We start from the raw sequence: 115,343 nt of genomic DNA on the forward strand, positions 1-115,343 counted from the left end.
TACCTCTGATTCACCGCTACGGGGCATCGGTCGTATGTATTCTAATTGATGAGAGTGGCCAAGCGGTTTCGCGTCAAGCGAAGATTGAAGTGGCAACTCGTTCGTATGAGCTTCTAACTGGGAAGTACGGCATGAATCCAGAGGATATTATTTTTGACCCGAATATGTTCCCTGTCGGCTCAGGAGATCCTCAATACATTGGTTCCGCTGTGGAAACAATTGAAGGGATTAAGCTGATTAAAGAGAAGTATCCGCTCGCAAAAACAATTCTCGGACTAAGTAACATCTCATTCGGCTTACCGGATGCGGGTCGCGAGGTTCTGAACTCTGTTTACTTGTACCACTGTACGAAGGCAGGACTTGATTATGCGATCGTAAATACGGAGAAACTAGAACGGTATGCGTCGATTCCTGATACAGAGCGTCAGCTAGCAGAGGAGCTCATTTATAATACGAATGATGAGACCTTGGCGAATTTCGTTGCCCATTTCCGTGAGAAAAAGGTGGAAAAGAAGGAGAAGATCTCGAATCTATCTCTGGAAGAGAGACTAGGCTCTTATGTTGTTGAAGGCACGAAGGAAGGATTAATTCCGGACTTGGAGATTGCTCTTCAAACCTATTCCCCGTTAGAAGTTATTAATGGACCGCTCATGAAGGGGATGGAGGAAGTTGGTCGTCTGTTCAATAACAACGAACTCATCGTTGCTGAGGTGCTTCAAAGCGCTGAGGTGATGAAAGCATCCGTTAATTATTTGGAGCCGTTCATGGAGAAATCCGAGACTGCGGTGAAGGGTAAAATTATTTTGGCAACGGTCAAAGGGGACGTTCACGATATTGGTAAAAATCTCGTGGAAATCATCCTTTCCAATAACGGGTACAAGATTATCAATCTAGGGATTAAGGTACCGCCAGAACAAATTATTGAAGCTTACCGCAGAGAGCAAGCGGATGCGATCGGGTTGTCAGGGTTGCTAGTAAAGTCAGCCCAGCAGATGGTTATTACGGCGCAGGATTTACGCACAGCGGGCGTGGATGTACCGATTCTCGTTGGTGGTGCAGCACTTACGCGCAAATTCACCAAAACGCGGATTCAGCCAGAGTATGAAGGCGTTGTTCTTTATGCGAAGGATGCCATGGATGGACTTGATATTGCCAATCGTCTGAGTGATCCAGAGCAACGCAAACGGTTGATCCAAGAGCTTCGTGAAAGCCTGGAATCTGATGTCATGGATACAGGCAGAAAAGAAGAGAAACTGCCTCAGCTAACGCGAGTGAGTTCTTCCGCTGTTTCCAAGGATCTGCCAGTTCAGGTGCCTCAGGATACTGATCGACATATCTTACGTGACTATCCGATTAGTCATTTGATGCCTTATGTGAACATGCAGATGCTGCTAGGGCATCACCTTGGGTTGAAGGGTAAAGTGGAGCAGCTGCTCAGCGATAAAGATACCAAAGCGATTCAGCTGAAGGATACGGTCGACTCGATCCTCCATGCAGCGCAGCATAACGGCATTATTAAAGCTCACGGCATGTATCGCTTCTTCCCAGCGCAATCAAACGGGAATGATGTGATCGTTTATGATCCTTCGGATACTAGCAAAGTGCTCGAAACGTTCACGTTCCCTCGTCAAGACAAAGAGCCGTACCTCTGTTTAGCCGATTATTTGAAATCCGTCGAAAGCGGCGAAATGGATTATGTTGGTTTCTTACTCGTGACAGCAGGCCATGACATAAATGAATTGGCAAAGGAATGGCGTGATAAAGGGGATTATTTGAAATCCCATGCGCTGCAAGCGACAGCACTGGAAGTCGCTGAAGGCTTTGCGGAGCGCGTGCATCACATCATGCGTGATGTCATTGGCATTGCGGATCGTGTGGACATGACGATGCAAGAAAGATTTGGGGCCAAATATATCGGACAACGCTTCTCGTTCGGCTACCCGGCATGTCCAAATCTTGATGATCAAGCGAAGCTGTTTAATTTGCTGAAGCCAGAGGATATCGGCGTTGAATTGACAGAGTCATTCATGATGGAGCCGGAAGCCTCCGTATCTGCAATTGTTTTTGCACATAAAGAAGCACGTTATTTTAACGTAGGATAAGCATGTGAGAGCGAGGCAGCCAGGGTGAACAATCATGTTCCGCGGCATCCTCGCTTTCCGTTTTGCCGATGTGATATTGAGATAGAATGGAGTTAGGCTTGTGGACTTGTACTTTTTGGGAACGGGGGCTGGCATGCCCTCCAAACAGCGTAATGTAACTTCAATTGCCCTGAATTTATTAGACGAACGGGGAACCTACTGGCTGGTTGATTGCGGTGAAGGAACACAGCAGCAGATTTTGAACTCGCCAGTGAAGTTAGGGCGTACGGAGAAAATTTTCGTCACACATTTACATGGTGATCATCTGTATGGACTACCTGGTTTGTTGACCAGTCGCTCCTATTTGGGAGGGGATACTCCATTAACTTTGTATGGTCCGCGTGGACTCAAGCAATTTGTTGATACAGCTTTAGAAGTCAGCGGAGCTCATCTAAGCTATACACTACACCTTGTTGAGCTTGATGAAGAGGGGATTATTTTCGAAGATGAAAGCTTTCTTGTGGAAACAGCTCGCTTAGAGCATCGCATTGAATGTTTTGGTTTCCGAATCGTGGAGAAGGATCAACCTGGGAAGCTGTTGAATGAAAAGCTCAAGGAACTTGGTATACCTGCGGGTCCAATCTATGGTCAATTAAAGCAAGGTCAATCCGTTCAGCTCGAGGACGGCCGGATCATTCATGGGCAAGATTTCTTAGGCGCTCCCGTTCCTGGGCGAGTGGTTGTCATTCTAGGTGACACACGCTATTGTGAGGGGGCCAAAAAGTTAGGCCGTGGTGCTGATGTTCTCGTGCACGAAGCGACATTCGCGATGGATAAGCAGGAGCTTGCGTATGCGTTTGATCACGCGACTTCAACCGATGCGGCAAGGACTGCGCAGGAGGCAGGTGCAAATGCCTTGATCATGACGCATCTAAGCTCCCGGTATCAGGGTGAGAGCGTGAATTTGCTGCTTCACGAGGCGCAGCAAATTCACGCCAACAGTCACTTGGCGAGGGATTTCTGGAGCTTTGAAGTACCGCGTAAAGTGTAAATGAAATAAGCTTCTTTCGCTAGTTACTTAGCGAGAGAAGCTTATTTTTACATTTCAACGTCAATTTCCTGCGTTCACCTCATACACTAAACAAAACCAACGAAAATCGAGGTGAAAGTATGGAAATTACACTTGGTGAAGTGCTGCTTTCTACCTTTATATCCTCGATCTTTTTCATAATGATTAAGGAAATCAGGAAGTCTTACAAAGATTCAGAATAGTTGGGAATTTATATCAGAAGCCCTATACGGAATGCTAGGGCTTCTGATAAAATAAATGTAAACGCTTTATAAATGGGGGTGGACATGACGTATTCGGTTTACAGAGCGACTGTATACCATATCTCCTTTTTTATTTTTATTTGTGCTATATTTGGGATTTTATGTATATCGAAGGATACATATGCCTCTGAAATACCGGTTTCTCAAGGTAAATCTGTAGTGGCATCATCTGTTACAGGAGCTACATATAGTGCAAGTCAAGCGGTGGACGGATTCATCTATACGAAATGGGCAGCAAGCACTTTACAACTTCCGCAATGGTTAACGGTAGACCTTTCGCAGAATGTGCATGTTGCTCGAGTTGAAGCGGTGTTTGAACATGTGAATAGTTCCTATGCGTACAAGATAGAATCCTCTATTGATGGTATCAACTGGAGCATTTTTGCGGATCGTTCCGCGAATTCAACGATTAACTTTCCTTTTTATTCGGATAGCGGTGATGTTCTCGCAAGATTCGTCCGATTACAAGTGCTGGGCGTTGGGTCACCTGGGGATCTAGCCAGTGTTTATGATTTTCGAGTCTATTCAACGAATGAACCTCTTGCCCTGCTCTCACAAAATAAGACAACGGCTGCGTTTAGTAGTTTTTCCGGCAGCTGGGGCTCTGATAAAGCGGTGGATGGTCAATTATTATCCAGTTGGGCACCAAGCAGTACTTCATTGCCACAATGGCTGGTGGTAGATCTCGGTCAGCTGCGCAACGTGCAGCGGTTTGAGACGACCTACACAAATCAGCAAGATGTATATGGGTACAAAATTGATTTTTCTGTCGATGGTCTTACCTGGTATACCTTTACGGATCGTACAACGAATACGCTGAGGGGAGAACCGCGTTATGTGGATGAAGGGAATGTCACTGCACGATATTTCCGACTGACGACGACAAGTGCAGCTTCAGGCGGATACGCAAGTGTCGCAGAATTTCAAATTTATGGAACAGATAACGGCTCGAACAACCCACAGACGCTAACTCGTATTTATTTGAATGAGGAAAGTTATCGTGTACAACCAGGCGAAACTATAGCTAGTTATTTGACAGGGGTTTACGCAAATGGGCACACCAATAGTATCCAAACTGGCGCCACCTTTAGAATCGCAAATACCGCTATAGCAACAGTAAATGCGAATGGTGTTATCACAGGAGTTGCTTCTGGGACAACAACGTTGACGGTAAACTTCAATGGCCAAACGACAACAGTTGACATAATCGTGTCTCCAACTTTGGTGAATGTCAATCGTATAGCATTTGATAGCTATTCGTATACGCTCCCAATTGGTGCCACCCGGACTCCCGCTGTGATTGCGTATAAGAATGACAGCACTACCCAAACTCTGACAAGCTTGACCTATGTGAGCTCAAATCCTGCGGTGGCTAGTGTCAACGCAAGTGGTATGGTGACAGGGATATCAGCGGGCGTATCAACGATCACAGCTAATTATGGCAGCTTCACGGCATCAGCGAGTGTACAAGTGACAATTCCAGTAAGTCGGATCGAACCAGATGAAAGCTCATTATTGTTGGACGTAAACGCAACACATTATCTCATTATTCATGCTTATGATAGTCAAAATAATGCATCCGATGTAACTTCGAGTACGACTTTCGTAAGTTCAAATTCATCCGTTGTCTCCATTAGCAGTAGTGGTTATATCACAGCCTTGCGTGCAGGGAGTGCAATCATCACTGCGACGTATAATGGTATCTCTACAACTGTGTATGTCACAGTAGCGCTCAAAGATATCTTAGCTCCAAATTGGAATTATGGTTCAAGTGTAACTATAACACCGGTTTCAGGTACTTCTATAACGCTAACTTGGTCGGCAGCAACGGATAATGTTGGGGTCACTTCCTATCGGGTATATAAGGATTCGGAACTCATTACGACTGTGAGCGGAAGTGAGCTCTCTACGGAGTTATCGGAATTAACGACGGGCACGAATATGAGGTTTAAAATTGAAGCGGGAGATTTAGCGAACAATTGGTCTTCTAATGGACCAACAGCTACTTACACGATCACTGGAGGCTTGAAACTATCAGGTTCTTCCACACTCCTTCTAACGAGTGATCGGGTACGCGAAGCCGCACCAGACGGCAGTGTGCTTTCAAGAATCCGTATCGATGAGAGTGAGTTACGGGAGGCTTTCACCGCTTTAAATAATGGTTCGGCTTCCTTATTGTCCATGCAAATTCAGGATGACAATGATACGACAGTGGTTGAATTCTCAGCTAGCTTGTTAAACGAACTGCAAGGAATAGGGACGAACGGAAGTCTCCAACTAGATTTGGCGGCGATTCAGGTTACAATCCCATGGCTTCTTTTCAAAAATCATGTAGGTGAAGCTGAAGAAACGAATGGACTATTTGCTGTGAAAATTCGGCATGAAGCTGGTCAGCTTGCGGAAACTTTAACGGGGATAGCGGTCTCTGAACACGCAAACCTGCTGCTCACAAACCCACTAGAGTTCGAAATCCAAGCAAGTGGCAATACGATTCGTTATTACGAAAACATGCATGTGGAGAGAGCCATTGCTCTTCCAGGCACTTCGTACTCACCCAATGTGACTGCTGTTCGATTAGATGTAGATTCAGGGAAAATATCCTTTGTACCTTCCCTACTTAAAGGTGGGGATAATAGTTGGAAAATGGTGATAAAAGATCAGTATGGCGGAATATACACCATCATCCAGAAGGATAGGCATTTTGAAGATATGGGAACGCACTGGGCGAAAGAGGATGTAGAGAAACTTGCGTCCAAAAGCATCATCACTGGGGTTGATGATCAGAACTTTGCGCCAGAGAAGGAAATCTCACGTGCTGAGTTTGCTACATTACTGATTCGTGCCCTAGGCATCCGAGTAAGCGACTCTGATACGGGAACCTCAGGGTTTAGGGATATCCACGCTATAGACTGGTATGCGCAAATGGTTAACACAGCGGCTAAAGCGGGCTTAATCGATGGATATGAGGATGGGACCTTCCGACCTTCTCAGCAGGTAACGCGCGAACAGATGGCTGCTATGATCAAACGAACGATTCAAATCACAGGAAGCCAGCAAGAGAGCTATGCACAGGATTCGATTCTTAAGTCATTTAGCGATCAGCATGCGATCGATAACTGGGCAAGAGATGCGATGGCCTTTACCCTGCAAAAAGGGTTGATTCAAGGAGTTACAGAGACACAGCTTAATCCCAATGCCTTTGCAACGCGAGCGCAAGCAGCAGTCATGTTGAAAAGGTTATTAATTTATTTGAAATTTATGAATTAACGAGTCCGAAGAACGCATTTCGCCAGTAGGCGATTGTGTTCTTTTTTTTCATTTTCAAGACGAATGTCACGATGATTACAAATTCTTCACAACACGCAAATCAGCAGAAAATAAAGCTCTGTTAATCTAGAATTGTAAACTCTAGTTGAAGGGCGTGAGGAAGAATGAATGGAGTACCTCTATTAACGGCGCCACAACCTGCAAAGCTGATGATGAAGCTTGCAAATCGTGCTGAAGAAATTGAGCAAGCGATGCAACTGCGATACCAGATTTTCGTAGAAGAAGAGAAAAATTTACGCTTGATGAATGAACAAAGAATTGAAACCGATGTGTATGATTCGTATTGTGATCATCTTATTGTCAAAGATCTCGAAACGGATCAGGTCATCGGGACATATCGACTTCTTCCTGGGGACCGCGCATGCGAGGGAATTGGCTTCTATTCGGAGACAGAATTTGATTTAAGCGCTATTTCGGAATTGAAACAACAATCCTTGGAGTTGGGACGCAGCTGCATTGTACCTGCTTATCGTGGGGGTAGGGCGATTCAAATGCTGTGGGAAGGGATTGCTGATTATATCAACGGGCGTAATTTCACACATTTAATCGGATGTGCCAGTGTTCATTTTTCAAATATAGAGGATTTAAACGAGATGTATTCGATGCTGAGGCAGAAACAGGTGTTGACTGACCGTTATGGGATAATGCCGCTGGATACACATCGAATTTCAGGGCTCGCTCATATTGAACTCGCTGGTAACGAGAAAGAAATGTTTCGCAAGCTGCCTCCTTTGATGAAAGGCTATCAGTGGTTAGGGGCTGAAATTGGCGGGGACCCTGCCTATGATGAGCTTTTTGGGACTGTGGATTTTTTCATTATATTACAAAAGGATAAAGTGGCGCGGCGGTACAAACGTCATTTTCTTGATACGGAGTGAAATGAGGTGTTCTTGCCTTGTATGAATGGATAGCTAAGCTAACTTCAGGTGAAGGAAAAGAAAGTCGTTTGGAGCGAATCCTACCCATTTTCCCATTGTGGATGATGTCGTTATTATGTGGCATGTTAGCAGCTGTATGGTGTGTGGTTTCACGTAATGGGTTTCTGGAACGCGTGGAACATAATTTGGCCGATCTCTTAGCCCCTATGTCGAGACGCAAAATAAGGTCACTGAGGCGGCGTTATGTGAGGAATGTGGTTTTCTCGCTGTATGAAATTTTTTTCTTATCGAATCGATTGAATGAGCGCAATTTCGAGCTGCAGGGTGAAGAACATTTACAAGCTGCGAAGCAATTGGCAAAAGGGAAAGGGTTTATCATTTACACGCCGCATGTGGGTAACTTTTTCAGTTATTATTGGTTCTTAACCAAACGTTTTGATTGTCTTACCGTTGCTTCCGCGGGAAGCCCTGAGCTGCTGCCGCTATATATGAAATTTGCTGCCTTAGGTTGTAAAGGGTTAGATTACGACAGTGTTCCGCCAATCGAGCTGTACCGGACCTTGAAAAATCATATTCAATCTGGAGGGGTCGTCTTTCTGTTAGGTGATTTCTGGCGGTCTTCATTTCCGTTATCGCAATTATTCGGAAGAGTTACTCGCACACCAGAAGGTGCAGCAATGCTAGCGCATGAACAGCAGGTGCCAATTGTACCTTTCTATGGGTATAGGAAGCGAAATTTCAAACATCGGCTTATTGTTGGAACTCCAATTAGCCTAAATGCACAGTTGGAGCGAACTTCGCGTACTACTAGAGCAGATACGAATCTTATGCTTAATCATTTCATTGAACGAGTTATTCGCGAACAGCCTGCTTCTTGGTTTTATTGGTTTAACGTTCATGAACGTTGGGAGAACGTTCAGCAGCATGTAATAACATAAGAACGGGGGAACGATATATGGATTCAGCAAGCCACTTATTGTTTGGAGTAAGCCTCGCAGGGCTAGCGTGTTTGGAACCATCGGTTGTGCAAGAGCCTGCTCTTGCACAAGCTATTCTCGTGGGAACATTAGCAGGATCTTATGCGCCAGATTTAGATACCGTTGCTCGATTACGAGGCTATGCTAGTTATATCCGAATTCATCGCGGAGTGACGCATTCTTTACCGGCTCTGCTTATATGGCCGCTAATAATAAATTTACCGCTTGCGGCGGTATTTGGAGTTTGGGGTCACTTCCTAAGCCTATTCCTATGGACGTTTCTTGCTGTTGTCTGCCATGTGGGGCTTGATGCTCTGAATGTATATGGTGTTCAATGTTTACGGCCTTTTACGAAAAAATGGGTGCATTTGGATACACTATGTCTCTATGATCCTTTCTTGTTTGTGCTTCATGCAGCAGGAGGAATCCTCTGGTTTGTCGTTTGGCGAGGAGAGTCAGGGAGTCATATCGGGGAGATGTTCGCGCTTATATTTGCAGCTACGCTCTTATATATTGTGTTTCAATCTTCCAAGCGTAAGGCTCTTATAAAACTTATTCGTAACGAGTTAAAGCAAGCCTCCGGGGATTGTCGACTTGTGCCTAGCTTGAAGTGGTCCTATTGGCAGTTTGTTTTTGAAAGTGACACGAGCTACTATTTGGGCGAGATTCGAAATCATCAGGTTCTTGTCTTAGAGCAGTACAGTCGCAAAGATTACAATCGCGAGGCTTCTCATCCGATTGTGAAAGCATCCATGGGAACCGAAGGTGTACGTGCTTTTCTGTACTTTGCTCAGCACATTTATGTGTCTTGGAAAGAGAAGAATGGCGGTTATGAAGTACAATGGCGCGATATGCGCTTCTGGCACAATCGGAAGTTCTCCTTCGGGGTTGATGTCCACCTTGATCGTGATATGAAAGTGGTAAGTGATCGTATCGGGATGGACAAAAAAGCATGGGACCCTCCGTTTGTGTAAACTAACTTGTAAAGTCTCACTCCATTGTGGAGTGAGGCTTTTTGCATTTGACCGTACATACGAATTGATCCCAAATTGTCATTTTAATAGAAGGGGAATCCGTAGTCGGAATCGAATATATGGTACAATAGTCCTAGGTACATAGGTATTTGTAAGTTGAGAATATGTAAAATAGGAGCGGGATTGGATGAATAGAAGAGAACCGCGTGATGAAGGCTTTACGCTAATCGAAGTGCTAGCGGCGACGGTTATTTTGTCAGTGGTTTCGATGGCTATGATGGCTTTCTTCATACAGGCCATGTCCTATAATAAAGGCAATCAGAATAAGACCGTGATGATCAATTTGGCGAGAAATGCATTGTTTTATTTGGAGAAGCAGCCGTTTAATGATATGAAGACTTATTTTGAGACAAATGCGGTTATTGATCTTCAACTCTCCCAATGTAATATAGTGTCGGGACCGCTCAAATGCAGCTCAGAGGAACCAGTTCTAGAAAAAATGATTGGGCTTTGGGATGTGTTTAATCCGGAAGTGAACGGGAAGCAGTATGAGGTAACGGTGAAGTATCAAAGTGAGTTGACTGATGCTTCGAAAGCAACGAATACAGTGAAATTCAATTATTTGATTCCGATTTCTGTCACCGTAAAAGATAAGCATACATCGGATAATAGCTCTCGCAATCAAGCTAACGTAGAGGGGTATATTTTGGATGAATCGATTCGTTAATAGATTGTTAAAACAGGATGAGGGCTTATCGTTAATTGAGTTAATCGCTGCACTGACCATTCTTTCTTTAGTGATGGGAACCATTTATGGCGTGATTACGTTCGGCTATACGTCTTACAATAAAGTAAAGGTAGAGAATGAATTGCGGGATGAGGCAGACATTGTAATGTCAACAATTATGACGGAATTGTACACGGTTGGCCCGACGACGATTGAAAGTGAAGAAGGTGTGAATGGCATTATACTCACCCGGAAAGATGTAATTGATTCCGCAACCTCGTACAGTGAAATATACTTTGATCCCGTACAGTCGGGTGCCAAAAATCAGTTTCGATATGGCGATCCGAAGAAAGCGCCGTCAACGTTAAAAGCACTCGACATTGCGTCCGACCTCAAGGGCTCGACCATTCAACTTGAGTGCGGATCCATTAAGCAGTGCCATAGCGGACTTATCGTAGTAGATTTACATCTCATGCAGAAAGATGCGAAAGGGATCGCGCATACTTTGAATTTAAAAAGCAGATTCGGTTTTTAATGGGGGAGTGCGATTGTGTTCAAGCGATTAAAGGATGAGCGTGGCGCTGCACTGCTGCTTGTGCTTTTTATTATTATCATATTTACATTGCTTGGAATGGCATTGATTAGTGCTAGTATTGGTGGGGCTGTTCGGACTCAAACAAAGCAGAAAGATGTACAGAGTGTTCATTTGGCTGAAAAGGCCTTAAATGAGGCTGTTGCCATCATCCAAGGGATGTTGGCGGGCCAAAAGTCAATTAATTTGGAACTTCTTGAGAATCAATTGGAAGCTGTGATGCTTGTGGTGAATAAATCGAATGACATTAGCACCGAGTACGATCAGCAATACGGGGAAGGTCAATCCATCGTTAAGACGGAAGCCAAACTGGAGAAAGATTTGGCTCATCCAACGATAACGGTACAAGTCACAGCTTCAATTCAGGGGGTTACACGTAAATTAGAGCAGTCTTTGGTTGTGAATGGGTATCCGGATGTTCTGAAATACGCTGCAGGCTCAGAAGATGGTAATTTAATCATAAACGGTTCACCTTATTTTCTTGGAGAAGACAACAATGGTGGAGGGCTCTACGCCGGTAAACAGCTGTTGATTAAAAACGAAGCTGAATATTTTTATGAAAGTGAAACGAAGAAACACGAGCCAACCAAGTTCCCGGACCTTGTAGGAACTGCCTATGTGCAATCGTTATCGGACATCAAATACTGTGATACTCCCAAATGTACAAGCTATAAATCAATTCAAGAGGTTAGTGGAGATGGCAATGCCAAAAAAGCAAGTAACATACTAGGTCAAACCAGTATCCAACAAATCAAAAGCAATAAAGATTTTATCGGAATCAATATGGACGAATCGTTTATTGATAAGCTAACCGAAGCAATTGGTGGCGGGAGTGTCCAGTGGACTGCGATTGAATCCAGGTACAAGCATCAAATGAGTGATGTCATGGATTATTTAATTGGATCCAAGAACTTGTTTGCTATCAGCCCACTACAACCTGAAACGAATGAAGAGGCTGAGACTTATGACCAAGCCTTAGCTGCATATAAGTTATTGGTAGAATCCGGAGAATTAGACGGTTCGGTTCTGCATCGTGGTGATTTTAATTTGAATAATCTGGATTATTCGCAATTATTATTTGACAACACCGAAGGTCATGGGAAAAATTTAAGAACGGATCCCGATTCAGACGGTTATAGTAAAAGCAATTGGTTCATCATCGATGGTGATTTGAACATAACCAATACGTTAACAATACCGATTCAAGTAAGGGCAAATATCCTAGTAACTGGGGATGTCCATATTACGGGCAACGTGAAAATGGATGCTACCATCTTTGCATTAGGTGAAACGGTGATAGAGGATGCTTCTATAACGGGCTTAGACGATCGAGAACTTGTATTGATGAGCAAAGGGAGCATATTAATAACGAGAGTTAATACGAATGGTGATGGAAAGTTTAAAAATATTGATGAGAACCAATTTAGCAAAGCCTTTGGTTTAGTTCAAGATCACAGTGCTGTTATTCAACGATTGGATGCTTTCTTCTATACCGATTCTACGGCTGAATTGTATGGGGTAGGATCGATTTTCTGGATTAAAGGTGGTTTCTTCGCCAAACATGATCTTACGATTAACGCGTTAAGGGGATTTGCACAGGTCTATAACGGGGACATCGTCGGTGAAGAAAATCAACCTTCGATCCTTGGCACGCGTGCCAGATTCATTATTTCGTATAATAATGAAATTTTTGATCATCAATCTGCCGCATTGCCGCGTATTAAGTCGGTTCAATTAATTCGAGGGAAGAAGAAAATGTCTGATCAATAAGAGGAATGAAAAAAGGCTGCCGAGTAATCGGCAGCTTTTTCAGTTTAGTATTTATTTTGGAATTTCTTCCGCTCCTCGACAATGATTTGAACGGAATCCGAGAGAGAAGGATTGGACTTATCGGATACCTTTACTGTGGCAGTACCTACATGTTCAGCTTTTACAACGCCATTTTCAATTGAAATGATCCCTGGAGTTCCAATTATAGCCCAGTCTAGCATCGTGAATGCACGATCTTTAAGTTGGCTAGGGACGATTTTTAATGGTGTCCAAAGGTCTTTCGAATTTTCAGTCGCGCTATCCACGAACAATGTTATTGGACCATCTGGTAGTAAAATACTCGTAAGAACTTCTTTTATTTCGATAGTTTTCGTATCAGTTTTATCACCAACCTGCACCTTAACAATGACTTTGCCTTCTTGCTTACCGGTTAGTTTCACTTCATTTGGTGCGATAGTGGTCCATTCTGCAAGGTCTGTTGCGTTTGTATTATTACCCTTTTTAATGGACCATTCGAAGCCACTATGTACCGCATCTGGACGTGTAATGATGGCTTTCAAGTTGACGGAATCACCTACTTTGATAGTCTCGAGTGCTCCCGTTATTGAAACACTTTTGACAGGGTTTGTTAGGTTAATCGTAAAATTCGCTGGATACGGTGTACGTACATGCGAGTCATTGTGTTCGGCTATGAGCGTTACACTTCCAGTTACAATCCCGGCTTTAACCCCTTCGAATTGATAGTGATAGCTATCATTTCCTTCGTTATACTTGACAAACTCTTTATTTGGATCATTAACCGTCCATTTGACCGATCCAGGGACGACTGTTTGATTCGTAGAATCGAAGGAAGCAATGAGCTCCATTGATTCACCTACCAAAAGCTCGGTTATGCCATCTAAGCCAAGAATCCCATTCGGCGTGGAAAATTGTATGCCTGGTTTCGTCACCGTGATGACTGCTGATGCAGATATAGATGAATCGGTTTTCGATACGATGGTGATCGTAGTTGTGCCTAATTTCAAAGCTTTGATGATGCCATTATTATCAACAGATACGATAGTAGAATCACTAGATGACCAAGTAAAATTAGAAGGTATGGTTCCAATTGGATTAATAATTGGTGTTAATTGAGCACTTTCTCCAATATCTAATTTTCTGTCTTCTAAATTCAAAGTGAACACTGTTACAGAAGTAGAGGCACTATATGGATTTCCTTTATCAGTCTTGAGTGATAGTGAAGCCTCAACAACTCCCGGTGTAATTCCTGTAATTACTCGTTTATACGGATCGCTATCAGCGGTATTTCGAATAAACCCAGGTATCGTTTTTTGAGGTGAATCCCATTTAATAGTGTCTGTGTCTACCTCTTCATTGACAGTTGATAATCTTCCTGTAAGTATCATCGACTCCCCAACTCGAAGTATGGAAGCTGGGTGATCAATCGTCAATGCTGGTTGCTTCACGTGAATCTCTGCTGTTGCAGATACGTTGGAACCATCCTTAGCAGTTGCTGTAAGGGTGGCTGTCCCAACGGCCACACCGCGTATTTTCCCGTTTTGATCAACAGTAAACAGATTTGGGTTCGAAGAACGCCAGTCTAACGCTTTAATACTTGCATTTTTCGGTAAAATATCCGATAACATTTCCATCGTTTCTCCCACACGAATGGTGGCAGACGTTAATGAAATGGATGTAATTGGCACTGCTGTTACAGTAATTGCAAACGGTGCTGTATACTCATTTCCTTTATCTGTCGTTACCTTTACAGTACCATTGACGGTTCCAGCTTTTTCACCAGTCAAGATCCGCTTCAGATCGCCATCTGTCGCAAAGCTTGCATTTACTTGATTATCTGGCAGCCAACTGATACTGGAAATCACTTCATTTGCGGTAGTAAGTTTAGCTTCTAACGTGATTTTCTCGCCGATGTTTACCGTATTCGGGCCATCAACTAAGAATGTTGGTTTCATGACGGTAATTGTTGCACTGCTGCTTTTATTAGTACCATCCGTCGTTGTAACTGTAATTTGGGATGAACCAACTGCTTTCCCAGTTACTTTTCCAGTTCCATCAACAGAAACGATATCGGTTCGATCTGAGCCCCAAGTGAAGGTAGGAAAATCGGCATTAGCAGGTAAATAATTGGGTGATAATTGAGCACTCTCGCCTACACGAATCGTGGCGTTCTCTAGGTTAACTGAAGAAACTGGAATGAACACGGTGACGACATAATCTTTGGTGTAGGTTCTTCCTTTATCCGTAACCACTGTTGCTGTGACAGTTACTGTGCCTTTGCGATGGCCTTGCAATGAACCTGTAATTGAATTCATTGTCCCAGCAGTAAAGCTCGCGATGCTCGTATCAGAGGAACTCCATCTAGTCGATGTTACTTCTTCATTAACCGTTACAAGTGCTGCTGTTAAGTTAATTGAAGAATTGACTGCTACTTGTGTTGGACCTGTTATATTCAGACCTGGCTGAATGACGGATACGTTTGAGGTTGCTACGAGTCCACTACCGTCTGTAGCAGTTGCCGTAATGTGTGCTGTCCCTGCTTTTAATCCGTTAATTTGTCCGCTTGCGTTTACGGTCACTGTGGTAGCATCATCAGATGTCCACGTGAAATCTTCATTCGTTTTGTAGGTTGCATTTGCAGGTAACACCTTCGGGATTAGCTTGGTTGTATCCCCTCTGGCAATAATGACATTATCCAAAGTTAAGCTAGTCAGCTTGATGAAAGCACTAAATACTCTATTCGAGAAAAGTACATTTTGATTACTTGAAGCAAAATCGTTATAAATTAGGTTTGCATTGGAAAGTGAGTAATCACCACTGCTTGTTGGTTTCACGACAATGGTAAAGCTGGAATTGTCTGCGACAAAGTTATTGCCTTCTCTTCGGTAAGGAATATCTGGAATATTTCCTTCAACTGTATAACCTGTAGCAAGTGAGCCAACTTTTGTTACATTGGTCAAATTAGCAGGTAAAGTTACGATGTCTAAGTACGGAGGTAAAACCTCCTTGAAATGAAGACCACTAATCTTTAAATTGTTTAAGTCTGTTGCAGCATTGTATATTTTCGCTGTCGGCTTAATGACATAATTGACAGTAACCGGAAGATTAACTTCGGTTTTCTCGGTTGAGATTGTACGCTCTGGAGTTAAGCTTGTAGATGTAATAACCTTAACAGCGACTTCTTTCGTTTCAAGAGCACCGGAGGCGTCCTTCGTTGAAACTGAGATGGTAAGATCGCCGCCACTCAAAGAGAGTGGATTTGCAAATGTTCGATTGATGGTTTCCCCTTTTTTCGTCTGTAAGCCACTGAGTACACTCCGTGACTGATTGTTACCTTGACTATCTCTGTACTTAAAGGTTACTGAAGAAGTGACAGTTTTATCATTAAGATCCAAGTCATCTGGTTTAAAGCTTAATGAAATATCACTATTTGCTGATATGTAGTTTTTGGAAGCTTCGTTGAAAGCAACAGGGGACAGAATGTCCAAAGTAGGCTTATGATTTGACCCGATAAAAGCACGATACATCGTGTTCACAAATAGCTTTTGTTCCCATTCAGGGAATGCATTTCCATTGTAAGTATTGCTGATGCTAGTGTTTACGAAATTATGACCAGTACCTGAATAGGTTACGTTTCCTTTGGAATATGTGTAGTAATGGTTCCAACTGTCCTCAATATCGCGGGGACTTCCGTTAATGTTATACCAAGGAATAACGGTTGGATCCTCTAAGTTAAGCTTGAAATATTGGTCATGCGTATTAGCAACTTGAGGTGTCATCTCACTAATGAAAAACGGGAATTCCGTTAATAGACCTTCATTTACTTTTACAGTGGATGTTGATGGATTTGGTGCACTTAGTCCCATATTCGTCATGGACCCAGATTGGCCTGTAATTTCTTTGAAGTTCGTAATCCAGGTTTGATTCCCCTGATAAACTGTATCATGCGTAAACATGACGCCTTGACCTGTCCCGATGTAAGATTTGACTGCAGCAGCAGCAGTGTCGGAAATATTACCCGTTCCATTATAGGAGTCATTAAACCCAAATATAACCATGTCATATTTACTGTTTAGGGTGCTATATTCCGTGGAGTTAAATGTAGTAAAGTCGGTGACGGTGAGATTAATGGCGTAATCATCTGTTTTTAAATAACTTTGAGTCATATTAGTGGCTTTGAGTAGACTACTTGTTTTGGCGCTTGATTGGGAGTTCGGCAAAACTTGAAGAACGTTAATGGTAGGAGCTTGGTCTTTAAATCGAAACACGCCAGAGGCAGCATCTTTAAGCTTTCCTGTGCTAGTTTGGTCAATTAGCTCTAAGCGCCAGTAATAAAGACCCGAGTAACCTTTTGGCAGAGTGAAGCTAATCGTATTGTTTGTTAAGGAAGTAACTGAAATGGATTGAACTAATTTGGTTGCATCGAACGTTAATACACTATCAATCCCAAGATATAAGTTCGCAACTAAGTTCCGCCCTACAAGATTAGGTACATTTTTGACATCAAACGTGTAAGAAAGGGTGCTGCCAGGAGAATAATTTGAAGCCCTATTCGTAGTTAACGTGTAATCGATAGGCTTGCTAGTTACACTTATTCGAGGTCTATTCGTTGGTTTCGTAAGTAGTTTAGTTTTGGTTAGAAAAGCACTCGATGAATTGATTTCATCATCATCAACGAATATGACACTACTTTGATTAGATGAAGTATCATAAGGGCTAAATAAGTTGTATAAATTTCCAGATTTTTTCACCCATTTATTATCATTATCTAAATATCCCTGATACAGAGCACCGCGTTTTTTTGAGGAGTCGCTGTAGACAATAACAGGAAGTCCTTTTGAAATGTACTTATCTTTAATTTCATTCGATTTGAGCAGTGTGATATCGTTCTCTTCGTAGCGAGTATTATGCTCATTGCCTGTCTCGATGGTCGGATTGAATAAGCTCTTGCCGAAATAAATGGCATCATATTTCCCGTCTAGCTCATCACGTAGAGCGACAAATTTCTTCATACTTATGGTTTCTAATTGGAAATTGGAATTTGAGCCGATTATGCTCGCAAGATCTGAAGTAACCGCGGACGCATCCCCGTTATTCGGTTTCTTTAAATCTTTAATTTCGAGAATTTTTAAAGCTGCATTTTCCCCGGTAGCAAATACGGTTTGAGTTGCCGGCTCCCCAATTAGAACGAACAATGATGTAAGCAAAGTAATAAGCAATAGGATGCTTATTTTTTTTCTTGTGGTCAACAACATCACTTCTCCTCCTTATTTCTGAAATCAGGATTTGTATATGAGACTATTTTACTACTTTTACGTTCAGGAAATATACACTTTGTGCACATAAAATTGAAATTTTTTTGTGGAATTCTAGATTTCATGAACAAAAATACCTATATACTTGTCGTTTTCCGGGAAGGAATTTGTGACAAAAGAGCGAAGATATATACAAGAACGTATCCTAATGTTGTATAATGAATTTTGTTGTTAGAAATATAGGTATATAGTCCTATATTAAACATGAATGCCTTAGCAAACAGAGATGGAGTTGAAGGGTATGGCGCTGATAAGGAAACGTTTGGGTGACTTGTTAGTCGAGAGCGGAATTATATCGGAAGCTCAACTCCAAGAGGCGCTTCAGGAGCAGCGAAAAACGAAACAAAAGCTTGGTGACTTGCTCATCACCCAAGGATATATTACGGAGCAGCAATTGATCGAAGTCCTCGAGTTCCAACTTGGAATCCCACATGTGAATTTGTTCAAATACCAGATTGATCCGGAGATAACTAAAATTATTCCTGAGAGTATGGCTAGGCGCTATCAGGCGATCCCTCTTCATAAAGATGGCGGCAAGCTCATGGTTGCGATGGCAGATCCGTTAGATTATTTTGCAATTGAAGAAATGCGGATGAGTACAGGGTATCGGATCGAACCGGCCATAACGAGTAGAGATGAGTTACAACGAGCCATTGCACGTCATTACGGTCTTCAGGATTCCATGAGTCAAATGATGACCGATATGCCTACAACGGACGATATCAAAGAAACGGAAATCACGGATGAGGATGCGCCCATTGTTCGACTTGTGAATCAAATGATTCAGCAGGCAGTTCAATTGAAGGTTTCCGATATTCATGTGGATCCTGGTGAAGCTAATGTGGTCATTCGATATCGGTTAGATGGACATCTCCGAACAGAGAGAGTCATTCCCAAACAAATGCAAGGTTTCATCACGGCAAGGCTGAAAATTATGGCCAAGCTGAACATTGCAGAACGAAGATTGCCGCAGGATGGTCGCATCAAAATGCAAGTTGATTTTAAACATGTTGATATTCGGGTATCCTCCTTGCCGACAATTCATGGAGAGAAGATGGTACTTCGACTTCTAGACCTGTCGACAGGCGTTAAGCCGATTGATCAATTGGGCTTTGGTGAGCGCAATATGAGTGTGTTTCGCGAAATGATTGAACAGCCATTCGGCATTTTACTTATAACAGGCCCGACCGGAAGTGGTAAGACAACAACGCTTTATTCTGCGCTTAGTCATTTAAACCGTGAAAATGCGAATATTATCACCATTGAGGATCCTGTCGAGTACCAGCTCCAAGGCATTAATCAGGTGCATGTAAATCCTACTATTGGTCTCAATTTTGCAGCAGGTCTCAGGTCGATTTTGAGACAAGACCCGAATATCGTGATGGTCGGTGAGATACGGGATTCGGAAACAGCCGAGATTGCGATTCGAGCTTCCTTGACAGGTCATCTCGTTTTATCGACCTTACATACGAATGATTCAGTTAGTACAATTACGCGTTTTCGAGATATGGGTGTTGAGCCATATTTGATTGCTTCTTCATTAATCGGCGTCGTGGCGCAACGACTTGTCCGAAGAATCTGTTCAGAGTGTAAGGTTGCTTACACACCTACAGATCAAGAAGTGATTTTTATGAAAAATAAAGGTATTCGGGCTGAAAAGCTCCACAAAGGTGCAGGTTGCGGCAACTGTAATCGTACAGGGTATCGTGGACGTTTTGCTATACATGAAATCCTTGTTATGAACGAAGGTTTTCGTCAATTGATAAGTGAAAAAGCTTCTATTCAAGAGATGAGGGTTGCAGCGCAGAAGTTTGGATTAATTCAACTGATGGATGACGGTATCGAAAAAGTGAAGCAAGGTATTACGACACTACAGGAAGTCATTCGTGAAACTGTTGCTTATTAAAGTGAGGGGTGGCTATGATGTCTAATTCGTTAACTCGTATTTTAGGCCTATTGAAGCAAGCGCATGAGTCGAACGCTTCAGATTTACATCTATCTGTTGGCTCACCACCAGTATTACGTGTCCACGGGGCTTTGCAACTTGTAGGTCAAGAGCCATTATCGGCCGATGAATCGCGTGGAATGGTAGAAGCATTATTGAGTACTAAGCAAATTGAACGTTTCCAAGATGCAGGTGAGTTGGACTTCTCCTATGAGTTAGAAGGATGTTCGAGATATCGGATCAATGCCTATCGACAAAGAGGAAGGGTTAGTGTGGCGATTCGCACGATTCCAACGATGATCCCATCGCTTGAACAGCTGCAGCTGCCATCGATCATCTCAACATTAGCGTTGAAGCCGCAAGGCTTAGTACTAGTAACTGGTCCAACAGGTAGCGGGAAGTCTTCGACGTTAGCCGCCATGATTAATTACATCAATCGCAAAGAGAAGAAGCATATTGTCACGCTGGAAGATCCGATCGAGTTCCTACATACTCATTCGTCTTCGATCATTGATCAACGTGAAGTGGGTAGCGATACAAAGTCGTTCTCGAATGGTCTCCGTGCAGCATTGCGGCAAGATCCAGATGTTATTTTGGTCGGTGAGATGCGTGATCTCGAGACGATTTCTGCAGCCGTGACTGCGGCAGAAACAGGGCATTTGGTATTCGCAACCTTACATACGACAGATGCTCCACAAACAATTGACCGTATCATCGACGCGTTTCCTGCACATCAGCAAGGCCAAATTCGGGTGCAGCTTGCAGCTGTTCTTGTGGCAGTCATTTCTCAACGGTTATTTCCTAAACCAGGAGGCGTAGGCCGTTCTTGTGCAACAGAGATTATGATTAACACGCCTGCCGTAGGTAATTTGATTCGATCTGAGAAAATACACCAAATTAAGAGCGTTATGCAAACAGGCCGTAATCTAGGCATGCATACACTGGATATGTCCATCAAGGAGCAAATGCAGCAAGGACTGATTGATCCGATCGCAGCGAGAGCCTATCTTGCTGAGGGTGGTGTCATGTAATGTCAGAGTACATATACGAGGTTAGGGGCAGCAGTGGCAAGCAGTTGAAGGGTAAAATTACTGCTTCAGATAAGCCGGCAGCGGTCGATGAGCTTCGTAAAAAAGGATATATCGTTCTCTCCGTGAGGGAAGATCAATTCAAAGCATTTAAGACTGAAATTTACATCGGTAATCCAGTCAAAACGATTCATTTTATCGTGTTTTGCAGGCAATTTGCCACGTTGATTCGAGCTGGCGTAAATATCGTAGAGGCGACGACCATATTAGCAGTCCAGACGGAGAGTAAAGCCTTAAAAAAAGCTTTAACCGACGTAGCATCGAAAATTTCCAAAGGGATTCCGTTCTCTCAGTCGATTTCCGATCATAAACGGATTTTTCCTCCGATGTTTATTAACATGGTCCGAGCGGGAGAAGAGACAGGGGATTTGGAAGGCACATTAGATCGTTTAGCTAAGTTTTTTGAGAAAGAACATGTAACACGCGAGAAGATTAAATCAGCGATGACTTATCCGGCAACGGTTGGAGGGCTTTCGATTATTGCCGTTATCTATCTTTTGAAGTCCGTCGTGCCCCAGTTCGTGAGCACATTCGAGTCATTACATGCTGAATTGCCTTTGATCACACGCATTGTTCTATTGTTAAGCAATAGTATTCAACACCAGTGGTTGTCATGGCTGCTCGCGATTACTGCCGTTATAGTCGTGTATCAAGTTGCTAAACGCAACAGTAAAGGCGCCTATGCCATCGATTACCTGAAATTGAGAATTCCCATTTTCGGGAAACTGAAGCAAAAAGGGTCCGTGGCCCTCATGACTAGAACGCTTGCCTCTCTGTACGCGAGTGCTGTTCCCGTGCTGCAATCATTAGCTATTGTAGAAGAAGTGGTGGGCAACAAGGTGATAGGCGGTTATATTCGTAAATCAGCAGAGTCCTTAAGACAAGGTAACCCATTATCGGAGCCATTGAAGAAAGCGTGGGTTTTTCCTCCATTAGTCACACAAATGATTGCGATTGGCGAAGAAACAGGTTCATTAGATCAGATGTTAGAGAAAATCGCTGATTTCTATGAAATGGATGTTGAGAATACCGTAGATCGTTTGAAATCGTTGTTGGAGCCTTTATTGTTAGTTATTTTGTCCGGATTAGTTGGAGGAATAGTAGCTGCGATTATGCTACCGATGTTTAGTATGTATTCCAATTTGAGTTGATAAAAAAAATATGGAGGTAATAACTATGTTAATTAAAATGATGAACCGTTTGAAAAAAGAGGAAAAGGGCTTTACGCTGATTGAATTATTGGCGGTGATTGTTATTTTGGCGGTGATTGCGGCGATTGCCGTGCCTTATATATTGGGGGTAATTGAAAAGTCTAAAGAGGATTCAGATACTGCTACCTTTGTACAAGTTTATCAGGCTGCAAGGTTGTACGTAACTTCAGAGCTTGATTCTGATCCTAAAGGTAAAACAATTGGTGTAATTACAAATTCAGGTGACGCAACAAAGGGTCTTCAAAAGCAAAATTATCTTGAAACACCAATAGTGCTCCCTAGTACTAAAACTAGTATAACAGGTGGCAATGTGGTTTTTGATACTGAGGGGAAAATAGACTATATTACTCTAGTTAATGATGCGAAAACTTGGAAGCTTACAGGAGCGGAAATTCTAATAGGAAAAGGCAAAAAGGTTATAGTCCCATAAAAAGTCTTTTGAAAATTGCCTAAAGGAATCGGTCCATTCCGATTCCTTTTTTAAAATCAACCGAAAGCGGCCCAAACACATGACGATTCTAATCGCTGTTTATGTTTTCATCCTTGGACTTGTTCTAGGTTCGTTCTTCAACGTTGTAGCGCTGCGCGTGCCAGCGAGGCGGTCCTTAATACATCCACCATCCGCATGTCCGACATGTCGGACACAGTTGAAACCGAGGGATTTAATCCCGGTGATCAGTTATTTTTTGAGTAAAGGAACATGTAAATATTGCAGGACAAAAGTCTCCATTTTATATCCGATAGGGGAATTGGTAACGGGATTATTATTTCTGTGGGTGTATAGGCATAACGGGATTTCGGGCGAAACCTTGGTTGGTCTCGTACTGGTGAGCTTATTAGTTATTATTACGATTTCAGATTTGACGGTCATGCGGATTCCCAATCAAGTTTTACTATTTTTCTTTCCAATTTGTGTGTTAGTTAGAATTGTATTTTCCGGTGATCAGGCCTGGTGGAGTTACGTACTTGGTGCTGTCGTTGGATGCGGGATTGTGATCTTGATTTCTATAATAACTCGCGGTGGTATGGGAATGGGAGATGCCAAGCTTCTGTTGGTTTGCGGCGCAGTCGTGGGTTTGACTCATATCCTTGTGGCTTTCGTTTTAGCATGCCTGATAGGCAGTCTAGTTGGCGGATTGCTGCTGCTGTTAAATATTATTAAGAGAAAACAACCGATCCCATTTGGCCCCTATTTGGCTGTGGGCATCCTGATTTCTTACGGATATGGATCGGATCTTATAGAGGCTTACCTCAATTTAATCGGATAGCAGGATGTGATGCGAATGTTCGGGCTAGGGACAAAACGAATCGGGATTACGATCGATCAAACGGGTATCCGATATGCAACGGCGAAGAAGAAAAAAACATGGGAAGTTGGATCAGGCGGCTTTCTCTCGATACCACCGAATTTAATCATTGAAGACCACATTATGAACACTGAGTCTTTAAGTCTCCAAGTCAAGCAATGGGTAAAAAAGGAAAGGTTGCGAGGCGCTAAGGCAACGATCGCGATCCCGACCTCTCAAATCATTATTCGAAAAATGCGAATCCCAAGCATCAAGGCATTAGAGCTCAGGAAGCTTGTGGAGCTAGAGGTTGAAACTGCGCTGCGCTTGCCTTTTGAAGATCCCGTTTATGATTTCATTAATGTTGGACATGATGACGAAAATACACAAATTCTTGTTTACGCAGCGCCGGAAAAATTAATTCAAAGCTATGTGAGTATTTTCGAAGATGCGGGGATTCGTGTCAAAGCTGCAGAAATTACCGCAACGGCGCTGACAAGAGTGATTGCTTCACAAAAGAATGAGTTTTTTGAAGAATCCATGCTCATTTCCTTGGATAAGAGTTCGCTAGAGGTCTATATGCTGCAGAATGGCAATCCCATTTTTATGCGTACGATTACCTTAGTGGAGCATGATGCCAATGAAACTGAGGAGTTGACTTCCGACCAAATTGGCGAAATTATCGCTGAAATCTCAAGAATGCTGAGTTTTTATCAATATAGTATTCAAGAGGGAGCAAGTCGAATCTCTCATATCATAATAACGGGAACAGGAGCAAATCAAGCTAGTCTACAGCTTCATAGAGAGTTGCAATCTGCTCTGTTAGAAATTAGTGTAGAGACCGTAGATTTTGATGTATCCAGGAAAGGTCGTTCGAGAAGAATTGATGCGAACGCGTTTCGGGTTGCTCTCGGTCTCGCTAAATTTACGAAGCGTAATGCGCAAATTAACTTGCTGCCTCATCGGAAAACAGAAACTAAAATCAAATTGTTTATTTTATTGATTTTTGCCTTAGCATGGGTGGCTTGTATGGGGTTAAGTGGAATGACATATTTGGAAAATAGGAAAGAAATCGCCTCGAATGAGACGAAGCTGACACAGTTCAAACAGGAGAAAGCCATTCTTGAAGCCAAATTAACGGTAAAACCGGAAACTTCATCGGATCCTGCTAATTTCATTGCGGTAACGAAAGCGGCTCGAAAAGATGTGGTATCGATCGTGAATGATCTGAAAAAGCCTCTGCCCGTTGATGCTCAAATCAGTACTTTAGCGTATGCTGCAAATGCTCAGATTTCATTAACGGTTTTGTTTACGAGTATGGAAGATTCCGCACGTTATTTATTTGATTTAAGGAAATTGGCTTTTGGGGATAATACAGTTCTGCAATCCATTACAGAAACGACAAGTGGAAAAGTGGCTGCCACTGGTGCTGGTGACGGGACGGGGACGAATACGAATCCAGGAAATTTGAATGCAGCCCAAATGTCGACAAAGCAATATACAGTGAATTATATTGTAACACTGAAGAAGGATGCAGCGAAAGATTCAACTAGCAAGGCAGAAACATTGGATGCGAAAGGAGCAGCAACGACTAATGTCAATCAAAAATAATAAGCAATCTTTATTGTTGATTTGCGCAATGCTGCTCTTTTTGGGACTTTTCGTGTTTTATTATTTTGTGCAGATTCCTTCTTCTTCGAAACTTAAGAATCAAGCGAGTGAACAGAGCGTACTCCAAAAGCAAAATCAGCTTCTCACTCAAAAGGTTAACGAAAAACAGAAGACGACTGTGGGTCCCTCAATGAAAGACGTACAGGCAGCCGTTCCTTTATGGGATAACACAGAGCAATTAACGCTAGATTTGAATAAGATTAGAATGGATCAGAACGTATCTTTAAGTAACATTGCCTTCACTGTGAGTGAGAAAGCGACTCAGCCTGCTGATGCGACGAAAAAGACTGCATTCCCAAGTGTGCGTGAGGTCAAAGGGACAACGACGCTGAGTGGTACGTTTAAGGAAGTGACAGCTGCGATTACGCAATTGCAAAATCTTCCGCGGCTGATCACGATAGATGCCGTTAATTATGGGAATTTACCGAAGGAAGAAAATAAGAAGATTACGATAAATCTATCTTTTACCGCTTATTTTGATCCCTCTTATAAATCAAAGGTCGATAAAATCGAGTCACCGTATTAACGGACTCAAGAAAAACAGGACTCCACTTGTATGTAAGTGAGGTCCTGTTTTGCGTCAAATTGAAACGAATCACTCGTATTGTCCTGCGTATATGAACTCGCTAACTTCGCGTCTTCCGGATGGGACTTCGCGTTCTTGCAGATTTTCGGGAAGGGCGTTGACAGGACCACGGTACCCGATGGCTACAACGGCATGAAGCTGATAATCAGCTGGGATTTGAAGTGTTTCACGGGCTTTTTCGGCATCGAATCCGCCCATCGCGTGGGTGATTAGACCTTGATTTTTTGCCTCAAGTGCTAAGTATCCCCAAGCTGCGCCAGCATCGAACGCATGACTTGGATTGTCTGTACCTTTAGGCGTTTTGGTATGTGAAAAAACGAGCGTAAGAACAGGGGATTTTTCACACCAGACAAGATTAGACGGATTTATGAACGTATAGAATTTTGCTAGCTGATCAGGTGTGCGTGCGACAATGAAGCGCCAAGGCTGATTATTGCTTCCTGATGGTGCCCATCTGGCTGCTTCAAACAAGCTAAGCAAAACGTCCTCGGACACTTCTTGGTCGGAGAAGGAACGTGGGGACCAACGCTCTAGAAACTGCGGATTGATCTCATGGTCAGGTTGGCGATGTGCTTCAATTTCATTTGGTAACGATGCGGACATTAATTATTCCTCCTTTTTTTGTATTTCATCCTAATTTTACCTGATTACAAGCTGGTTTACGAATTTCTATGATTTTTGTAGAATTGTATGGGTTTGGCGCAAATTGGCAAAGCTAGTTGTTATGAAAATGATGGACTAAGAAGGGTGCGAGGAGCCGTGAATTTCACGAGTCATGATGTCATTATCATTGAAAGAGCTTTAAGAACTGCCATGAAATATGATAGAGAAGAGCACCGTTCTAGAGACTATCAAGAAGTTTTGTTTAAAATGCAAGAAAGTGCAAACCAAGCGCTGTCGGTCTCAGCTCTTATAACAAGCGATGATCATGATGGCATTCGATACGATTATGATGATTCAGCCGATTTAATGTAGACATACGAACGTATATTCTGTAAAATGGAAGAAACGAAATGGGTAAGGAGATTCGGTTTATGAATCCTTTCACAGGTAAGGTTTCTTCAATGATTGAGATGATTGACGGGCTGCGTAATTCGCCTGAAATCATGGAACAAGTCACCTATTGGCACACAATACCCCCACGGGATCCTAAGCTGGCTGATTTTCCAGAAGGGTTGCATGAGGGTATTTGTGCTGCACTTCAACAGAAACATATTGGGCAGTTATATACACATCAAGCGGAATCGTTTCGCCAAGTTACGGCAGGAAACCATGTTGTAACGGTTACTCCTACGGCGTCTGGCAAGACGCTATGCTACAATCTACCGGTTGTTCAGAAAATTCTAGAAAACGATGCTTCACGAGCGCTCTATTTATTTCCTACCAAAGCGTTGGCACAAGATCAAGTGGCAGAGCTTCAGGAAATGATTACGTTTATGGACGTTGATATTAAAACGCATACTTATGACGGTGATACGCCGCCAACAGTCCGCCAAGCAATACGAAATGCGGGACATATTGTCGTTACTAATCCCGACATGCTCCATTCTGCGATCCTGCCCCATCACACCAAATGGGTGAATCTTTTCGAGAATTTGAACTATATCGTGATTGATGAAGTGCATTCCTATCGGGGTGTATTTGGCAGTCATGTGGCTAATGTGATTCGACGATTGAAGCGAATATGTCGCTTCTATGGCTCTAATCCGCAATTTATTTGTGCATCAGCAACAATTGATAACCCGAAGGAGCACGCTGAACGATTGATCGGTGAAACCGTAACGCTGATTGACAACAACGGCGCTCCAGCAGGGGAGAAGCACTTTGTGTTCTATAATCCGCCTGTTGTTAATCAACAGTTGGGAATCCGCAAGAGCTCCGTCTTGGAGACGCGTAAGCTAGCAGGCAAGCTGCTGCGGAGCGGGATCCAGACGATTGTTTTTGCACGGAGCCGCGTGCGCGTGGAGATCTTGCTGACCTATCTGCAGGAGCTCGTGAGTCACGAGCTGGGCAGCAAATCGATCCGCGGCTACCGCGGCGGGTATCTCCCGAAGCTGCGCAGGGAGATTGAACGTGGCTTACGCAGCGGGGAAATCCGCGGCGTTGTCAGCACGAACGCGCTGGAGCTGGGCATCGACATTGGCCAGCTGCAAGCGTGCGTGCTCAATGGCTATCCAGGCACGATAGCCAGCACTTGGCAGCAGTCCGGGCGTGCCGGACGGAGGCAGGAGACCTCGCTGACGATACTCGTTGCGAGCAGCAATCCGCTGGATCAATATTTGATCCAGAATCCGCGGTATTTCTTCGAGCGTCCGCCGGAGCAGGCACGAATTCATCCTGATAACTTGATTATTCTCGTCGATCATGTGAAGTGCGCGGCTTATGAGCTGCCTTTCGAAGCGAAGGAGAAGTTCGGTGAGGAGTCGCTCACCGATGTTTTGGAGTATTTAACAGAGGAACAAGTGCTCCATCAGGTCAATGATCGCTGGTATTGGATGGAGCAATCGTTCCCAGCCCATAACATATCTTTGCGCTCTGCGGCGCAAGAGAATTTTATCATTATCGATATGACGAATGGCCATCGCGTGATTGGTGAATGTGATCGATTTAGTGCACCGACTTTGATTCATGAAGAGGCTATCTATATACATGAAGGCATTCAATTCCAAGTGGAAAAGTTGGATTACGAAGAGAAGAAAGCATTCGTGAGACAAGTGAATGTCGATTACTTCACAGATGCGAGTATGGCTGTACAACTCAAAGTATTGCATGTAAATCGGGAGGGGCGCGTTGGTGGTCTCTTGCGTCAACTTGGCGAGGTGACTGTGAATGCGCAGCCAACGATTTTCAAGAAAATCCGTCTGCGCACGCATGAGAATATCGGCTCAGGGCCGATACGACTGCCAGAGGAGGAGCTGCATACGAGCTCCTATTGGTTTACCTTCGACGAGGCGATGGCGACAGGGCGTTCGGCCAATGACATGCAGCATGCGCTGCTTGGCATTGCCAACGTCCTGGCGCATCTGGCGCCGCTGTATTTGATGTGCGACCCGATGGATATTCGGGTCGTTCCGCAAGTGAAGGCGGTGCATAGCAAGCTGCCGACGGTGTTTTTCTACGACCGCTACCCGGGAGGCGTAGGTCTTAGTGATCGGCTGTACGAGGTCCACGGACAGCTGATGGATCAAGCACGCAGCCTGATCAGGAGCTGTGGCTGCATCAGCGGCTGCCCGGCCTGTGTCGGGCCGATCGAAGAGGTCGGCCTGCTAGGCAAGAAGCTCGCGCTGGAGCTGCTCGCAGAGCTTGAAGGCGGTGCCCGATGAGCGGGCTCCGTGAAAGGCTCGGCCGCCTGCGAGGACCCGCGGCGGCTGGGGTAACACCGCCGCCCCCGCCAGAGGCAAGAGGCGAGTGGGCGCAGCTCGACGCCCATATTGCGACGAGCCCCGCGGGCTCGTTCGTCATGCGGCGCCGCGAGTACGGCGCAGACAGCGTGCACGGCAAGTATCGGCTGCGTGAGCTCGCCGATGTTGCGCCGCAGCTGTCTTGCTTTCACGAGCAGGACGCCGTCGTCCGGCTCGAAGAGCTGCTCTTCTTCGATACCGAGACAACCGGACTCGGCGTCGGGGCAGGCAATGTGCCGTTTATGGTCGGCATCGGCTACTATACTGGCGAGCTGTTCACCGTTGAACAGCTCCTGATACGCAACCCAGCAGAGGAGCATGCGATGCTGCTGTACCTGCAAGAACTGTTAGGACGATATACGCATATCGTCTCTTATAACGGCCGTACGTTTGATTGGCCGATTCTCAAAAATCGCTTCGTCCTGAATCGTCTCAACTTAGACGACTCAGAGCTGCTGCAGCTTGATCTGCTGTATCCTTCAAGAAGTTTGTGGCGCAATACGCTGCCCTCCTGTCGGTTGAGCAAGGTGGAGGAGAGCCGGCTTGGCTTTGAGAGAGTTGATGACGTGCCGGGTTCGATGGCACCTGCGCTTTATTTTCAATATTTGGCGGAGAAGGATCCGGCTGTCCTTCAAGGTGTTTTTATTCATAATGAACATGATATTGTGACATTGGCTGCTTTGACGATCCATTTTGGCAAATTGCTGCGCCCAGAAGAACCTGACATAGATATCGACTCAAGTAATGATGATCTGGAGATTGACTCTGATCTAGCCTCCAATTCTGAAATTGGCTTAGATCTCCTCGACCCCGAGGAACTTTTCCGAACAGGACTATGGCTTGATAAAATGGGGAGATCTTCCAAGTCGGAACGATACTTCAATGTTCTATACGCAATGCTTCTGAATAGTGCTTCTGCTACCATCACGACTGAACAAGAAAATGCACATCTTCAATTGGCAGGCTATTTTAAGAAAAATGGCCAATATACCCGAGCAATCGAGCTGTGGAAGCAGGCTATTTTACTCAAACCTTCAAGTATTTCCTTGCAGCTAGAGCCGTACTTGGAGCTAGCGATGTATTTTGAGCATCGAGAGAAGGACTTAGGGCAAGCGGTCTTTTATGCAGAGGAAGCGTGGGCGAGGCTCTGGCGGCGACGTGCGCTTCATCGTGGTGATCGCAAAATCAACGAGATTGAGGAAGCTTGGGAGAAGCGTATAGCTCGTTTGAAACAGAAAATGCGAAAAAAAGAAAACATTTCAAATGTTAAACAAGTTCCTCACGCAGTAGCTTCTGATAATATTTTTGGTAAAAAACGAAACCCGAAGGCACCCAAGCCAGCTTACGTCAGTGAAGGCTTAATTTAGGGATTTTTATGCGCATTTCATCCATATAACCTTCTTCTACGTGTTTACGCAATCCGCCATTTGGTTATACAAGGTAAAAAAATGGCAAGGAGCGATTCGCGTGCCTGAGCTTCCAGAAATGGAAACGTATCGTCAGCAATTGACACGATTGATCATAGGCGTACCGATTACGAGAGTCGATGTGACACGTCCGAAATCCTTGAATGTAGACCCCGAAGAATTTACGGGAAAGCTTATCGGTAACCGAATTGTTCGGATCGAGCGAAGAGCAAAGCACTTATTGTTTCATTTGGCCTCTGGTGAGATACTGCTATTGCATCTCATGCTAGGCGGTTGGATGTTCGTTGGAACGCAAGAAGAGAAGCCAGATCGAACCATTCAAGTGGAAATCCGTCTAGGTGTTCAAAGTCTATCTTTTATTGGGTTGCGATTAGGTTATTTACACATGCATACTGCGGAGGAGATCTCAGCTCTCTTGCAAAAGCTAGGGCCAGAGCCACTCGATTTAAACATAGCACAGTTCCGAAACGCCCTTCGGCCAAAAAGGGGTAATCTTAAAGTAACGCTTGTCGATCAAACCTTTCTTTCTGGCATAGGGAATTGTTACTCAGATGAGATATGCTTTGAAGCGGGCATCCTCCCTTTACGAAAGATTCCATCGCTTACCGATTTGGAGCAATCCCAGCTCTATCAAGCCATGCAATCCCTGCTTCGGGAAGCGATTCAAGTCGGTGGCTACATGGAGGAGCCCCTATTCTTGGGGGATCGACTAACAGGACAATATAATGCGAGATGCCGAGTTTATGATCGCAAAGATGAGTCATGTTTGCGTTGCGGACATCCCATCATTCAAATCGAGATTTCAAGTCGTAAATGCTTTTATTGTGCCCATTGCCAAAATTGAAAGGTCGGATGGAATTTGTTTATCGGCGCCCATGTAAGTACGCGTGGTGGTTATCTGAATGCAGCTAAAACCGCCCTTTCCTTGGGTGCAAATGCCTTTCAATATTTTCCTATGAACCCTCGTAGTTTAGCTATGAAAGCTGTTAATCACAAAGACACGAGTGCATGTGCGCAATTGTGTAAGGAGCATGGAATTCTTTCGATTGGACATGCGCCTTATGCGCTGAATCCCGCTGTGGATGAGCCTGAACGTGAAACAATGGTTAAATTACTGAAAAATGGGCTGGACATTACAAATGCCTGCGGTTCTGTTGGACTTGTGGTGCATTTTGGCAAATATACTGGAAAAGACCCGTTACAAGGCTACAAAAATATAATACAATGTTTGAATAGTGCTACGGAGGGTTACACGGGAGCTTCTTTCATTTTGCTTGAGAATCAAGCTGGAGAAGGGTCTCAATTAGGGTTGACCATGGAAGAAATGGCACAAGTACGCAAGCTATGTGATTCACCTGAGAGGATTGGTTTTTGTCTAGATACGTGTCATGCCTTTGCAAGCCGACTTTGGCAAGGCTCAGATTGGTTAGAGCTGGAATCGAAGGGCGATCAACTAGATTATCTGCCTCATTTGAAGGCTGTTCACTTGAATGATTCCGTGTATCCCTTCGGATCACACCGCGATCGGCATGCTAACATTGGTGCGGGTCATATCGGCATTGCGAATTTCCAACGTCTATTAGAGTCCCCCTTCTTACGGGACATACCAATAGTTCTTGAGACAGGTACTGGGGTCGATGGCACGCATCGGGAAGAGATTGTACTTGTAAAATCGTTGCTGGAAAGGAAATGTGAGGATGATTCATGTATACTTAGATGATTCGCGTCCTTGTCCTCAAGGATTTGTTCTAGCCAAAGATGCTAAAGAATGTATCACGCTGCTTGAAGATTGTGAGATCGACATCTTATCTTTAGATCATGATTTGGGCTGGATGTCGAAGCAAACAGGCATGGATGTAGTCATTTGGTTGATTCAGCAGCGTAAATTTCCAAGAACGATTTATATTCATACCTCCAGTCCTTCTGCATGCACGCAGATGTACCAGATGCTTAATGCTGCCAAGCCTGAGAGCATGGAGCTTTATGCGCATCGTATGCCAGATGATGTATTGTTGGGGGTTGCACAAGGAACCTATCCAAGTAAACCGTAATATGAAAGGAAACGAACTCATGATCCATTTATCCGATATTCATTTTATTCGGGGAGAACGCCATATTTTAAACGATGTGAATGTACATATCGAATCCGGTGAACACTGGGTATTGTTGGGCCGTAATGGTTCCGGCAAAACGACACTGCTAGAAATGATGAATGGCTATGAATTTCCGAGCCGTGGTACAGTTGATGTACTTGGCAATCGGTATGGTCAATGTGATGTAAGGGAAGTACGTAAGCAAATTGGATACATTTCCCAATCGCTATTTGAGAAATTGAATTTGAGTGATCCTGTGCTGGAAGTCGTGGCAACGGGGGAGTTTGCTTTTCTTCGATTTTATCAAGAAATTCCGCAGGAAGTGAAAGATCGGGCACTCGAGATGCTGGGGCGTGTTCGGATTCCACATCTGGCCGACCAACCTTTGGGAAGCCTTTCACAAGGAGAGCGTAAGAAGGTCATGCTTGCACGATCCTTGATGAGTAAGCCAGCAATCCTTGTAATGGACGAGCCTGCGGCTGGGCTGGATTTATTTGAACGTGAGCGGTTTCTATCCGATGTTAATGATCTCAGTAAGCAAGATGTAACTGTTGTTTATGTCACTCATCACATCGAAGAAATTATGCCTTTATTTACGCATGTCGCTATTATTGAGCAAGGAGAATTGATTGCCTCAGGACGCAAAGAAGAAGTGTTGACGCCAGAAAATATTCATAAAGCTTTTGGCATTAATGTTTCCTTAGAATGGTTTCAAGATCGGCCATGGATTAAGGTTATTGAAGACAAATAGGCTTGCTTTGGCAAGCTAGCTAAAATGAACGTAGATTACTTAAAGGATGCGGCTATGACACAATTAACGACCTATATTGGAACCTCGAATCACGGGTTCGCACAATATGCGCAAGATGAACTACGTAAGCTATTCCCACTCACGAAATTTACATTATTGGTGCCGACGGAAGTGTTTTATTTCCAAATTCCTGATGATACGTCAGATGTGATTTCAACAATGCAAGAGAATGAGCCGATCTTTCTTCGACATGTTCAACCTGTTCATCAGGAATGGGAGCTTACTCGAACGGATGCTGATATTGCGCATTTAACAGCTTGGCTTCGTGAAGCCTATGCTGCTGGTTTATTTAGTTTTGGCGAGAAAATTGCTACGCAAATTCGTAAAGAAGAGCGGGCAGATGTTCCCTACGCGCCTTTTTCCATTAAGGCCGCCATCGATGAAATCCTCGTTTCGGAATGCGGGGGAGAGCCTGTTGTTCGTTATGCGGACCACATCATCTCGGTGTACATTAGCGCCAAGAAGCTATACATCGGAATATCGAAGCCACAAGACAATTTATCCGATTGGTCTGGCGGGGCGATCCGCTTTATGAAGGAAGAGGATCAAATTTCTCGTGCCAAGTTCAAGCTTTTGGAAGCAGAGCAGCGTTTCGGGATTGATTTCAGTGTTGCTCGCAAAGCGATTGATATTGGGGCTGCACCAGGTGGATGGACTTCCTTGCTGCTCGAACGTGGATTGAAAGTAACAGCCATCGATCCAGCAGCATTGAACCCTCGACTACTAGGCAATCCATTGTTAACATTCTTAAAGAAAAATGCAGGTGAAGTGAAGCTGCGTGAAAACGAGTTTGATTTACTTGTTTGTGATATGAGCTGGGACCCGCGTCAAATGGGGCGCCTTGTGGCGGATTTACTTTTCTCCTTGCAAAGTGGCGGGACTGCCATCATCACTGTGAAGCTTATGCATAAGAAACCGTTTCAAACGGTTCGTGATATCCTGAGGATTTTCGAGGATTCGCTCTTCCTATTGAAAGCAAAGCAGCTGTTTCACAATCGCGAAGAACTAACGCTATATTTGCAAAAAATATAAAATATGGAAAAATAGCTAGATTTTCAAATGACCCTCCCTTATAATCAAGAGCATTATGACTTGGATATAAGAGGGGGTTTTTTACTATCTTGAATCAACATCCAAAGTGGCAAGGATCAATAGTAGGAGGGAGATACCTTCTCGTCGATATGCTTGGACAAGGCGGCATGGGTCAGGTATATCTAGCGGAAGATCAGAAGCTCATGGGGAAGCGCTGGGCAGTGAAGGAAAGTTTGTGCACAGGTTCCGACAAGGTATCCTTCATGGAGGAAGCAGAAATGTTGGCCAAGCTTGGGCACGCGCAGCTTCCACAATTGGTCGATTATTTTATAAGCGATGATGGTAAAGGTTACCTGGTTATGGACTATATCGAGGGGCCAACGCTTCAGGATATATTCGAAAAGAATCATAACGAGATGCCAATTCTACAAATTGTTCAAATTGCGTTTCAATTACTCGATATTTTCCACTATTTACACACGTTCCAACCTCGACCGATCATTTACCGCGATCTTAAGCCATCCAACGTTATGCTCAACCAACATAATCAGGTCCGATTAATTGATTTCGGTGTAGCTAGACAATTCAAACAAGGACAAGCATCCGATACGATGCAATTGGGGACCATCGGATTCGCTGCTCCTGAGCAATATCTGGGGCTGCAAACGGATGCTCGCACAGACTTATACACTTTGGGCTCGATGCTGTATTACTTATTGTCCGGCGGTCACTATGCGTACAGTAAGGCCAAGCCATTGGAGCTGCTAAAAGAAGGAATACCGGAAGTCTTACGTACCACGGTTCATTTTCTCCTGCAAGATCAACCTCAGAACCGCTGCCAAACCGCAATGGAAGTGAAGCTGAGACTTCGTTCCATCTACCCCGAAGCTAATCCGGTCATTACAGTCGCAAATCCTCAATCAACATCACGCCCATCTCATATGACCGATAAGTTAATTGTGATTGGCGGGTTATTCGCAGGAGTAGGTGCGACTTTCACGGCTATCACACTAGCTAGAATCTTTCATGCCCTCCAAATCCCAAACGCGCTAGTCGAGCAGCCAACGATTGAACCCGATTTATATATGCTGCTTTTCGGTGATCGAAACGCCCCGAATCCCTACATCTTTCCCTCCGATCACATTCGTGACGCAACTTCAACTTACACAACACCATGGAACAACGGTTTTACAATTTGGGCTCCCATTCACCCTGATGGATTTCAAGGCATATGGCAAGCTTCCCATGCTTTTAAGCTTCTACACATGATGAAGAAGCCGATCGTCATATGGGACGTATCGACTCAGTGGGAGCACCCTGCAGTGCAGGAGCTTTGTTTTAGTGCGGATGAGATCATCGTTATGGTAGATAGCTCGCCAGGTAAGTGTGATCGACCCAGCTCGCGTAAGCTGATTGGGGAGTTCGAATCCTACCGGCAGCGAGGTAAAAAGGTTCATTACATCGCGAATGGCGCTTTACCCGCGCATCTTCAAAGGGAATGGCAGGACTCACTTCCGTATTCGCCACTGTGTACGATGCCATACATTCCCAGATCAGAAGTTATGCAAGCGGTTTGGAAGGGAGATTGCATCCAGGATCAACCTCAATATTTGAACGTTTTTTACGAAGCGCTGAAACCATTCCTCCGTGAAATTCTCCCCAATGAAAGCATCAACCAACTCTCCGTTCGACATAGGAAGTCGATGTTTTCCCGTTTTATTAAACGCGGTTAGTACTTTTATTTAACTGATAAACCGTCCATGCTAATAAGGTGACGATTCAAAGGATATCCTATAACCAAATCTAGCCAAAAGTATGGTATGATGAGTCATATTTTGTATGAGGAGACGAGGGGGAAACAGCCATGGAGCAGCGATACGCAAGAGAATCCAGATGTTTCAAAACATCGCGTATTTTTCCAACTGATGTGAACAATCATAATACACTTTTTGGTGGAAAGCTGATGTCCTATATCGATGACATTGCTTCAATTGCGGCACATAAGCATTGTCGTCGGTCGGTCGTAACGGCATCAACGGATTCGGTTGACTTTTTGTACCCGATTCACACGTCGGATTCCGTTTGTTTAGAGTCATTCGTTACTTGGACAGGCAAAAGCTCGATGGAGGTATTCGTCAAGGTTGTAACCGAGGATCTGAAATCAGGCGAAAGGAAAATTGCAGCCACCTCATTCCTAACTTTTGTTGCTTTGGACGAAAATAAGGTACCGGTGGAGGTGCCGGATGTCATCCCGGAAACAGAAGAAGAAAGGAAGCTCCACGAGTCCGCGCCGCATCGCGCTGAGATGAGACGTCTTCGCCGAGTGGAGAGTAAGAAGCTAGCTAGCTTTTTCACGATGAAGTATCCTTGGGAATAAAATCATTGATTTATTAGGGAAATGTGGTACAATTTGGGTAATTAAAAATCGGACAAGCGGAAGCACCGCTGATGATAGAGAAATATTCTCTCTCGTCAGTGAGTGCTTTTTTGCTGTTCCGAGTCAGACAGGAGGGAAATATGAGAGCTGAAACATCCACACGTATAGCGATTGTACTCGCCGTCATGAGCTGTGTACTCATTGGCAGTGGTGTTTATGCGAAATTCGCTGAGTAGTTTCAAGAACGAAGGAGGAGAAGTCGGAATGAGTAAACTTCAACTGTATGTCTTAGATGATGACATGGCCTATGCCGAGCGATTAGCCGTTTTCATACGGGCAACGGAGTGCACTGAACGTGTGCAAGTGAAGCTCTTCTCACAAGTAGAGCTCCTACTGCAGGTGTTGGAGGATCCAGATATCAAAGGAGTTCTATTGTTATCTGAAGCGTATTATCCATTATTGCAGCATCATCGTACATCGCTAATCAAAATGGTTTTGAGTCAAAACATTGCAAACTCCGATGCGCTTGAAACTGTACTGCCGTTCTTATTCCGTTTTCAACCACTGCACCAGCTCCTCACACGCATTCAAGCTCTGTATTCGAAGGGCATGCCAAGTGAGCATCGATTAATTCATCCCAATCGCACACGCGTGATATCTGTCTACAGCAGCAGTGGCAGCATTGGAAAATCGATAACAGCCGTTCATATGGCGAAACAGCTGGCATTTCGTGGGGAACGTGTCTTGTATCTGAGCTTGGAGTCTGTGAGTGCAGCTTCTCAGTGGCTGCAGGGACAATCGGGGCGATTATCGCAGCTCCTCTATTATTTGAAAGGCTCGCCTGAATCTCTGGGGCCAAAGCTGGCACTTTTAAAATCACATGATGCGATTCGAAGGTTCGATTATTTGACTCCTCACGATCAAATGAGAGAGATGCAAGAGATGAGTGGTGACCATGTCAAGCAACTCATTACGTCCATAGTTGGCTTGTCGGCCTACGATACGCTCATTGTTGATCTTGAAGCATCCGTTCATCCGAGAATCGTCAGAAGCTTAGAACTTAGCGATACGATCATTTGGCTGATTCAAGATGATTGGAATGATGCTTTCAAAACAAAGTCACTTTATAAACAAATGAGCGCGTATTCTCACATTCATTTTGTCATGACGAGTTATAGAGGCAGTCAAACCAAATCTTTCGAATCCCTTGGTAAAAATATATCGTATAAGCTTCCTTATATTCCTGAATGGAAGGTGATGAGTTCGGCAGAGCAAGTCTGGCAATCGGATATATTTTCTGAACAAGTGTATGCCATGTTGAAAGCTGTCTTTAATGAGAATGTGGAAATTCCCAAAGAAGGAGCTGCTGCTTACTTTGAATCAAGAGCTGTTTAATCAATTAAAGCAGGAGATTAAGGAGAATCTCGACCTCTCTCATGAGGTAAGTGACGCTCAATTAAGGGGGCATATCGAAGAAACGATCTTTCGTGCTGCAGGTGTTCATGGCTGGACTTCGAGTGAGATGCATGCTGGTGTCAAGCGAATATTTGATAGCTTTCGAGGATTAGACATTCTACAACCACTCATCGATGACCCAACAGTAACAGAGATTATGGTGAATGGTCACACCTGTATTTTCTTTGAACGGATGGGCTTAGTTGAACGCTACCCCTATGAGCTGGAAAGTGCTGAGAAACTAGAGGATCTTATCCAAATGATTGTCTCCAAAGTGAATCGAATTGTTAATCAAGCCACACCTATTGTGGATGCACGATTGAAAGACGGTTCACGCGTAAATATCGTGCTTCCACCCGCTTCTCTCAGTGGTCCAACGTTAACTATTCGTAAATTTCCAGCCAAGCCAATGGATATGTCAGATTTGATTCGATTTGGAAGTATTTCAGAGGAAGCTGCAGAAGTGCTGCGGTTGATGGTTGAAGCGGGATTTAATTTGTTCATTGGAGGCGGTACGGGGTCAGGGAAGACGACGTTTCTCAACGCTTTGAGTGCTTGGATTCCTGAACATGAACGCGTGATTACGATAGAAGATTCTGCAGAGCTCCAGATCCAAGCTGTTCCCAATCTAGTTCGAATGGAAACGAGAAATGCGAATACAGAAGGGAAGGGAGCTATCGCCATGCGAGAGTTGATTCGATCTTCCCTACGGATGCGTCCCAACCGCATAATTGTAGGTGAGGTGCGAGGTGCTGAGGCATTGGATATGCTGGCAGCAATGAATACGGGACATGATGGAAGCTTAAGCACTGGTCATGCGAACACCTCACTGGATATGCTCAGCAGGCTGGAGGCGATGGTTCTGAGTGCAGCTCCTCTGCCCATTGAAGTCATTCGTAAACAGATTGCTTCAGCTTTAGATGTGATTGTACATATATCCCGTATGAGAGATCGCACACGAAAGGTAACAGAGATTCAACAAGTCGTTGGTTTGAAGGATGGAGAAGTCCAATTGCAGCCCCTGTTTCTCTTCGAAGAAAGCGGGGAGACTCCAGATGGTAAAATCCTTGGAGCACTCCGCTATACGGGACAAGCTCTTGCGAATATGCACAAGCTTCAAATGGCGGGCAAGCAGCTGCCAAATTGGTTTATACGGAGCGAAGCTGGGTGTGAGGCGATATGATAGTGTGGTTGCTGCTGCTTCTGATTGGTGGTGGAAGTTGGATCATTTTGTTATATATTGAACGCCGAAAATCCCCTCCGAAATCAATTGGAAATGCCTCTAAACACAAATCTCGAGCTACCCTTCCTGTAGTCCCCTATATCGATTACAGCCAGTATCAATTGTCCGCCAAAGAGAGAACAACTGCGATTCTGATGCTTGCTTTTCCGGCATTCCTGATCGGTTATATTTTCTATCAAAATATCATCCTCGCCACTCTTCTTTCATCGACGGGCTTTGTGTTTCCTCGCTTTCGTCGGCAGCAACTCATCCAAAAACGCAAAAATATGCTATTTGTACAATTTAAACAAGCACTTAGTTGTCTATCTTCCTCCATGACAGTGGGGAAATCCATTGAATCAGCATTCAGAGAGGCTTGGGAGGATTTGAAGCTGCTGTATCCTGATCCTGCCTGCCTAATCGTCGTTGAGTTCGGAATGATTTGCCGGAAGGTTGAGAATGGCGAACCGATTGAGGCAGCGCTTAAACATTTTGCTGATCGAAGCCATTTAGAAGATATTCAGAGCTTTACAGATGTATTTCTAACCTGTAAGCGTACGGGAGGTAATTTAGTAGAGGTAATGAAACGCACAGCGACGGTTATCGCTGAAAAACTAGAAATAACGCAGGAAATTTCGGTCATGATTGCCCAAAAGCGGCTTGAATCGAGAGTGCTTGTTGTTGCCCCCATATGTATTGTTGCTGTATTGGCCTTTTCTTCACCAGATTATATGGTTCCACTTTACAATGGGAGCGGAATTCTGATCATGACCATTTGCTTGTTGTTACTAGGTGCTTGCTATTTACTCACTCAAAAAATAATGAATATCAAGGTGTAGCATGTGGATGTGGTTATTCGCTTTAACGCAAATTGTCGTTTGTATTGCATTACTAATGCGCGGAAAGAAAAGATACGGGTTACAGCTTCAGTCTCACATGTATCCATTTCGATTGAAGTTTCTCTTACCATATAGCTACTACTTCATAGATAAGCTTCAATTGATGGAGCGATTTCCTGATTTTACGTCGAAAATCCATCATAAATGTCTGGTATTGTATGGAAGAAGTTTGTCCTCGCAAGGCAGTAAGTGGTTCATGGCAGAGCTTATTTCTGCTGGTACTTTGTGCTTATTCATCGTTACTCTTCTTGCAATTCTTGCTGGTGAAGACAGCTCCTTGTTAGCTTTTGGAGTGGTTGCAGCAACAGGAACTCCGATGATGATGGTTCGTGATTTAGATACCAAAATTCGAAAGAAGCAGCAACGGATGATACTAGAGCTGCCCGAGTTTTTAAGCACTATCGTGCTCTTAGTGAATGCTGGCGAGACCGTCAACCGTGCATGGATTCGGTGTGTTCAGACTAAGCCGCATATGACGGATTCTCCTTTATTTAAAGAGTTGCTTGTAGCTGTGCATGAGCTGGAGATGAATATCTCGTTCACGAAGGTTTTAGAGGATTTCAGTAAGCGATGTGCGTTACATGAAGTGTCGTTATTCACATCAACGCTTGGATTGAACTTTAAAAGAGGCGGTAATGATTTTGTTGTCGCCCTGCAGGCGCTCTCGCTGGAACTGTGGCAGCGGAGGAAAAGTGTTTCGCGAACTCTAGGGGAGGAAGCATCTTCCAAGCTCGTTTTTCCAATGGTGTTAATATTTGTTGTGGTGATGGTGATTGTCGCCGCGCCCGCGTTACTCATGATGAACCAATAAGAAAGGGATGTTGACATGAAACCGATGATTGAAGGCATTAAACGTGTGTGGCAAGAGGAAGATGGACTGGGTACGTTAGAAATTTTATTGATTGTAGCGGTGCTCGTTGCGATTGCGATTATTTTTAGAAAGTGGATTGTTTCCTGGTTCCAGAAACTCATCGGCGATGCGAACTCTGATCTGAAGGATAACAGCGCGGTGGCCCCGTGTGCACCAAGTCCAACTACGAGCTGTGCGCCATAGCAGGTTCTCTCGTTTCACTACAAATGAACATGGTACGTTCACTTTAGAAGCGTCACTCGTATTTCCAGTTATTTCAATTTGTACGGTGACACTGTTGTTCGTTGGGATGTATGCCTACCAGCATGTATATCTCCAGCAATTAGCGCGATCAGCTGCAGAAAAGCTAGCTTTTACTTGGAATAACAGCCATAAGGATATGTCTACAGGAAGCTTTGATCCGCGGGAAACCGACAGTTTGTACTGGCGCCTGACGCAGGACAATGTGAGTGACTTATTTGGCTTGCTACAGGGAAATGGTGGTACAAGCATCGCACTCCCCACGAATCAGGCTAATGGTTTGGTGGAGAAAAAGCTGGCAAAAGCCGCGGCTTTATTCCCAAAAGGAGTGACGGGCAAAGCAACATATACAAATTATCTACTAGATCATCAAGTTGAAGTTGCTGTTTCCAAGTCATTTCTTACACCTTCTATCCTGCGGAAATGGATGCAATCGGCTCAACCGGAAGGAACAGCTGTTGCCCACGTAGTTGATTCAATAGAGCTAATCCGAACCACAGATCTGACGCGGACCTATCTGCCGACATTAGTAGGAAGGATCTCTCCCGAGAAAGCAAAAGCAGCACTTGTAGATCCTGTGAAGAGTGATTTGTCTGGTCCTAGTGTCACTATCCAATCCGAACGTCAGGCATCCTCCTACTTAAGATCATTGGTGGGAGGTTCGGAGGTTATGAGGACTACTGCGTCTGGTAAAAGAAGAAAAATTGATGCCTTAGACGCGCGTGGTATTGGGCATCAAGCCTTTTATAGTATGACCGAAGCTCAGCTGCGTACTGAACAGCTTCCGAAGGACATCGAGCTGCTCCAGCAGGATCCGACTGTGAAGGGGATTGTCTGGCACTTTTTTAAGAAGGATGCGAGCGGTAAAGGGATGCCTGCGGATGCTTTTCGTAAGGAACTCGAACGCAAAGGGATCGTGGTCGTTATTCACAATTAGAAAGAGGGGAGCTTTTGAGGAGATTCCTATTTGCAGAGAACGGCGCGGTATCCGTTTATTTGATACTCATTATTGTGCCGATTTTCTTATTTCAAGCGGTGCTCATCGATTTTGCCCGAATCAAAGCAGCTGAGAGAGAAACAGAATCGGCTATTCAAGCAGCTGCAAGATCCGTGATGTCTTCCTTTGATAACGAACTGCAGAAGAGAGGACTTTATGGCATGGGCCTTTCTCAGGAGGCGTCAGAACAATTACTTAACGATATCTTTGTTAAAAACTTATCCAGTGGCATCACATCGCATGCATTTCATTTTATCAATACCAAAGCTGTTGATGGAGCTGCTCGTGTTACGCCAGTGTATTCGCTTGCTAGTCATGTCATTTTTGAGGGTCAGCTCATCCAAGATATGAAAATTAAAGCACCCATTGAATACTCGCTCGAAATCGCTGATAAATTTCAGAAAAGCGGAGTCAGAGAGCCGTTTCAGATAGGGTCGCAATTTGCCAAAGATGCCGCAGAACTAGAGAAGCTAATCGAGCAGCGCGAATCCGCGCTAGACGAAGCATGGCAGAGCGCGGATTCGCTCTATGCCAAAACATCCACATTTCATAGTTACTATGGAACAAGAATAGTGGAATTAGATGATTTAGCTGCGCGCATAGGTATTCATACGGTTGATGAAGTTCGTGGTGAAATCAGTCGTGTTCAGGCTGAACTGCAATCTTTAACGAATACGGTTAGGAATATGGATCTTTCCTTGGCTTCGTTGGCACAAGCAGGTCCTGAGGCGGGTGCCAGTATGCAAGCCATCATTGCTGGTAAACAAACACTTGAGTTGCAGGTCAGTACACTTTCTCAGAAGTTGAATGAGCTGGAAGCTTTAGTTCAGCTAATCCTGAAGTACACAGCACTTGTAATTACCACAAAGCTAGAAGTATCTGCCAATGAAAGTGATGTTAAACAGTTTCAACAGGAGATTGAACCTGCCTTACGGATAGCCAAGCAAAAAAATGACGAGATACGATTAAAGCTAACAGGAATTTCGAGTTCCGCAACAGATGGTGGTCAAGATGCTAATGAGGTATTTCAACATGTTTCACTAATTGGAGATGATTATTTTTATAGCTATCAAACAGCAATCGCACGAATTGCCGCGTTATTTTCAGCATTCCAGTCATCTGTTGAGCGAGTCATCTTGTATACTTCGGAGCATACGAGCGAGGTCAATCAAGCGAATGAAGCCTATTGGGCAGCTTCAAATGATTTTCACAATAAACAGAGCTCTACTGAGCACTCCAGAATGGAAAAGAATGATACAACTAATAAAAATAAACAAACTCAAAAGAATAAAATCCAAGCTGTTTTGGATCAGGCGAAGCAAGCCATTGGAGGTTGCAGTCTTACCAATTCACAATCCGGTGATGCTGACCACTACAACAAGCTCCAAGGCGAATCAGGCTTATATCAGAAATATCGCCAAGCGAACGCTCAAGATACGATGATTGGGTATGAAGCTATGTATGACTTAGATAAAGCCGAACCTGCTAGTTTAAGAGCAATGGACATGTTGGGTGCAATAAACCAAGCAGCCGAAGTGCTGCGTGATGAACTTTACGTAAATGAATACGCACTAACGAAATTTAATTATCGTACATACGGGTTAGAGAAAGACCCAAACGGGCAGCCCAAATTGTCCAACGAATTCGTAGACCCTGGTTCTCATATGTTAGCAAGCCAAGAGGTGGAGTATCTCTTATACGGGTTTTCTTCATGTGCCGCTAACCTGTCTGCAGCGTATGCCGAAATGTTTTCATTACGCTTAGCGATCCGTACCGTCGAAGCCTTGTTAGATCCGGAAAAGGAAATGCTTAACATCGGGTCGCCATTGCTTGTGCTACTGGCTGCAGCTGCACAAGGCGCAGTAGAGGCGTTGGTCGATATGAACACCTTGGTGAAAGGTGACGCGGTTGAATTATCGTCCAAGCTTTCCGTGGCAGCGCTTAAGTTGACTTACAAAGACTATTTACGGCTATTTCTGATGCTGCATAGTAACAATGCTAAGCTGCTGTCCAGAATACAAGCACTCCTTGAATTAGAAACAGGCAAAGATTTGATCCAACAGACTTCCTATATGCAAGCAAATGCTACAAGTGAAATTAGGCTTTGGTTTATTCCGCAAATAATGAAGCTGCTGGATGGAACAGGTCTTTTAGGCTGTAAAGTAGTCGGAACACAATGTCAAATGAGTCGAACAGCTGTCGTTTCGTATTAGGGAAGGGGGCAAAGAGTTGCTTCTCAAATTGAGCAAAGGGCAAGAAGGCGGCATCGTGTTGGAAGCTTCGCTCATTTTGCCTATATTTCTGGCGTTTGTGGTAGGTCTTGTGCTTTTCATTCAAATTGCCATTGTCGAAATGGCGATGCAGTCAGGTGTTTCCGAGGCGACGAAATCCATTGCAGGTCAACTCTATCCTGTTCGAATTCTGGTTCAAGAAGCTCGCGCGAAATATGATCAAAGCCGCGCCGCGGACATACTTAATACAGCTGTGGATCAAATTCAATCTGCTCGCAATCATGTGACGAGTGCGGAGGATTTTGCCGATGAGTACGCTGCCTACATACCAGACCCGTTATTGGAGCTTGTACGCTTGGAAAAAGAGAAGCGGGAACTTGGGGAGGAAATGGCGCAAGATGAGCTGAATGGGCTCTATGAATCACAAGTAAAACCGCGCATTCTAGCTGTCTTTACACCTCTTGTGTATGCTTTTTGTGATGCTGCAATCGTCGATAAGAAGAAATTTAAAGTGATTTCCGTGACCCTACCGAGTATGGAACAAAGCGGTGAGGCTTTCTTTGGGATTGAAGCGCAACTGAGTTATAAGCTTTCGATCCCTTTTATGAGCCAAACGATTGTTGTGAAAAAGAGGGCCTATGAGCGGGCTTGGGTTGGGGCTTAAACAGAAGGGAGGTATAGAATTATTTTATTGATTCATTGTCTTTTTATTATTTTTATCGCGATTGCCTTTATTGTTGATGTTCGTCATGCAAAGCTGCCAAATAAGCTGACGATGTGTGGAACTATAGTGGGAATATTGTTTCACACATGGACACAGGGTTGGAATGGATTGCTGTTTTCTCTCTGTGGAGCACTTACTGGTTTTCTCATCCTACTCGTTTTGTACGTTCTAGGTGCTTTGGGGGCAGGGGATGTCAAACTTTTTGCGGCTATTGGCGCAATCATGGGCGTTGCTTTTGTCTTACAAACACTCGTATATGCCATTCTATGTGCTGGACTCATCGGGCTTTTCCTATTACTTATTCAAAAACAAATGAGAGCTACAGGTCAAAAGCTTACGGGCTGGCTTATCTCAATTTTTGTCCATAACAATATCGCAACATTACGCGATATCAAGTATCAGAAAAACATCAAATTTCCCTTTATGTACGCCGTTTTTCCTGCGGTGGTTATCACATTATACTATTCTTTGCTTTGAGATGAGGTGGTTGTATGACACAAGAAGTATTCGGACTTCGGTATGAGTTTGTTTATCAACATGGCCACCATATGGCGTTGTACAAGGAAGGGGGATTAGCAACAAGTGATCTTTCCTCCTTGCAAGTACGCATGCTAGAAGCGAATCAAGTCCCGAGGCTGCTGCCGCTTGACATCCTTGAGGTGGACTCACGTCTTCGTTTGCAATATAAATTATCTTCCAAACGTATGCTGTCACATGTTCTGAAGGTGGAACCGTTCTCGATCCATCAGCTTGCCAAGTTGTTGTATGCCATTATATGTACACTCGAAGAAAGCAAAAATTACATGCTTTACGAAATGAATTTCGTGCTGAAGGATAATTTTATTTTCGTTGGACAGGATTGGGCGGACGTTTACCTGACGTATGTACCGTTAGATACACAGCATGTTAGTGATGATATCTATCCAGCGATAGATTCACTTCTAACAAAGCTTCATCTACATGTTCGGGAAGAGGAGCAGGATCAACTGAATACTTGGATTTCAGCTCATTTGGCTAACAAGAGCTTACTTGGTTATAAGGAATCGTTACTAAAATTAATGGACGAGCCGATTTTGGTGCGAAATTCAACACCTGATGAACCAACTGAATCCAATGAAATCTTATTATCAGAGCCAGGGTTACCTAAAGCACATTGGAAACAGGAAGAGAATATGCGAATAGAACCTAGCATTCCCAAGTTGACTGAACCTGATCAGAAGAAATTCATGGATCATGATATTCACACATCCCCAGAATCAGATTCTCGTGTATTTCCTCTAACATTTATTCCCTTAAACCAGCGACCACGATGGATGATAATAGCATTAATAGTTATCATTGTGGCCTTTCTATGGCAACTTTACTTAACGTCACCCTCAGCGGGCTCTCTTCAGCTTATAGCTGGTATAACATTGCTACTGGGAGATGTGGGCTTTGTTCTTCTTTGTAGGGGCTTCCCACAGCTACAAAGGCCAAAAAACAACAAGTTGAAGAAACATTCTCTCGCTGTACATAATCCTTTTCCGGAATACGCTAGTTCCCTTGATTCCTCATCAATCGTGGCTCCATTAGATATGCAAGACTACTATCGCAATCTGTCGATGCATACAACCCTCCTCCAACCCTCAGGGTCCAATGTCACGGTGTTTCTTGGGAAATCCCCAACGCAAAAACCGCTCGGACCCCGATTAGAAATTCTAGTGGAAGATAAGAGTCAAACTGTTCCCATCAACAGTGAAGTTTTTACTATTGGCAGGGGAGATCTAAGCAGCAAAATCGACTATGTGATGGATATCGTAGGTGTTTCCAGAATTCATGCGGAAATTGTACTAACTAGCAACGGCTATCAGCTTCGAGATGCAGGCTCAACCAACGGAACCTATTTAAATGATCTTCCTCTGGTCACCTATCAATCCTATCCGCTAAAAGATGGGGACATTGTGCGAATTATTCGACAGGAAATGACTTTTCGCATCTAATACAAATAGTTCTACTTCCTGTCTGCCATGAGCAGTGGTATAATAAGAAGTCGCGAGTAAAATACGTGATTATCTTAGAACTAGACAGGGGTTTGGTTTTACAAAATGAGTCTTTTAACAATTGAAGATTTAAGCCACAGCTTTGGCGATCGTACATTGTTCAAAAATGTATCGTTCCGCTTACTTGCTGGTGAACGCGTTGGTATCGTTGGAGCGAATGGCGTGGGGAAATCCACGTTGATGAATATATTAACAGGCAAGCTATTGAAGGATACAGGAAAAGTAGAATGGACACCGAGAGTCCACTATGGCTATTTGGACCAGCACTCCGTGTTGGCCGCGGGTAGGACTATTCGCGATATATTGCGTGATGCGTTCTTGCCGTTGTATGAAGAAGAGAAAAGAATGATGGCCATTACCGACAAAATGGGTGACGCCACGCCAGAGGAGCTTGAAGTGCTTCTCGAGGAAATGGGTGAAATTCAAGAACGCTTGGAAATCGGTGATTTCTATCTGCTTGATGTGAAAATCGAAGAGATGGGTAATGGTCTCGGTTTGAATGCGATTGGTTTAGATCGTGATGTAACCTCTCTTAGTGGTGGACAGCGCACGAAGGTTCTTCTAGCTAAGCTATTACTAGAAAAACCAACTGTGCTTCTGCTCGATGAGCCTACCAACTACCTAGATGTGGAACATATCGAATGGTTGAAAATGTACCTGAAAGATTACCCATATGCGTTCATGTTAATTTCACATGATACCGAATTTATGAATGAAGTCGTGAACGTTGTCTATCATTTGGAGTTTTCCAAATTGACGCGTTACACAGCGAATTATGAGAAATTCCTTGATATGGCTGAAATGAACAAGACGCAGCACATTGACGCTTATGAGAAGCAGCAAGAATATATCAAGAAGCAGGAAGATTTCATCGCGCGCAACAAAGCGCGGGCGTCAACTTCAACCCGCGCGAAGAGCCGGGAGAAGCAGTTGGATCGAATTGACCGCATTGAGCGTCCGGAAACGGCAATGAAGCCTACATTTGTATTCAAAGAATCGCGTTCAAGTGGTAGAGTAGTATTTGAAGCGCAAGATTTGGAAATCGGCTATGATCGTGCCTTGCTTCCGAGGATGAATGTGACGATTGAACGCGGTGAGAAAATTGCCATCGTCGGCTGCAATGGGGTCGGTAAATCCACCTTATTGAAGACGATTCTTGGGAAAATCGAGCCTTTCAGCGGCAAAACGTATCGCGGCGATTATTTGAGTCCTGCGTACTTTGAGCAAGAGGTCAAAGCGCCAAGCATGACGCCGATTGATGATGTATGGAATTCATTCTCTTCCATGACACAGAATGAAGTTCGAGGAGCGCTTGCTCGAGTTGGTCTCAAAAATGAGCACATTACTCGTGCCATGAGCATGCTAAGTGGTGGTGAGCAAGCGAAGGTTCGTCTATGCAAGCTGCTCATGCAAGAAAGCAACTGGTTGCTGTTCGATGAGCCAACGAACCATTTGGACGTCGTAGCCAAAGAAGAGCTTCAACGCGCTTTAAAAGAGTACAAAGGCACCGTTTTGCTTGTCTGCCATGAACCTGAATTCTATGAAGGTTGGGTTACACGTGTTTGGGACGTTGAAGAATGGTCAGCTAAAGTAATGAGTTAAACCATTAAACAAATCAAATTAATCAAATCGGAGGAGATCACGATGTTAACGCACGTTGTGTTTTTTAAGCTCAAAGATCGCAGTCCTGAAGCTGTGGAAGTAACCAAAGCCGTTCTTACGAATATGGAAGGTAAAATCCCGGTTTTACGGCACATTGAGGTTGGGACTGACATTCTACATTTAGAGCGTTCTTACGATATCGCACTCATCACGAAATTTGATTCACTAGATGATTTGAAAGTTTACGATACACATCCTGTGCATGAAGAAGTCAAAGCTCATATGAAAACAGTTCTTGATGGAACGTCCATCTGTGTTGATTTTGTAAGCTAACTCACGTTTGAAAAACATAGGAGAACAGTGTAGTATCCTTAGAAGAGGCTCGTTCTTGACGTTGTCAGGCGCTGGCAAAAATTCTTAGGCTGCACTGTTTTTTGTGTGTTTAGCGCAATACGAACTACATATGAAAAAGGGAGGAATCCGAGTTGAAGTCCAATTTAAATAGAGCTTATATGACAGAAGTTCTTGAAATGCTGCTGCGGACTCCTAGTCCGACAGGGTACACGCATCACATTATGCAAAAAGTAGAGCTAGAAGTGAGTAAGCTTGGCTTCGAGCTTTCTTATACGAATAAAGGCTGCGGTATTGTTACCGTTCATGGTACAAGCTCAGATCGCGTAATTGGCATCTCTGCACATGTGGATACGCTGGGTGCGATGGTGCGCTCCATTAAAGACAATGGTACGTTGAAAATCACTTCGCTTGGTGGTTTTATGATGGGTGCGATCGAGAATGAGTATGTGCAAATTCATACACGTGATGAGCGTGTGTATGATGGTACGATTCTTACGTCTAGACCATCCGTGCATGTGTACGAGGATGCGAGAGAGTATAAGCGCGATGAGGCGAATATGGAAGTTCGTATAGATGAGCTTGTTAGTTCCAAAAAAGATGTGCAAGCACTCGGCATCCGTGTTGGCGACTATATCTCGTTCGATCCGCGTGTCCAAGTGAAGGATAATGGCTATGTGAAGTCACGCCATTTGGATGATAAAGCTAGCGTAGCATCCTTGTTCGGCCTTCTTAAGCTGATAAAAGAGCAAGGGATACAGCCTCTTTATACGATCAAGCTATTCTTCTCCAACTATGAAGAGGTTGGTCATGGCTCCGCATTTATTCCTGAGGATATTACGGATTTTATCGCCGTCGATATGGGCGCGCTTGGTGATGATTTGAGTGGTAGTGAACGCGATGTTTCGATCTGTGCGAAGGATTCGTCAGGTCCTTACGATTATGCGATGACATCGAAAATGATCGAGCATGCCGAGAAGCTGGAAATCGGCTATGCAGTTGATATTTACCCACGCTATGGCTCGGATGCATCGGCAGCACTAAGAGGCGGCCGCGATATTCGTGCAGCGCTAATAGGTCCTGGTGTTCACGCGTCACATAGCATGGAGCGTACGCATATGGATGCTGTAGTGAACACAGCTGCCCTTCTTGCTGCGTACATCATGGAGCCGGTGCAAGGATGAATATTCTAAGCGCGGTCGATATAACCAAAACCTACGGCGACAAGGTGCTCTTCGATGACATCTCGTTCACCTTGAACGAGAAGCAGCGCATTGGCCTCATCGGCGTGAACGGCACAGGCAAGTCCACGCTTCTGAAAATGCTAGCGGGTCTGGAAACACCGGATCGCGGCAAGCTCGTGCACGCGAACCATTTCCGCGTGGAATACTTGCCACAGAACCCGGAGTTCGATCCGAACTCCACGGTGCTTGAGCAAGTATTCCACGGCGATTCGCCGCTCATGAAGACGCTCCGCGACTATGAGCTAGCACTCGCTGAACTGGAGCTGGACGCCTCCAATGAGAAGAAACAAGCGCGCCTGTTCAACGCCCAGGCGCGCATGGATGAGCAAGGTGCTTGGGAAGCCAGCACCTTGGCCAAAACCGTGCTGATGAAGCTCGGCATCAGCGAATTCGACAAACCCGTCGGCCTGCTGTCCGGCGGTCAGCGCAAACGCGTAGCCATGGCGCGCGTTCTCATTCAGCCTGCCGATCTGCTCATCCTGGATGAGCCGACGAACCATATTGATAACGAGACGGCCATCTGGCTCGAGGAGTTCCTCAGCAAATGGCGCGGAGCCTTGCTGCTCGTTACCCATGACCGGTACTTCCTAGAGCGGGTCACCACCCGCATTCTGGAGTTGGACCGGGGCAAGATCTACAGCTACGAGGGGAACTACGAGTGGTTCCTCGAGAAGAAGGCGGAGCGGATGGATTCCGAAGCCGCTAGTGAAGACAAGCGGCAGAATCTCCTCCGCCGCGAGCTGGCCTGGCTCCGTCGCGGCGCGAAGGCGCGCACGACGAAACAGAAGGCGCGCATCCAGCGCGCCGAGGATCTTCGGGACCGCCAAGTGGACGGTCCCGCTGACAAACTCGACATGGCGCTGGCTGGCAGCCGCCTTGGCAAAAAGGTGATGGAGCTGGACGACATCTCCAAGGCTTTCCCAGGCGGAAAGCCGCTGCTCAGCGGCTTCAGCTACATCGTGATGCCGAAGGATCGTCTAGGCATCATCGGTCCTAACGGCAGCGGCAAGTCGACGCTGCTCAATATGCTCGCGGGGCGAATTCAGCCCGACAGCGGCACGATCGAGACCGGCACAACGGTGAAGTTGGCCTACTATACGCAAGAGAACGTCGCAATGGATGAGAAAATGCGCGTGATCGAATATATCAAGGAAGCCGCAGAGCAGATCCGCACGTCGGATGGTGAAACCATTTCGGCCGCACAGATGCTAGAGCGCTTCTTATTCTCACCAAACCTGCAATGGTCGCCAATTGGCAAGCTTTCAGGCGGAGAGCGTCGCAGACTTTATTTGTTACGCACCCTAATGGGTGAACCGAATGTTTTGCTTCTCGATGAGCCGACCAATGATTTGGACATCCAAACTTTGACGATACTGGAAGATTATCTGGATCAATTCTCAGGGGCTGTTATTACGGTTTCCCATGATCGATACTTTTTGGATCGGACAGTTTCCCATTTATTTGCTTTCGATGGGAATGGCGGAATAGAGCCGTTCATCGGGACGTATTCGGATTATTTGGATGATAAGCGTGAACAAGAAGAGGCGGAGCAAGCGAGGAAAGAAGTTATTCGCCAAGCAAGCTCGAAGACAGCTATCAGCAGTCCTGCGTCTATCCCTTCAAGTGCAAGCTCATCCCAAGCAACGAATCGTCCGAAGAAGCTTTCTTTTAAAGAACAGAAGGAATGGGACGAAATTGAGAACACAATAGCTGCCCTAGAGGACAAAGTCGATAGCTTGAAAAAGCAAATCGAAGCCTCCGGAAGCAACTTTGACCTCGCTCGCGACCTGTATGAACAAGAGCAACAAACCGCTGCAGAGCTTGAAGCAGCAATGGAAAGATGGACTTATTTATCAGAGTTAGTAGAACAAATAGAACAAAATAAGTTATGATAGAAGAGGAAGTTCAAAAAGTCGTCTTTTGATCACGAAGCTAGCCAAGAAGTTAATTCGACATCGAATCTTGCGTTCACCTTCGAAGTCCGGTGCTCATGTAGTTTTGCCTACACTCCGCTCCTCCTTCTTCAGGTTCTCACAACCTTCTCGATGCTGAAAAGCCGACTTTTTGAACATTTATTAGAAGAAAATAAAATAAAGGTAGGTAAATATACCACATGATTAGTGTAAATAACGTGACGCTTCGTTACGGCAAGAGAGCCCTTTTCGAAGACGCCAATATTAAATTCACACCAGGCAATTGCTACGGATTGATCGGAGCGAACGGTGCAGGTAAATCCACTTTCCTTAAAATTCTTTCTGGAGAGATCGAGCCGAACACAGGTGAAGTCAGTATTACGCCAGGCGAGCGTATGGCTGTCCTTAAGCAAAACCATTACGAGTTTGATGAAATCGAAGTTTTGAAAACCGTGGTTATGGGCCACTCCCGCTTGTACAAAATCATGGAAGAGAAGGATGCTTTGTATGCCAAAGCGGATTTCTCCGAAGAAGATGGCATGAGAGCGGCTGAGCTTGAAGGTGAATTCCAGGATCTTGACGGCTGGCAAGCAGAATCCGACGCAGCAGAGCTACTTATCGGTCTTGGGATCCCAACATCCTTACATGATACGAAAATGAAGGATCTTGACGGTAACGAAAAGGTTCGCGTGCTCTTGGCACAAGCACTATTCGGTAACCCGAACATTCTGTTACTCGATGAGCCTACCAACCATTTGAACTTGGAGTCGATTAAATGGCTAGAGCACTTCTTGTCCCGTTTCGAAGGCACTGTTATCGTTGTATCACATGACCGTCACTTCTTGAACCAAGTATGTACCCATATCGCCGATATCGACTTTGGTAAAATCCAAATGTACGTTGGTAACTACGACTGGTGGTACGAGTCCAGCCAACTAGCGCTTCGTTTGGCACGTGATGCTAACAAGAAAACGGAAGAGAAACGTAAAGAGTTGGAAGCCTTTATCGCGCGCTTTAGTGCGAATGCGTCCAAATCCAAGCAAGCGACTTCCCGTAAAAAGCAATTGGAGAAGCTTACGCTTGAAGATATTCGTCCATCCAGCCGGAAATATCCGTTCATTCACTTCAAAGGTGAGCGTGAAGCTGGTAAGCAATTGCTTGCAGTTGAAGGTATCTCCAAAACGATTGATGGCGTTAAAGTACTGAACAATGTGACATTCACTTTGAACAAAGGGGATAAAGTTGCTTTCGTAGGACCAGACGGGATTGCGAAAACGACGCTATTCAAAATTTTGATGGGCGAAATGGAAGCAGACAGCGGCACGTTCTCGTGGGGCGTAACGACATCGCAGGCGTATTTCCCAAAAGACAGCCAAGATTACTTCAATTCCGAATTAACTCTGGTGGATTGGCTGCGTCAATACTCCAAAGATCCGGATGAATCATTCCTTCGTGGATTCCTAGGACGGATGTTGTTCTCAGGCGAGGAAGCGCTGAAGAAAGCGAATGTCCTTTCCGGAGGAGAAAAAGTACGCTGCATGTTCTCCAAAATGATGTTGAGCGGTGCGAATGTGCTTATTCTTGATGAGCCAACGAACCACTTGGATTTGGAATCCATCACTGCGCTTAACAATGGCCTTGTTGATTCCGACTGTACGATGTTGTTCGTCTCCCATGACCATCAGTTCATTCAAACGATTGCGAATCGCGTCATGGAGTTGACACCGAAAGGTATCATCGACAAAATGCTGACATACGATGAGTACTTGGAGAGCGAAGATGTGAAAAAACAACGCGAGATCCAATACGCATAATTGTAAAAGTAAAAAGCGCCCTGAAGAATTTCTCTCAGGGCGCTTTTACCTACACAAAGTGTTGTCTAGCTGCCGCCAGTGCGACGGCGTTGATTATTTACTTTTTTGGTCATTTGGCTTTTCGCTGTTTGATTGCTATTACCAGCTGCTTTGGGGTTTGCACGTGCTGCGGCTTGATCCGCTTGCTTCTGTGCTAGCTTTGCTTTAATTGCGTCGGCTAAGCTTACTTTTTTGACACCTTGTGGCTCGACCTGGTCGGCCTGCTGGGCTTGAGGCTTGTCTGACATAAGAACACCTTCTTTACGTGGTATATCCATAGTATAATCGAATCAAAGAAAAGATGAAAGAAGGTGTGTGGGGATGTTTGATCCGACGATCTATGACAATATCAAAGTCGTGCTCGAAGGGGCCGTCTATGATTTGGACTTGGAAGGTAAAATCATCATAACACGAAGAGAAGATTTAATTGACTTGTCATCGATGTCTCGCACATTTGCAATAGAATTTGCTAGACAAGTGGGACTGCCTAATCAGGCGGAAATCTACTTACATGTTCATTTGAGTGATTTAGCAGCAGAGATTCTCGAAAATCCAACGGCTAAGCCTGGTTGCACGCTGTTAATTAAGCTTCATACGCATGTGAACGATCCCGAATTAGATTGCCCAATGATCGAAGCACAATTGAACGCTATTTGGGAACAGCGTCCGCGAATTACGCAGCAAATTTCATATCTATATGGGGAACAACCAGAGGAGTTCCATAATCTCATTACATTATCCTTTGGTCGCAAAATTGATGAGAGCCACCTCGATGACTTTTCGGATCTGATCGACTATGCTTTTGAAAGCTTGGTGTGGCTGGATGAAAGAGGGGCACTGTGAATCATGCAGGAATTATCTCAACAAGAGCTTCTAGACAAGGTAGGCCAAGCTAACGAAGGATCCTTCGCCGTCTTTATGTACACACCACTCTGTGGTACTTGCAAGGTAGCAGAACGGATGCTTGATATCATTCTGACGATGAAGCCAAGTCTTCCACTTGTGAAATGTAATATTAATTTTCTACCGCAAGTAAGCCAAGAATGGCAAATTGCAAGTGTCCCTTGTGTTGTAATCTTGGTACCTGGGAAAGAAAAACAATTGATTTACCGGATGCAATCCGTGGATGAGCTATATCGTAAACTATTGCCATTAGTAGAACAAGAATAGGAGTTGTGTACACGATGAATTTTCAAATCGGAGACCACGTTATCGCTGAGTATAAAACAGGGGTTTATTTCGGTGAGGTTGTAGAATTGACAACTAGCATGAAGGCGGCTGTTCGCATTCTTGCAGTGAAGGAGCACCCAACACAAGGAGATTTACATAATCCGATGGATCCAAGCGTAGCTTTTTTTCATCAAAGACGGGCATTATCCCATCAAGAGATTGCATTAATGCCGATTGCAACGATTCGTCCTTATGCGGGTGAGGTGCCAGATTACCAAGTGTCTCTGAAGAGAGCGCTATTGGCTCAAATCGATAAACTGTCGGACATGGAAGCATGGGCCCGACGCTCTCTGCAGGAGCTTGATCAGCTGAATAAAGAATATTTTCCACCGTCCAATTAGGAAACTTCCAAGTACAACTTGGTGCCATCATTGTATTTGAAGATTGCGACATCACCAATGATCTCGATCATCGAGATCATTTTTAATTTTCTGCGAAATTCAAAATGCAGCTCGTATTCCTTCAATTTACTTGAGAGTAACTCCATCTGGGAACGTTTATGAGTAAAATTCATCACAGGGATCGACTTATTCTTGTAGCGGATCGTGTTTGCTTGCATGTTCAAGCCCTCCTTTACACGGATACTTCTGTTTTCTCACTTCTTTACATTCAAAGATACATTTCAAATGTTAAATATGTTCGAGTGCAACTATTAGAAAAGTTTTAGCATTTTATTATATGTGAATAATAGCGCTACAGGGCTAGTTCCGATAAGATAAATTTTTGAGGGGCAGATTCGTGGTTGCGGGGAGAGTTAACCCCATTTATAATAGATAAGATTGTATTCTAACAGGTTCTGGAGGGTCACAGATATGACAGTAGCACAACCAACTCGCATAGGAATTATTGGCGCCGGGAATATCGGAAATGTACATATGGAGACTATCAAAACCATACCAGGGGCACAGCTTGCAGGTGTGACGGACGTGTATTTGCCGCTTGCTGAAACGAGAGCGAGAGAACATAATATTGAGCAGGTATATGCAAACTCAGATAAATTGTTAGCGGATCCTTCGATTGACGCGGTCGTCATAGCGGTATCGAATGAGTGGCATGCGCCAATTGCTGTACAAGCCTTGGAAGCAGGAAAGCATGTGATGCTTGAAAAGCCGATGGCAATTGACTTAGCTTCAGCTCGTCAAATTGTAGAAGCAGAGCGCAAAGCAGGAAAGATTCTCATGATCCCGCACCAAATGCGTTGGGAAGCAGCGGCGATTGCCGTGAAGGAACAGGTGGAGAAGGGTGCACTTGGTCATATTTATCACGCGAAAGCGAGCTATTTGAGACGTAAAGGCATTCCAGGCTGGGGAACATGGTTTACGCAAATGGAAAAATCAGGCGGCGGTCCCCTAATTGATCTTGGTGTACATATGTTAGATTTAACCATGTATTTGATGGGTAATCCAAAGCCTGTTTCGGTATATGGATCAACTTATGCGGAGTTTGGGCCGCGGAAGCAAGGGATTGGCACTTGGGGAGCTCCGAATTGGCAAGGGAAATTTGATGTAGAGGATTTAGCAACGGCCTTGATCAAGTTTGAAAATGGGGCAACGCTTTCCTTGGATGTCAGCTGGGCTGGGTTATTGGAGACAGATAATTTGCCAGTTGTTCAGCTGCTTGGAACGGAAGGCGGCGCTTATGTGAAAGGTGCGAAAGGAAAGCTTTTTGCAGAAAAATTCGATCGAATTGTAGAAACAGAACTTTCCGCACCAGCAGCGAATGACGATCCGCGCGCACGCATGGTACAGCATTTCTTATCTAGTATCGCGAGTGGTTCTAGGCCGATTACTGATGTCATGACGGGGTACACGAATAATTTGATCCTAGATGCGATTTATCGTTCGTCGCAAACAGGCGATGAAGTGAAATTGAACTGGGACATCGAGTAGACAGGGGCTGCAAGAAGTGAATTGGGAGTTATTTAGTATTATCGGAACGATTGCCTTCGCTGTGAGTGGTGCGATCGTGGCGATGGAAGAGGAATATGATATTCTAGGTGTCTATGTACTTGGTCTTGTTACGGCGTTTGGTGGAGGAATCATCCGTAATATGCTCATCGGGAAACCGGTTGTGTTACTATGGGAGCAAGGGATGTATTTTCAGATCGCGTTGTTTGCCATGACCGTTGTCTTCTTTATGCCAGTGAAATATATTCGATTATGGAAAACTTGGGAAGCCTTCTTTGATGCGATAGGCCTTGCAGCGTTCGCTATCCAAGGAGCGCTATATGCAACGAATATGGGCCATCCGTTAAGCGCGATCATTGTCGCGGCTGTACTCACAGGTATTGGCGGAGGTATGGTCCGCGATGTGCTGGCAGGTCGGAAGCCGCTGGTGCTGAAGGATGAAATCTATGCCGTTTGGGGCATGCTTGCTGGAGCACTTGTCGGACTTGGCTGGTCACAAGGTACGTGGCAGTTAGCGATTTTATTTTGCTTAATCATTATCCTAAGAATGTTCTCTGTCAACTACAAATGGAAACTGCCAAAACGTTCATTACGTGATTCTATGGCCGAATCTACAAGAAGATCAGATTCTTAGCCATTCAGCATGCAAGATATCAGCTGGAGAAAGGAGGAGAGTCATTTGGAAGCATCTTTAACACTGCAACAGAAAATTTCAGCAGAAACGATTGCTACACGTATTATTTCTGTGAAAGAACTTCTACAAACGGAGTTAGATCTGTACGAAGTATCGAAGGATTCAGAGACAGGCGAGCATTACCTGCATTATGCCTATATGCATCGAGATTTCACGAATACGGGAGAGCCAGAATCCTTTCACTATTTAATGCCAATTAAGAATGATGATGTGCTCGGCATGATCTTTGGTGAGCAAGGGTATGCTTATCCGGAGCATTGGAAGTCCTCCTTTTTACGAAATGGTCCAGAAGGCTTCTACATCTGGTTTGACCCTTCTCATGAAGCTGAGCAGAATGAGGATGAGGCAATTGCGGCTGAATTGATGCAGAAGCTTAGAGCCTTTCATGATCAAGGTAATGTTGATCCCGAAGCTGTGCGAAAGCTTTTAGAATCAATCGACGAGACACGGAAGAAAGATGAATAGAAAGCACGACGAGACCTACTCCATAAAAACTGCGATTATGCAGCTTTTGTGGAGTTTTTTTCGTGATTAATGGAAAGTACTGCAAATATACATGTTTTTGGTTTGAACTTTCATTGAAGATGAAATATGTAAGAAAAAGATGTATTTTTGCTTCAATCTTCAGCCAATGTGCAGAAACGAAACAAAAAGCCTGCATAATAGCATTTTTCTATCTTGTACTGGTGTCAAGGGAGGTAGGCTGCTAAGATATTTGCCTTTTTGTTTAGTAAAAATAAGGGAATTGGACCATATTAACAATAGAGTCAACAGGATACACGGAAAGGGGGACACGTTAACATGGAAATGGCATCGTATCATTTTGCGAATTTGGGAATACATGAGGAATTAATGCAGGACCTTCGCAATCTGGAAACCCGCATGAAAGAAGAATTAGGGTACGATATTGCGCTAATTGCGTATACAAAGGAAGCTGACGGCCTCGAAAGCAAGTAAATAAGTAAGTAGTACATACAGAGAGATATAGGGGGAATGACGATGAAAGCTGTGAAAATGTCAGTCATCATGACGGCTGCATTCGTCGGCTTGACAGGGTGTTCAGCCACACATACTAACCAACTAGAAAAAGCATCGCTTTCCATTCAGAGTGTTGGTTTATCCGATTCGAATGGTGTTAAATTGGAAAATGTTACGCAAGGCGACGCTGTTATTGCGACTCAGGTTGAACAATCAATGAGTGGACAAAAACAAGTTGATGGTGAGCTTCTACATCGGAATACGTACCTCTCCATGAACCGTGAAGTGGCAGATCAGTTGATGCAGGAGGCACATCTTGGCGGGGTATCCGTTGCATTGACGGATACGAATATCTACGTTGCTGTAGATATGGGTGAGCTCCAAGATAAGGGTACGAATGATCGTGCAAAGCATTTAAGTAAGTATAATGATCCAGCGACGGAAGCGGGTTTATTCGGTTCAGGCGTTGGCGCTCAGATGGATTGGGTGACCGCTAAACCCTTATCTACACAGAGTATCAACACCATTCGGCATGTGCTTACGCGCATTTATCCGGATTCGGAAATTTTTATTTCGTCGAATACGCTCTTCGTAAATCGGATGATGTACTATGACATGCAGCAGCGAAAAAATAAACGCATGGATACGTATTTGCATGAGTTTAACACCATGGTGCAATATACGTTTAATAGCCGCAAATGAGTAATAAGTACAAGGTTCGCGCCTACTGCAGCTCTAGAATATGTGAGTATGTGTACAAAGAAGATGTGATGGTTGCCATTAATTATGAAACTGCTTATAGCTTGGCCCAACTTTACAACGAATTTCCTACTAAACCGAGCTGCCCTTCCTGCGGAGAACCCATGGCTTTCTACGCCCATTCGGTCATTGAGGAGCCATGGTTAACGTGAGAGGCTTGACAATTCGCGCATTCCTGATAATAGTTAGAGAATAATGCAATCAGGAAGGATCACCAACGCGATGATGACAGATTTATTCCAAATAGATGCTTTACCCATAGAAGTTCGTACAAGCTTGGATAAGCACAGGCAAAAGGTACATACAGCTGAAGACCGCAAGTTGATTGGCGTCGCTGCGTATGAAGCACCCACAAAGGAGCTTCTCACGGATGCGATCCTTTCACTTTTTCTAGGCAAAAATGTGCTGCTGAAGGGGCCAACAGGCTCTGGCAAGACGAAGCTGGCTGAGCATGTTTCGGCCGTCTTTAACCAACCCATGCACAGTGTCAATTGTTCCACGGATTTGGATGCGGAGGCGCTACTCGGATTTAAAACATTAACACACGATGAGCAGGGACGTAGTCAGATCGTGTTCATCCCGGGTCCCATTATGAAGGCCATGACCAAAGGGCACTTGCTCTATATTGACGAGATCAACATGGCTAAGCCAGAAACACTCCCATTAATTAATGGGGTGCTGGATCACCGCAGATCAATTACAAACCCTTTTACGGGAGAAGTCATTACGGCTCATCCGAATTTTAGAGTCGTAGCAGCGATAAATGAGGGTTATATAGGTACAGTACCGTTAAATGAAGCGCTAAAAAATCGGTTTATCACGATAGATGTTCCGTATTTGCAGGGTGAATTATTGTTTCAGCTGCTAAAAAGTCGTTCCGTATTGCGTGATGAAAAGCTGATGCGCACATTTGTTCAGCTTTCCGCTGATTTGCTTTCCCTCATTGAGATGGGGCAGCTGCCTGATGAAGCGGGATCTATTAGAGCCTTGTTAGATGCTTGTGATTTGGCGGCTTATATCCCTCCTATGCGTGCAGTTACGCGTGCGATTGCTGATAAGTTAGAGGACGAAAGGGAACGTGCAGCTGTAATGAATACGGCCGAAACGTTACTGTGAAGCAATGTTTGTAGGAAGCCTTAGCCGATTGGATGATAAAATCGACGCCATGCTGCACATGCAGCTGGTGGATTTGGCTCGTTTATTTACGAAGCGTGGCAAGCTTGAAGTAGAAGCTGCGTTTCACGCGCATTATGATGAAGCCGACACGCATATGACGGTGAGTCAGTTCTGGTGGGATTATCCGTTACTCGACAAAACCGCTGGAATGAAAAGCGATGTGTACCTACGCTGTCTTGGCAGTGCTTGGTTTACAGGCAGCGAAGCCGTGAATGCTTATCTTCAATACAGTTCGAATTCGAAGTTCCCCAAGCTGGCAAATAGCTTATTCGCGCTTTGTGAAGATATGCGCTTGGAACGTATTTGTCGTAGTCAACGCCCGGGAACAGGAGCAGTGTTTGCACATCGGCATCGCATCTTGGGTGGATATTTTCAGCATAAGCTCCGAACGCATCTAAGCAAAGGTGAGTTGGCGGATGCTGTGTTGTTGTTGGTGTATGGCTGGTTTACTGGAAAGTCGTGGCAGAGTGAGCCGTTTACTTCTGCGCTCGGGACTGAGTTATCTGGCTGTTTGGTTAGGCTCTATGAGCTGCTTGAGCAGGTGGAGGAAGCGAAGCATACGGCTGAGGTTGCGCGTTTATGTGAACGAATGATCAACGCGTTGTCCCAATGGTTGGTTCGTGATGCTGTATCTACGTATTTCTGGACGCAGCAGGGAAGCGGCATCGCAGCTCCTCTGCCTGCGGATTATAAAGGCGAGCTGAAGCGCGCGAAGCGGCTCGCCAATGATGATGTGCTCCCCGAGCAAGAGGGGGAGCGTCAATTGCCTGGCCAAGAGCGGCTGCCGACTTGGCATCGCGAGAGCAGCGACCGCAGCCCGGGGCTGCTGCGGTTCGAGCTGGAGCGCGGCTCGCGCACAGCCGCGCAGGGCTCTGCGCCCCGTGAGGGCGATGCCGCCGACCAGGCGCTCGCCATCACCCAGGGGCGCTCGCAGCGCGCCCAGCGCACCGGCGCCGCCGCTGAGCGGCGCCAAGGGGCTTCCGTGCCCGCGGCTGCGGGGCACGGGGAGGGCGAGGTCGCCGCGTATGCGACGGCGACCTGGCTCTTGCCTGAACGTCCTACTGCTGCGCAGGAGGACGCGTTCAGGCGCCTGAGCGAGCGCGCAGCGCCGCTCGCGAAGCCCTTGCAGCGTGCGATACGGCGCACGCTGGAGCAGAAGCGGATCGCCCCGCGCGGCGATCGCCTGTTCGGGCGGCTCGACAAGCGGCTAACGCGAGCCGTCACGCAAGAGCTGCCGCGCATCTTCTATAAGAAGCGCGCACCGGTACCCCAGCTCGACGCAGCTTTCGCGCTGCTTGTCGACTGCTCAGCGTCCATGTATGACAAAATGGACGAAACCAAGCTCGGTCTCGTGCTATTTCACGAGACCCTCCGAGATCTGCGAATCCCACACGAAATCGTGGGATTCTGGGAAGACGCAGACCGCGTCACAGAACAGGAGGCACCGAACCTGTTCCAGGTTGCGGTGGACTTCGGCTCCTGCCTCGCGGCCTCGAGCGGAGCGGCTCTGATGCAATTGGAGCCGCAGCAAGACAATCGCGATGGCTTCGCAATTCGCGAGATGACGAAACGGCTGCTGCGGCGCACAGAGCGGCAGCGCATCCTCCTCGTGTTCTCGGATGGGGAGCCTTCGGCAGCCAACTACAATGATGTCGGCATCCTTGATACGCATGAAGCCGTCCTGCAAGCAAGACGCATAGGCATTGAGGTGATCAGTGTTTTTCTGGCAAATGGCACTGTACACGAAACACAGCGGAATGCTATGCGTAATATGTATGGGCGAAGCAGTATTGTTGTACCGAATGTCGAAGAGCTGCATGAACAGCTTGTGCCGATTCTACGCAAGCTCTTGCTGAAATCGATTCTTACTTGATCTTTACACTCGCTGTCAGTATACTCCAGTTATTTTAAAGGATTATTCGGTTTTCCACGAAATCTTTGAAAGTAACTGGAGAATTTATTTCTATTTCCATTTATATTCTCATAGCCACACTGTGCCACATTCAACGTGTTGCCTAGCGTAACTTTCAGCGCTCAATCTGAAGTTCTCATCTATCTTTTACCCTTAAAATCCAGTACAATAGATCAGGGTCATTCTAGGCAAATTTCGCCAAACTCCGACAACAGAATCGGATGAATTACATACGCAGCAAAGCAATCAATCATAGCGGTGAACTCATGATCATTCATTTAGGGGGCTTATAATCTCATGTACGGAGCACCATTATCAAACAAAGCCAAAAAAATTATGCTGCTAGGCTCAGGTGAGCTTGGCAAAGAAGTTATCATTGAAGCACAGCGACTTGGTATTGAGACGATTGCCGTTGATCGTTATGCGAACGCACCTGCCATGCAGGTTGCTCATCGCAGTCACGTTATATCTATGCTGGATGGGGAGCAGTTGCGTGCTATAATCGAACAAGAACGCCCTGATCTCATCGTGCCCGAAATTGAAGCGATCGCAACTTCTGTTCTTGTCGAGCTTGAGAAAGAAGGTTACCGTGTTATTCCAACGGCGACGGCATCTCGTTTGACGATGGACAGAGAAGGCATTCGTCGACTGGCTTCCGAAACTTTAGGTTTGCGCACAGCCCAATATGAATTTGCTAACAGTTTAGAAGAATTGCACGCTGCTGTGGCGAAAATCGGTACACCATGTGTGATTAAGCCGATCATGAGCTCCTCCGGTAAAGGGCAAAGTGTCTGCCGCACACCTGAGGGTGTAGAGGCGTCGTGGAACATGGCGATGGAAGGCGGACGTGCTAAGAACGCTCGTGTCATCGTCGAAGAATTCATCCATTTTGATTCGGAAATTACGTTGCTGACCGTTCGTTCGGTCTCAGGTACAACCTACTGTGAGCCAATCGGTCACATACAAAAAGACGGCGATTACATCGAATCCTGGCAGCCACATCAAATGTCTGAGCAGCAAATTATCGACGCACAGCATATGGCCAAAACGATTACAGATGCACTTGGTGGTTATGGACTCTATGGTGTTGAATTATTTTTAACGGCAAATGGCGTTTATTTCAGCGAAGTTTCACCGCGTCCACATGACACGGGAATGGTTACAATGGCTACTCAGGATCTTAGTGAGTTTGCACTACATGCGAGAGCGATCCTTGGATTCCCGATTACGGGCGTTCGCTTGTTAACACCTGGTGCGAGCTACACACTTAAAGCAGATCGCGAGCAAGTTGAATATACAATTAGCGGTATTGAAGAGGCATTATCCGTACCGAACACGCAAGTCCGGGTATTTGGCAAGCCAGAAACCAAAGTAGGCCGCCGCATGGCAGTAGCCCTTAGTTCTGGAGAAACGGTGGAAGAAGCGCGCAGCCTAGCGAAAGAAGCGGCTAGTAAGCTAACTTTGAATTACAACTAAACTGAATGACTGCAGTACCATGTACCACGTCTGAGGTCATCATCCGGAGGCAATCACTATGGAAGCTAAAGCAGCAAGACTGTCTCGAACTGTGTTGACAGAAATTATTTTGCCGGCGGACACGAACTACCATAACACTGTGTTTGGCGGTCGTGTTATGCAATATATAGATAAAGTTGCAACCATTGCATCGATGCGTCATTGTCGTAAAAGTGTTGTAACAGCATCGAGTGACAGCTTGGATTTCTTCGCTCCGGTCAAGCTTGGTGAGGCGATTCAATTAGAAGCCTTTGTGACATGGACGCATCGCAGTTCGATGGAGGTTTATGTAAAAATTGAGTCGGAGAACCTATTAACCGGCGAAAAGAAACACACAGCCACCTCGTTCCTCACTTTTGTAGCCTTAGATGATAATGGACAACCTTGTCCTGTTCCAGGTATCATTGCCGAAACGGAAGAAGAGAAAAAGCTGTTCGAATCAGCGGAAGCGCGTTTCACAGCGCGAAAGCTTCGCAAGGAAACGCGTTTATAAAGCCTCAGCCAGACTAATATAGTAAGCAGTTCCCTTAGTGGAGCTGCTTTTTTTAATTTGGAAAAGGAAGGAATAACTGGTTAGCTATTGAATAATAGTTGGGGATACAACTTTTTCTGTAGTTTTGCAGTCAAAAGAAAGAGAGGATTCCATGCCTCCATTTTATTTTCGCAGACAAGGATGAAAATCAATGAAACTAATAGATGTTAAACAACGAATAGGCAAACGATTTCCTTTCTTATATGGGCTTCGCGTCAAGCAGCTAATGTTAAAAAGAAGTATCATCAATCTAAATCCCACAATCAAATTTGCTTACAGTAGATATTCTCAGCAGCTTCCGTATACGGCGAAGAAGCACAAATCAATACTGCGGCGGGTGCTCGGAAATACGGATCCTATTTTACAAGAAAATAAGATTGTGAATTTGAAAATCGCTCTAAAGCATGTGGATGGGATTGTGATACATCCTGGAGAAACATTTTCCTTTTGGAAGCTAATCGGTGTGACTAGCAAAGAAAAGGGCTATATCGAGGGACTCATGCTTTCGCATGGCGAAGTTCGTGTAGGTACTGGAGGAGGTTTGTGTCAGTTAGCGAATATGCTCTATTGGCTCGCTTTACATACGCCGCTAGCGATAAAAGAAAGACACCATCACAGCTTCGATCTATTCCCAGATGACCGCAGAGTGATCCCATTTGGTACAGGAACGAGTGTTTTTTATAATTACGTAGATTTGCAATTTTATAATCCAACCACGAATTGGTTTCAATTTCATTTGGAGGTCACGGAAGGGTTTTTAGAAGGCTCGATAAGCTGCGATACGGAATTGCCTTATGATTATAGAGTGAAAGAGAAAAATCATTCGTTTTACCAACGAGCAAACAAGTGGTACAGAGGCAATGAAATTTGGCGTCAAAAGATAAACAAACAAGATGATTCAATCGTCGATGAAGAACTGGTTAACGTGAATCATGCAGAGGTCAAGTATATGAAATCTAACGAAAATCAGGAGAACCAATGAAGAGAGATCATGTGAAGGATTTTCTCATTTTCGGGTGGAAACAAGCGCTTTGCTGTATATTTCCTGTAATCATCTTTTTGACTTTGGCTGTGTCCAAAGCAGTGCCGCTGCCATTCATGCATCGCTATGATTTCATTTTACTTGTGTGTATACTTGCGCAAATTGTGTTGGTATGGACGAAGCTTGAAAGTGTAGACGAGCTCAAGGTTATCACGGTTTTTCATATTATTGGACTTGGGCTCGAGTTGTATAAAGTGCACATGGGTTCGTGGTCCTATCCAGAGGAAGGCTTGACGAAAATAGCTGGAGTCCCGCTGTATAGCGGTTTTATGTATGCCAGTGTCTCAAGTTATGTGTGCCAGGCGTGGAAACGATTCAATTTGCATCTAATCCATTGGCCAAGAACTTCCGTTGCAATCCTGATGTCGTTAGGGATTTATGCCAATTTTTTTACCCATCATTTTATGTATGATTTCAGGTGGATTCTCATTGCCTTGATCGTGGTTCTGTTTTACAAATCGAATATTCGGTTCACGGTCACGACCAAGTCTTATCAAATGCACACGATCCTTTCCTTTATGTTAGTTGCTTTATTTATTTGGCTGGCTGAAAATATTTCTACCTTTCTTGGCGCTTGGCGCTATCCTGATCAAGAAATTTCTTGGCGGATTGTTCACTGGGGTAAAATTAGTTCCTGGTTTCTCTTGGTGATTATTACGATCATCATCGTGGGGGAATTGAAGCGGATCAAATATCCAGAGCAGGTTAAAGGCGGAGTATAAAACAAGGAAATAAGAAATTAGGAGGCAAGCAACCATGGCCAACGTTGACCTAATCACTTGCCCTGGCTGTCGATTGAAGCTTCCCAATCAACATCTACCAAGGATGGATCGCTTCCATGCCTCAGTTGAGTGTTGGGAGCTCTATGGGGAATTATCAGCATATAACATCGCTCGTAACGATCTCAATTTCACGCATCAGACGTGTGTGGACACCTATGGAGCGCAACATGCAGGGGGGCAATCGAAGCCGATAACGACGGTTTTTTCATTGGTAGGCCTATGTTTAGCTATCGAGTATGGGTTTACAGGTAGAAGAGTCCAACAGGCACATATGGCCTTATCGAAATGGCCGAAAACATGGACACCTGTTGAACCACCTCGACAAGGAAGCGAGCTCACGGTGCTTGATGTTCTAGGAGCGACTGAAGATAAGGAGAGGGACGCGATGATTCAGTTATGGGCGCGATCCGTTTGGGAAAGCTGGGAATCACAGCATAGTTGGATCCGAAGTATCTGCACGAAATTGAATTGAAACAGGAAAGAAATATCTCTCCGAGTAACAACGAAACCCCCAGAGCCTCAGGCTCTGGGGGTTCTTCTTAGAAATAGTTTACTTAGCTCCGCCTTCGGCAAGGATCGTTTCCCAAATTGCACCTTTCCCATACAGCTCCTTGTTCACTTTATCCCAACCACCCAAGTATTCGATGTTGAAGAGGCCAGCAGGTGTCGTATAGTTTTTCTCGTATTGCTTAGCGACTTCTGGCAGCACAGAGCGGAAGCCCTTGTCAGCAAATATCTTCTGAGCATCAGCAGAGAATAAATAGTCATAGAACGCTTGAACTGCTGCACGATTACCATGCTTATCTACATATTTATCAATAATAGCAACAGGATTCTCAATGGAAGTCGTGTATTGTGGAATCACTTCCACATATTTCTTGCCGGATTGAATACGAGCAACAAGCTCATTCTCGTAAGTGATGATAGCATCGCCTACACCTTTATCGAAGGTAGTGAGGGAATCAGCGCCGCTCTTATCGAGGACTTTAATGTTTTTGTAGATTTTAGCTACGAGATCTTTGGCTGCGGCAGGGTCTTGTTTGCCAGCTGCTTCGGAAATTTTGAGACCAGCACCATAGACAGCGTTAATGTCCCATTTAGCGCCACCGGATGTGCTCGGATTCGGGATGAGGACTTCAACGCCTGGCTTCGTCAGATCAGACCAATCCTTAATCCCTTTTGGATTCCCTTCACGTACACCAATAGCCGCAATGGAAGTTGTTACGAAGCCTTTGTATTTGTTATTTTTCCAATCATGCGTAATTAAGCCCTTTTCAACGATTTTTTGGATATCGCCTTCAAGAGAGAGAGGGGCAATATCGGCTTCGAAGCCCTGAATGATAGCTGTAGCTTGTGAGCCGGAAGCCACGTAGGATTCTTGGAATTCAACTGTTGTACCGGTTTTCTTTTTATAGTCTTCTTTAAATTTAGGTAGGATGACATCAAAAGATTCTTTCAAAATGGAGTAAGCACCGATGGTAATCGTAACTTTACCGCCTTCGGCTTTTGGTGTCGTAGTTGCAGCAGTTGTTGCTGCCGCGGTTGGCGCACTTGTACTAGCCGTTTTCGTCGTCGTACCAGATCCGCATGCTGTAAGGGCAATACTTGCTGTGAATAAGGCTGCAGTAACGAGACCAAGCGTTTTGAAATTTTTCATGGTTAACAACTCCCCTTCTTTTCTAAAGCTTATTTATAAAAATCATATGAAGACAGGCTGTGGATCTTGTTTCGCCTGATTATCAATCCAGGTTGTACCTGATTGGGTGAATACGGAGATTTGGTGAATGAGGATGTTGACTTCATCGCCAACTTTATATATGCGTTCTTTCACTGGCTGATAGGCGAAAAGCTTGAAATGACCGGTATCCATTTCTAGATACCAGGAATCCCCTCGAAAATGCACATGGGTTACCTTGCCTTTCTCACCAGCTGTAGCTAAATGACTGACGTTGTGGGGACGAACTTCGATATTCTCAGGTCGTATGAGCACATTCACATCTGGAAGCCATTTGCCATCGTGTTGAAGGTCTGCAAGTGTAGGGAATCCGACAAGTGGTGTGTAGGAGGGAAGTATGTTCGATTCTCCGATGAAGGACGCTGCGAATGAAGACGCAGGCTTCGTATAAATCTCCCAAGGGCTGCCTTGCTGTTCAATTTTCCCGCCTTGGACCAAAATGATCTCATCAGCAACCTCGATCGCTTCATCCTGATCATGGGTAACGAATAAAGTCGTTACTTTGAATTCATTGATGAGATTTCGCAGCCAAACGCGAAGCTCCTTACGGATTTTGGCATCGATCGCGGCAAATGGCTCATCAAGCAGAAGCAGCCGCGGTTCAGGTGCTAAAGCTCTTGCGAAAGCAACCCGTTGGCGTTGTCCGCCGGACAGCTGGTGCGGATATTTCCGCTCATGGCCCGCGAGTCCCATTAAGTTCAACAGATAAGCAACGCGATCCTGAATCTCAGCCTTTGACTTCTTAAGCACCTTCAACCCATAAGCGACGTTATCAAACACCGTCATATGCTTGAAGAGGGCATAGCTTTGAAATACGAAACCAATGCCTCTTTCTTGAACAGGGAGGTGTGTAGCTAGCTTGCCATCGAAATAGATGTCCCCGCCAGTAGGTGCTTCGAGTCCAGACAGCATCCGCAGAATGGAGGTTTTGCCACCACCGCTCGGTCCAATTAATCCGACAAGATGCCCTTCTGTTATTTTGAAATTCACATCTTTGATCGCATGAAATTCGCCGTAATGTTTATTTAGGTTGGTCACTTCAATGTGCATGTGGGGATCCTCCTCCATGGTTTCTTGTTGCTTCACTTCTTCGTTTCAACCACTCTAACGCTAATAAAATCGTGACAGATATGAGACCTAATACGAACGCTACGCTATTGGCAGCTACGAGCTGGAATTGTTCGGCGTCTTGATAGACGAGCGTCGTAGCTGTTTGGGTTTGATTAATGATGTTGCCAGAAACAACTAAGATAGATCCGAATTCACCGAGTGACCGAGCGATTGTCAAAATTAACCCATACACGACGCCCCAACGAATACTCGGCCATGTTACCTGAAAGAAAGTGCGCCAAGGTCCTGCGCCTAAAGTTGCGGACGCTTCTTCGGATTGTGTTCCGATCTCCTCGAGTAATGGAACTACCTCACGTACCATTAGAGGGAAAGTGATGAACATGGTCGCTATGACCATACCTGGAATCGCATAAACAATTTTCATGTTATGGTCTTCAAGGAACGTGCCTAGTGCCGTATTTGGACCGAAAATGAGGATAACCATTAAACCAACTATGATAGGAGATACGGCAAAAGGCAGATCAATCAAGGCGTTAATAATTGGCTTCAACCAACGTGATATCCAAGAGCCTCTCACAATTTCTAAGGAAATATATATTCCGATAATGGCGTTAAGCACAGTAACGATGGTGACGATGATTAATGATATTTTCATGGCATGTAGAGCTTCTGGTCGAACAAGTGCATCAAGGAAGGCATGAGGACCTTCTTCAAACGCTCCGAAAGTAATTCCCAAGAAAGGCAATATAATTAGTAGGAATATAACCAAAAAAGAAATACCGATCAATAATCTTCTCATGCTAGTCGCCCCTTTCCTCGAGTCCATAAATGGATAAACCATAAAATCAGGACGGAGAGTGTCAGGAGGACAAGTGAGATGGCAGCTGCACCTTCTGGATTGTAGTTCTGTGTTTCACCATATATATAGACCGAGGCCACCATCGTTTTACCAGGTAAGTTACCGGATATCAGGGAGATGGCACCAAATTCTGCGAGTGAGCGAGAGAAAGCTAGCATACTGCCTGCAATCGTGCCAGGTAAAAGTGCTGGAAGTACAATGCGGTAAAAGGTATAGAACCTATTTGCGCCAAGCGTAAAGCTTGCTTGTTCTTCAGCGGGATCGATCTGCTCCAGTAGGGGTTGAACGGTCCGAACGACGAATGGAAAGGTGACGAAGACGAGACCAATGACAATCGCAGTTTGATTATACAGAAGCTTAATGCCCACAGAATCAAGCCAAGATCCTAGTGGACTTTGTGGTCCTAATAGGGTGAGAAACATTAAGCCTGCGACGGAGGTAGGAAGTGAGAAAGGGAGATCCACCATGCTGTTTAGAATGCTCTGTCCACGAAACCGATATCGGACAAGGACGTATGCGATGATCGTTCCTACCACTGCTTGAATCACCGTAGCGATAATGCTTAACTTTACTGTTAACACAATCGACTTCCATGCTAAAGGTCCTGTGACTTCTTTCCAAAATGGCTCCCAGCCTAGCGAAAATCCTTTGAAGTAAATGGAGGCTATTGGGATAAGAAGAAACATAATTAAGTAGCCTATAAGCACGGATCGAACCGTCGCTTTAAAAACCTTGTTGCGCATGGAACACCACCTATTCTCATAAAACACACCAACTTACTTGGTTTAATTAAAACGACTATAACAGCGACAGGATTATTCTGTCAATAAGTATTTCAGGAAATAATCTGGGGTGTTAGGTTTTTCTTTTTACATATAATCGTAGATAAACAAAATTGGGAATAATCCGTTGACGATGCCAAACTGGTCTTTGCAAAGTGATTGGTTAATTAAGTAAATGGAGCATTGACACCTCTCATTTCCCATGCTAATATGGATTTATATTCTAATTCCGAGTAAATGCATCAGAATAATATGAGTAATGAAAGGGAGTTACCAGCATGGAGCATGCCATCACGATTCAAAGCGACAATGTCGAGTTAGCCGCAACGTTACATTACCCTACACAGCAACCCTCAGCGGTTCAAGCCGATTGTCAGCGTTGGCCCTTAATCATCATTTGTCACGGATTTATTGGGAGTCGAATCGGGGTTGACCGGCTTTTTGTAAAGGCAGCTCGTTCTTTCAGCGCACAAGGTTATTTTGTACTTCGTTTTGACTATGGTGGCTGTGGTGAAAGTACTGGGGATTATGGTGCAGGTGGGCTAGATGTACTTATCGAACAGACTCGCCGGGTCATTGATTATGGGGTTTCCATTGATTGTGTGGATCTGAGTAGAGTTATACTACTTGGTCATAGTTTAGGTGGAGCAGCGGCAGTCTTAACTGCAGCGAAAGATCATCGTGTGAAAACACTCGTTTTATGGTCGGCAGTTGCACATCCACACAATGATATTGTACGAATCGTCGGCAAAAACGAATACGAGAAGCTGCCTCAGGGTGGTTCGATCGATCATCATGGATATAAACTGACAAGTCAATTCTTCGATTCTTTATCTCAGCATCAACCGTTTGAGCAATTACGTAAATTTACTGGTGATGTTTTTGTTGTTCATGGGACTGCTGACGAGATCATACCTGTCGATTATGCGCCTTTATATCAGAAGATATTCTGGCTTCGTAAAGAAGGTCAATGTGACATGGAACTCGTATATCAAGCAAATCATACGTATTCGACGACTTCATCAACGACAGAATTGCTGGAGAAGACAGGGAATTGGCTGAATTATAATTATAAACGAAACAATGAGTGGAATGATTGGACAATTTAAATGGACTGGGAGGCATGACGATGGCAAAACCATTGGAGCTAGATGAGATTTGGGTAGAGCGGATTAAGCAAATTTTAGATGGATTAGAATATGGATCTGTGCAAATCGTTGTCCACGATGGCAAGATTACACAGATTGATAAAACGGAGAGAAAAAGATTTGAGACGTCCGCGATCCCGCAAGCTCAAGCCACTTTGCAAGCCGTAAAATCAACGAAACAAAAAAGTAAAAACTACCTCTAAACGCGGTCGCTCATATGGGAATGGCCTCGATATCGTTTTTCTCATAGCACTTATATAGTGGCCTTCATTCCTTCGGAATGGGGGCTGTTTTCATGCGTAAGAAGACGTGTATACTAAAGAGGAATAATAGCGTAGCTTGGAAGGAGAATCTTATGCGTAAAGGGCACTTTAATTGGGAAGATGCGCAGGGAATCGATCACTATGTGTACGAGTGGCTTCCGTCGGAAGACGTGGAAGTGAAGGGCATTGTGCAAATTGCCCACGGGATGGCAGAAACAGCTGCCAGATATGAGCGTTTAGCTGCAGTACTAACGAAGAACGGGTACGCGGTCTATGCAAATGATCACTTGGGTCATGGCCAAACCGCAGGTTCATTGGACGCTGTGGGCAAGTTTGGTAAGGATAGCTTTCATGCCATGGCTGCTGCAATGGGGCAGATTACGTTGCAAATTCGTAAGCGATATGAAGATAAAGCGGTAGAAAATATGCAAAGTAATAAGCGTGATTGCCTGCCATTATTTATGCTGGGGCATAGTATGGGATCATTTTTAACACAGTACTATATGGTATCTCATTTGGAGCGTTATCCTTCTCATGTTCAGGGTATTCTGTTGTCAGGCTCGAATGGGAAAGAAGGTCCAGCGTTAAATGTTGGGATTGCGATAGCGACGATGGAAGCCGCTTTGCGAGGAGACCATTTTCGGAGCTTGATGCTGACCGCGCTTTCTTTCGGGACTTTTAACACGAAATTCAAGCCCAATCGCACGGCGTTTGATTGGTTGAGTCGTGATGAACATGAGGTTGATGCTTATATGAAAGATCCCTATTGCGGGGGTGTTTTTACATCAGGGTATTTTAGAGATTTCTTCAATGGCCTGAAAGAAATTCATCAACCCCAGCACATAAATCGCATTCGGAAGGATATTCCGATCTATATTTTTTCGGGTGAGGATGACCCGGTAGGCGGACAAGGAAAAGGTGTTCGAAGACTAATTAAAGCATATGAGAAGCTTGGGATTCAGGACATCAGCTACAAGCTGTATCCTGGTGGCAGGCATGAGATGCTGAACGAAATTAACCGGGATGAGGTTATGGGGGATATTGTTGCGAGGTTGGATAGTTGGGTTGAGTCGGGTGGATGATGAAAAAAGCTGTTCCTGTTGGCCTAGTGGCTGGTTAGGAACAGCTTTTTTGGTGTGTTGGATGATTCGAGTTGAGGACCGCATGTTGCTAGACGTTTCGTTCAAGCTGGACGCGAATGCCTTCACGATCGATCTGGATCCAATATTCGACGATACGTTCATTCTCAACACGGTATACCGCGCTGGCAATTTCAATAATAGTTTTCCCTGTGGGTGGGTAGCCATCAACGTCGCCGATATGTGTACCTGTTTGCTTCCAGCGAACATACACGCGATCTTCCTGAGCGATTAGTTCTTGCACATCTAATTGAAAGGCACCGTAAGCGGCAACCATTTCTCGCACATGATCCGCGTAGTTTGCAGGTGTACGGTGAACTGTGGTTTCATTTTCAGCCGTCATTTGATGGGCTAGAACTTGTTCGGCCATGTAGTCATGTGCCGCATCTGGCTGCTGACCAGAACGAACGAGCTGGAAAAACTGTTGGATGACTTCTTTCGGAGATAATGGCATGAGAGTAGCTCCTAACTTGGAAGTGATAGTTAGGAAGAGTGTAAGGGATTGTTGGGAGAAGTTCAAGTGGACTTAAATGATGAAAATCGACCTGAACTTCATATTTAATTCAATATCGTCGAACTATTGGGCAAATGGGGTATGAGACTGATAGATGGAGATTTACCATCCAAGTGGGGCTACGCACAAAAAATCCCGCCTCCCTTCGCTTCGCGAAAAGTTGGCGGGATCCCGCACCTGATCTACGCCAGCAGCTTCTTAAACTCCTCGGTCAGCAGCGGCACGACCTCGAACAGATCGCCGACAATGCCGTAGTCGGCGACTTTAAAGATCGGCGCCTCCGCATCCTTGTTGATGGCGATGATGACGCGCGAAGAGCTCATCCCCGCCAAATGCTGAATGGCGCCGCTAATGCCGCACGCGATGTAAATTTCCGGCGTCACGACCTTGCCGGTCTGGCCGATCTGCATCGCGTATTCGCAGTACCCCGCGTCGCAGGCTCCGCGGGAAGCCCCAACAGCGCCGCCTAAGACGGCAGCCAGCTCTTCGAGCGGCTGGAACCCATCGGCGCTGCGCACGCCCCGTCCGCCGGAGACTACGATCTTGGCTTCAGCCAAGTCGATGGCGCCGGACGTTTTTTTCACGACCTCCCGGATAATGCTGCGCAGGGAGGGAGCGGGATAGGCAACATCGATGATCGCAGCTTGACGCGATGCGTCAGGCGAGGCAGCAAGGATGTTGTTGGGTCTTACCGTAACGACCCATGGCGCGGCAGGGTCGGTAAACGCTTTCTTCTCGACCGCTTTGCCAGCGTAAAGCGGTCGCGTGAACAACACGTTATCGCCGCTGCGCTCGATAGCGGTAACGTCGGAAATCTGGCCTGCGGCGAGCGATGCCGCAGCCAAAGGTGCTAGGTCTCGGCCTATCGCCGTGTGGCCAAAATAGAGCGCATTGGGTCCAGCGACAGCAGTCACGGCCAGTAATGCACTTAGATACGCCTCCGAGCTATAGCTCTCTAGCTGAGGATCCTCAATAACATAGACGGTGTCTGCGCCGTAAGCGGCAAGCTCACCGGCCAATGCTTTCGTGCCAGCACCTCCGATCAAGACAGCAGCAAGCGTATCACCATCGGCTGCAGAAAGCTGCGCCGAACGTAAGGCTTCAAAGGATACTTGACGAAGCTTGCCACTGCGAGCTTCTGCAACTACAAGAAATTGTTTAGCCATCGTTATAGCCTCCCTAATCACTTTGTGGGTAAAGTTAGATCACTTTGGATTCATTACGCAGTGCTTGAACGAGTTCGGTCACTTGGTGGGCAAGCTCGCCTTTGAGAATGCGGCCCGATTTGCGCTCTGGCGGCAAGGAAAGGGCTAGGCGTGTTGTTTTGGAAAGAATGGCATCAGCGCCAGGAATATCATCGAGATTTAAGTGTTGAAATGGTTTTTTCTTCGCCTTCATAATACCGGGAAGAGATGGATATCTAGGTTCATTTAAGCCTTGTTGAGCTGTGAAAAGTGCAGGGAGGGGAACCTCAATCACTTCAATATCCCCTTCGGCGTCGCGATGAACAACCGCTTTGTCACCTGTAATGTCCAGCTTTGTAATCGAAGCAACATGCGGTAATCCAAGTAAAGCAGCTAGACGAATAGCAACTTGACCCGCGCCGTTATCAACAGAGAAATTACCACCAAGTAATAAGTCGACAGATTGATCTCGTAAATACGCTGCTAATATTTCAGCAATTTCGAACTCATCTCCTAAAATCCGGTCATCTGTGATCAATACAGCTTCATCTGCTCCCATGGCAAGTGCAGTTCGAAGTGCTTCAGCAGTACGATCGGGCCCTATAGAGAGGAGAGTCACTTTACCTCCATGCTCGTCACGCAGTTGAATGGCTTGCTCAACCGCATACTCGTCGTATGGATTAATGACGAATTTCACGCCATCCTCTTGAACGACGCCATTCTGTAAGACGATTTTCTCCTCCGTATCAAACGTTTGCTTCAATAATACAAAAATGTCCATGTCCAAGCTCCTTCCTGAATATACATGAAATAAGAACTTTAAATGGTGATTTTTGAAGCCATATTCATGACTCAATGCCTCTCAAGAAAAAATCAAGCGTAGGACCAACCTGAGCGGTTAATGAATATTTCTGGCCGGAAATCAGCCAAGAGGTCACGACTTCATCCATGCCTCCAAAAATAAGAAGTCTCACCAGCTTCACATCCAGATTGGAACGGAAGCTTCCATCGTGCTTTCCTTTTTCTAATATATTTTCGATGAGGATAATATATCTCTTAAGGGCAAGACCAATCTCTTTACGAAGCTCCAAATCACTTTGACGAAGCTCAATTTGCGTGAGGTAGGCCATATGAATGTTATTTTCCAGCTCGCTAAAATGAATCTCACAGATTTTGCGCAAAGCATCCTTCGCGCTCGTGCTTTCACGGACGGCAAGGTTGAATTTCTCAACGAGCTCGCCTAATTTCTCTTGAAAAAGACAAGTTAAGATATCCTCCTTCTTCTTGAAGTAGAGATAAATGGTGCCATCCGCGACGCCGGCTTCTTTGGCAATACGAGAAACTTGGGATTTATGGAACCCGTTTTCCGCAAATACCTTCATCGCGCCTTCGAGAATCGCATAATATTTGTCTGGTTTTTTGCCACTTGTCAAGGAGATCACCTCGGTGTTAGAATACAGATATTGGTGAATGAATACTCATTCATTTTCGTAATTTCATCATAAAATACGCAGTACGCCTTGTCAACGACTTATTCCGCTTAAACAGCAAGTAGGGAGGTTTGTCGGCTTACTCTTCACAATGAAGCATGTTTCTACTCTTATTTTAAAAAAAGGGACTAATGAAATTTGCTTTTTTGTGATTCATGAATGTAAGCGTTAACAAAAATGTGGAGCTCGTAGAGATTATGAAGATGGTGGAGATACGGAACGAGGTTCCGCTATTTCCAGGAAAATGAACAAAAACCTCTCGTTACGGAACGACATTCCGCTATTTAACGGAAAAGTTGCCAAATCGGAGATATTTGAGCCAAATAGCGGACCCAGGTTCCGTAACTTTGAGGTTCGATACTAATTTAGTCAAATAAGGGAATGAGGTTCCGTATCTAAGGTGTTGAAGTGAACGGTGATCTGATTTTGCGGTGTTGATAGGAATGACGTTCCGTATCCATGGTGTTGAAGTGAACGCGGTCTCGTAATTGCATCGTTGAAAGGGAATAACGTTTCGTGTCTGCTGATAATGGGATGATGTAAAACGGCTGCAGGGGATTTGCCATGCGGAATGCTACTCAGACTGCCAGCTGCCAAAGCATGCTAACTAATTAAATAAGGGAGGGTCCTCCATGACCGGTACACTGATTCAGTTTCTCCTTTTTCTGGCGGTTACGGGCTTGGCGCTCTATGGGTTCGGCCGGGTTGTGTATCACCGATATTTATATATCCAATTGGGGAAATCGGTGGATTTGAAGAAGGAAGCGAAGCTGAGACTCAAGGGGTTTGCGGTTCAAGTATTTGGCCAGACGAAGTTATTGAAGGATAAAAAGAGCGGCATTATGCATATCGTGATCTTTTATGGCTTCATAATTCTACAGCTAGGCGCGCTCGACCTAATTTTAAAAGGATTAATTGACCGAGGGTTACCTATTCCTGGTTATGAGTACTTCACTCTCATGCAGGAAGTGACGGTTGGGTTGATTGTGCTGGCCATGGGCTACGCGACCTATCGACGCTACATCGAGAAGCTTAAACGCCTTAAACGAGGCTGGAAGCCAAGTATTGTTGTGTTTTTTATTATGTTCCTGATGTTGTCAGTCGTCGTTAGCGGTGGATTTGAACGAGTGCGCGAGGGGCTCCCTGCTTCAGGCTTCGCTCCACTGACATCGATATGGGCGGCATTATTCGATGGGATGTCAACTTCAGCGGCAACAGCCCTCTTCTATGCAGGCTGGTGGATGCATCTGCTGATATTGTTATCTTTCCTCATTTATGTGCCGCAGTCCAAGCATTTTCACATTATTACCGCTCCGATCAACATTTTACTTCGACGGACGGAGCCGACAGGCAAGCTCGCATCCTTGAACTTGGAGGATGAAGATGCGGAGGAATTCGGTGTAGGCAAGATTGAGGATTTTACGCAAAAGCAGATGCTTGATTTCTACTCCTGTGTAGAGTGCGGCCGATGTACGAGCGTGTGTCCCGCTAATACGACAGGCAAGCTGCTGTCACCGATGCATCTCATTACGAAGTTACGCGATCATTTGACGGAGAAGGGCGCAGCCATTACCTCGAAGTCGCCTTGGGTACCAGCCATGGTGTTTGCACCAGAATCGACGGGGAACGCGTTGGAAGTTGAGCTTATTGGCGGCGTTATCACGGAAGAGGAGCTGTGGGCTTGTACAACCTGTAGGAACTGTGAGGATCAATGTCCAGTCGCAAATGAGCATGTGGATAAAATCATTGATATGCGCAGGCATTTGGTGCTGACACAAGGCAGTATGCCGCATGACGGTCAACGCGCGCTCCAGAACATTGAGAGACAAGGGAATCCTTGGGGAATCTCGCGCAATGATCGTGTGAAATGGGTCAAAGAGGTAGACCCTGAAGATGCTCTTGAGGTGCGAACTGTCAAGGAAAATCCAACATTTGAGTACCTGTTCTTCTTAGGATCGATGGGAGCTTACGATAATCGCAGTCGCAAAATTACACATGCATTCGTGAAACTAATGAAGGAGGCTGGTATCTCTTTTGCCATTTTAGGAAATGAGGAGAAAAATTCCGGTGACACACCGCGTCGAATGGGGAATGAATTCCTGTTCCAGCAGCTGTGTACGGATAATATTGCTACTTTTCAAAAGTACAAGGTCAAGAAAATCGTCACGACATGCCCGCATACGTACCACACGTTCAAAAATGAGTATCCCGAATTTGGCTTAACGGCCGAGGTATTTCATCATACAGAATTGTTGGATTTGTGGGTAAAAGAGGGTCGCTTGACTCCGCAATATGAGGTCAATGAGCGTATTACGTATCACGATTCGTGTTACTTAGGTCGCTATAACGAGGTGTATGAGGAGCCCCGTAATGTGTTACGGGCGATTCCAGGTGTGGAACTTGTGGAACAAGCGCGTTCCCGTGAGAACAGCATGTGCTGTGGAGCAGGCGGAGGCATGATGTGGATGGAGGAAACAGCCGGTACCCGAGTGAATGTAGCGCGGACGGAGCAGCTTCTGAGTGTCAAGCCAACGGTGATCTCCTCGGCGTGTCCATATTGTTTGACGATGGTGGAGGATGGCACGAAGCTGAAAGAAGTAGAGGAACAGGTCAAAGCGCGAGATATCGCGGAAATACTGGCACAATCGGTATTTGGACTTAATGAGAAAAGGGTATAGTGAACTGCGAAAAACTTAAGTAATGCTTACGAAGTTAGTTTTCTATCGAAAACTTTAAGGAGATGATCTCATGACAACTATTCGTACGGCAGCGGTAATCGGCTCGGGAGTAATGGGTTCCGGGATTGCTGCACATTTAGCCAATGTAGGTATTCCCGTCTTGCTACTCGATCGAGTGCCAGAGCAGCTAACGCCACAAGAGGAAGCAGTAGGTCTGACGCTTGATCATCCTAAAGTGCGGAATCGTTTTGCTGTAGGTGCTATGGAGAAGCTTGCGAAAACAAACCCTGCACCTTTGTATAGTGAAGCTTTTGCCTCCCGCATCACACCAGGGAATATCGAAGACGATTGGGCGAAGCTAAGCCAAGTGGATTGGATTGTCGAAGTCATTATCGAAAATTTGCAGGCCAAACAAGCGCTTATCGCTCGGATCGAAAAGGTGTGGAAGCCGGGTACGATCGTTTCGTCAAATACGTCAGGGATTTCTATAAATGCAATGGTCGCAAATGCAGGACCCGAATTCAAGAAACATTTCCTGGGGACTCATTTCTTTAATCCCCCGCGTTATATGAAATTATTGGAAATCATTCCAAATGAGCAGACGGACCCAGCAATCATAACTTTCATGAGTGATTTTTGTGAGAAAAAGCTTGGGAAAGGCGTTGTGCAAGCGAAAGATACGCCTAATTTTATAAGTAATCGAATTGGTACTTACGGTTTGCTGATTACTCTGCGAGAAATGCTGACCAAAGGCTATACGGTTGAAGAGGTAGATGCAGTTACAGGGCCTGCCATGGGGCGGCCGAAAAGTGCAACATTCCGTACACTGGATCTCGTTGGGCTAGATACATTTGTACATGTGGCGAACAATGTGTTTGATCTTGTGACGGATCCAGTTGAGAAGGATGTCTTCGATACGCCTGATATTTTGAAACAGATGGTAGCCAAAGGCTGGATTGGCGAGAAGCAGGGCCAAGGCTTTTATAAGAAAGTGAAAACGGCTGAAAGCAAGGAAATTCAAGCATTGAATTTAGAGACAATGGAGTACTCGGCAAGTCGTAAAATCAGCTCGGCTTCCTTAGAAGCTTCGAAACAAGCAAAGGGGACGGTCGCTAAGATTAAAGCTTTGTTAGGTGCTAAGGATCGGTACTCGGAGCTGGCGTGGAACATTTTGAAGCCTGTTTTGCTGTATGCGGCTGAAAAACGAGATGAAATCGCAGACAACATTGTGGATATCGATAATGCGCTCAAATGGGGCTTTAACTGGGATTTAGGACCTTTTGAGACGTGGGATGCGATTGGACTGAAACGATCTGTGGAACGCATGGAGGCTGAAGGTAGTACAGTGCCTGAATGGGTAAAAGCGTGGATTGCAGCCGGCCATGACAGCTTTTATGAGCGCATGGAAGGGCGAACCTTTGCCATATTGAATCAGGAGCTTCTCGAGGTGGAGTCAAGACCAGAGATTATCTCGCTAGCGGCGCTCAAACAGCAAAACAAAGTCATCCGCTCGAACAGCGGTGCAAGTTTAATTGATATTGGCGACGGCGTGGCATGCTTAGAGTTCAATTCACCAAACAACGCCATTGGCGCGGATATTCTTACGATGATTCAGCAAAGCGTCGATGAGGTGCGCAGCAACTATCGCGGGCTGGTCGTAGCCAATGAAGGGAAGAACTTCTGCGTTGGCGCCAATCTGATGCTGCTGTTAATGGAAGCGCAGGACGGCGAGTGGGATGAAGTGGATGGTATCATTCGATTGTTCCAGAACGCGATGCTGAAGCTGAAAAGACTGGATAAACCGGTTGTCGCTGCTCCTCATAAAATGACGCTCGGCGGAGGCGTGGAGGCGTGTATGCCTGCGGATCAGACGATATTCTCGGCCGAAACGTATTATGGACTCGTTGAGACGGGCGTTGGTCTCATCCCTGCGGGTGGAGGCTGTAAGGAGCTGGCATTGCTGGCCAGTCAGCAAGTGAAGGACCCCGAAGTCGATCTGCAGCCGTGGATCAATGCAGCATTTGAGACGGTGGCCATGGCGAAGGTCTCCACGAGCGGCCATGACACGAAACGTCTCGGCTATATGCGAGCGCAAGATTCCGTTGTGGTCAATCCGGATCACCGGATTTATGAAGCGAAGCAAGCGGTGCTTCGGATGGATGCGGCTGGCTATACACCGCCAGCGCAAGAGAAAATCCGTGTCGTAGGCGAGAACGGAAAGGCGGTTATGCAGGTCGGTGCGTATTCGATGCTTAAGGGCGGGTATATCAGTGCGCATGACCAGTTGATTGCGAATAAGCTCGCACATGTGTTGGCTGGAGGCAATGTACCTGCTGGGACGTTAGTGTCGGAGCAATATATGCTGGATTTGGAGCGCGAAGCCTTCTTGAGTCTATGTGGTGAGTTGAAAACGCAGCAACGGATGCAGTATATGCTCTCGAAGGGCAAGGCATTGAGGAATTAGGGGCTCTGAGGCTTCAGCTGGCAAGTTCAAGGCGAGTAGATACGGAACGTAGATCACTTATTTACGCGAAATTGGCAGTTTTCGGGGAGTTACGGAACGAGAGGACGCTAATTTCACCAAAACAAGGGAATAGCCGTGATTTCAAAGCAAATAGCGGAACGACGTTCCGCAACTTGTGGAAATCAGGTGAAATCGTTGAAATAGCGGAACCAGGTTCCGCAAAAAGCAGGAATCACGTGGAAACGCATGGGATTTTTATCCAACAATACCGAATGAGGTGAGTTCGATGAAGGAAGCCGTCATTGTATCCATAACACGCACCGCCGTTGGGCGCGCGAAAAAGGGCAGTTTCGCGCAAACGCGCGCGGAAGATCTAGGCAAGGCCGTACTCGAAGAGGCGGTACGGCGCGTACCCGGGCTCGACAAAGGGGACGTCGAGGACATCATTATTGGGTGCGCGATGCCCGAAGGCGAGCAAGGGCTGAATTTCGCCCGCACGATGTCGCTGTATGCGGGCTTTCCCGTGACCGTGCCGGCGATCACGGTCAATCGCTTCTGTTCCTCCGGCTTGCAAGCCATCGCTTATGCGGCGGAGCGCATTATGCTCGGCCACGCCGAGGTGATCATCGCCGGAGGCGTAGAGAGCATGAGCCACGTCCCGATGACGGGCTTCAAGCTCTCGCCGCATCCGCGGCTGGTCGAGACCATGCCCGAGGTGTACATGGGCATGGGGCATACAGCCGAAGCCGTCGCAACGCGCTTCGGCATCTCGCGCGAAGCGCAGGATGGCTTCGCGACGCGCAGCCATCAGAAGGCAGCGGCGGCCATCGCCGCGGGCCGCTTCACGGACGAAATCGTGCCGGTGAGCACGAGTGTGAAGGGTGTAGACGAACGAGGCAGAGCCTACGTTCGTGAGTACGTGTTTGCCACGGATGAGGGCGTTCGCCCCGATACATCCGTGGAAACCTTAAGCAAGCTGAAGCCAGCGTTCAGCTTGGGGGGGTCGGTGACGGCGGGCAACGCGTCACAAACGTCCGACGGCGCAGCGGCAGCCGTGCTGATGAGCCGCGAGCGCGCGGAAGCTCTCGGGCTGAAGCCGATGGCGACGTTCCTGTCCTTCGCGCTTTCCGGTGTGGAGCCGGAAATCATGGGGGTCGGCCCCGTCAAAGCAATTCCGAAGGCGCTCCAGATGGCAGGTATTTCCCAAGATCAAGTCGATCTCTTTGAGATCAATGAAGCCTTTGCTTCGCAGTGCGTTCATATCGTGCGCGAGCTTGGCATAGATGAAGAGAAAGTCAATGTAAACGGCGGAGCGATTGCCTTGGGTCATCCACTTGGCTGCACAGGCGCTAAGCTATCGACGAGCTTAATTTATGAACTGCAGCGCCGAGGCGGCGGATATGGTGTCGTGTCGATGTGTATCGGCGGCGGCATGGGGGCGGCAGGCGTTTTTCAAGTTCATGCTGCGGAATAGTCGCGAAATCATCCTATCGGTTTTAATTGTTCTTAATCATCATCCCAAATCATAAGGAGAGTTGACTCATGACGAACAAAGTCGTTGGCGGAAGCTTTGTCATATCGGATCTGGATTTTCATTCTATCGTAACACCTGAGGATTTTACGGAAGAGCATCGCATGATTGCCGAAACAACGCGTGACTATGTAAATGGGGAAGTTTTGCCGAATGATGAGCATCTAGAGAAGCTGGATTATGATTTGACCGTTAAACTCATGCGCAGCGCCGGTGACCTTGGGTTACTTGGGGCAGATGTACCTGAAATGTATGGCGGACTTGGCTTGGATAAAGTCAGCTCTACGATCATCAGCGAAAATTTAGCGCGTGCTTCCTCCTTTGCCTTATCGATTGGCGCGCATGTCGGGATCGGAACATTGCCCATTGTTTTCTTCGGAACACAGGAGCAGAAGAAGAAATATTTACCTGCTTTAGCGACTGGGGCTAAGATTGCGGCCTATTGCTTAACCGAACCGACTTCGGGATCGGATGCGCTGGGTGCGAAAACAACTGCACGACTTTCGGATGACGGGAAGCACTACATTTTAAACGGCTCCAAGCTTTATATTACTAACGCTGGTTTCGCAGATATTTTTATTGTATACGCCAAGATCAATGGTACGGATTTCACAGCGTTTATCGTAGAAAAAGGCGACCCTGGCTTTACGATGGGACCCGAAGAAAAGAAGATGGGGATTAAAGGCTCTTCAACACGACCGCTCTTTTTCGAAGATGTGAAAGTTCCTGTTGAAAACCTGCTCGGAGAAATCGGGAAAGGTCATCTTATTGCTTTTAACATTTTGAACATCGGACGTTATAAATTAGCTGTTGGCTGCTTAGGCGCTTCCAAGGAAACCATTGAGCTTGCTGTGAAATATGCGAATACCCGTCAGCAATTCCAGACACCGATTTCCAAGTTCCCATTAATTGGTAAAAAACTTGCGGAAATGAATATTCAAACCTACATTCTCGAAAGTATGGTGTACCGAACGACGGGTCTTTTTGATCAGATTCTCAAGGATATGGATCACACTAGTCCAGACGCAGGCAAGATTTCTGCCAAAGGTATTTCCGAATATGCGCTAGAGTGCTCCATTAATAAAGTATTTGCCTCTGAGGTTTTGGACTTTGTTGCGGACGAAGGACTGCAAATTCATGGTGGCTATGGCTTTATCCAAGAATATAAAGTTGAGCGTATTTATCGCGACTCCCGGATTAATCGTATTTTCGAAGGGACGAATGAAATTAATCGTTTGCTCATCCCCGGTACGCTGGTAAAGAAAGCAATGAAGGGTGAACTGCCTTTGCTGCAAAAAGCGCAAGAGCTGCAAGGCGAATTACTTGCTTACATGCCAGGCCAAACGTTTGAAGGCACGCTGGCGGAAGAAGCGCATCTGGTGGCGATGGCGAAAAAAGTTTTCCTCATGGTAGGCGGGCTTGCTGTTCAGAAATACGGCATGGCGCTGGAGAAGAATCAGGAAGTTCTGAGCTGTCTAGCGGATATTATGATTCAAATCTTTGCAGCGGAGAGCGGGCTGTTACGGACCCAAAAGCTGATTCACAAGCAAGGTGAAGCGAAGGCAACAAACGCGATTCAGGTCACTACCGTATTCGTGCATGAAGCTTTTGACAAAATTGAGGCATATGCGAAAGAAGCACTCAGTACGATGGAAGAAGGAGATGTGCTTCGGACTCAACTATCTATACTCAAAAAGCTGTCTAGACGCAGCAGTGTCAATACGGTGGGGTTGAAGCGTGACATCGCCGCACGTGTAATTCAGGGTGAGAAATTCATCGGATGAGTCGAGGGTGTAAGTAACCTGAAGGGGATGATTTTGTATGAGGGAGGAAAAGCCTTGGTTGCGTCATTATCCATCGGAAGTGGCGCCGACTTACGAGTACCCGAAACATAATCTAGCACGGTTGTTGGTTGATTCGGCAAATCAATTTCCCGAACGGTCTGCCTTGTATTTCTTGGGTAAAAAGCTTTCGTATCGTGAATTGCTTCATGCATCTTATCAATTTGCACATGTGTTGACAGATCTGGGGGTACGTCCAGGGGAAAAGGTATCGATCATGCTGCCGAATTGTCCTTCGGCTATCATTGCTTATTTTGGTACCTTAATGATGGGTGGAATTGTCGTTATGACGAATCCGCTTTATGTAGAGAGAGAGCTGATTCATCAGCTCTCTGATTCGGAAGCAACGGTAATTGTGACGTTGGATCTGCTCTTTGATCGTGTACAAAAGGCAAAAGCAAGGACATTTGTACGCCATGTCATCGTGACGTCGATTAAGGATTATTTACCGTTTCCGAAGAATTTGTTATATCCGATTAAAATGAAAAAAGATGGCGCCAAGCTGGATGTAACCTATGGTGATGGTGTGTATGCTTTCAAGAAATTACTTCGAGCAGCTTCCGCTGCGCCGATTTGTGTAGACGTCAATGCTGATGAAGATATTGCATTGCTTCAATACACAGGTGGAACAACGGGGCTATCCAAAGGTGTGATGCTGACGCACACCAATTTAATCGCAAATACGTATCAGACGAGTCATTGGTGCTATCAAGTTGAACCTGGCGGCGATCGTTTCTTAGGCGCCATACCTTGCTTCCATGTCTTTGGGTTAACGGTTCTACTGAATCAAGCCATGTATCGAGCGGGAATGCTCATCTTAATTCCAAAGTTTGATATTGATATGATTTTGGACACGATTCATAAATTAAAGCCTACGATTTTCCCAGGTGCACCTACCATGTATGTAGCGTTAATCAATCATAAACGGGTGAAGGAAGTTGATATTTCCTCAATCAAAATTTGTGTAAGCGGTTCAGCGCCACTGCCTTTGGAGGTTCAAGAGCGATTTGAAGCTTTAACCGGTGGTAGATTAATTGAAGGGTATGGGCTTACAGAGGCTTCTCCTGTTACGCATGCGAATCCGATCTGGGGATTTCGTAAAATCATGTCGATCGGCGTTCCATATCCGGATACGGTTACGAAAGTAGTGGATTCAGATTCTGGTGAGGAGCTGCCGATAGGCGAAATCGGCGAAATTATCATCAAAGGTCCTCAAGTTATGAAAGGCTACTGGAAGCGCGAGCAAGAAACGGCGAAGACGATCAAGGATGGCTGGCTATATACCGGGGATATGGGCCGCATGGATGAGGATGGTTTTTTCTCCATCGTGGACCGGAAGAAGGATTTAATTATTGCAGGTGGCTTTAATATTTATCCGCGTGATGTTGAAGAAGTCCTTTACGAGCATCCAGCGATTCTAGAAGCGGCTGTCGCAGGCGTTCCTGATGAATATCGTGGGGAAACCGTGAAGGCTTTTATCGTGCTAAGAGAAGGTATGTCACTCACGGAGAAAGATTTAGATGTCTGGTGTAGAGAACGATTGGCAGCTTATAAAGTACCTCGCAAGGTTGAATTCAGGCAATCTCTTCCGAAGACGATGATTGGAAAGGTGCTAAGACGTCAATTACTAGAGGAAGAAGTGAAGCAGTAAAGAGCTTTGCTATCATACGTAGGGGCAGCCCTTACAGAGAAGGAGGGAGTCCAATGGATGATGGAAATGATCGTATCATAAAGAGATTGCAGCAGCTCGCAGCAGCAGCGGAGTCCACCTTCTGGGGCTATCTGGGTTGTGAATTCGTTAGCTTGAAGGACGGGATCATCACGATTGCCTTGGAGGCAAAGTCGCATCATTTGAATCCGATTGGGATGGTTCATGGCGGCGTGACGTCCTCATTATTGGATACAGCTATGGGGATCATTGCTATGATAGCTCGGCCGGAGGAGAAGGTTGTTACGACCAATCTGAATGTGCATTTTGTGTCTCCCCTTTATGCAGGAAGACTGCTTGTGACAGCGGAGCTTGTCCATCAATCACGTAAAATGATTACGGCGCAAGGTCGTGTTGAAGACAGTGAAGGTAATCTGGGGACGATGGGGACAGGATCGTTTCGTGTGATTTAGACGAAAGCTTCGATATAAGGAGCCTTCATTACCACGAGGAAAGTGGTTGTGAGGGTTCTTTTCTATATTTGATGTCATATAATATTACATCAAATTGATATATTTCATGAAAATTTCAAAATTTCGCATCTAATGTCATGTTTTATGACGTAAATACATTGACTGATTACATAAGGTCATCCTATAATCGATTAAAAGGCATAGGGGGGAGCACGATGCATCTTACCATTCGTGAAGCGTTGGCGATTTATCCTTTAACGGAAGCAAAACTGGTCGCCGGGAAACAAGGGGAATCCCGAATCGTTAAATCTGTGAATGTTATGGACGCGCCTGATATTGCAGATTGGACGAAATCAGGTGAAATGCTGTTCACTACGGCATTCGCGATGAAAGACAGCCCGCAAGAAACGGTGAACCTCCTGCGCAAATTAAATGACCGCGGAGCCGCAGGTCTAGGGATTAAGCTCGGGAGATTTTGGACGGAGCTGCCGCAAATTGTGATGGATGAAGCGAATCGCTTACATTTTCCAATTATAGAAATGCCATTTCAATTTACATTTTCAGATCAAATGAATGCACTGTTTAATGCGGAGTATCGCCGGAATACAGAATTGCTGCAAACGGTACTTGAAAAGCAAAAGAAGCTGATGCAATTTGGCCTGAAGCAAGATAATATGCAATCGATGTTTCAGCTCGTTAGTGAGATTCTAGGGTATCCTATGGCGGTCGTCGGAGCAAGAGGTCAAATTTTATATAATACAAGTACGTGGAGTTCGGAGCAGTTAGCTCAGAATTGGCCGAGAAAACGTAAATCAGGCTGGGTGTACGCAGGGAAAGATCGCGCGTATCGCGTTGGTTTACAGCAACAGGATGATGAACCGCTTGGCCATCTATTAATCATTCCGGATGTCGTGCTGCTGGCAACTGTAGAGGAAGGTTTATTCCAGCAAGCTGCAGATATCCTAACCTTTCATATGAGTTATACGTTCCGTTCCCATGTGGAGGCTTCAGCAGAGCGGGATTTGCAGAATAACCTGATTCGGTATTTGGATAAAGGAACATCCCTTGAAGAGTTTTTGGAGCAGGCGGAAGCCAGAGGCTTATTCATCTTCACTGGAGCGTACCATTGTGTCATTGGGAAAAGTAGGAAAGAGTCGTTAGTCGCGGAAGCTGCGCATGAGAAGCTCAAAGAATTAAAGCAATATATGGAGTCGCATTCGAAATCAAGCAACCTGCGCGGTCATCATTTCATATTGAAGGATCACATGTTCTCTATCTATTCCACAACACAAGCGGATGGATTTCCAGAAGAGGAGCTATCTCAGTTGTTAAGTAAATATCAAGGGGACGCTGGCAACACATCCGATCAAGATGGCATGGTGTTCTACACCTCATCTTTGAAGGTGAAGCCAACAGCACTTCGCGAAGCGTACTTGGAATGCGGCGAGACGAGGCGGATGGCGGAGAAGCTCTGTTTGCCAGACCGCGTGCTTCATTATGAAACGATCGAATTCGCTCATCTCTTTCAACATTTGTCCTCTACGATGATGGAGGATTATTGTGCCAAGATCTTACGCCCTCTATTAGAAAAAGATCCAGAATACTCGCAAGAAATGATCCGTACACTTGAAGTGTTTATTCGCAACGACGGCCAAGTTAGTGAGGCGGCTAAGCAATTATTCATACATCGGAATACGGTTACGTATCGTTTGGAGAAAATTAGTGATCTTCTGCAAGTTGATTTCAAAAAAGTAAATGATCTATTGAAGCTGAAGGCAGTCTTCTTATTCCGTCAGTTCTTACATGTGAGATCATAGGTGAACAGAAACCCGAAGCTGCCAGTTAGGCGCGTAGGGTTTTTTTGTCGTGATCACTGCTGTTGAGGAAAGAGGGTAAGTTGCATAAGCGAAGTCGTTACTTTATAATTTCGAGGAGAGAGTAGAAAAAGGAGATGTGAAACATGTCTGCATGGAAAGAGCTAACGACGTTAACGGAATGGCAGGAAGTGCTTGATCGTTCCACCGAAAAGCCTGCTGTCGTTCTGAAGCACAGTACAACTTGTCCTGTAAGCGCGAGCGCACTTGATGAATACGAACAATATTTATCTGGTACACACAACGAGGCTGTTGATTATTACTTGGTGAAGGTCATTGAGTCACGTCCAGTTTCGAATCAAATCGCCGAGGACCTTGCAATCAAGCATGCTTCCCCGCAAATTCTTTATTTCAAAAATAAAGAATCCATCTGGAATACATCGCACTGGTCTGTGACGAACAAACATATGTCCGCGGTATTGGACTAATTCTGCAACGCATACATACAGCCCTTCGTTTTGTCTACGAGATGTAGGTGGAACGAAGGGTTTTTCGTTTTTTCTAGAAAGTATAAGTTTTCGGATTCCGAAAATTACTTTCGATTTGGCGATAAAACCTTCCTCTAAACGCGGTCGCTCATCCTTGAATGGCCTCGATAGAGGTTTTCTCATCAACGGTCAAAAAAGATTGGCAAGCTGAACATCCTCCTATATACTTATCTGACGACAATCAGAAGGAGACTTTCATCTAAGGAGTTACTTATTATGAACGCTATGAATAAAACGAAAATACCTATCCCGATCTTCCTTTTAATCGGCATTATTGCGATTTCTTTTTCTGCAATTTTTGTGAAATGGTCGGATGCTCCAGCTGCTGTTATCGCCATGTACAGGCTATTTATGACGAATGTTTTAATGCTGCCATTTCTATGGAATTATCGCAACGAGTTTAAGAGAATCAAGCTGAGAGATTGGCTTCGCACGGCAATGTCTGGTATCGCGCTTGGTTTGCATTTTTTATTTTGGATGGATTCACTTCGATTTACAACCGTGGCGAGCTCGACTGCAATTCTGACCCTTGAGCCGATCTTTGTGCTTGTTGGAGCCTTCCTGCTGCATGGTGTTCGGACTAGCCGTACCGCGTTGATTGCGATGTGTATCGCGATTGTGGGAGCCATTTGCATCGGATGGGGCGATTTTCAATTTTCTGGAGAAGCCCTTAAAGGGGATGTATTGTCTTTCGTGGGAACGATCGCTGTTGCTTGGCATATGTTGCTTGGCAAAAGCTTACGCGAGCACATTTCAGCTTATGTGTACAGCTTTCTCGTTTTTTTATTCGCGGGGCTGACGCTTGCGGTTACAAATGTATACGCTGGTGAATCGTTCACGGGCTATCCACCTGCGGAATGGGGGATTTTCTTCCTGTTAGCCTTTGTCTCCACGATATTTGGTCACTATGTCTTTAACTGGCTGCTGAAATATATGAAGGCATCTTCCGTCTCAATGACCGTGCTGGGAGAGCCGCTGGGAGCTTCTATTTTAGCCTATTTCTTGCTTGGTGAAACGATTACGACAATGCAACTGTTGGCAGGTTGTCTGCTGTTGGTTGGTGTAGCGATGTTCTTGCGTAGTAATGAGAAACATTAATGGTTTCTCATCGCATTTAATTGAACGAAGGTAAATAATGCGAGCTGCGATACAATTGTTTTTGAGATGGAGGGAGGAGACTGCATGAGATTTCGAGATTTTCATCGTAATGTCAAATTAAGAATTGGCTTATCCTTCTTATCGGGCACAGCCAATAATATGGTGCTTCCTTTTATGTCGATTTATTTTTCGGGAAAATTAGGGGACACGCTGGCCGGATTGGTTGTTATACTGGGCATTTTGGCCGGCGTCGTTGCCGGAATCATCGGCGGGTATTACTCCGATCGATTTGGTCGGAAGAAGCTCATGCTCGCCGCAGAAATCGGCTGGATGCTCTGTTTCCTGCTAATGGCAGCAGCAAATTCGCCTTGGTTTGAGTCAGCGGGGATAACATTCATTCTGATGATTGTTGTCAGCATTTTCTGGGGGATTCATGGGCCGGCGAATGAGGCCATGCTACTGGACGTCACGGCGCCAGAGGAACGTAAATTCATGTATGCCATCATGTACTGGATGAATAATTTATCCTTCGCTATCGCGGGCATGGCGGGTGCATTTTTATTTAAATCGTATTTGTTTGAATTGTTTATTGCCTTGTCTGTGATCGGTTTGATTACCGGTATCATTACATATGTCTTTATTCAGGATGATTATAGGCCGCAAATGATCGGGAAAGGCGAGAAAACGAGAAAGAAAAGCCCTTCGATTTGGTCCAATTACCGCATGGTTCTGCGAGATAAGACTTTTCTGATTTTTACAATCGCTTCCTTATTGCTTGTTTCGGTGGAGTTTCATTTGGGTAACTATGTGGCTGTTCGGTTGGGGAAAGAGATGGTCGATACGCTATTGCTTCCATGGATAACGGATGCTTGGCGGATTGATGGTTTCAAAATGCTAGGGTTCATGCGTACGGAGAATACCGTTCTCGTGGTTGTGCTCTCGGTCTTTATGGGGGTTCTGATGCGTAGGTTTCCTGATAGGAAAGTTCTCTTTATCGGATACGCCTGCTATATCGCCGGCTATAGCTATTTGGCTTACAGTAATCAACCTGGATTACTCTTGCTTTCGATGCTGATTGCAACTGTTGGGGAGCTGATGTATGTCCCGATTAAGCAAGCCTACCTCGGTAATCTGGCACCCGACCATGCACGCAGCTCCTATATGGCCTTATATGGCATGGTATATAGAGGAGCTACGTTCTTAGGTGGTCTGGGTGTTATCCTTGGCGGCATGCTGTCTTCGTGGCTTATGGCATCAATGATCGCACTCAGCGGTGTGATTGGTATGGCGATGTTCTATACCATCCTTGTACAACTGGAAGAACGGAAAAACGGTCATTTTGCAGCTGCGAATTCTTCTTTTATGGAAGCTAACAAGGCTGGTTTGGAAAGCACTTCATAAGCGGTGTAGGCTAGCGCCTTAGCCGTGAAGAGCATACTGTCTAGCGCTGGCTCGGTCATGGCGAGATCACGGAATTCCTTCGTATGGAGCAAGTGTCTTTCATTTACCACTTTCACGAAGGGGTGAATGGTTGGGCATTGCGTCGAGACATTGCCGAGATCCAGGGAACCGTGGTCTTTGCCGATTTCGATTTCCTTCGGATCGATACCTAGCGCAAATAATTGATCCGTGAACACGCCCGATAAGGCTTCATTCGTACGGAGTTCATCGTAGGAATACTCGTAGAACGATGTTTTCAGCGTGCAGCCAGTTTGAAGTGCAGCGCCTTCTGCGCAGTGAAGAACCTTTTGTACGAGCTCATTCGTGTAGGTGCGTGTAGCCGAGCGAACGTAAAATCGGGCAACTGCGTAATCCGGAATGATGTTGGGCGCTTTACCGCCTTCGCTGATGATGCCGTGAATACGAGCATCGGTCTTGAGTTGCTGTCGAAGCGCATTGATACTATTGAAAAGCTGCAATACTGCGTCTAACGCATTGATGCCTTCGTATGGTTGCGCCGCGGCATGCGCGGAGCGGCCGAAGAACTCATATTCGATGGCATCCATCGCCAGCGATTCGCCTGATTTTTCATAGGCATAATAAGGGTGTGCCATAAGTGCGATATCAACATCTTGGAATAGCCCAGCCGCTGCCATAGGGACTTTGGCGCCCTTAGTTTCTTCGGCTGGTGTGCCATAGACACGTATGCTGCCGCCAGTTTCTGATAAGGCCGCTTTCAGGCCGATTGCAGCCCCTATACTCATCATGCAGATAAGATGATGACCGCAGGCATGACCGAGCTCAGGGAGTGCATCATACTCAGCCATGAACGCCACAACAGGACCTGGTTTGCCAGAGTCGTACGTCGCGATGAAAGCGGTAGGTATATCTAAAACACCGCGTTCAATGGTGAAGTCATGATAGGCTAACTCTTCGGTTAGACGAGCAAAAGCAAGGAATTCTTCATGCCCTAGCTCTGGGTTTGCCCCGATAAAGCGGGAAATATCCTTAAATCGCGCGGCATTGCTTTCTATGGTTTGAGAGATGGTTGATTTCATGGGCATGGTAAGCTCCTTTGTTGAATGGTTCTTAAGTCCATTGTAGTATAAAGAAGCGAGAACTACCAATGCAAAGTCGCAGTGCTACAAGCATGATCATTCGAGTACATGAGAAAGTGGAGGGATCTACCATGATGAAATATGGGGCAGAGCATGAGGAACACCGGTTTAGTTTATGTTTTGTTGAAGAGGAAAGCCGCGGTCAATGGCGGGACATTTTCTTAGGCATCGAATTGGCAGAAGGGGAAGAGCTTCCAGAAGGCCTATCCGCTCCTTCTATTCTTGTTATTTGCAATACCGTTGGTGAGATTGTGCAAATTGTTCTGCACGATGAAGGCTGTGATAGTGAATTCCAATTCACGTATGCGGAAAAAGCGCAAATTGAAGCGTATGTCAATCAGCTTGAAAGCGTAAAAAAAACGACGAATGATCCCCTGTAGGTATCCCTTCCCAAACTGGGCGGTGGCGCATATAGTAATATACGTCATGCTTTAGGGGAGAGGATAGCGATGGAAAAAAGAATTCAATATTTGGCGTTTGGTGATTCTTTAACCGTTGGTTATGGTGCTGAGGAAGGTCAAGGCTTCGTTTCGTTGTATCGCCATAGGTTGGAATGTCTGCTGAATGTACCTGTATCCTTGCGTCATGCTGGCACCAATGGTGCTACGACCGCACAATTGCTGGAGACGATTGAGTCTGATCCGCAGCTGCAGAAGGATATTCAAGAAGCGACTCTTATCACCATTACGGCAGGCGGAAATGATCTCATTCAAGCGGCAATTCCTTTCTTTTATGACGGCGACAATACGGTGCTCAAAACGGCGTTACAAACGTATGAGTCCAACTATCGTAAACTCATCGCGCAAATTGAAAAGCTGCGGCAAGGTGTGCAAACCCCGTATTTAATGGCCTTAATTGGTTTATATAATCCATTACCGCAGATTCCGGATGCTGCCTATTGGGTACAGCGCTTTAATTTATTTCTGCGTAAATTAGAGCAGCCGCATATTCAAATCGTGCAGGTTTACGACGCGTTTGTGGGTCAAGCGGCACGATTTCTATCCGAGGATGCCATCCATCCCAATGAACTAGGTTATGAGAAAGTAGTTAACCAATTAGAGGTCGCCGTATCCTTGCAGCAGCTACAGCAGTTGTTTGTGTAGCATGAGGCTATCTCACATATCCGAAAACGGAAATGAAATGACAGGCGCTGCCAGCCAGCACGAATAGGTGCCATATGGCATGGTGATAGGGAATGCGCCTCCATACATAGAATATCGAACCAAGTGTGTAGAGAAGGCCGCCAACAACTAGCCAGACGATGCCGCCAAAGGGCAAATGGACGTAGAGCGGTTTAAACGCGATGACGATTAACCAACCCATGACGATATAACACAAGGTTGAAGCCAGAATGAATCTTTTTACGTAAAATAGTTTCAAAACAATGCCGATGAGGGCTAATCCCCATATGACACCGAAGAATGTCCATCCTAATGTTCCTCGTAACGTAACGAGTAGGTATGGTGTATAGCTCCCCGCGATTAACAGATAAATGGCGGAGTGATCGAGGACTTCGAAAACATCTTTTACTTTCGTGTGAGTAACGCTGTGCAGCAGCGTGGAACATGTATACAAGATAACAAGCGCTGTTCCGAAAATGCTGAAGCTCACAATATGCCAAGCATTTCCTTGCGCACAAGCTTGTACGATGAGCAGAACAAGTGCTGCAATGCTTAATACAACACCAATACCGTGGGTGAGCGCATTAGCTCTCTCTTCTTTTATGGAATATTGCATATAAATCCCTTCTTTCTTTGACAGAATGGAGAATCCCTATATAGATTGGACGATGAAACGATGTATTTACCTTCATTTCAACTAAATAATAAAGTCGCGCTGGTGACCGGAGCTGGACGAGGCATTGGACGAGCACTTGCTATTGGCTTAGCAGAAGCGGGGGCTGATGTCGCTATCTTTGCTCGTACAGCATCCGATTTGGAGGCGGTGGCGAAAGAAATTCGCGCTTTAGGCAGACAGGCCTATCCATTTACCGTGGATGTTACGAATCGTGAACAAATTGAAGATGCTGTTGCTGCGATCATTGGGCAGACGGATCGCATTGATATTCTCATCAATAATGCTGGCATGAACATCCGCAGTCAAGCTTTGGCAGTCACGGATGAAGAGTGGGATACGATCATGCAGACGAACTTGAAATCCGCATTCTTGTGTTCACAGATTGTCGGCAGGCACATGCAGCAGCGTGAATACGGGCGAATTATTAATATTGCGTCTGTTGCCGGGCATGTAGCGCTGCGAACAGGTGTTGTATATGCCGCGACGAAAGCAGCTATGATCCAGATGACCAAGGTGCTTGCGCTGGAATGGGGGAAATATGGCATTTTGGTGAATGGCATCGGACCTTGGTATTTCAAAACGCCACTGACAGAGAAAATTCTGAATCAGCCGGATTATTTAGCCGAAATTATTGCACGTACGCCGCTTCGTCGAGTTGGTGAATTAGAAGAGCTAGTTGGACCTGCTGTATTCTTGGCTTCCGATGCGGCTAACTATATCACAGGTCAGACGCTTTTCGTGGATGGCGGCATGACGATTTACGGATTTTAGCGAAGTTTGTCTAAAACTGCAGGATTGAGCTTTCTGTATAGTTCTATTATACTATTCACAAACATGGACAATTGATAATTGGTCTCATTTTAGAGGTACATGCAGATAAGGTGGTAGGATCGGATGTCTCGTGTTCGTATTTTTACGGATAGTACAAGTGATTTGAGTGAAGAACTTCTGCAACGCTACCAAATTGAGGTTGTTCCTTTATATGTCATTTTTGGGGAACAAACGTATCAGGATCGCGTTAATATAAATGCCAATCAGTTGTTTGAATTTGTTGCGCAAACAGGTAAACTTCCCAAGACAGCTGCGCCTTCGCCAAGTGATTTTGAGCGAGCTTTTGCCCCGATTATCGAGGCAGGGGAGGATATTGTTTATATCGGCCTCTCCTCTGCGTTATCGTCGACGATTCAGAATGCAATGATTGCAGCTGATAGTTTTCCCGATGGTAGAATTAGGGTGATCGATTCTCGAAACCTATCAACGGGTATTGGCGTACTAGTAGTAAAGGCAGCGCAAGCTGCATTGGAAGGTCGAAGCCCATCGGAGATTCAAGCGATCGTAGAATCTTACGTAGGTAAAGTGGAAGTGTCTTTCATCATCGACACCTTGGAATATTTACATAAAGGCGGCAGGTGTTCAAGCGTTCAGGCTTTCATTGGAAGTCTTTTGAAAATCAGACCTATTGTCCAAGTTATTGATGGTTCTATGCAATTAACGGACAAAGTTAGAGGCAAACGAGAGAAAGCGCTGAATCAGCTTTTGGAAAATGCGCTAGCTTTTAAAGATGACATGGATACGGATTTCATGTTTATCACGCACGCGCAGGCGCACGAAGAAGCTGATTATATCAAACAACAATTTGAATTGCATACCAATGTGAAAAACGTATTTTTGACGGAAACCGGTTGCGTCATTTCGAGCCACTGCGGACCACATACGCTAGGTATTGTATTCGCCAAAAAATAAGAAATGAGTGGACACCGATGACGACAATCAAGATTATCACGGACAGCAGCTGCGACCTTCCTAGAAGTACTGTGGATGAAATAGGAGTAGGGATCGTTCCCTTATCTGTACAATTTGGCGAGGAATGTATGCCGACAGATATGGATCTTGCCGATTTCTATGCAAGAATGAAGCGGGAGAGCGCGTTGCCGAAGACCTCAAGTCCGTCGCCTGGGCATTTCCTAGGTGAGTATCAGAAGGCGGGTCCTGATCAGGATATTCTCGTGATTTGTCTATCATCGGCGTTAAGCTCTACGTACCACCACGCGGTTATGGCGAAAGAGATGCTGCTTGAAGATGGCTTTACAGGGCGAATTGAGGTCATTGACTCCAAAACAACCTCATTAGGATTAGGAGTTCTCGTGTATCGTGCGGCTCAGATGGTGGCTAGCGGTTTACCATATGAAGCCGTTGTAGCGTCCATGCAGGAAGCCGTAACGAGCTCAGGGACGTTCTTTTTTCTAGACACCTTAGAAAATGTGATAAAGGGCGGAAGACTCGACAGAGTGCGTGGCGCTGTGGCTTCTGTTTTGAATATTAAGCTGCTCATGAAAGCTAGTGAAGAAGGCGCGATTGAAGTCGTTGAGAAAATTCGCGGCACGCAGCAAGCCTTGAAGCGTTTAATCTCGTTTCTCGGCGATAAAGAGCATGATTACGAGAAAGATGTCATTGCGATTGCGCACAGCAACTGTGAAGCCAGGGCTCGTGAATTCATGGCTCAGCTTCTTGAGAAGCATCCGTTTCGCAACGTGCTGTTCTCCAATATGGGGACGGTGATTGGCACATATGCAGGTGAAGGCGGCGTATTGGTCGCTTACTAAGAAAAGATAAAAGACACCTATTTCCGATCCCTGCCGATCGGTGAATAGGTGTCTTTTTTGTGCGCGCTCCGAGTACACAGTTTTCAACCGATTGCAAAGGTATCAAACTAGTCTCCAGATTTCAACCCGAGTGCGTGAATAAGGAATCTAAAGTTGCTTATTTGTCATTCTTTCACTTGGAAAAGTTAATTAAGCAAGCTTGGTTTGCTTATTGTTCACGTATTCACCCAGGAAGTAAGCAAATCGTGATAATATGCATCTACGAAGGTCTTATTCCTAAATATACCCTGATATTTAAAGAAATAAGTAAACTAAGCTTGCTTATTTCTAGTAAGTATAAGCGCACGCGGCTATCCGTAGAAGTTACGGTAAGTACTAGATAACTTGTAAGATCGGATTCGAGTTGTACCGGAAGCGGGTTGTAACAATTCTATCTGAGCAAGCTGACGCAATAGCTTTCCGGCATGATTTCTACTAATGTGCAGCTTCTGTGAAATGGATTTTGGCAAGAGGGGGTCATTTGTTTGGCCAGCGATTCTCAGAATTTCTCGTTCCTCCAATGATAGTGCTGGTCTCGTATATTTCTCGCCAAACCAGCTGCCCAGCATTTGGAGGATCATTTGCTGACATTGACGCGGTTTTTCTCTTATTTCATCATAGGCGAAACGAAGCACCTTCCACCCATCAAGTATGAGATGGTTTTGACGAGTTAACTGATCTGCAAACTGCCATCGATTCATATCCCTATGGTGCGACTTATAGCCATCAATTTCTATGCAGATCAAATGAATTCCGCGAATATATGCAAAGTCCAAATAGCGAACGCCGTCCTTAAAGTCTGAAATCTGATATTCAGCATGAAGAAAATCAAAGTGACCGACAGACGGCCACCAAACCTGCTCGAGAAACAACTTTTCAGCATGACCGTGCCCTTCCTTAAGTCGTCGTAGAGATTCGCCAGACCTTGTCTGCAACTGCAAATGTATAAATTTCTCATAGCTTGTGTCAAATAGTATCATAATACCTCCTATTGTTTATTGCACCTCAAATAAACGGCTACACCCTTCTTCATGGATGGGGGAGTTAACCGGAAAGAAAAAACCGCCCATCTCCAATTGGAGAGGGCGGTCTGTGTGCTTCACGACCATTAATATTTTTGTAATTAGTTTACATGGATGGGTGTCTAGGTTACAAGATTATTTTTACTGCGGAAACTCCGTAGTCGTGATCTCCGTTTGGTCGGTGGTAACGAGCGGCGACATTTCCCCTGTTACGAGCAACCAAAGCTCATGCAGGGCACGTGTGCAGCCCACATAGAGCAGCTTCGCATCCATAAGGGTTGTTTCATAGTGCTCAGCAGTAACATCCATAAGAATTACCGCATCGAATTCTAAGCCTTTAGTCAAATACACAGGCAGTACAGAAATCCCGCCGCGATAGACACGTTGCTTCGAGGTGATCAGATTCGTCTCGATCCCGACGATGGTCAATGCCTCATGCAGCTCTTGAGCTTGCTTCTCGGTTCGTGCAACTACCGCGATGGTACTGGAGGTTCCCGATTGTAAGCTTGTGATCGCCTTCTGCAGAAGCGGCAGTCGCTCTTTCAGTGACGCCGTCATCAATACGCGAACTTTGTTCCCGCTGCGGAAGACGGGGACTGCCAGCAAGGGATTGCTAACGCCGCGCTGGAGCACCAGATTGGCAAACTGGATGATTTCCATGGTGGAACGATAGCTCCGCTCCAGTTCGAAATATCCGGTTTCCTCTTCTTGGAACAGACTGGAAAACTCTTTCCAATCCTGGATGCCTTGATACGCATGAATTCCTTGCGATAGATCGCCTAGAATCGTGAAGGAGCTATTACGTGTATACGCATCTAATACTGCCACTTGGAAAGGAGAGAAGTCCTGCGCCTCATCGATGACAACATGATCGAATAAGCGATCCGACGAAATGCCATGAAGTCGTGTATGGATATAGAGAAGCGGAGCAAGATCTTCAAGCTGCACTTCTTTCTTTTTGAAAAGCTTAGCAGAAGCGGTCACGATCGATTCTGGCAGGTGTTGGAGCAGATCAGCTGGCAGGCTGTCTGGACGACCTTTGTCAGTGAACAACATTTTATAAAAGCTGAATGCTGTATATTCAGGCCATGTAGTCAAGTAGGTGCGCAGCTTCTGGGCTGATTTCTTCTTCAGCTCTTTTTTCAAGCTTTGCTCCCAGACCTTATCGAGCTGTATCTCCATCCAACGCTTGATTCGTGCAACTACACGTTCACGACGTTTGATCATTGGGTAATGCTTGTTCTCGAAAAAGAACCATTCGCGTATAGTTGCGATTGGCAGCTTAACGCCATCCCAAGGCGAGAAGTCCGTAGTAGGAACGTAGGTTTCTTCAAGACGGTTCAGACAGTCGTCCAAGAAGTGTTTGAAGGCAATGGCTCCCTTGAAACGCCCTGGCGCTTGATCGTCAACCGGTGGCCGCTTGCTTCCGAGGGCAAACCAACGCTGCAGCGTGACCTCTTGATCTGCGATTTGCACCTCATGGTCGAGTACATCTAGCGCCCAATCCGTGAAGGTGCTCTGCTGAATGTTGCCGACACCGAGCTCAGGCAATACGCCTGAAATATAGTCCAAGAACATCGAGTTGGGCGCGAAAATAATCATACGTTCCGCCCGAACCTGTTCGCGGTATTGATAGAGTAGGAATGCGAGTCTGTGCAAGGCTACGGTTGTTTTACCGCTGCCTGCGACCCCTTGAATAATGAGTGCTGTGTTCTTGGCGGCACGGATAATCCGATCTTGCTCCGCTTGAATCGTGGAGACGATATCGCGCAGCTTGTTATCTTTATTTTCGCCCAATCGGTAGAGCAAGAACTCATCCCCGACAGAGAGGGAGTCTTCATTTCGGTCGTATGTATCTACAACACGCTGGAGAATTTGCTTGCGCACAACTAGATTTCGCTTCAAATAAACTAAGCCGTTGATGAGACCGTCCGGCGAATCATAGGAAGCTGCGTCCAAGCCGCCTGTGAATGAATAAAAAAGGCTTGCAACCGGAGCGCGCCAATCAATGACAAGAAGTCGACCCGTTCTTTCGTCTTCTACACCGGCTTTACCAATGTAGAGCGGTACAGGTGAACCAGTACCCGTTTCTTCGAAGTCAAGGCGGCCGAAATACGGTTCGTCAATAGCTTTGGTTAAATTGTGTCTGCCGTTCTCACGCAAAACTTCAAGAGCTTGCTCGGTTAAATCAGGACCGTAATAAACCGGAGTTGCTCGTAGCCGCTCCAGCTGTTTATCGATTTCCTTATTCGTTTGTTCGAGCCGTTGAAGTTCTTCTTGATAGGCACTTTGAGTCTTTGTGTCCAAGATCAGTTACCTCCTAAGATCAGATGTTGTCTATTGTTTTATCATAAACAGGTAAACACTATAACACACCTGACTGGAGATAGAAAGCGATATTGGAAAATGATTGCTTTACCATTTGGGCTTCTGTGGAAAGGAATGGTATACTCAGAAGGTATGCATATTATTTGATGGAGGCGAAGGGATTCATGTCTATTTATGATATCGAGGTCAAGACGATTACAGGAGAAACACAAACACTTTCAGCATATAAGGGGAAGGCTCTTCTCATCGTGAATACCGCAAGTGCTTGCGGACTTACTCCGCACTATAAAGGTCTTCAAGAGCTGTATGAGCAATACCAAGACAAAGGTTTGGTTGTACTCGGTTTTCCATGTAATCAATTCGCGGGTCAAGAGCCAGGCACGAACGAAGAGATTCAAGCATTTTGCGAGCTTAATTATAAAGTGACTTTTCCGTTATTTGATAAAATTGATGTCAAAGGTGAACATGCGCATCCGCTGTACACGTATCTGCTTAGCCATACGCCTGAGCCTTACCGTACTGGTGAAATTGAATGGAATTTCGTGAAATTCTTAGTTGATGCGAACGGTATCGTGGTTAAACAATACAGTGCACGTACAGATCCAGCGGAAATTGGTGTGGACATTGAGGCTGTTTTGGCTTAAGTGAAATTGAGATGAAGGGAGGACGTGCAATGGGGTCTCGAAACGGGTTTGTTTATGCCCATCCTGATGATGAAACGTTCTTAAGCGGATGCCTCATTCGCCGTCTTGCTGACGAAGGCGAACCACCAGTTCTGCTGTTAGCCACGCGTGGCGATGCAGGGAGACAAGGGTTAGAGCGTGCAACGAATCGCGAAGAGCTGGCTGAATTAAGAGTACAAGAGATGAATGTAGCTGCCGAAATACTTGGGATTGCTAAAGTCGAGCACTTAAAATGGCCCGATGGCCAGCTTGATGAGGTTGATTTTCAAACATTAGTTCAGGGTGTTGTTTCCTTTATCCAACGGTATGAAATCGAGCATGTGTTTACGTTTGCGGAAGATGGCGGCAATGGTCATCGTGACCATATCGCTATTTCCAAAGCAACAACAGCAGCTGTACATAGCGGAGCTTGTCCAAGTGTGAGGAAGCTTTATTATGCAGTTTCACCGCTTTTGCGAGCCGAAGGACATCAACCGTCGATCATTGTTGATACCGAACCATTGTGGAGCGTAAAGGCTGCTGCCCTTAAGGCGCATCATACACAGTTTGTAACCATCGGCAGATACTTTGGGAACTTGGTTGATTTTCCAGAAGAGAGACGCTGGGAAGCTTTTGTTCTTGGTTGGCAGGATGGCGTTCATTGGCCCAAAGAGCAAGTTGCTGAGCAAACATAAGCATGAAATGAAAGGGGAAGTGGGAATGCCCATTCAAGCACGAGTTGAAGCGATCCTTATTGCAGATGATCCATCGACATTTGTGACAAGAGAACTTGAGCGAGTCGATCTGCGTTTTGGCGGGATGGAGGGAGATCGCCATTTCGGTATTTTCGCCAAAGCGGATGTGCGTCAGCCCATGTACAAGCGCGGTCAGGAGATCATGAATCGACGACAGCTCAGTATAGTTTCTGTAGAAGAATTACAGGGGATTGCCGAGCGCATTGGCGTGGATGAGATCAAACCGGCATGGTTAGGCGCAAATATTGTTGTAAGTGGTGTGCCGGAGTTAACGAAGCTGCCCATGGGAATCCGAATGCTGCTCCCGAGTGGCGGCGGGCTAGTGTGTGAAGGGGAGAATGAACCTTGCTCTGGTCCAGGTCGTATCATTGCTACCCACTATGATGAGCCGATCTTAACCAAGTTATTTGTTCAAAAGGCACAGCAAGCAAGAGGAATTGTCGCCTACGTTGAGCATCCTGGTGAGCTCAAAGTTGGCGATGTGGTAGAAATTCAAAATTAATTTCTGCATGTACCCCCAGAAACCGAGTGGTCTTTACGAATGTGCTTAAGGAGTTGGTCATTCATCGTTTCTAGGGGAGTGTCAGGATGTCTCTTTGCAATTGTGATAAATGTGGGCGCGTATTTCTCACGAAATGGGAAACAAGATGTACAAGCTGTTCGCAGCTAGTTCTGAGCGATTCGCATAAAGTGAAGGATTTTGTTCGCGCGCATCCACGTGCGACACTCATTGAAATTTACCATAAAACAGGGGTCTCCCTGCAAACTATAAAAGAGTTAATGAGAGCTTAACTGCCGCACCTGCACGAAAGGAAGCTTATAAGTATGCCGCATATGATTGTTAGAGGTATAAGTGTCCCACACATCCAGTCCATCAGTACAGCACTTATTACTGAATTAGCTGAGGTCTGTTCTTGTGGAACAGACAATTTTATGTTGGAGTGTCTCCCGACCGTCTCCATCTTTCAAGGTGAGATTTGTGAGACTTATCCATTTATTGAGGTAGGCTGGTTCGAGCGAGGGCCGGAGATTCGTGATGCCTACGCACAGGTACTGACCAAGCATATCTTGTCACTCGGCATACCTGAAGTGGAGATTGCTTTCAAGGTATACCGGGAAGATAGTTATTATTGGAATGGGAAACTGGTTTAGATTATTAATTGGATATTCTACAAAGATAAGCCCAATTTAGGGCTTTTTTTTATGTCAAAAGTCGTATTTCACGTGTTCGATATTGCAGGCTCTTATAAAGTGGGATACACTGAATCGACAGAATCTGATTTCCATCGCTGTAGGGGAATCACATGTTAGGAGCGATTTGCGGTTGAAGACATTAATTATTGCGGAAAAACCCGACATGGGGCGAAACATAGCTGCCGCAATAGAGCCAAAAGCCAAAAATATGAGGTCTCATCTTGAAGGTGAGCAATATATCATCACATGGGCCATCGGACATTTGATTGAGCTGGCTGAACCTGATCACTATGATGAAAAATATAAAAAGTGGAATATCAATCATCTTCCGATCATTCCCTCCGAGTTTAAATTGATTCCTAACCCGCGTACCTATGATCAACTCAAGGTGATTGCGGAGTTAGCTAAGAAATGTGATCATTTGGTCAATGCCTGCGATGCGGGGCGGGAAGGGCAGCACATTTTCTCCCTAATTCAACGTCATCTGGGGCTAAATCAGCCTGTTAAACGACTGTGGATCTCCGACTTAACCTCGGAAACGATTCGTAATGGATTCGCAACCTTAAAGGATGGCGCAGAATATGAGAATTTGACGCGTGCCGCGCGATCTCGCAGTGAAGCCGATTGGTTGATCGGGATGAATGGTTCACGTGCGTTTACGACGAAGCATAATGTATTGCTGTCCGTGGGGCGCGTTCAAACGCCGGTGCTAGCGCTTATTTATGATCGACAGAAGCAAATTGAGGCTTTCTCCTCGCTTAAATTTTATGAGCTGGAGGGTCATTTCGCGCAAGGTGACACCCCATACAGAGGGATGTGGCAAGGCGAGCGATTTACGGATGGCGAGAAGGCTGCTGCGCTTGCTGCAAAAGTGAAAGGGAAGCCTGCCCGGATCCAATCGTACGAGGTGAAGGAAACGAAAGAATTCCCATTCAAATTGTATGATTTGACCTTGCTGCAGCGCGAGGCGAACGGGAAATATGCTTTCTCCGCCAAGAAGACGCTGGATACAGCGCAAGCCTTGTATGAGAAGCACAAAGTCATTTCTTACCCACGAACGAACTCCAACTATGTGACAGAGCAAAATATTCCGGACATGCATAAGGCATTAAATGCCTTGCAAGGAACGGCTTATCATGAGCTCGTACAAGGCGCTAATCGCAATCTTGTACATGTGAATAATAAATTCATTTGTAATCCAACCAAGGTAGAGGATCACCATGCGATCTTGCCTACCAATAAGAAGGCATCAGGATTAAGCCCGGACGAGCAGAAATTGTACGATCTTATCGTAAGGAGATTTCTTTCCCAATTTTACCCGCCAGCAGCTTACAAGGTTCATACGGTTATGACGGAAGTGGAACAAGAGCTTTTTAAGACAACCGTTAAAGAACTGCTATCCTTAGGCTGGAAGGTCATTTACGCTGATCAGAAGAAGGAAAAGGCGAAGGCGACGAAAGGAAAGGAAAAGGAAGACACTGAAGAAGAGGAAGAGGTCGAAGTCAACGAGCCCTTCTCCATTGATGCCAATGGGGATGTGCTCTGTACGGATGCGATTGTGAAGGAAAAGGACACGCAGCCGCCTAAGCATTTTAATGAAGGCACCTTGCTGAAGGCGATGGAGAGCGCAGGTAAGCAGATTGAAGATGAAGAGCTGCGCGATGCGATGAAAGACTCCGGTTTAGGCACGCCAGCGACTCGAGCAGCAACGATTGAACGGCTGAAGAAGGTCGGATACATCGACATGCAAGGGAAGAAAATCATTTTGACCCAGAAGGGCAGAATGGTTGTTGAATTAATTCGTGGAGCCGGGATCGAGCTGCTGACATCTCCTGAGATGACGGGGCAATGGGAGCGCAGATTGAACGAGATTTCCCGTGGTACGGCCTCTGATGAGCAGTTTATGCATAATGTGAAAAGATTCGCGACCCTAATCGTCGATAAGGTGCGTAAGCAAGCCAGAGCTTCGAAAACGGATTTCGAAGGTGAGAATGCGCCGGAAACGAGCGGTAAACGTGGCTCCGCTTCAGCGAAGACGACTTCGCGCGGGGACGGTGCGGCGAAAGCCACAACGAAGAAAAAAGCTCCGGCTGCGAAGCCGTCAGGTGACGGAACGAGTACGTTCATCGCAACTTGCCCGAGACCAGGCTGCGGCGGCTCACTTTTTATGGGGCGTAAAGGCTACGGCTGCTCTCATTACAAGGAAGGCTGTAGCTTCGTCATCTGGAAGGAAAGCTTTGGACGAAGCTTAACGGATACGCAGGTGCAGGCACTCGTTCAAAAAGGGAAAACGACAAAGCTGAAGCTGGTCTTAGCTGACGGAACAGAAACGGACGGGAAGATCGTGCTGATGGATGTCGCTACGGGTGCACTAGGCACCGAATGAGCGGATGGGGGAACTAGCAAGTGAAGTCATTAACGAACGATTGGTTGACTGTTTTGGCAGATGAATTTCAAGCGCCGTACTTTAAGGACTTACAACAGTTTCTTCAGGAGGAGATTACGCAGTATACAATTTATCCGCCTGAGGATGAGGTATTTAGTGCCTTAGAATTGACTTCTTTCGAGAATACAAAGGTTGTTATTCTTGGACAAGATCCCTATCATGGAAGCGGGCAAGCCCATGGACTCAGTTTCTCCGTGAAGCCTGGTATGGCTATTCCTCCCTCTTTAAGGAATATGTATAAAGAATTGGAGTCAGATATCGGCTGTTCCATACCTGATCATGGTTATTTGAAATCTTGGGCAGAACAAGGGGTTCTATTGTTAAATACGGTGTTAACTGTTCGTGAGGCGTTGCCTAATTCCCATAAGGGAAAGGGATGGGAACGGTTCACGGATCGGATCATTCAAACGCTAAGTGCGCGTGAGGAGCCTGTTATCTTCATTCTATGGGGAAGTCATGCACAGTCAAAAGCGACATTCATCGACACAGTGAGACATGTCATCATAACTTCTGCCCATCCAAGCCCCCTTTCGGCCTATCGCGGATTTTTCGGTAGTAAGCCGTTTTCTCAAGTCAATGCCGCCTTGAATCGACTTGAAATGACAGAAATCGATTGGAAAATTCTAAATAATACGAATAGCAAAAACCATGAATGACAACATTCATGGTTTTTTTTATATTCATAGACTGAAATCTGATCTCAGAAACGAATAGTATGTTTAAGTTGTGTAATGAATGATGCTCAGCTAAGTAAAGCCATGCTTCATATTTCTTACAAAATGGGCTGAACATAGGTAATAGGTAACGCCAGTTCACAGTTTTTCCCGGTTTCATAGGAGCGGTTTCCGAGTACTTCACGGAATGTTTCATAATCAGCTTCCGAACCTCGTTGCAAGAATTGAATAGCGGCTTGAAGAACAACAATCGCATCCTTCATGGCAATGTCCAACAACTCCCATACGCTAGAGGTGTAGGTTTCATTGAGATCTGTCGGACAGTTCCAAGTCGTCTTGGCTTCATTAAAATAATCAAGCGAAGCCGGATGCTTCGTAAATACCAAAGGTGTTATTTGACCTAATGTCAAAATACGTTTGAGTCCACTTGGATCATGAAATAACCGCTGTGCACGGATCATGTCATAATAGGCGTCATCCCAATCAGAGTCGTGCATCTGTGAGGCTATTTCGGGATAATGAATCGCTGCTGCGGCGGAGAGAGCCGGAACGATACCAAGGGGGAACTTTTCACCAACATAAATTTCTTTCCATACTGGTGTATTCCACGTTTGAATATCTCGCTCATGCTTTGCATAGATGGTATCCATGATGATTTCAAAGCGTTGATGATCCCATTTCTTGAAGCCTGACTTATAGAATACATAGGGATGTAAATTGCGATCTAGAAGATGGTGTGTCAAAAATCCGAGCACATAGAGAACGGCTGGATTATATAAGCCTCTTCCTTGGACCTGACGGACAAGCTCAAGTAAAAATGGACCGCAGGCGTCCTTGTGCATGAGGCTTCCAAGTTCATTTAATTTTTTATCTTTTTTCCAAGGTAGAAAGTTATGATAAAAAAGAAAATCGGGTCCCTGACAGCCGAGTGAAAATATGTTTCGCTGCTGTTTATCGTTCAGCACCGAGGTATGTCCCAGTTCGTTCATGACTTTTTGACCGAAAATAAAATGTGTCCAAATATTTGGCAAGGGAGCATTCCTCCTACAGCTTGAAATGAAAAATAATGAACGATTCTATTCTAACATACCTGAGGAAGAACAAGTGCGCATTTCGTGAACTAATTCCAGCGACAAGGCTGAAAAGGCAGGATTACAACGGAATATGTCGAATTTATCAAACGGTGATCATCACCAGCCAAGCATGTGCCATGGGGGAAAAATATATGAATATGCAATCGAAAATGGAGCCTTCGTTCGATGCGATTTTTGACTTCACAACAATGGGAATGGCTCTTATTTCGCTCGAGGGTCAATGGCTGAGAATGAACCGCAGCTTAAGCGGCATTCTTGGGTATACGGAGCAGGAACTTCTAAATACACATATAAATGCAGTAATTGAACCCCATCAAGATCGTCATATAGACACCATTATGGAGAAATTGCTTGGTGGGGAGCTTCCTTCTTTTCAAGTTAATATTCAAATGCAACATAAGGATTTATCGTTTAAGCGAGTGGACTGGCTAATGTCCGTGATGCGAGATTCAGACAACGAACCCCAGGCTTTCATAGTTCAAGTAAAGGACCTTTCCCGACAATCGGAAATGGAACGAAAGCTTGCGGAGAGCGAACAGCGCTACAAATCTTTAATTGAACATAACCCCGCTGGTATTTTGACATGTGACACGCAGGGGCGTATTCAATTTCTCAATCCAGCCATGGAACGGATTCTTGGCTACTCTGAAAATGAATTGGCGAGCCGATTCATCCATCATTTATTTCAACAAGACGATAAAGATTTGATTACTGCGGCAGATATACTTTCACGATCGGATAACTACTTATTGGTGTTTCGTCATAAAAATGGGGAAAGAATCGAATTAGGTGTGAAGAACGTACCCATTATTGTCAATGATCATTTGGATGGTGTGTATTTGATTGCGAAGGATATCACCCAATTTCTTAAAGATCGGGAATCGCTTCGAATTGCGCAACAAGACCTTCATGATACGGTGAGAAGACAACAAGGGATGACAGTAAAGTTCAGGAAAATAAATGGGAAATTCATACATACGTTATGTGATGGTGAGTTGCTATATCGTTTAGGTCATAACCCATCTGATATTGTGGGGAATAGTTTGCACGATATTTGGCCGCATCCGTTGGCTACATCAATCGAAGTCTATTATCACCAAGCTTGGAATGGTGACAATGTGATGTTCGAGACAACCTATGGCGAGATCACCTATTTGACTTCATTGCGGCCAATCCTAGAAAATGATCGCATGATAGAAGTTATTGGTTCGTGCGTCGATATTACAGAGCGCAAAAGGATGGAGACAGAGCTCCGAGAAACGAAAGAGCTGCTTGAATCTGTTATAAACAATACCTCAGATGCGATTTGTGTGCTTGATTTGAATGGGAGAGTCATCTCAGTAAATGCTGCGCATGAGCATATTTTTGGCTGGTGTCTTGAGGAACTATGGGGTCAGCCATTGCCGATTTATCCGAAATATATGGAAAATGAGCGCAAAGAGATGTATGACATGCTTAGGTTAGGGAAGCAAATATCGGGGAAAGAATCGGTCCGCCTCCGCAAAGATGGACAATTGATTCACGTAAGTATAACGAAAACGCCTATTAAGAACGAGAAAGGTGAGATTTTCGGATTCGCTGGAATTACGAGAGATATTACCGAGCGTAAGCAAACGGAAGAGCTTCTTCGTAAGTCGGACAAGCTTTCTGTCGCGGGGCAACTCGCAGCCGGACTTGCGCATGAAATCCGGAATCCCCTTACCTCGCTTCGCGGCTTCTTACAGCTGCTTCAGCATGATTTAAAAGGCAAGCAGCATTATTTTGACATCATGTTATCTGAGTTGGATCGAATCAATTTCATTGTAAGTGAATTCCTAGTTATTGCGAAGCCAGAAGCGATTACGTATAAGAAAAGTGATTTAGGGGCGATTTTGCAGTCGGTTATTGCGCTGTTGGATACACAAGCCGTACTTTGTAACGTACAGCTCTTGTTGGAATTCCAGTCAGATATACCCGAAATCATATGCTCTGAAATGCATTTGAAGCAACTATTCATCAATTTGGTCAAAAATGCGATGGAGGCGATTCCCAAAGACGGGCAGATCAAAATGATCGTTTCGTTACAAGGGGAAGATCTGGTTCGAGTTCGGACGCAAGATAATGGATGTGGCATACCAGAGGAACGATTGAAACAGCTAGGGGAGCCTTTCTATACGACGAAGGAAAAGGGGACTGGATTAGGATTAATGATGTGCTTCAAGATTGTAGAAGCACACAAAGGAATCATGAACATCCAGAGTCAAGTGGGGTATGGGACGACAATCGATGTGTTCTTGCCTACTTTTACCAATGAGGATAATCTTCTCGCTTGAGTTATACATTAATTAAAGCTAAAACCGCCGTCGGTAGGAACCGGGAACGGCGGTTTTTTCGTTATACTCGTTTGATTAGTAACCAATACTAAATTCCGTTGTTTCTCTTGAATACCACGTCGAAACAGTTGTGTTATTCTCGTTGTAAATTTGGACATGATCTGGCGTGTATTTGACGATAATCCCTGTAGTTACTTGGTAATAGACGCCTAGTTGATCGAGTGACCATACATAAACAGGCGTTTTCGTGAGTGCGGCAGCAAATAATTCTGAATCTGTATCAAGTAGCTTCGTTCCGTAAATCATCGATACACCTCTGTCTTATGGATAGAATTGTAAGGCACTTATAAATAGAGACAGTATGGCAATCGAAATCATCACACTGTGATTTAATTTTTTTGTGGCATTTCGATTTTTTTCCAAGTACAATCAAGAATGTCTATTTTTCATCCATGGTATTTTCATATCAAAACGCAAGGAGAAACAGCATGAAATTTGCAGTCCGCTTCATCTCGTTTTTTGTTATTCAAGGAGAAGGTGCGGATACAGCCTCCGCTAAAAATTACCGACATTATCAAACGCTGGATGAATCCGATTATGAAGATAGTGACTTGCAGCAGTTCCTGGATGGTGAGTTCGCGCGGATTGCCAAGCGTAAAGTGGAACGGAATCCTCGAGCTGAACAGGTCCCGACCAAAGTTGGCCGATTTATTACGGAGCCAGGCTTCGATTTGGAAAGTAATCCAAACTTCAATCTATTCGCTCGTTTACGGTTTGCAGAAACCAAGCAGGATTTCCTCAATGTAGGGGACGAGCTGTTGAATGCTTATTTGAATACCAGTGCTGTTCGCGGCGGGGCGTTTCTTGTGGCTAATGTGAAGCTCAATCAATACTTCGATGATCCCTTTGTTTTCATTCTGAAATGTGATTTTGAGCCGAAAATTGCCCGGATTACGGATGAGAAGAGCCTGCTCAACCAAGTAGAGATGGCCATTAATGCGAAAAACATGAAATCGATCCAGTATCCTTTTATGCCAGAGGAAGGGATGATTGAACCGTCGGAGCTGAAGATCCATCAAGCCTCACATGCCCGTTATTTTGAGGATTTCCTAAAATATATAGAATATGAGCAGTCGATGCCAGAAATTTTGCATAGCCAAGTTCTCGGTCTCGTTCAACAGCAGCTAGAGAGGGAGTACGAGCATAACCCTGAGGAACGTGAGCAGGTAGAAAAGGACTTGGAAATATGGGCGGCGAGCGAGAAACGTGAGCTTCAGGAGAAGTGGTCGACAGATCTGGTGATGGAAGCTGCTAATTATATGGTGGAGCAAAAGCCAGATCTTGAAATGCGCATTAAACTGGATCATATTAGTGTAAAAGCACAGCTTGCTGACTATGGTCGAAAGGTGCATATCGCTAGACAAGGCGAGCGTTATGTCATTTTGATCGAAGGTGATTACTTGCATTTTGAGAAAGGTGTCTCCCCTATTGAATTGCTGCGTCCCGATGATTTACATGCGGTTATTGAGCGAATTACCCGTGAAGAGGAAGATGAACGATAAAGGAAAAAAAAGAGGGTTCCCACACGTTTGAATTCCTTGTATAATAGGTAAGCTTTGCTGAATTGACAGAAGGTAAATTATGATTGGGTAGAAGGAGAAAGGGGTCAATGGCAGTGATTGTGGTTGGGGGAATGATCGGTCTTGGTAAGACATCTGTATCCACTTTGCTTGGACAAGAACTAAATTCGAATGTTTTCTATGAGAGTGTCGATGATAATCCGATTTTACCGCTTTTTTACACAGCATCACCGGAAGAAATCGAAAAGCATCGGTATCCTTTTCTATTGCAGTTGCACTTTTTGAATACGAGATTTAAGGCCATTAAACAGGCGTTAGTACATAATCGCAATGTACTGGATAGAAGTATTTATGAGGATTGGTACTTTGCCAAGGTAAATCGAGAACTAGGACGAATTTCACAATTGGAATTCGATGTTTATGAAGGCTTAGCTGACAATATGATGTCCGAGCTGGCAGAGCTTCCTAAGAAAGCGCCGGATCTTATGGTATATTTGAAAGCTTCTTTCGAAACTGTGATGCATCGCATCGGACTTCGCGGCCGCAGCTTCGAACAGGATCAATCGTTGGTCAATTATTATCGTCAACTATGGTCAGGCTACGATGACTGGGTCATGAATCACTATCATGCCTCTGAAGTTTTAATCGTTGATATGGACCGAGTTGATGTCGTGAATCGTAAGGCAGATGCTGTTCAACTAGTTGAAGAAGTTCGAGCGAAGCTATCTGATTTGGCGATTGTATAATAGGTTTAGGCGAAACTTGTCGAAATGTCGAAAGACCCCCTCAAAACTGAGGGGGTCTTTCGAATGTTATAGTAGAAAATTCAATGACATGTTGTATTCGTAATCCAAGAAAGAGAAGGTGATGAAATTGTTGTTTATCGTATGTTACAAAGGCAAGCCTATGAGTGTACCACTGCCGAAATTAGCAGCAACAGAGAAAATGTTGAAGCTTAGTCGATCATTTGCCAATCTTGAGCTCGTCGAAGTGCAACAACAACAATGGCAGCAAGCTTCGAATATCTAGGACCATATACTTAATCATAATGTATACCTAACTCTTTAATCCACATGGATTAAGGAGTTTTTTGTGTTGTCCAATTTATGATAGAGTAAGAGATAAGTCTTGTCATAGAAGGGGAGGTTGTTCGAACCATGTTATTGGAAGTAATCGCGACTACACTGCAGGATGCTAAGCGTGCTGAGGCAGGCGGTGCAGATCGGATAGAGCTCGTTGCCGATTTGCGACAGGGTGGATTAACGCCTCAGATCGAGCTTGTGAAACAGATAAGTGAAACCGTTAGTTTACCTGTTCACGTCATGATTCGGCCGCATGCCCGCTCGTTTCATATGTCAGATGATGACATTGCTTGTATGATCAAATCGATTCAAAGTGCAAAACAAGCAGGTGCTAACGCGCTTGTATTCGGCGTACTTACACACAACAATGAAATCGATCATCGAACGCTGGACGTTCTTATGGCTGCAACTTCATTACCCGTCACCTTTCATCGGGCCTTTGATGAGATAACGCAACAAGCAGAAGCCTTACAGCAGCTCATTGCGTATAAACAAATTCGTTCCGTGCTTACCTCGGGAGGGGCCGCGAGCGTGCTGCAAGCGGTTGAGCAAATTCGCAGGCTAGCATCAATAACCCGCGGCAGCCATTTACATATTTTGCCTGGCGGTGGACTGACGCTGGAGAGCTTGGCTGCATTTGTCCAATCAACGGATGTTCAAAGTGTGCATCTGGGCACTGCGGTAAGAGAGAATAGCAGTGTGGATGGAGCTGTTGAGGAAGAGAAAGTAAGGCAAGCAAGAGCAATTCTAGATGGGATTGTCCAATCAAAACGTACAGGAGGTCATCCATGAACATATTAATTCTTGGCGGCACTAAATTTCTGGGGAGAGCCTTAACGGAAGCGGCGCTATCGAAAGGTCACGAAGTGACGTTATTCCATCGTGGACATCACGATGCTCAAGCATTCCCACAGGTTCGACACATTCTGGGAGACCGGAATACCGATCTGGCTAAACTCAATGAGGGTAAATGGGATGCGGTCATAGATACGAGTGGCTATCAGCCAGAGGCTGTTGCGGCTTCGACGGAGATCCTGAAGCAATGTGCGAAGCACTACACGTTTATTTCTACTGTATCTGCATATGCGGATTTAAAGCAGTTACATCTGGATGAATCCGCAACTGTGTTGCGAGTAGAAGATGCAGAAGATCCTGGGCAACGGTATGGGGCGCTTAAGGCAGAGTGTGAGAAGGTTGTCCAACAGGCATTCCCACAAGGATCACTTATCATTCGTCCAGGCCTTATCGTAGGGCCTTATGACGCTTCTGACCGTTTCACGTACTGGCCTGCACGCTTGCAACGAGGTGGTCAAGTGCTAGTTCCACTGCCGAAAGAGCGCAGACTGCAATTCATTGATGTACGTGATCTTGCAGCATGGACGTTGGATTTAATTGAACAAGGCGTCACCGGTACCATTCATGCGAGTGGCAGTGAGTATTCGATGGAAGAGGTTGTAGAAGCTTGTAAGTCCAACAGTAATGAAACAACACTAACATGGGTACCGGAATCATTCTTGGTCGAACAAGAAGTGGGACCGTGGATGGAGCTGCCTCTCTGGCTGCCTAGCGACAGCTTGATTGGTATGCTGCAGCTTAACAACTCGAAAGCGTTCCAATCCGGCTTAACAACAAGGCCGCTAGCAGAAACAGCCCGAGATACGTTGGCTTGGGACCAAAGTCGTGACCCGGCGCTCCCACGACTTGCTGGATTGAAGCCAGAGCGTGAGGAGCAACTATTGCGGGATTGGGGTGGACAAAAATAATTTGAGTTTTGTCCATACGCGGGCGAATAGCTGCAGGAATCTGAATATAATGGAAGAGTAAACTCTG

104 protein-coding genes (1 of these 104 only partly in view) are annotated in these 115,343 nt (G+C 45.3%); 86 read left to right on the top strand and 18 right to left on the bottom strand.

The window, feature by feature from the left end; translation table 11 throughout:
- From metH to AC58QC_RS16510, 9 genes are all read left to right on the top strand, one after another.
- Nucleotides 1-2,102, top strand: partial view of a methionine synthase gene (gene metH, locus AC58QC_RS16470; RefSeq protein WP_497416211.1) — the 3' portion only. Its footprint begins 1,336 nt before the window's first position; only the last 2,102 of its 3,438 coding nucleotides appear in the window; its start codon lies beyond the left edge, outside the window; it ends in the stop codon at nt 2,100-2,102.
- Nucleotides 2,103-2,202: 100 nt separating this feature from the next.
- On the top strand, nt 2,203-3,132 hold the full coding sequence (gene rnz, locus AC58QC_RS16475) for a ribonuclease Z (protein ID WP_497416212.1): 930 nt from the start codon (nt 2,203-2,205) through the stop codon (nt 3,130-3,132).
- A 440-nt stretch (nt 3,133-3,572) separates the two neighbouring features.
- Nucleotides 3,573-6,680: an S-layer homology domain-containing protein gene (locus tag AC58QC_RS16480; protein ID WP_497416213.1), complete on the top strand. Its 3,108-nt coding sequence runs from the start codon at nt 3,573-3,575 to the stop codon at nt 6,678-6,680.
- A 164-nt stretch (nt 6,681-6,844) separates the two neighbouring features.
- On the top strand, nt 6,845-7,618 hold the full coding sequence (locus AC58QC_RS16485) for a GNAT family N-acetyltransferase (RefSeq protein ID WP_497416214.1): 774 nt from the start codon (nt 6,845-6,847) through the stop codon (nt 7,616-7,618).
- Nucleotides 7,619-7,635: 17 nt separating this feature from the next.
- Entirely contained in the window at nt 7,636-8,556 is a 921-nt protein-coding gene (locus AC58QC_RS16490; protein ID WP_497416215.1) for a lysophospholipid acyltransferase family protein, read from the top strand.
- A 17-nt stretch (nt 8,557-8,573) separates the two neighbouring features.
- Nucleotides 8,574-9,569, top strand: a complete 996-nt coding sequence (locus tag AC58QC_RS16495) for a metal-dependent hydrolase (protein WP_497416216.1) — start codon at nt 8,574-8,576, stop codon at nt 9,567-9,569.
- Between the two features lie 187 nt (nt 9,570-9,756).
- Nucleotides 9,757-10,296, top strand: coding sequence for a PulJ/GspJ family protein (locus AC58QC_RS16500; RefSeq protein ID WP_497416217.1), 540 nt, complete (start codon nt 9,757-9,759; stop codon nt 10,294-10,296).
- Entirely contained in the window at nt 10,280-10,831 is a 552-nt protein-coding gene (locus tag AC58QC_RS16505) for a PilW family protein (protein ID WP_497416218.1), read from the top strand. Before AC58QC_RS16500 ends, AC58QC_RS16505 begins: the two co-directional genes overlap by 17 nt.
- Nucleotides 10,832-10,846: 15 nt before the next feature.
- On the top strand, nt 10,847-12,658 hold the full coding sequence (locus tag AC58QC_RS16510) for a hypothetical protein (RefSeq protein WP_497416219.1): 1,812 nt from the start codon (nt 10,847-10,849) through the stop codon (nt 12,656-12,658).
- 44 nt (nt 12,659-12,702) lie between these two features.
- Here AC58QC_RS16510 and AC58QC_RS16515 read toward each other — a convergent pair whose 3' ends face one another.
- Complete coding sequence (locus AC58QC_RS16515; protein ID WP_497416220.1) at nt 12,703-17,931, bottom strand: DUF5057 domain-containing protein; 5,229 nt, start codon at nt 17,929-17,931, stop codon at nt 12,703-12,705.
- A gap of 301 nt (nt 17,932-18,232) precedes the next feature.
- Here AC58QC_RS16515 and AC58QC_RS16520 point away from each other — a divergent pair, with 301 nt between their 5' ends.
- From AC58QC_RS16520 to AC58QC_RS16550, 7 genes are all read left to right on the top strand, one after another.
- Nucleotides 18,233-19,897: a GspE/PulE family protein gene (locus AC58QC_RS16520; protein ID WP_497416221.1), complete on the top strand. Its 1,665-nt coding sequence runs from the start codon at nt 18,233-18,235 to the stop codon at nt 19,895-19,897.
- A gap of 17 nt (nt 19,898-19,914) precedes the next feature.
- Complete coding sequence (locus AC58QC_RS16525; protein WP_497416222.1) at nt 19,915-20,967, top strand: type IV pilus twitching motility protein PilT; 1,053 nt, start codon at nt 19,915-19,917, stop codon at nt 20,965-20,967.
- On the top strand, nt 20,967-22,175 hold the full coding sequence (locus AC58QC_RS16530; RefSeq protein WP_497416223.1) for a type II secretion system F family protein: 1,209 nt from the start codon (nt 20,967-20,969) through the stop codon (nt 22,173-22,175). The genes AC58QC_RS16525 and AC58QC_RS16530 overlap by 1 nt, the downstream gene beginning before the upstream one ends.
- A gap of 25 nt (nt 22,176-22,200) precedes the next feature.
- On the top strand, nt 22,201-22,665 hold the full coding sequence (locus tag AC58QC_RS16535) for a pilus assembly FimT family protein (RefSeq protein ID WP_497416224.1): 465 nt from the start codon (nt 22,201-22,203) through the stop codon (nt 22,663-22,665).
- Between the two features lie 79 nt (nt 22,666-22,744).
- Nucleotides 22,745-23,503: a prepilin peptidase gene (locus AC58QC_RS16540; protein WP_497416225.1), complete on the top strand. Its 759-nt coding sequence runs from the start codon at nt 22,745-22,747 to the stop codon at nt 23,501-23,503.
- A 15-nt stretch (nt 23,504-23,518) separates the two neighbouring features.
- On the top strand, nt 23,519-25,132 hold the full coding sequence (gene pilM / locus AC58QC_RS16545) for a pilus assembly protein PilM (protein ID WP_497416226.1): 1,614 nt from the start codon (nt 23,519-23,521) through the stop codon (nt 25,130-25,132).
- A complete protein-coding gene (locus tag AC58QC_RS16550; protein ID WP_497416227.1) occupies nt 25,116-25,718 on the top strand; it encodes a hypothetical protein in 603 nt (200 codons plus the stop codon). Before pilM ends, AC58QC_RS16550 begins: the two co-directional genes overlap by 17 nt.
- A gap of 69 nt (nt 25,719-25,787) precedes the next feature.
- Here AC58QC_RS16550 and AC58QC_RS16555 read toward each other — a convergent pair whose 3' ends face one another.
- The gene (locus AC58QC_RS16555) at nt 25,788-26,381 is read right to left on the bottom strand and encodes a nitroreductase family protein (RefSeq protein WP_497416228.1); all 594 of its coding nucleotides are present in this window, start codon (nt 26,379-26,381) and stop codon (nt 25,788-25,790) included.
- A 156-nt stretch (nt 26,382-26,537) separates the two neighbouring features.
- On the opposite strand from AC58QC_RS16555, the gene AC58QC_RS16560 reads away from it, so the two are divergent.
- From AC58QC_RS16560 to AC58QC_RS16680, 25 genes are all read left to right on the top strand, one after another.
- On the top strand, nt 26,538-26,753 hold the full coding sequence (locus AC58QC_RS16560; protein ID WP_497416229.1) for a hypothetical protein: 216 nt from the start codon (nt 26,538-26,540) through the stop codon (nt 26,751-26,753).
- Between the two features lie 59 nt (nt 26,754-26,812).
- Nucleotides 26,813-29,101 (top strand): DEAD/DEAH box helicase, encoded by a 2,289-nt coding sequence (locus tag AC58QC_RS16565; RefSeq protein WP_497416230.1) that lies wholly within the window; start codon nt 26,813-26,815, stop codon nt 29,099-29,101.
- Entirely contained in the window at nt 29,098-30,546 is a 1,449-nt protein-coding gene (locus tag AC58QC_RS16570; protein WP_497416231.1) for a ribonuclease H-like domain-containing protein, read from the top strand. The genes AC58QC_RS16565 and AC58QC_RS16570 overlap by 4 nt, the downstream gene beginning before the upstream one ends.
- Before the next feature lie 100 nt (nt 30,547-30,646).
- Nucleotides 30,647-31,450: an Fpg/Nei family DNA glycosylase gene (locus AC58QC_RS16575; protein WP_497416232.1), complete on the top strand. Its 804-nt coding sequence runs from the start codon at nt 30,647-30,649 to the stop codon at nt 31,448-31,450.
- Nucleotides 31,451-31,465: 15 nt separating this feature from the next.
- Complete coding sequence (locus AC58QC_RS16580) at nt 31,466-32,326, top strand: deoxyribonuclease IV (RefSeq protein ID WP_497416233.1); 861 nt, start codon at nt 31,466-31,468, stop codon at nt 32,324-32,326.
- Nucleotides 32,304-32,657: a cyclic-phosphate processing receiver domain-containing protein gene (locus AC58QC_RS16585; protein WP_497416234.1), complete on the top strand. Its 354-nt coding sequence runs from the start codon at nt 32,304-32,306 to the stop codon at nt 32,655-32,657. Before AC58QC_RS16580 ends, AC58QC_RS16585 begins: the two co-directional genes overlap by 23 nt.
- A gap of 19 nt (nt 32,658-32,676) precedes the next feature.
- A complete protein-coding gene (locus AC58QC_RS16590) occupies nt 32,677-33,450 on the top strand; it encodes an ABC transporter ATP-binding protein (RefSeq protein WP_497416235.1) in 774 nt (257 codons plus the stop codon).
- A 54-nt stretch (nt 33,451-33,504) separates the two neighbouring features.
- Nucleotides 33,505-34,542: an SAM-dependent methyltransferase gene (locus AC58QC_RS16595; RefSeq protein ID WP_497416236.1), complete on the top strand. Its 1,038-nt coding sequence runs from the start codon at nt 33,505-33,507 to the stop codon at nt 34,540-34,542.
- Between the two features lie 89 nt (nt 34,543-34,631).
- The gene (locus AC58QC_RS16600; protein ID WP_497416237.1) at nt 34,632-36,275 is read left to right on the top strand and encodes a serine/threonine protein kinase; all 1,644 of its coding nucleotides are present in this window, start codon (nt 34,632-34,634) and stop codon (nt 36,273-36,275) included.
- Nucleotides 36,276-36,406: 131 nt separating this feature from the next.
- Nucleotides 36,407-36,919 carry an acyl-CoA thioesterase gene (locus AC58QC_RS16605; protein ID WP_497416238.1) on the top strand — a complete coding sequence of 171 codons (513 nt, stop codon included), beginning with the start codon at nt 36,407-36,409 and terminating at the stop codon, nt 36,917-36,919.
- Nucleotides 36,920-37,183: 264 nt separating this feature from the next.
- Nucleotides 37,184-38,314 (top strand): P-loop NTPase family protein, encoded by a 1,131-nt coding sequence (locus AC58QC_RS16610; RefSeq protein ID WP_497416239.1) that lies wholly within the window; start codon nt 37,184-37,186, stop codon nt 38,312-38,314.
- Nucleotides 38,253-39,557, top strand: coding sequence for a TadA family conjugal transfer-associated ATPase (locus AC58QC_RS16615; protein ID WP_497416240.1), 1,305 nt, complete (start codon nt 38,253-38,255; stop codon nt 39,555-39,557). Before AC58QC_RS16610 ends, AC58QC_RS16615 begins: the two co-directional genes overlap by 62 nt.
- Nucleotides 39,554-40,435 (top strand): type II secretion system F family protein, encoded by an 882-nt coding sequence (locus tag AC58QC_RS16620; protein ID WP_497416241.1) that lies wholly within the window; start codon nt 39,554-39,556, stop codon nt 40,433-40,435. Before AC58QC_RS16615 ends, AC58QC_RS16620 begins: the two co-directional genes overlap by 4 nt.
- Nucleotides 40,436-40,442: 7 nt before the next feature.
- Nucleotides 40,443-41,306 carry a type II secretion system F family protein gene (locus tag AC58QC_RS16625; RefSeq protein ID WP_497416242.1) on the top strand — a complete coding sequence of 288 codons (864 nt, stop codon included), beginning with the start codon at nt 40,443-40,445 and terminating at the stop codon, nt 41,304-41,306.
- A gap of 15 nt (nt 41,307-41,321) precedes the next feature.
- Nucleotides 41,322-41,549, top strand: coding sequence for a Flp1 family type IVb pilin (locus AC58QC_RS16630; RefSeq protein WP_497416243.1), 228 nt, complete (start codon nt 41,322-41,324; stop codon nt 41,547-41,549).
- The gene (locus AC58QC_RS16635) at nt 41,515-42,543 is read left to right on the top strand and encodes a TadE/TadG family type IV pilus assembly protein (protein WP_497416244.1); all 1,029 of its coding nucleotides are present in this window, start codon (nt 41,515-41,517) and stop codon (nt 42,541-42,543) included. The genes AC58QC_RS16630 and AC58QC_RS16635 overlap by 35 nt, the downstream gene beginning before the upstream one ends.
- A gap of 14 nt (nt 42,544-42,557) precedes the next feature.
- Nucleotides 42,558-44,816, top strand: a complete 2,259-nt coding sequence (locus AC58QC_RS16640) for a hypothetical protein (protein WP_497416245.1) — start codon at nt 42,558-42,560, stop codon at nt 44,814-44,816.
- Nucleotides 44,817-44,832: 16 nt separating this feature from the next.
- Nucleotides 44,833-45,498, top strand: coding sequence for a TadE/TadG family type IV pilus assembly protein (locus AC58QC_RS16645; protein WP_497416246.1), 666 nt, complete (start codon nt 44,833-44,835; stop codon nt 45,496-45,498).
- A gap of 27 nt (nt 45,499-45,525) precedes the next feature.
- Entirely contained in the window at nt 45,526-46,035 is a 510-nt protein-coding gene (locus AC58QC_RS16650; RefSeq protein WP_497416247.1) for an A24 family peptidase, read from the top strand.
- 14 nt (nt 46,036-46,049) lie between these two features.
- A complete protein-coding gene (locus AC58QC_RS16655) occupies nt 46,050-47,537 on the top strand; it encodes a DUF6382 domain-containing protein (RefSeq protein ID WP_497416248.1) in 1,488 nt (495 codons plus the stop codon).
- A gap of 105 nt (nt 47,538-47,642) precedes the next feature.
- On the top strand, nt 47,643-49,199 hold the full coding sequence (locus AC58QC_RS16660) for an ABC-F family ATP-binding cassette domain-containing protein (RefSeq protein ID WP_497416249.1): 1,557 nt from the start codon (nt 47,643-47,645) through the stop codon (nt 49,197-49,199).
- A 42-nt stretch (nt 49,200-49,241) separates the two neighbouring features.
- Complete coding sequence (locus tag AC58QC_RS16665; RefSeq protein WP_497240083.1) at nt 49,242-49,532, top strand: Dabb family protein; 291 nt, start codon at nt 49,242-49,244, stop codon at nt 49,530-49,532.
- Nucleotides 49,533-49,684: 152 nt separating this feature from the next.
- Nucleotides 49,685-50,734 (top strand): M42 family metallopeptidase, encoded by a 1,050-nt coding sequence (locus tag AC58QC_RS16670; protein ID WP_497416250.1) that lies wholly within the window; start codon nt 49,685-49,687, stop codon nt 50,732-50,734.
- Nucleotides 50,731-52,686 (top strand): ABC-F family ATP-binding cassette domain-containing protein, encoded by a 1,956-nt coding sequence (locus AC58QC_RS16675; protein ID WP_497416251.1) that lies wholly within the window; start codon nt 50,731-50,733, stop codon nt 52,684-52,686. Before AC58QC_RS16670 ends, AC58QC_RS16675 begins: the two co-directional genes overlap by 4 nt.
- Before the next feature lie 221 nt (nt 52,687-52,907).
- The gene (locus AC58QC_RS16680; protein WP_497416252.1) at nt 52,908-54,521 is read left to right on the top strand and encodes an ABC-F family ATP-binding cassette domain-containing protein; all 1,614 of its coding nucleotides are present in this window, start codon (nt 52,908-52,910) and stop codon (nt 54,519-54,521) included.
- A gap of 65 nt (nt 54,522-54,586) precedes the next feature.
- Here AC58QC_RS16680 and AC58QC_RS16685 read toward each other — a convergent pair whose 3' ends face one another.
- Nucleotides 54,587-54,808 (bottom strand): hypothetical protein, encoded by a 222-nt coding sequence (locus tag AC58QC_RS16685; protein WP_497266202.1) that lies wholly within the window; start codon nt 54,806-54,808, stop codon nt 54,587-54,589.
- A gap of 73 nt (nt 54,809-54,881) precedes the next feature.
- Here AC58QC_RS16685 and AC58QC_RS16690 point away from each other — a divergent pair, with 73 nt between their 5' ends.
- From AC58QC_RS16690 to kapB, 3 genes are read left to right on the top strand one after another with little or no spacing between them, the layout of a single operon-like run.
- Nucleotides 54,882-55,403: a hypothetical protein gene (locus AC58QC_RS16690; protein WP_497416253.1), complete on the top strand. Its 522-nt coding sequence runs from the start codon at nt 54,882-54,884 to the stop codon at nt 55,401-55,403.
- Between the two features lie 3 nt (nt 55,404-55,406).
- A complete protein-coding gene (locus AC58QC_RS16695) occupies nt 55,407-55,730 on the top strand; it encodes a thioredoxin family protein (RefSeq protein ID WP_497416254.1) in 324 nt (107 codons plus the stop codon).
- A gap of 14 nt (nt 55,731-55,744) precedes the next feature.
- Nucleotides 55,745-56,131: a kinase-associated lipoprotein KapB gene (gene kapB, locus AC58QC_RS16700; protein WP_497416255.1), complete on the top strand. Its 387-nt coding sequence runs from the start codon at nt 55,745-55,747 to the stop codon at nt 56,129-56,131.
- Here the strand turns inward: kapB and AC58QC_RS16705 are convergent.
- Nucleotides 56,128-56,349 carry a hypothetical protein gene (locus AC58QC_RS16705; RefSeq protein ID WP_497416256.1) on the bottom strand — a complete coding sequence of 74 codons (222 nt, stop codon included), beginning with the start codon at nt 56,347-56,349 and terminating at the stop codon, nt 56,128-56,130. The genes kapB and AC58QC_RS16705 overlap by 4 nt on opposite strands.
- A 253-nt stretch (nt 56,350-56,602) precedes the next feature.
- On the opposite strand from AC58QC_RS16705, the gene AC58QC_RS16710 reads away from it, so the two are divergent.
- The 12 genes from AC58QC_RS16710 to AC58QC_RS16765 all read left to right on the top strand — a co-directional run bounded on the left by AC58QC_RS16710 (nt 56,603) and on the right by AC58QC_RS16765 (nt 67,559).
- On the top strand, nt 56,603-57,679 hold the full coding sequence (locus AC58QC_RS16710; protein ID WP_497416257.1) for a Gfo/Idh/MocA family protein: 1,077 nt from the start codon (nt 56,603-56,605) through the stop codon (nt 57,677-57,679).
- 16 nt (nt 57,680-57,695) lie between these two features.
- Nucleotides 57,696-58,331 carry a trimeric intracellular cation channel family protein gene (locus AC58QC_RS16715; RefSeq protein WP_497416258.1) on the top strand — a complete coding sequence of 212 codons (636 nt, stop codon included), beginning with the start codon at nt 57,696-57,698 and terminating at the stop codon, nt 58,329-58,331.
- A gap of 45 nt (nt 58,332-58,376) precedes the next feature.
- Nucleotides 58,377-58,856 carry a hypothetical protein gene (locus AC58QC_RS16720; protein ID WP_497416259.1) on the top strand — a complete coding sequence of 160 codons (480 nt, stop codon included), beginning with the start codon at nt 58,377-58,379 and terminating at the stop codon, nt 58,854-58,856.
- A gap of 336 nt (nt 58,857-59,192) precedes the next feature.
- Nucleotides 59,193-59,348: a hypothetical protein gene (locus AC58QC_RS16725; protein ID WP_497416260.1), complete on the top strand. Its 156-nt coding sequence runs from the start codon at nt 59,193-59,195 to the stop codon at nt 59,346-59,348.
- Nucleotides 59,349-59,390: 42 nt separating this feature from the next.
- Complete coding sequence (locus tag AC58QC_RS16730; RefSeq protein WP_497416261.1) at nt 59,391-60,071, top strand: hypothetical protein; 681 nt, start codon at nt 59,391-59,393, stop codon at nt 60,069-60,071.
- A gap of 282 nt (nt 60,072-60,353) precedes the next feature.
- Complete coding sequence (locus tag AC58QC_RS16735) at nt 60,354-61,244, top strand: ATP-binding protein (RefSeq protein WP_497416436.1); 891 nt, start codon at nt 60,354-60,356, stop codon at nt 61,242-61,244.
- Nucleotides 61,245-61,272: 28 nt separating this feature from the next.
- Nucleotides 61,273-63,177, top strand: a complete 1,905-nt coding sequence (locus tag AC58QC_RS16740) for a nitric oxide reductase activation protein NorD (RefSeq protein ID WP_497416262.1) — start codon at nt 61,273-61,275, stop codon at nt 63,175-63,177.
- Nucleotides 63,178-63,513: 336 nt separating this feature from the next.
- Nucleotides 63,514-64,692 carry a formate-dependent phosphoribosylglycinamide formyltransferase gene (purT, locus tag AC58QC_RS16745; protein WP_497416263.1) on the top strand — a complete coding sequence of 393 codons (1,179 nt, stop codon included), beginning with the start codon at nt 63,514-63,516 and terminating at the stop codon, nt 64,690-64,692.
- A 58-nt stretch (nt 64,693-64,750) separates the two neighbouring features.
- Nucleotides 64,751-65,224, top strand: coding sequence for an acyl-CoA thioesterase (locus AC58QC_RS16750; RefSeq protein WP_497416264.1), 474 nt, complete (start codon nt 64,751-64,753; stop codon nt 65,222-65,224).
- Between the two features lie 190 nt (nt 65,225-65,414).
- Nucleotides 65,415-66,245 carry a VanW family protein gene (locus tag AC58QC_RS16755; RefSeq protein WP_497416265.1) on the top strand — a complete coding sequence of 277 codons (831 nt, stop codon included), beginning with the start codon at nt 65,415-65,417 and terminating at the stop codon, nt 66,243-66,245.
- The gene (locus AC58QC_RS16760; RefSeq protein ID WP_497416266.1) at nt 66,242-67,027 is read left to right on the top strand and encodes a DUF817 domain-containing protein; all 786 of its coding nucleotides are present in this window, start codon (nt 66,242-66,244) and stop codon (nt 67,025-67,027) included. The genes AC58QC_RS16755 and AC58QC_RS16760 overlap by 4 nt, the downstream gene beginning before the upstream one ends.
- A gap of 34 nt (nt 67,028-67,061) precedes the next feature.
- Nucleotides 67,062-67,559: a DUF5946 family protein gene (locus tag AC58QC_RS16765; protein WP_497416267.1), complete on the top strand. Its 498-nt coding sequence runs from the start codon at nt 67,062-67,064 to the stop codon at nt 67,557-67,559.
- Nucleotides 67,560-67,637: 78 nt separating this feature from the next.
- Here the strand turns inward: AC58QC_RS16765 and AC58QC_RS16770 are convergent, their stop codons facing one another.
- The 4 genes from AC58QC_RS16770 to cysT are packed head-to-tail and all read right to left on the bottom strand — an operon-like array spanning nt 67,638 to nt 71,495.
- Complete coding sequence (locus AC58QC_RS16770; RefSeq protein WP_497416268.1) at nt 67,638-68,744, bottom strand: sulfate ABC transporter substrate-binding protein; 1,107 nt, start codon at nt 68,742-68,744, stop codon at nt 67,638-67,640.
- Nucleotides 68,745-68,786: 42 nt separating this feature from the next.
- Nucleotides 68,787-69,872: an ABC transporter ATP-binding protein gene (locus AC58QC_RS16775; protein WP_497416269.1), complete on the bottom strand. Its 1,086-nt coding sequence runs from the start codon at nt 69,870-69,872 to the stop codon at nt 68,787-68,789.
- Nucleotides 69,862-70,692, bottom strand: coding sequence for a sulfate ABC transporter permease (locus AC58QC_RS16780; protein ID WP_497416270.1), 831 nt, complete (start codon nt 70,690-70,692; stop codon nt 69,862-69,864). Before AC58QC_RS16780 ends, AC58QC_RS16775 begins: the two co-directional genes overlap by 11 nt.
- On the bottom strand, nt 70,689-71,495 hold the full coding sequence (cysT, locus tag AC58QC_RS16785) for a sulfate ABC transporter permease subunit CysT (protein ID WP_497416271.1): 807 nt from the start codon (nt 71,493-71,495) through the stop codon (nt 70,689-70,691). Before cysT ends, AC58QC_RS16780 begins: the two co-directional genes overlap by 4 nt.
- 317 nt (nt 71,496-71,812) lie before the next feature.
- Between cysT and AC58QC_RS16790 the strand changes: the two genes are divergently transcribed.
- From AC58QC_RS16790 to AC58QC_RS16800, 3 genes are all read left to right on the top strand, one after another.
- Nucleotides 71,813-72,643: an alpha/beta hydrolase family protein gene (locus tag AC58QC_RS16790; RefSeq protein WP_497416272.1), complete on the top strand. Its 831-nt coding sequence runs from the start codon at nt 71,813-71,815 to the stop codon at nt 72,641-72,643.
- 20 nt (nt 72,644-72,663) lie between these two features.
- Entirely contained in the window at nt 72,664-72,885 is a 222-nt protein-coding gene (locus tag AC58QC_RS16795; protein ID WP_497416273.1) for a YezD family protein, read from the top strand.
- A gap of 152 nt (nt 72,886-73,037) precedes the next feature.
- The gene (locus AC58QC_RS16800; RefSeq protein WP_497416274.1) at nt 73,038-74,027 is read left to right on the top strand and encodes an alpha/beta fold hydrolase; all 990 of its coding nucleotides are present in this window, start codon (nt 73,038-73,040) and stop codon (nt 74,025-74,027) included.
- Nucleotides 74,028-74,115: 88 nt separating this feature from the next.
- On the opposite strand, the gene AC58QC_RS16805 is transcribed toward AC58QC_RS16800, so the two are convergent.
- The 4 genes from AC58QC_RS16805 to fadR all read right to left on the bottom strand — a co-directional run bounded on the left by AC58QC_RS16805 (nt 74,116) and on the right by fadR (nt 77,215).
- Nucleotides 74,116-74,538: an ester cyclase gene (locus tag AC58QC_RS16805; RefSeq protein WP_497416275.1), complete on the bottom strand. Its 423-nt coding sequence runs from the start codon at nt 74,536-74,538 to the stop codon at nt 74,116-74,118.
- A 242-nt stretch (nt 74,539-74,780) separates the two neighbouring features.
- Nucleotides 74,781-75,764: an electron transfer flavoprotein subunit alpha/FixB family protein gene (locus AC58QC_RS16810; protein WP_497416276.1), complete on the bottom strand. Its 984-nt coding sequence runs from the start codon at nt 75,762-75,764 to the stop codon at nt 74,781-74,783.
- A gap of 34 nt (nt 75,765-75,798) precedes the next feature.
- Nucleotides 75,799-76,563 carry an electron transfer flavoprotein subunit beta/FixA family protein gene (locus AC58QC_RS16815; RefSeq protein ID WP_497416277.1) on the bottom strand — a complete coding sequence of 255 codons (765 nt, stop codon included), beginning with the start codon at nt 76,561-76,563 and terminating at the stop codon, nt 75,799-75,801.
- 64 nt (nt 76,564-76,627) lie between these two features.
- Complete coding sequence (gene fadR / locus AC58QC_RS16820) at nt 76,628-77,215, bottom strand: fatty acid metabolism transcriptional regulator FadR (RefSeq protein ID WP_497416278.1); 588 nt, start codon at nt 77,213-77,215, stop codon at nt 76,628-76,630.
- A 689-nt stretch (nt 77,216-77,904) separates the two neighbouring features.
- Between fadR and AC58QC_RS16825 the strand changes: the two genes are divergently transcribed.
- The 10 genes from AC58QC_RS16825 to AC58QC_RS16870 all read left to right on the top strand — a co-directional run bounded on the left by AC58QC_RS16825 (nt 77,905) and on the right by AC58QC_RS16870 (nt 92,768).
- On the top strand, nt 77,905-79,950 hold the full coding sequence (locus AC58QC_RS16825; RefSeq protein WP_497416279.1) for a (Fe-S)-binding protein: 2,046 nt from the start codon (nt 77,905-77,907) through the stop codon (nt 79,948-79,950).
- Between the two features lie 70 nt (nt 79,951-80,020).
- Entirely contained in the window at nt 80,021-82,414 is a 2,394-nt protein-coding gene (locus AC58QC_RS16830; RefSeq protein WP_497416280.1) for a 3-hydroxyacyl-CoA dehydrogenase/enoyl-CoA hydratase family protein, read from the top strand.
- Between the two features lie 286 nt (nt 82,415-82,700).
- Nucleotides 82,701-83,888 (top strand): acetyl-CoA C-acyltransferase, encoded by a 1,188-nt coding sequence (locus AC58QC_RS16835; protein ID WP_497416281.1) that lies wholly within the window; start codon nt 82,701-82,703, stop codon nt 83,886-83,888.
- 68 nt (nt 83,889-83,956) lie between these two features.
- Entirely contained in the window at nt 83,957-85,729 is a 1,773-nt protein-coding gene (locus tag AC58QC_RS16840) for an acyl-CoA dehydrogenase FadE (RefSeq protein ID WP_497416282.1), read from the top strand.
- A gap of 37 nt (nt 85,730-85,766) precedes the next feature.
- Nucleotides 85,767-87,437, top strand: a complete 1,671-nt coding sequence (locus AC58QC_RS16845; RefSeq protein WP_497416283.1) for a long-chain-fatty-acid--CoA ligase — start codon at nt 85,767-85,769, stop codon at nt 87,435-87,437.
- Between the two features lie 53 nt (nt 87,438-87,490).
- Nucleotides 87,491-87,907, top strand: a complete 417-nt coding sequence (locus tag AC58QC_RS16850; RefSeq protein WP_497416284.1) for a PaaI family thioesterase — start codon at nt 87,491-87,493, stop codon at nt 87,905-87,907.
- Nucleotides 87,908-88,122: 215 nt separating this feature from the next.
- Entirely contained in the window at nt 88,123-89,724 is a 1,602-nt protein-coding gene (locus AC58QC_RS16855) for a PucR family transcriptional regulator (protein WP_497416285.1), read from the top strand.
- A 143-nt stretch (nt 89,725-89,867) separates the two neighbouring features.
- Nucleotides 89,868-90,209: a bacillithiol system redox-active protein YtxJ gene (ytxJ, locus tag AC58QC_RS16860; RefSeq protein ID WP_497416286.1), complete on the top strand. Its 342-nt coding sequence runs from the start codon at nt 89,868-89,870 to the stop codon at nt 90,207-90,209.
- Between the two features lie 276 nt (nt 90,210-90,485).
- A complete protein-coding gene (locus tag AC58QC_RS16865) occupies nt 90,486-91,367 on the top strand; it encodes a DMT family transporter (RefSeq protein ID WP_497416287.1) in 882 nt (293 codons plus the stop codon).
- Nucleotides 91,368-91,451: 84 nt separating this feature from the next.
- Nucleotides 91,452-92,768, top strand: coding sequence for an MDR family MFS transporter (locus tag AC58QC_RS16870; RefSeq protein ID WP_497416288.1), 1,317 nt, complete (start codon nt 91,452-91,454; stop codon nt 92,766-92,768).
- On the opposite strand, the gene AC58QC_RS16875 is transcribed toward AC58QC_RS16870, so the two are convergent.
- Complete coding sequence (locus tag AC58QC_RS16875; protein WP_497416289.1) at nt 92,702-93,871, bottom strand: M20 family metallopeptidase; 1,170 nt, start codon at nt 93,869-93,871, stop codon at nt 92,702-92,704. The genes AC58QC_RS16870 and AC58QC_RS16875 overlap by 67 nt on opposite strands.
- Nucleotides 93,872-93,996: 125 nt before the next feature.
- Here AC58QC_RS16875 and AC58QC_RS16880 point away from each other — a divergent pair, with 125 nt between their 5' ends.
- Together AC58QC_RS16880 and AC58QC_RS16885 are read left to right on the top strand one after the other, a co-directional pair.
- Nucleotides 93,997-94,305 carry a hypothetical protein gene (locus tag AC58QC_RS16880; protein WP_497416290.1) on the top strand — a complete coding sequence of 103 codons (309 nt, stop codon included), beginning with the start codon at nt 93,997-93,999 and terminating at the stop codon, nt 94,303-94,305.
- A 69-nt stretch (nt 94,306-94,374) separates the two neighbouring features.
- Nucleotides 94,375-95,028: a GDSL-type esterase/lipase family protein gene (locus AC58QC_RS16885; protein ID WP_497416291.1), complete on the top strand. Its 654-nt coding sequence runs from the start codon at nt 94,375-94,377 to the stop codon at nt 95,026-95,028.
- Between the two features lie 7 nt (nt 95,029-95,035).
- On the opposite strand, the gene trhA is transcribed toward AC58QC_RS16885, so the two are convergent.
- On the bottom strand, nt 95,036-95,662 hold the full coding sequence (gene trhA, locus AC58QC_RS16890; protein WP_497416292.1) for a PAQR family membrane homeostasis protein TrhA: 627 nt from the start codon (nt 95,660-95,662) through the stop codon (nt 95,036-95,038).
- A 60-nt stretch (nt 95,663-95,722) separates the two neighbouring features.
- Here trhA and AC58QC_RS16895 point away from each other — a divergent pair, with 60 nt between their 5' ends.
- The 3 genes from AC58QC_RS16895 (at nt 95,723) to AC58QC_RS16905 (ending at nt 98,325) form a co-directional block, all read left to right on the top strand.
- The gene (locus AC58QC_RS16895) at nt 95,723-96,493 is read left to right on the top strand and encodes an SDR family NAD(P)-dependent oxidoreductase (protein ID WP_497416293.1); all 771 of its coding nucleotides are present in this window, start codon (nt 95,723-95,725) and stop codon (nt 96,491-96,493) included.
- Between the two features lie 123 nt (nt 96,494-96,616).
- Nucleotides 96,617-97,465: a DegV family protein gene (locus AC58QC_RS16900; protein ID WP_497416294.1), complete on the top strand. Its 849-nt coding sequence runs from the start codon at nt 96,617-96,619 to the stop codon at nt 97,463-97,465.
- Between the two features lie 17 nt (nt 97,466-97,482).
- Entirely contained in the window at nt 97,483-98,325 is an 843-nt protein-coding gene (locus AC58QC_RS16905; protein ID WP_497416295.1) for a DegV family protein, read from the top strand.
- 350 nt (nt 98,326-98,675) lie between these two features.
- Here the strand turns inward: AC58QC_RS16905 and AC58QC_RS16910 are convergent, their stop codons facing one another.
- Nucleotides 98,676-99,344: a DUF559 domain-containing protein gene (locus AC58QC_RS16910; RefSeq protein WP_497416296.1), complete on the bottom strand. Its 669-nt coding sequence runs from the start codon at nt 99,342-99,344 to the stop codon at nt 98,676-98,678.
- Between the two features lie 183 nt (nt 99,345-99,527).
- Nucleotides 99,528-101,693, bottom strand: a complete 2,166-nt coding sequence (locus tag AC58QC_RS16915) for a HelD family protein (protein ID WP_497416297.1) — start codon at nt 101,691-101,693, stop codon at nt 99,528-99,530.
- A gap of 185 nt (nt 101,694-101,878) precedes the next feature.
- Between AC58QC_RS16915 and AC58QC_RS16920 the strand changes: the two genes are divergently transcribed.
- The 6 genes from AC58QC_RS16920 (at nt 101,879) to AC58QC_RS16945 (ending at nt 107,427) form a co-directional block, all read left to right on the top strand.
- Entirely contained in the window at nt 101,879-102,358 is a 480-nt protein-coding gene (locus AC58QC_RS16920; RefSeq protein WP_497416298.1) for a glutathione peroxidase, read from the top strand.
- 29 nt (nt 102,359-102,387) lie between these two features.
- Nucleotides 102,388-103,071 (top strand): PIG-L deacetylase family protein, encoded by a 684-nt coding sequence (locus AC58QC_RS16925; protein WP_497416299.1) that lies wholly within the window; start codon nt 102,388-102,390, stop codon nt 103,069-103,071.
- Between the two features lie 25 nt (nt 103,072-103,096).
- Complete coding sequence (locus AC58QC_RS16930) at nt 103,097-103,633, top strand: MOSC domain-containing protein (protein ID WP_497416300.1); 537 nt, start codon at nt 103,097-103,099, stop codon at nt 103,631-103,633.
- A gap of 323 nt (nt 103,634-103,956) precedes the next feature.
- A complete protein-coding gene (locus AC58QC_RS16935) occupies nt 103,957-104,283 on the top strand; it encodes a DUF1904 family protein (protein ID WP_497416301.1) in 327 nt (108 codons plus the stop codon).
- 172 nt (nt 104,284-104,455) lie between these two features.
- On the top strand, nt 104,456-106,711 hold the full coding sequence (locus tag AC58QC_RS16940; RefSeq protein ID WP_497416302.1) for a type IA DNA topoisomerase: 2,256 nt from the start codon (nt 104,456-104,458) through the stop codon (nt 106,709-106,711).
- Nucleotides 106,712-106,731: 20 nt separating this feature from the next.
- On the top strand, nt 106,732-107,427 hold the full coding sequence (locus tag AC58QC_RS16945) for a uracil-DNA glycosylase (RefSeq protein ID WP_497416303.1): 696 nt from the start codon (nt 106,732-106,734) through the stop codon (nt 107,425-107,427).
- Nucleotides 107,428-107,543: 116 nt separating this feature from the next.
- Here the strand turns inward: AC58QC_RS16945 and AC58QC_RS16950 are convergent, their stop codons facing one another.
- Nucleotides 107,544-108,476: a zinc dependent phospholipase C family protein gene (locus AC58QC_RS16950; protein WP_497416304.1), complete on the bottom strand. Its 933-nt coding sequence runs from the start codon at nt 108,474-108,476 to the stop codon at nt 107,544-107,546.
- A gap of 194 nt (nt 108,477-108,670) precedes the next feature.
- Here AC58QC_RS16950 and AC58QC_RS16955 point away from each other — a divergent pair, with 194 nt between their 5' ends.
- Nucleotides 108,671-110,851 (top strand): PAS domain S-box protein, encoded by a 2,181-nt coding sequence (locus tag AC58QC_RS16955; protein ID WP_497416305.1) that lies wholly within the window; start codon nt 108,671-108,673, stop codon nt 110,849-110,851.
- Between the two features lie 75 nt (nt 110,852-110,926).
- On the opposite strand, the gene AC58QC_RS16960 is transcribed toward AC58QC_RS16955, so the two are convergent.
- A complete protein-coding gene (locus AC58QC_RS16960; RefSeq protein WP_497416306.1) occupies nt 110,927-111,157 on the bottom strand; it encodes a hypothetical protein in 231 nt (76 codons plus the stop codon).
- Between the two features lie 182 nt (nt 111,158-111,339).
- Between AC58QC_RS16960 and AC58QC_RS16965 the strand changes: the two genes are divergently transcribed.
- The 5 genes from AC58QC_RS16965 to AC58QC_RS16985 all read left to right on the top strand — a co-directional run bounded on the left by AC58QC_RS16965 (nt 111,340) and on the right by AC58QC_RS16985 (nt 115,276).
- Nucleotides 111,340-112,413: a DUF3900 domain-containing protein gene (locus tag AC58QC_RS16965; RefSeq protein WP_497416307.1), complete on the top strand. Its 1,074-nt coding sequence runs from the start codon at nt 111,340-111,342 to the stop codon at nt 112,411-112,413.
- A gap of 107 nt (nt 112,414-112,520) precedes the next feature.
- Nucleotides 112,521-113,177, top strand: coding sequence for a deoxynucleoside kinase (locus AC58QC_RS16970; RefSeq protein WP_497416308.1), 657 nt, complete (start codon nt 112,521-112,523; stop codon nt 113,175-113,177).
- Nucleotides 113,178-113,298: 121 nt separating this feature from the next.
- Nucleotides 113,299-113,460, top strand: a complete 162-nt coding sequence (locus tag AC58QC_RS16975; RefSeq protein WP_497416309.1) for a hypothetical protein — start codon at nt 113,299-113,301, stop codon at nt 113,458-113,460.
- A gap of 128 nt (nt 113,461-113,588) precedes the next feature.
- Nucleotides 113,589-114,305, top strand: a complete 717-nt coding sequence (locus AC58QC_RS16980) for a copper homeostasis protein CutC (protein ID WP_497416310.1) — start codon at nt 113,589-113,591, stop codon at nt 114,303-114,305.
- Entirely contained in the window at nt 114,302-115,276 is a 975-nt protein-coding gene (locus AC58QC_RS16985) for an NAD-dependent epimerase/dehydratase family protein (RefSeq protein WP_497416311.1), read from the top strand. Before AC58QC_RS16980 ends, AC58QC_RS16985 begins: the two co-directional genes overlap by 4 nt.
- Nucleotides 115,277-115,343 lie beyond the last annotated feature (67 nt).

It is taken from the genome of Paenibacillus sp. J22P51 (genome assembly GCF_059692215.1).

What these genes read in the sequence shown, in the direction of transcription:
- AC58QC_RS16485 (WP_497416214.1), top strand. Translation starts at nt 6,845, where the DNA reads ATGAATGGAGTACCTCTATTAACGGCGCCACAACCTGCAAAGCTGATG.
- AC58QC_RS16495 (WP_497416216.1), top strand. Translation starts at nt 8,574, where the DNA reads ATGGATTCAGCAAGCCACTTATTGTTTGGAGTAAGCCTCGCAGGGCTA.
- AC58QC_RS16500 (WP_497416217.1), top strand. Translation starts at nt 9,757, where the DNA reads ATGAATAGAAGAGAACCGCGTGATGAAGGCTTTACGCTAATCGAAGTG.
- AC58QC_RS16505 (WP_497416218.1), top strand. Translation starts at nt 10,280, where the DNA reads ATGAATCGATTCGTTAATAGATTGTTAAAACAGGATGAGGGCTTATCG.
- AC58QC_RS16515 (WP_497416220.1), bottom strand. Translation starts at nt 17,931, where the DNA reads ATGTTGTTGACCACAAGAAAAAAAATAAGCATCCTATTGCTTATTACT.
- AC58QC_RS16520 (WP_497416221.1), top strand. Translation starts at nt 18,233, where the DNA reads ATGGCGCTGATAAGGAAACGTTTGGGTGACTTGTTAGTCGAGAGCGGA.
- AC58QC_RS16525 (WP_497416222.1), top strand. Translation starts at nt 19,915, where the DNA reads ATGTCTAATTCGTTAACTCGTATTTTAGGCCTATTGAAGCAAGCGCAT.
- AC58QC_RS16530 (WP_497416223.1), top strand. Translation starts at nt 20,967, where the DNA reads ATGTCAGAGTACATATACGAGGTTAGGGGCAGCAGTGGCAAGCAGTTG.
- AC58QC_RS16535 (WP_497416224.1), top strand. Translation starts at nt 22,201, where the DNA reads ATGTTAATTAAAATGATGAACCGTTTGAAAAAAGAGGAAAAGGGCTTT.
- AC58QC_RS16540 (WP_497416225.1), top strand. Translation starts at nt 22,745, where the DNA reads ATGACGATTCTAATCGCTGTTTATGTTTTCATCCTTGGACTTGTTCTA.
- pilM (WP_497416226.1), top strand. Translation starts at nt 23,519, where the DNA reads ATGTTCGGGCTAGGGACAAAACGAATCGGGATTACGATCGATCAAACG.
- AC58QC_RS16550 (WP_497416227.1), top strand. Translation starts at nt 25,116, where the DNA reads ATGTCAATCAAAAATAATAAGCAATCTTTATTGTTGATTTGCGCAATG.
- AC58QC_RS16555 (WP_497416228.1), bottom strand. Translation starts at nt 26,381, where the DNA reads ATGTCCGCATCGTTACCAAATGAAATTGAAGCACATCGCCAACCTGAC.
- AC58QC_RS16565 (WP_497416230.1), top strand. Translation starts at nt 26,813, where the DNA reads ATGAATCCTTTCACAGGTAAGGTTTCTTCAATGATTGAGATGATTGAC.
- AC58QC_RS16570 (WP_497416231.1), top strand. Translation starts at nt 29,098, where the DNA reads ATGAGCGGGCTCCGTGAAAGGCTCGGCCGCCTGCGAGGACCCGCGGCG.
- AC58QC_RS16585 (WP_497416234.1), top strand. Translation starts at nt 32,304, where the DNA reads ATGATTCATGTATACTTAGATGATTCGCGTCCTTGTCCTCAAGGATTT.
- AC58QC_RS16590 (WP_497416235.1), top strand. Translation starts at nt 32,677, where the DNA reads ATGATCCATTTATCCGATATTCATTTTATTCGGGGAGAACGCCATATT.
- AC58QC_RS16595 (WP_497416236.1), top strand. Translation starts at nt 33,505, where the DNA reads ATGACACAATTAACGACCTATATTGGAACCTCGAATCACGGGTTCGCA.
- AC58QC_RS16605 (WP_497416238.1), top strand. Translation starts at nt 36,407, where the DNA reads ATGGAGCAGCGATACGCAAGAGAATCCAGATGTTTCAAAACATCGCGT.
- AC58QC_RS16610 (WP_497416239.1), top strand. Translation starts at nt 37,184, where the DNA reads ATGAGTAAACTTCAACTGTATGTCTTAGATGATGACATGGCCTATGCC.
- AC58QC_RS16615 (WP_497416240.1), top strand. Translation starts at nt 38,253, where the DNA reads ATGAGAATGTGGAAATTCCCAAAGAAGGAGCTGCTGCTTACTTTGAAT.
- AC58QC_RS16620 (WP_497416241.1), top strand. Translation starts at nt 39,554, where the DNA reads ATGATAGTGTGGTTGCTGCTGCTTCTGATTGGTGGTGGAAGTTGGATC.
- AC58QC_RS16625 (WP_497416242.1), top strand. Translation starts at nt 40,443, where the DNA reads ATGTGGTTATTCGCTTTAACGCAAATTGTCGTTTGTATTGCATTACTA.
- AC58QC_RS16630 (WP_497416243.1), top strand. Translation starts at nt 41,322, where the DNA reads ATGAAACCGATGATTGAAGGCATTAAACGTGTGTGGCAAGAGGAAGAT.
- AC58QC_RS16655 (WP_497416248.1), top strand. Translation starts at nt 46,050, where the DNA reads ATGACACAAGAAGTATTCGGACTTCGGTATGAGTTTGTTTATCAACAT.
- AC58QC_RS16660 (WP_497416249.1), top strand. Translation starts at nt 47,643, where the DNA reads ATGAGTCTTTTAACAATTGAAGATTTAAGCCACAGCTTTGGCGATCGT.
- AC58QC_RS16665 (WP_497240083.1), top strand. Translation starts at nt 49,242, where the DNA reads ATGTTAACGCACGTTGTGTTTTTTAAGCTCAAAGATCGCAGTCCTGAA.
- AC58QC_RS16675 (WP_497416251.1), top strand. Translation starts at nt 50,731, where the DNA reads ATGAATATTCTAAGCGCGGTCGATATAACCAAAACCTACGGCGACAAG.
- AC58QC_RS16680 (WP_497416252.1), top strand. Translation starts at nt 52,908, where the DNA reads ATGATTAGTGTAAATAACGTGACGCTTCGTTACGGCAAGAGAGCCCTT.
- AC58QC_RS16685 (WP_497266202.1), bottom strand. Translation starts at nt 54,808, where the DNA reads ATGTCAGACAAGCCTCAAGCCCAGCAGGCCGACCAGGTCGAGCCACAA.
- AC58QC_RS16690 (WP_497416253.1), top strand. Translation starts at nt 54,882, where the DNA reads ATGTTTGATCCGACGATCTATGACAATATCAAAGTCGTGCTCGAAGGG.
- AC58QC_RS16695 (WP_497416254.1), top strand. Translation starts at nt 55,407, where the DNA reads ATGCAGGAATTATCTCAACAAGAGCTTCTAGACAAGGTAGGCCAAGCT.
- kapB (WP_497416255.1), top strand. Translation starts at nt 55,745, where the DNA reads ATGAATTTTCAAATCGGAGACCACGTTATCGCTGAGTATAAAACAGGG.
- AC58QC_RS16705 (WP_497416256.1), bottom strand. Translation starts at nt 56,349, where the DNA reads ATGCAAGCAAACACGATCCGCTACAAGAATAAGTCGATCCCTGTGATG.
- AC58QC_RS16710 (WP_497416257.1), top strand. Translation starts at nt 56,603, where the DNA reads ATGACAGTAGCACAACCAACTCGCATAGGAATTATTGGCGCCGGGAAT.
- AC58QC_RS16725 (WP_497416260.1), top strand. Translation starts at nt 59,193, where the DNA reads ATGGAAATGGCATCGTATCATTTTGCGAATTTGGGAATACATGAGGAA.
- AC58QC_RS16730 (WP_497416261.1), top strand. Translation starts at nt 59,391, where the DNA reads ATGAAAGCTGTGAAAATGTCAGTCATCATGACGGCTGCATTCGTCGGC.
- AC58QC_RS16735 (WP_497416436.1), top strand. Translation starts at nt 60,354, where the DNA reads ATGACAGATTTATTCCAAATAGATGCTTTACCCATAGAAGTTCGTACA.
- purT (WP_497416263.1), top strand. Translation starts at nt 63,514, where the DNA reads ATGTACGGAGCACCATTATCAAACAAAGCCAAAAAAATTATGCTGCTA.
- AC58QC_RS16750 (WP_497416264.1), top strand. Translation starts at nt 64,751, where the DNA reads ATGGAAGCTAAAGCAGCAAGACTGTCTCGAACTGTGTTGACAGAAATT.
- AC58QC_RS16755 (WP_497416265.1), top strand. Translation starts at nt 65,415, where the DNA reads ATGAAACTAATAGATGTTAAACAACGAATAGGCAAACGATTTCCTTTC.
- AC58QC_RS16760 (WP_497416266.1), top strand. Translation starts at nt 66,242, where the DNA reads ATGAAGAGAGATCATGTGAAGGATTTTCTCATTTTCGGGTGGAAACAA.
- AC58QC_RS16765 (WP_497416267.1), top strand. Translation starts at nt 67,062, where the DNA reads ATGGCCAACGTTGACCTAATCACTTGCCCTGGCTGTCGATTGAAGCTT.
- AC58QC_RS16770 (WP_497416268.1), bottom strand. Translation starts at nt 68,744, where the DNA reads ATGAAAAATTTCAAAACGCTTGGTCTCGTTACTGCAGCCTTATTCACA.
- AC58QC_RS16775 (WP_497416269.1), bottom strand. Translation starts at nt 69,872, where the DNA reads ATGCACATTGAAGTGACCAACCTAAATAAACATTACGGCGAATTTCAT.
- AC58QC_RS16780 (WP_497416270.1), bottom strand. Translation starts at nt 70,692, where the DNA reads ATGAGAAGATTATTGATCGGTATTTCTTTTTTGGTTATATTCCTACTA.
- cysT (WP_497416271.1), bottom strand. Translation starts at nt 71,495, where the DNA reads ATGCGCAACAAGGTTTTTAAAGCGACGGTTCGATCCGTGCTTATAGGC.
- AC58QC_RS16790 (WP_497416272.1), top strand. Translation starts at nt 71,813, where the DNA reads ATGGAGCATGCCATCACGATTCAAAGCGACAATGTCGAGTTAGCCGCA.
- AC58QC_RS16795 (WP_497416273.1), top strand. Translation starts at nt 72,664, where the DNA reads ATGGCAAAACCATTGGAGCTAGATGAGATTTGGGTAGAGCGGATTAAG.
- AC58QC_RS16800 (WP_497416274.1), top strand. Translation starts at nt 73,038, where the DNA reads ATGCGTAAAGGGCACTTTAATTGGGAAGATGCGCAGGGAATCGATCAC.
- AC58QC_RS16805 (WP_497416275.1), bottom strand. Translation starts at nt 74,538, where the DNA reads ATGCCATTATCTCCGAAAGAAGTCATCCAACAGTTTTTCCAGCTCGTT.
- AC58QC_RS16810 (WP_497416276.1), bottom strand. Translation starts at nt 75,764, where the DNA reads ATGGCTAAACAATTTCTTGTAGTTGCAGAAGCTCGCAGTGGCAAGCTT.
- AC58QC_RS16815 (WP_497416277.1), bottom strand. Translation starts at nt 76,563, where the DNA reads ATGGACATTTTTGTATTATTGAAGCAAACGTTTGATACGGAGGAGAAA.
- AC58QC_RS16825 (WP_497416279.1), top strand. Translation starts at nt 77,905, where the DNA reads ATGACCGGTACACTGATTCAGTTTCTCCTTTTTCTGGCGGTTACGGGC.
- AC58QC_RS16830 (WP_497416280.1), top strand. Translation starts at nt 80,021, where the DNA reads ATGACAACTATTCGTACGGCAGCGGTAATCGGCTCGGGAGTAATGGGT.
- AC58QC_RS16835 (WP_497416281.1), top strand. Translation starts at nt 82,701, where the DNA reads ATGAAGGAAGCCGTCATTGTATCCATAACACGCACCGCCGTTGGGCGC.
- AC58QC_RS16840 (WP_497416282.1), top strand. Translation starts at nt 83,957, where the DNA reads ATGACGAACAAAGTCGTTGGCGGAAGCTTTGTCATATCGGATCTGGAT.
- AC58QC_RS16845 (WP_497416283.1), top strand. Translation starts at nt 85,767, where the DNA reads ATGAGGGAGGAAAAGCCTTGGTTGCGTCATTATCCATCGGAAGTGGCG.
- AC58QC_RS16850 (WP_497416284.1), top strand. Translation starts at nt 87,491, where the DNA reads ATGGATGATGGAAATGATCGTATCATAAAGAGATTGCAGCAGCTCGCA.
- AC58QC_RS16855 (WP_497416285.1), top strand. Translation starts at nt 88,123, where the DNA reads ATGCATCTTACCATTCGTGAAGCGTTGGCGATTTATCCTTTAACGGAA.
- ytxJ (WP_497416286.1), top strand. Translation starts at nt 89,868, where the DNA reads ATGTCTGCATGGAAAGAGCTAACGACGTTAACGGAATGGCAGGAAGTG.
- AC58QC_RS16865 (WP_497416287.1), top strand. Translation starts at nt 90,486, where the DNA reads ATGAACGCTATGAATAAAACGAAAATACCTATCCCGATCTTCCTTTTA.
- AC58QC_RS16870 (WP_497416288.1), top strand. Translation starts at nt 91,452, where the DNA reads ATGAGATTTCGAGATTTTCATCGTAATGTCAAATTAAGAATTGGCTTA.
- AC58QC_RS16875 (WP_497416289.1), bottom strand. Translation starts at nt 93,871, where the DNA reads ATGCCCATGAAATCAACCATCTCTCAAACCATAGAAAGCAATGCCGCG.
- AC58QC_RS16880 (WP_497416290.1), top strand. Translation starts at nt 93,997, where the DNA reads ATGATGAAATATGGGGCAGAGCATGAGGAACACCGGTTTAGTTTATGT.
- AC58QC_RS16885 (WP_497416291.1), top strand. Translation starts at nt 94,375, where the DNA reads ATGGAAAAAAGAATTCAATATTTGGCGTTTGGTGATTCTTTAACCGTT.
- trhA (WP_497416292.1), bottom strand. Translation starts at nt 95,662, where the DNA reads ATGCAATATTCCATAAAAGAAGAGAGAGCTAATGCGCTCACCCACGGT.
- AC58QC_RS16895 (WP_497416293.1), top strand. Translation starts at nt 95,723, where the DNA reads ATGTATTTACCTTCATTTCAACTAAATAATAAAGTCGCGCTGGTGACC.
- AC58QC_RS16900 (WP_497416294.1), top strand. Translation starts at nt 96,617, where the DNA reads ATGTCTCGTGTTCGTATTTTTACGGATAGTACAAGTGATTTGAGTGAA.
- AC58QC_RS16905 (WP_497416295.1), top strand. Translation starts at nt 97,483, where the DNA reads ATGACGACAATCAAGATTATCACGGACAGCAGCTGCGACCTTCCTAGA.
- AC58QC_RS16910 (WP_497416296.1), bottom strand. Translation starts at nt 99,344, where the DNA reads ATGATACTATTTGACACAAGCTATGAGAAATTTATACATTTGCAGTTG.
- AC58QC_RS16920 (WP_497416298.1), top strand. Translation starts at nt 101,879, where the DNA reads ATGTCTATTTATGATATCGAGGTCAAGACGATTACAGGAGAAACACAA.
- AC58QC_RS16925 (WP_497416299.1), top strand. Translation starts at nt 102,388, where the DNA reads ATGGGGTCTCGAAACGGGTTTGTTTATGCCCATCCTGATGATGAAACG.
- AC58QC_RS16930 (WP_497416300.1), top strand. Translation starts at nt 103,097, where the DNA reads ATGCCCATTCAAGCACGAGTTGAAGCGATCCTTATTGCAGATGATCCA.
- AC58QC_RS16935 (WP_497416301.1), top strand. Translation starts at nt 103,957, where the DNA reads ATGCCGCATATGATTGTTAGAGGTATAAGTGTCCCACACATCCAGTCC.
- AC58QC_RS16955 (WP_497416305.1), top strand. Translation starts at nt 108,671, where the DNA reads ATGAATATGCAATCGAAAATGGAGCCTTCGTTCGATGCGATTTTTGAC.
- AC58QC_RS16960 (WP_497416306.1), bottom strand. Translation starts at nt 111,157, where the DNA reads ATGATTTACGGAACGAAGCTACTTGATACAGATTCAGAATTATTTGCT.
- AC58QC_RS16965 (WP_497416307.1), top strand. Translation starts at nt 111,340, where the DNA reads ATGAAATTTGCAGTCCGCTTCATCTCGTTTTTTGTTATTCAAGGAGAA.
- AC58QC_RS16970 (WP_497416308.1), top strand. Translation starts at nt 112,521, where the DNA reads ATGGCAGTGATTGTGGTTGGGGGAATGATCGGTCTTGGTAAGACATCT.
- AC58QC_RS16975 (WP_497416309.1), top strand. Translation starts at nt 113,299, where the DNA reads ATGAAATTGTTGTTTATCGTATGTTACAAAGGCAAGCCTATGAGTGTA.
- AC58QC_RS16980 (WP_497416310.1), top strand. Translation starts at nt 113,589, where the DNA reads ATGTTATTGGAAGTAATCGCGACTACACTGCAGGATGCTAAGCGTGCT.
- AC58QC_RS16985 (WP_497416311.1), top strand. Translation starts at nt 114,302, where the DNA reads ATGAACATATTAATTCTTGGCGGCACTAAATTTCTGGGGAGAGCCTTA.